The organism is Candidatus Thorarchaeota archaeon, from assembly GCA_013388835.1.
GTDB lineage: Archaea > Asgardarchaeota > Thorarchaeia > Thorarchaeales > Thorarchaeaceae > JACAEL01.
Genome location: JACAEL010000038.1, coordinates 1 through 115,343, shown reverse-complemented (window position 1 = coordinate 115,343; position 115,343 = coordinate 1). Strand labels below are relative to the sequence as shown.

Below are 115,343 nucleotides of genomic sequence, written 5' to 3'. Positions count from 1 at the left end.
CTGACGAGTCTTGTGGGGACAGCAAGAGCGTGTTGGAGGTCTCGGAGCGCGATGGCAGACTAGATGTTCAGAGCACAGAGAGTGAACCGGATTGCCATCTGGTCTCTGCAGGAATCTCAGCTCTTGTCTACGGCACGATGGCCATAGATGAGATTGAACACATGGGATGGGCTCGGATTGGGACTGATGCTGCTCGAAAGCTCCTGCGCATCTGGTTTCCCAGAAGGAGCATCCACAATGCTCTTGAATTCTAGCCGTCATGGCGTGTGCTGACTTCTCTCAAATGTTCGCCTTGAGTCGCCCACATGTGTACACTGGGCTCTTGGTTTCCATGCTAGTGGCAAGAAGCGCGCCGTGACATTGCATGTGTGCCTCTACTGGAGCCATGTATTGAGTCCACTACATGGAGGCAAGGTTGATTTAGGGGAGTGCTCAAGCCAAGAGTGCATCCATCGGAAGAACCAATGGAGAGTCAAGACTAGGTGTTAGAGGCGGGTTGATTGCACGGAAGCATTGATTCCACAGACAATGCATCGAACGAGAGAATCCTCTTCCTGTTCAACGCTCGACACGGACTTGCTCCGTACTCTCATGCCTTCATAGACACCATGATGGATGTTCAGGTGCTGTCTGGCTTCGTCTCGGCAATCCTCTCCTTCATGCAAGAGGCTCTCGGGTCAAGCCAGAAGTCCTGGAAGACCGAGTATGGGTCAGACTCCACTCTACTCGTTGAGGCCGGCGACTGGATAGTCGGAGTCCTTGCAGTTTCGCGGGTGACCAGCGAGCTGAGAAGCAGGGTCAGGAGCATAGTGAAACGCTTCGAGAAGGACTTTGCGTTCATGAAGGACTGCGACGGGATTGAGGGCGGGATATACACCGAGTTTGACAGCATTGTGCGGCACGAGTTTGTTGACAGCCGTGTCTCAGAGCGGTCAATATTCCTTAAGAGACCTGACTGGGTCGAGAGGGGGCGGTGTCTGCCGCCTGAGGAGATCTCTCAGAGAGTCGTAGACTTCATGACCCGTGCTGACGACGGCAAGACCTTGGGGGATGTGTCTGCCGAGCTGGGCATGAACATTGACGATGTCACAGACTGTGCATCGCAAGCGGTATGGCATCGGCTTGCCTCAATGGTCTACGTCCCCTCTGATGAAGACCTCCTGTCACTCTCAGAAGGCTCCTCAAGCGTACTTCTTGGCAGAGGCAATCCCGCCAATCTGAGTCCTGACACGCTCCTCCTGCTCTCCATGACCGATGGAAGGTCTGAACTCGCCCGACTGATCGAGATCATAGAACCTGCAGACAAGGATGCTACTCTCAGAGAGCTTGGCATTCTCCTGAACAAGGGGTATGTGCAGAGGGAGTCCTTCGAACGCATACTTGTCTTTGTCACCGAGTGTATCGTGTCGTCACTCTTGATCTCATGCGGAAAGTATCTCGGCGTGGCAGCAACGGAGGCACTCATTCGACGTGCCATGAAGGCTGGTAGCCGTGCACACCCATGGATTGGAAGAATCTCTGTTGATGGAGACCTCCATGCTCGATGCCGGCTCGATGACACGATGAGTCCGACGGACTTGGATGACACCCGTCTCGCACTGATCTACCTTCAGGACCGGGTGTTCGACGAGCTGACAGAGGCTCTTGGTCAGGAGAAGGCGGAGGACTTGGTGCTGCGGGCGCAAGCTGCGTGTTACAAACAGTGGGCTCATCTGATGGACCCATCGTTGGCTGCGTCACTGTAGTCCGACTTGCCGATTCGTGACGCGCTGCTGCCATCTCGCGGCTGCATCATCATCACATATCAACCTCAGGAGGGCATAGCTCATGTCCTCTGTGTGGCACTTGGAGCGTCATCTGTCACACCATGTTGTCCAGCACTTGTGAGAGGTCCATGACACTCGTGCTTCCGCTGGCGGCGTCTCTCAGATTTCGAACACAGAAAGGGCAGGCACTCACAACAGCACTGGCCCCCGTAGATGCTGCCTGACTGATTCGTCTTCGGGCGGTATCGAGGCTCCACTCGCCAAAGGCTGCCCTGACGCCACCACCTGCACCACAACAGAAGGCATTCTCTCTGATGAGTGGCATCTCAGTGAGTTCCAGAGGTAATGCTGACAGGACGGCTCTGGGTTCATCGTATACCTTCATGTGTCTGCCAAGATGGCAGGGGTCATGATAGGTCACGTCGAGCATGGTGGCGCCCTTCTTCGGCACTAGGCGACCCTCCTCAAGCAGCTCGTTGAACAGCTGAGACGCGTGCAAGACTCTCTGACTCGGTCTCACGCCCATTGACCTGTAGTCCCGCATCATTGTCCTGTAGCACCCAGAGCAGGAGGTGACAACCCTGCTTGCCCCAGCGGCCTCAAACTGCTCGATGTTGTGAGAGGCCAGGTCGGCAACAAGGTCTCTCTGGCCGGTGCGCAGAAGTGGTGAGCCACAGCAGAACTCGTCAACGACGGTGAACGAGACCTTCGCCTTCTTCAGGACCGAGATTGTTGCATCCCGAATGACGGTCTCACGGTAGTTTGACGTGCAGCCAACAAAGTACACAAGCTCCGCCTCGTCTGGCAACGCGTGCAGGGCCTGAAGAGACCGGGCATGGTGCGTCTCATTGTAGGGATTGTGCATATTGGCGATGCTGTCTCTGAGTCGCGCATGAGACGGAAGCGCCCCGAGCCTCTCCACTGCGCTTGCCCTCATCTCCTCTATGATCTCGACGATATGCTCTCTATGAGGGGCAAGACACTGGACTTCACAGTTCCCGCATGTAGTGCATGCGAAGATGGGTCTCATGAGCGACTCGTCCCACTTCAGCAGCCCCCGCTTGGTGGCCTGTGCGAGTCTCAGCCGACCTGATGCGAAATAGGTCTCGAAGCGGAACCTCTCTCCTGATGGACACGAGGGTGAATAGTCCCTGAAGACATACTTGCAGTTACCACACCGAATGCATCTGTGAAGCCACTCGTCAATCACGGACGGACTCGTCGTCATAGCCCCCACCTCCCAGGGTTCATGATACCATTCGGATCAAGCGCCTCCTTGACCTTGCGTAGCAACATGACGAAACCCGGGTCCGCTACCTGTTGCAACTTCTTGGCAGACCAGACGGGTGTCTTGTAGGGGATGGCTTTCAGACTGAGCGCATGGTCGAGCAGCTCTGCATTGCACCGTCTGACACGCTGAACAGTGTCTTCGTCCTTCGGAAATCGTATTATGAACTTGAACTCGCCAAAGTGCATCCCATCCATCGGCTTCAGAAAGGCCATCAATTCGAACCCATACTTCTCGACGATTCTGCGACCGCCCTCTAGTGCCTCTCCCCACCGCGCCGGATGGATGTATGTGCCCACCCATGTGAGACCGTCGAACTCGGTCAGTATCTTGAAGGCGTCAGAAGGGAAGTCTATCCACGAGTGGGCGTCAGAACCCATGATGGCTGCCACTGCGGGCCATGCAAGCAGAGTCTGCCGGGGCTCTTCCGCTCTCGCCTCCTGTACAACTGACTCTAGGACTGAGCACTTCGCCGCGAGTTCTGTACGAGTATTGGCTGACAGTGTCAGAAGAGTGGCGTAGTCGGGCTCGCCTTCGAAGACCCCCACCGGATACTCGACCCCAAGGAGCATCTTCAGCAGAGTCAGTGACATACAGTCACCGTCATCAATGATCTGCCTCTGGCATATCCTGGTAAGCAGGTCTGTGGTAGCCTTCTCGCCGAACGTAAGTAGCGCGAAGTGCTCGGTCTCAGGAAGACGGGGCCAGAGCTTGAGTCCTATCTTGGTGACGATTCCTGTCATGCCCTGCCAGCCGCTGAACAGACCGACAAGGTCGGGAAGCGGATACCGTCCAAACCAGTTGCCATCGCCCATTATGGCCGAGCCGACTCTGACCAGTTCGCCAGTGGGCAATACCGCCTCAAGACCCGTGATGAAGTCGGCCATTGCTCCGTGTGCAGTGGACAGGTCACATAGGCCCTGTAGCAGCGCATTCGACATCACGGACGCATAGGGTGGTGCGAGCGGATACGTGTATCGCAGATTGGGTGCATGTTCATTGAGGTACCTTCTGACATGCCCGAATGTGATCCCGGGCTCCACGACGATGTACATGGCGTTCTGGTCCAGTTCCACAATGCGGTCCATGCGCTTGAGGTCCACAATGACAGCTCCTCTAGTCTGCGGGATTGTGAGTCCTCCAACGTTCTGGCCTGTCACGAAAGGCACGAGAGGGGTCTTCGTCCTGTTTGCCAGACGGACTATGCTCTGAACCTCTTCCACGCTCTGAGGCATCACCACAAGAGCTGGTTCCTGTGGTGGGTTCTCTGTCATATCGTACGAGTAGACGTATCGCTCGCCCAGTCCGTCAGAGACATACTCGTCGCCCACTACCTGACACAGCTCGGTCTTGAGGTCTGACATGTCAATCACCAACCAGCCTGCTCATCAGGCGATAGAATCTGAGTGCGGAGACAGGGTGTCGTGCCAGTCCTCGGACCCGTATCTTTCTCCTCAAGACCGACTGAAGAACAGACGCTCTCTTCTGAAACACATCCGACATTGTGGACATTGTCATTCTGACACGGAGTTGTGCATCGGGTCGCGCACCATACTCGACACGTATGCCTCGGTCGAACACAATGCTCACAGGATAGAAGTCCGTGTCGATCACGACGGTCATGCGCCACCTAGACACTCCGGAGGCAAGTGCAGTGTTGCTTACCTTCTCTTCGAGAATCTTCGTGAGCACAGCTCCCAGCAGGTCCTTTGGTTTCTGGAGCATCTGGTATCACCTGTGGACCGACGAATGGACAGGTCTGCGGTCTCTGAGACCACTATTTAACATGCCTACTACAGTACGCTCTGCGGGTGCAGAAACAACCTATACAGACTGCCAACACCAGCAGCCTTGCTAGTCGCGGGCTCTTCACTGATGCCCCTGTGGATTGATGCAATCTCACGCGCATGGTACTGCCAGACCAATCGTGGTCCTTATGAGCGAGTGGCGCCGAGGCACCAGCGAAGGATATGAGTCTGGTCTACTGGAAGGAGAAGACACTCTACGTCAATCCCACCAACCAATGCACATGCGCCTGCAGGTTCTGCGTCCGGAACTTCTCAGATGGCGTCTATGGCTTCACACTCAAGCTCGACCATGAGCCCACCCCGGAGGAGCTCTCTCAGGCTGTGATCAGGTCATGGACTCCTGATTTCCAGGAAGTCGCGGTTGTGGGTTTTGGAGAGCCGACAATGAATCTCGAAGGCGTGGTTGCGGTTGGTGAGGCAGTCAAGGGTCTCGGACCCACCCGACTGCGAATCGACACCAATGGCCATGGTCTGCTCATACATCCAAAGCGTGACGTGCCGCAAGAACTGGCTGATGCCGGCTTTGAGGTCGTGAGAGTCTCACTGAACGCGCAGGATGCCAAGACCTATGTCAGACTGTGTCGTCCACAGCACGGTGAGGCGGCGTACCACTCGATGTTGGAGTTCGCGGCGAGATGCTCCAGACTGATGACATTGGAGATGTCGGTGGTCGACCTGCCAGTGATTGACATTGAAGCGTGCCGACGCATAGCTGACAGCATGAGTGCTGAGTTTGTGGTTCGACCGTTCCGAGGTCCGGATGCGGTCCTTGTGGGCATAAGGGCGATGAGCTGACGCAAGGACCAGGCACTGTATCCTGACAGATTCAGCCGTGGTGGTGTGACGGATTGAGGAGCTACGTGATATTACCATTCATAAGAGAGAGGACATTGCCACGCTCTTTCTGGATGGAAGACAACAGGTTTCCCGAGTCCCTCGTGCGACTCTTTCTTGCGCAGTTCACCGAGCCCGGTGACATTGTGCTTGACCCGTTTGCTGGTTTCGGCACCACACTCACAGTGGCCGAGGAGATGGGTCGCATTCCATTTGGGGTGGAGCGAGACCCGGTGAGGTTCGAGTATGTCCGCTCACTTCTGCGCTCAAAGGGCAACATGATACACGGTGACTCGCGTCAGCTATTGTCGTATTCGCTGCCGAGAGTGGACTTCTCGATGAGTTCCCCTCCCTTCATGCCTTCTGACTACGGACTGAACCCTCTGACGGGCGAACGGGAACCCGCGACCTACAACATGTACCTCGACGCTCTTCAAGATGTGTACAGACAGGTTGCACAGCTGCTGAGACCTGATGGGACTGTCGTCATCGAGGTCTCCAATCTGAGGGACGAGGTATTCACTCCCTTCGCGTGGGACGTCGCAAGGGCGGTCTCACGCGTCATGGACTTCCTCGGTGAGACCGTCGTGTGCTGGGAGGGTGAAGACTCGGAAAGCGGGACATACGGTTTTGGTTACGATCACAGCTACTGCATGGTCTTCAGGCGGCACAGTCAGGCTGGTTCACTCGAACTCTCCAGTCATGAGCCGTCTGTTCGTGACAGCGATGGTCCGAAGGCCAACTCGTAGTGCTGGCCACAGACCGACCGGCCACTGGTCTGCCTTTCTGCGATTCTCTGTGAGACCTGCGTGTTGTCACCTGACTTGTACGGACCTCGACACCACTCCCGGATTCGGTATGCCATGTGCGGCACGGCACACAACGAGACTCAAGAGTCAGCTGTCCATCGCAGGCCTGATGTTCGTTGTGTTCACCCACCGGGGACCAGACCGACGCGAAGCTGCTGTCGACAAGAGTCCCGCTTGATGCGGAATGGAGGTCACCGTGATTGGACTCGCGGTTGCGTCGATGCGGCATGGTCGGTCTAACGGCGGCAGAACAGCAGAACGACCTTGTGCGCCGGGAACAGGCGACTGCTACTCTGCCGCTACATGGTTCACACTTCTATGAGCTGCACTGACTCGAAGTCACTGACAAGGTACACTTTCCTTACCTGCACGAGGATGATGGCCGTGTCATCTTCTGCAATGAAGTTGGCGAGATGTGGGTGACGAGTCGCGAGAATGGACGCGAGTCGGTCTCGCTCTGTTCCCTCAGTGTCAATTGCATCTCCAATGACCGTAGCGAACTTCGCCATCGTGATGTCGTCAGGTGTGTTTCGTCTGTTGTCAATCAGTAATGCGACTGACCGGCTTCGCATAATGTCCCTGAACTTCCTCCGTTGCCTCTTTGTTGAGAACACGATTCCCTTGAGGTCCTCGGTGAATGCAAAGCTGACGAGACATGAATAGAGCTCATCCTCGGAACGAGTAGCGAGGACTGCTGTGAGCTGCTCGTTGAGGAGCCGTGTCAGTGAGTCCCGGAAGTGAGGACTCAACTCGGCGATTCTCACTGTCAGTCACCCTCCCACTGTCCCCTTGTCTCTCGACGCCTTCACTCTTGGATGGTCGTGTCCGTAGACTCCGCCACGAGTCATTCTCTCCGGGCTGAGGAGTCGGTCCAGCAGCTCAGGGTCAATGAGTTTCTCCTCGAGGACTATGTCACGAACGGGCCGCTTGGTCTCCAGTGCTTTCTTTGCAATGCGTGATGTTGCCTTGTACCCCAGAACCGGATTCAGTGCAGTCACGATTCCCACACTGCGGTAGACGACATCAAGTCCCTCTTTGTTCGGCTGGATGCCCGAGACACAGCGTTCCCTGAATATCGGAATCGCGTTCCTCAACACCTTGAGTGCTTGGAAGAAGTTGTACGCAATCAGAGGTTCAAAGGCATTGAGTTCGAGCTGTCCGGCCTGTGCGGCCATTGAAATGACCGTGTCATGGCCCACCACCTGAAACGCAACTTGCATGACCATCTCTGCAATGACCGGATTGACCTTGCCGGGCATTATTGAGGAACCCGGCTGAACAGCGGGCAACGAAATCTCATGGAAGCCACCCACTGGGCCCGATGAGAGAAGGATGATGTCGCCACTGATCTTTGCTAGGTTGGTCGCCAGCACTCTGAGCAGAGAGGAGGCATGCACGAACTCGTCTGCGTTTTGTGTGTCGTCCACGAGGTTCTCTGCAGTTGTGAGTCGAGGGAGTCCAGTGACTTCTCTGAGATGCGCCTCTGCAAGGTCAATGTACTCAGGGTCTGCATTGAGTGATGTGCCGATTGCAGTGGCACCTATGTTGTGAGTCTGCAGCACCTCCATCGCGTTGCTGATTCGGACGAGATCGCGCTTCAGAGCGGCAGACCAAGCCGAGAACTCCTGTCCGAGCGTTATCGGCACTGCATCTTGCATCTCTGTCCGTCCAAGTTTGAGGATGTCCTTGAACTCGGTTGCCTTTTGGTCTAGCGTAGTTGTCAGTCCACTCAGGGCTTCAGACAGGTCTCTAAAGCCATAGATTGTCGCAATCTTGATGGCCGTGGGATAGACGTCATTCGTGGACTGACTCATGTTCACATGGTCGAGCGCACTGACCGGGCTCTGGGAGTTCCTAGAGTGGCCTAGTATCTCGTTTGCACGAGAGGCGATGACCTCGTTGGCATTCATGTTTGTTGAAGTGCCTGCTCCTCCTTGCATCATGTCAACCACGAACTGGTCGACCAGTGCTCCGCCAATTATCTCATCGCAGGCCTTGACAATTGCTCCCGCGTAGTCCTCGGGAAGATGATCCAAGTCGAAGTTGGCGAGCGCACAGGCCTTCTTGACCATGGCCAGTGTCCGGACCAGCGTCGGGTAGTTCCTAAGAGGCACAAGGGAGACGCTGAAGTTCTGAAGCGCCCTCAACGTCTGAACACCCCAGTAGGCATCACGGGGGACTTGCAATGTGCCAAGAAGGTCTGTCTCCTCCCTGTATGCGCCTGCAGTTTCCGTTTGTTCAGTCAATCTGTCCACGTCCTGAGCAAGAACCAGTCGTACATGGACAGTTCAACTTGTCGTGGATTTCTGTCTATTGGCGTCGAGTCCCATGACCTACGACTGACACGACTCTCCAGGCTGACGGCCACGGTCAGTGTCCACGTCTGTGCATACTGATGCTGTGCGATGCTTCAGCTGACCTCGAGGAGTATGCACGCGAGCTATACGTCAGTGACAGACCATGGGTGCTGCCCCCTGTCCAGCCGACAATGAACCGTTCTACTTGTCCGTCAGTGGATAGCCTTGACTCTTCCATGCCTTGAGGCCGGCAGCCAACACTCCGACATCACGGAAGCCCTGACGAACCAGCAGGCTTGCTGCCGTTGTGCTACGGACTCCTGAAGGACATACCGTCACGAACGAGCTCCCCTTGTCAAGCGACATGACTCCTGTCTCGAATTCGGACAGTGGAAGCGAGACAGTCCCTTGGATGTGTTCCTTGTCGTACTCGTGTCCCTGCCTGACGTCGATGATCTTGATTGTCCCGGCCTCATGTCGGGACCTTGTCTCGGGGACCGCATACTCATGCAGAGACCTCGTGGGGCGTCCCCCGGACTTCCACTCATCGATACCAGAGGCAAGGTATCCGGCGAAGCTGTCGAGACCAACACGGAGAAGATATGCCCACACCTGTGTGACGTCCTCTGATCTGGCAAGTACACCGAGATGCCTGTCTTCAGAACTGAGAACCCAACCTGCCGACATACCCATGCCCTGTAGAGGGATACTGATGGATCCAGGTATGTGCATACGCATGAATGACTGTGGCGGTCGTGTGTCGATGACTACACATCCCGTCTGGTTCATCATGCTATCGAAGGTTGCGACGTCCATAGGTGATGGCGTTTCAAGAGTGGAGATCAGTGGTGGACCGACTGTGTTGAGTCGCTCACATCGCTTGAAATAGGCCGACAAGGTCAGCTTCTGCTCAGACTTGGCCCTGACAAACTCAGACTCGTCCATTCTGAGCCACTTGTTGTGACGGCGCTCGAAACCTATCGTGCTGACTTCGCGGTTGCCTATGTCCCCGCCACATACAGAGCCTGCACCATGCGCAGGGTACACTATGACGCCGTCGTCAAGGCGCAGCAAGACCTCTGTAAGACTCTTGTACAGCTTCTCAGCCATCCGGTCGGTTAGCTTGGGGTCTACTAGGTCCGTCCGGCCCACTTCGTTCACAAACAGCGTATCTCCGGTGAAGACCGCTACGGGGTCCTTCCCAACGGACGAGTCTGCAGCGAGATAGCACATGCTGTCATCCGTATGGCCTGGTGTTGAGAGGGCAGTGACTATCGTCTTGCCTATACGAAAGGAGTCCCCATCGGAGAGCGCATCATCACCATACTTGAATGCGGTGAGATTGCTGTGCCCAATCCGTGCTGAGGGATACAGATTCTGTATCTCAAGAGAACCTGTGACATAGTCCTCGTTTCTATGGGTTTCGAACACATGCGTTATCTTGCACTGCGACTCTCTGCACAGTTGCTCGTATATGCCTGCGTCTCGACGCGGGTCAATGACAAAGGCCTCACCTTCTGAGCTGACAAAGTACGAGAGATGAGCAAGGCCATCCGAACGCACAGTCGTGACTCTCATGCTATTCGATGCACCTACACGACGACTGTCCCTGTATGATAAAAGCTGCCGCATGCGACAGTCATTCAGTCAGTGTCACGGGCAACAAGGACAATCCTTAAGCAGAGCACGTCACATTCCTGTGGAGGCGAACACCATGTTTGCGAATACGGAAGAAGGGATTGTGGTCCAGACAGACCTCGCGACTCTCAGAAAGGCGGCCGACAGGGTTCTGGTGCACTACTTGGAATTCGTGGAGCAACATGATGGCACAAGACGCCCTACGGAGGGCAATGTGTCGTTTGGAGAGGCAGTGGTGTTCAAGGAGGACATTGATCTCATTCCCGCCGAGATAGTGGCAGTCAAGCTTGACGGGACCACATGGTATGTGATGAGCACGTCCGAAACACCAGCCAGCGGGTTTCCGACAGCTAAGGATGCGGCGAAAGCGGCTGAGTCGGAGATGAAGCGGCTCCGGATTCTAAGGCAGTTCTTGGAGAAACAGAATGGTGCTGTTGTGAAACCAGTCGAGAACTGGAAGCCAGACAACGTCGCAGATGCCAAACGAATCCTGAGCGTGATCTCTGATGCCCGTGCCAAATACCTGCACTGATTGTCAGCTCCACTTGTTGAGTAGACACGACGCTCGATTCAGTCTTGTGAAATGCGCGTAGCACAGCTTCAGCCCAGAGCTCCAGCTGCGGTCCATCCGCTCAGGAATCTGACCGTTGCTTGCGGCCTTTAGGAGTTCCCTCGCAGTAGCGGAGTCAGCGACCGACAGGCTACTCATGTGATGTGCTGCTGACTCGAGACCAAGTATTGCCCCCTCCAGCGCCCACACTAAGGCCAAACCCTTGAGAATCAGAGTTTCGTTCCCGTTTGCTGAAGGCGATTGGAACAGCTCTGCAAAGGCACACTTGGTCCTCTGCAGGTCGGGTTTCCTCTCCTCATCCAGACTCTCGCCCGTCGCGAGGGCCTCAATCTGCCATTGGATGTGGTCCTGCAGCATCTCGACTATCCTGACTCCGGCAACCGCATCATCGCCGAATGTGGACAACAGAGCGGACTTGGTGATAGGGCGCTTTGCCACCGTGGAATCCAGTGAGAATGTTGTCCCAGCATTGAAGATTGTATGCATGTGCCTATCAGTGCCAGACTCGCAGGCTGAGAGCACAGACAGCATATCGCGGCCACAACAGTTGCAGACTGTCGCGGCAATGATGGTTCGCTCGAGAATAGCGAAGAGACTCTCTACATGTTCTTTGCTATTCACTCGACGCATGTTTATTCTTCCGTCCTGAAGCATCGTTATGTTCAGGTCCCCGTCATCCGCTCTCCCGTATCCGAGTTCTCGACTGCACTTCACATCCTGAAATCTCTCCTTCAGGCACTCCATCATGTCGCACAGTATTGAAGGGTCAAAGACTGGGAACCTGACCTCTGAACCCGGTTCAATGCCACTGAAGACACGCAGCTCGGCCATGTATCTGGAGTTTGCGTCCTTGCAAGGCTGCGTGAAGACGATTCCGCCCTTGGGCTTGTCGGGCGCCTTGGTGTCCTTGGGTGGACGAATCCGTTCTGCAGAGGCCGTCAACTCCGTCTGAAGGCTCGAGAACTCCGGCAGCGAAAGAACTGGGCATGTCTCAATCTTCGTGTCACCGACAAGCACTGCTCTGGCGTAACTGGCACATGTTGAGAGCCCACAGAGTCCACAGTCTATCCTTGGTGTAGACCGCCACGCTCGAACCCAGATGCTGCTCATGAGTCTGTTCTCGCTCCATCGACCAAGAGCCCCTCCATTTAAGCATTGTAGTCTGAAGATGACATGTCGAGAGAGTTCTCACCTCAGGACTGCAGCGTCGCAGCAAGCCAAGCAGTATGCAGTCCCTGTGGCTGCAGAGCCCTCTAGCAAGAAGCGTGATTCGCAAGACAGTGCGTCAGCGTTATATTGGATGACCTCTTCCGGATGGATGGTGATTCTTTCTTGGAACGTGTTCGCCGGTTCCTTCGGTGGGACCAGAGGTCTGAACTGGTGAAGACTCTCATCATGATGGTGATAATCATCGGTGGGGTTTTCGGTGGGTATGGCATCTTCATGCTCGCCATGGGAACCACCTCTCCTCTTGTCGTCGTCACTAGCGAGTCGATGGTGCCCACTCTGAATAGAGGTGACATGCTGGTTCTTCAACGGCAGTCCCCCGAGGAGATAGAATTGGGAGAGATTATCGTCTACACTGCAAGCTGGTACACCGAGGCCCCCATCGTCCACCGCGTTGTCAGGATCGAGACTGTAAACGGGGAGTACAGGTACTATACCAAGGGTGACGCGAATGCACATGAAGACATTGGATACCGCGTATATGCCGATGTTGTAGGAGTGGTCGTACTCCAGATACCCGCAATTGGACACGTCTCTCTCTTCCTGCAGCAGCCCGAGGGACGAGTCCTCATAGTCGTAGTATTCATCGTGATTCTTGTGGTACCCGAGGTGGCATGCAAGGACGAGAAGAAGGATGAGCCTGGGGACGGGAGCGCCCCGTCGCAGACGGACACTGCTCCGGTCAGCTGAACACGCGTTCAACTACCTCCCGGAACATCTCTCGTTCGCTGTCATCTAGCTGAGCCTTGTTGGTCGATGCAACAAGCCGAGTGGCACTTGTCTCATTGAATCGGATGACAATCAGCCTGCTCCCGAGTTCCGCGGTCATGGACTCAAACTTGGCGCCCTTGGTCCCTTCCGGCACCGCCACGATGCCAAGTTCCGCAGTGCCGTCATCCATAGTGTTCTTGATTCGCTGTGCCGAGTAGAAAGCGGCTACACCTCCGCTTCTGTCCCAGTTCTTGACACTTGGGACATCAACAGACACCTGTCTTGTGATGCCGCGTCGGGTCATGCTCACCACCGCGGACGCCTGCTTTGCACCGCCTCCGGAGGCAGTCTTGAGTCGGACGTCAACCCCTGCTCTTATGCCAGCAATCAGTACTGCTTTCACAACGCCGCCAATGACGACCGATGATGTCAGCTTGATGACATGGTCATCTTGCGGAGCAACAGCAGTCTCCACCCTGCCTAAGAGAATGGTGTCCAGCAGGTTGATGATCTGGCGGATTGCCTCTCTGGGGACACCTCTTGACTTCACAAACGCCTCGTGAATGTGACGCGCCGTCAGAGGGAAGAGAGGGTCTGGCGGAGGCTCCATGTTCTGTTCTTCCCAGTACTTGGCCATCGACTGAGCGACGAAGTTGGCAACGTCCTGCTCGCTGAAGGCTCTGAGATTGACCGGTGCCTCCATGCGTGACCTCATTGGGGCATCGGCCATCTCGAAGATGCGAGGCCATATCTCAGAAAGGCATGAGGCGACTATGACAAGGTTCTTGCACTCGTTGTAGAGACGCTTTATGACCTCTAGGAACTGCCTCTCTCCTTCTTCGCCATGCGTATTGAATGGTCCTTCCATCTCATCTACGAACAGGACTATGGGGCTGTCTGAGTTGTCTGCAAGCAGCTTGAACGCGGCCAGAGTGACATCGTCCTCTTCCAGAATTGTCCTCACGCTCAGCTGCTCCAGCTCTGCAGAGGTCAGAGCGTCACCAAGCAACCATCGTCGTGCAAGCGCTCTCTTTCCATTGTCCAAAGCATAGTGAAGAAGGACATTGACAGCATCAGAGGATATACCGGGGTAGTCCATGAGTGCACGTTCCATGACCGCATTGACTCTGTCCGTGTCCATGTCGGCGCTTGCACCGTACTTGCCCAGCAGAGCTGAGGATGCAAGTTCAAAGAAACGGTCTCCTGCCTCGTCCACAAGACACGAGTAGAAGTGGAGTGGCACTCTTACAGGTGAGGGTGGCGAAGGCACGTAGACAGTAGAGTACTGTCCATTCTTGGGGTCGGCCGCTAGGTCACGAAGCACCCAGAACAGATGGGTCTTCCCCATTCCTGCGCTTCCGAGGACCGGCTGGAATCGCGGTGTCTTGTCCTGTCTGGTGAACCTGATTGCTCTAAGGGCCGCTCTGTCTGCTTCTTCGTGAGGCCCCGCAATATCAACCACATCTCGCGTGTCACCTCTTGACACGTACCTCTTCATTGGCAGGTTCTCCCTGAGAACCTCGATGTGCATCGTAGGATCGAAGACTTCAGTTCCAGTCAAGCGAATACCCCCGTGAGGACACTATGGCGTGCGCAGTGGAGCATTATGAACCTTAGCCTCACAGTGAAAGATGTCCCGTGATAGTACTGGCAGCGAATAGTGGCCGCGAAGATAGCCCTTATCTTTGTGATGTTCGAGCGTCCAGCGGGCCGGTTTGCAGGATGGCCCCCTAAATGAATGGTACGAGTTCTATCAGACTAATCACCTCCTCCAAGATGTGGAGGCTGTCATTGCTGACCACCCTGATCAGGTTCGTCATGACGATGAGACTGCTTGTGATGCCGCTGTTTGTCCTAGCGATCAACAGTGACGAGGCATTCTATGGCCTTCTCATGGCAACGGCTGGCTACGTCCAGGCACTCTTTCTCCTTCCTGGTGGCACTCTGAGCGACAAGAAAGGAAGAGGACCTGCAATGGCAATCGGAGGTGCCATCAGTGGCGCGGCGTTCTTCATGCTGCCGCATGTTGAGACACCTATCACTGTCTTGACAGTGTTTGCACTCACGGGTGTCGGTGATGGACTTATGATGAATGCTGTTGACGCACTGATTGCAGACCACACGCAGAAGGGGGCGGAGAGAACCAAGTCATATGGTGTTGCAATCGGAGTGGCAACATTTGCTGCAACCATTGGGCCCTTTGTCGGTGGAGCGATACTCGACGAGAACACCCTGCCCTTCCTCGGCAGCCCTCTTGCACGCTTCGCCTTGCTCTTCTATATCATGGGGACATTCAGGCTGCTGAGCGGCATTGGTGGACTGTACACAGAGAGGTGGCTTCGTGCGAAATCCTTTGGTCGCCATGGACTGGCCAACCGTCCCGATTCGCCACACGATGACTCACCCAACACAACTCGGAGTGATGATGCAAGGACTGCATTCCTGTTTGGAGTCGGTCAGCTGCTAATGGGGATAAGCTCAGGTATGGTGATCCCCTATCTGATTCCGTGGATATACGCCGCGTTCCGTCCAGAAGAGTTGGTTCTTGGAGGTCTCTCGTCAGCTGCGAACATCACGCTAGCATCCGGTACGTTGATTGTTGGAATGGTGAGTGAGAGGGCAGGGAAGCTCAAGACCGTGTTCATACTCTATCTGCTGGTGCCCCTCCTTACCGTCGGGATTGTTACTTCTGAAGTGTTTCTTGTGATGGCCGTGTTCTATGTGGTCCGTGAGGCTCTGGCGAACATGACGCGTCCAGCGACAAACTCCCTCTTCATGGAACAGGTCAATGTTGCACGCAGGGGCACGTCATGGGCAGTCACACGCATTATGTGGCACTTTCCCCGTCAGACTGGCACTCTCATCACATCAGTCCTGCTTGGAACTGGCGTGTTCGGTGGCATCGTGGACTTCGGGACCATCGTCTTTCCAATCGCCATGGTGCTGTATCCCTTGTCAGTGATCCCAATGTATGTGGCCGTTAGACTCAACAGCAGAACATTGCAGACCGCGGCAGCCTGTGTTGGTCCGCAACAGGAGCAAGGTTCATTATTGTAGACGACCTACGGCAGACAGGTTATGCGAGGCTAGCGAGACATGACGAGAAATCTGACCATTGCGGTGTTTCTGGCTGCCACGAGTGCGGTAGCTTCATACCTGCCTTCTATGTCAATCTCTGACCTTCCACTCCTGATCGCCACTGCATTGATGCTCGGAGTCATCTGTGAGTCTGGCAAGAAGGGCGCGGGAGAGGTCGTGTCCTCGAAGAAGACTGACACGTCGCTCGAGATGCAAGTGCCGGAAGCCCAAATTCCCGAGGCTGAGCTCGTAGAGCTTCCTATCGAGACCATCGAAGGAGTGGGTGTGACCTACGGGAAGAAGCTGAAGGATGCCGGAATAGTGACTGTGCAAGACCTTCTCGCTTCCAGTCCGGAGGATGTAGCAAAGGTCGCGGGTGTACCTGAAGAGGTGGCGAGTCGCTGGATTGCCACAGGGCGTTTTGCTTGGCTCAAGTCAGTGTCTGAAGAAGACGCCGAGGCCATAGTCTACGGTGGCGGAATGATGGACTTGGAAGAGCTGGCTCAAGCTGACGCGGAGTCGCTTCTCAAGCAGATTCAGGACTGCGTGTCTCTTGGACATGTGAAGATGCCCCAAGGCTACAATATCACGCTCGACAGGGTGAAGAAGTGGATAGCTGAGGCAAAGGACCTACTGTCCTGAGAAGACTCCGACGACTCTCATTGGTGATGACCAGGGGTGCTGAGCTTCAAGGTGTCTGCCCCTGGTTCCTTATGGGACCTCGTGAGCCCTGAAGTCCATCATTCGAGGCGCCAGATATCCACTAGACAGGTTCGAGGTACAGAGCCGGGGCACCTCTTGCCAGCTGATTGTCATCGAAGGCCATAAATAGACCACCAGTCCCGCCCAATCTGTCTACAACCTGTACCTAGGTGGCTATGATGAGAGATCCGATTTCTTGGATGCGTACGGAGTACGAAACCCTGGTAGCACAGAAACTTGACTGGAAGATTCGGGAGCTGCAGGGACCCAGCGTTCCAAGGTCCAAGGTCGATGGGGTCGAAGTCCTCATGCTTTGCAGCAACAACTACCTCAATCTCAGTACCCACCCGAAGCTGAAGGCAGCTGCCATGAAGGCGATTGAGACTCATGGAGTGGGCTCCGGTTCGGTGCGGGCAATTGCAGGGACCATGGACCTGCACCTTGAGCTGGAACGGAGACTTGCCAAGTTCAAGGGTGCCGAGGCATCCATCACATATTCTGCCGGGTTCACAGCCAATGAGGGACTCATCCCGCAGCTGGTTGACCAAGGCGATGCTATTGTGTCTGATGAGCTGAACCATGGCAGCATAATTGACGGAGTCAGGCTCACCAAGGCCACAAGGTACGTCTACAAGCACTGCGATACAGCAGACTTGGAACGAGTATTGAATGAGGTCGAAAAAGAAAAGCCGCGACGCATACTGATCATAACCGATGGTGTCTTCTCAATGGATGGGGATATCGCGCCTTTGGACAAGATAGTGAAAGCCGGTAAGGAGCACGGCGCGATGATCTATGTGGATGACGCTCATGGTGAAGCGGTGTTGGGGAAGGGTGGTCGCGGGATTGTATCCCACTTCAACCTGACCCATAAGGACGTTCACTTTGAGATGGGCACATTCAGCAAGGCCTTCGGGGTCATGGGTGGTCATGTGTCGGGCTCACGAGACATGGTCAACTACGCGCTCAACAAGAGTCGTTCATGGCTGCTAAGCGCATCCCATCCTCCTGCCACAGCAGCGGCATGCATTGCAGCCATCGATGTACTCGAGACCGAGGAGCAGCATGTGAAGACGCTATGGGCCAACAGAGAGTACTTTGTGAAGGGACTGACTCAGATGGGGTATGATATCGGGAGGAGTCAGACTCCCATTGTGCCGGCAATAGTTGGTGACAGTGCGAAGGCTGTGGCACTCAGCGACGGGCTCTACAAGGAAGGAATACTTGCACTTCCCATAGTGTTTCCCATGGTCGCCCGTGACAAGGCTAGAATCAGGAACATAATGAACAGCGGCCTCACAACCAACGACCTTGACATGGCACTCCACGCGTACGAAACCGTCGGTAAGCGTTTGCACATCATCTAGACGCGTTCATGAGATGCTCGGCCTGCTGGTCGGGCATCCCTCTCTCTTCGGCCTCATTGGCTTGCCAAAGCTTATCTTGTCAGACTAGTATAGATTGTACGATGCCCGACGGCGAAAGAGACCACAATCTGAGGACTGTGCTACTCGACGCAGCAAAGAGGAATAAGACTGTCCGGTTCTTCGGTCCGACCGGGGTTGTCCTTGCAGAGGGAATGGTCGCACATGTCGGGGAGAACGTCGTTGCCGTGAAGCAGACAGACGATGCAGAGCCAGACCAGTTCCTGCTCATCTCAGCGATTGTCAAGATTCAGTTCATTCCGGCTCCTCGCACCTTCTAGATGTTGCACCAGTCCCGATGCAGTGACGTCTACCGACTTCGTTGTCAGACTCGTTCTCGAAGCGGACTGCTCCGGTTGGCAGAGTGTCAGAAGACTGTGGTTGTGTTGGTGACTGCTGATAGCAGGAATCTGAAGCACCTGACGAGAGAACAGTGCGAGCGGTCTCTCAGTGCAGTACCATGAGGGTCTCCTTCATTGTGGGAGCGCTGTGGTCCGAAAGAGGAGTCTAGTCCATCTGAGCCTGTGACAGTGGACTCTCTCCTTGATGTCCATCGATTTGGTCATGCGTCTCAGTCTCACCAGCCTCTGTCAGCAGACACTGATACCACACACGACTTGACTTGGCATGGCTGGCCTCTGAGCAGCCATCGTGACCATGACTGGTTCAACAGAGATGTGTGTTCAATGGGCTGCCATGGGGGAGGGTCTCTGCAGCGAGGCTGACGCCACTCAAAGGGCCTGTCTTCAGCTCGACTCTGCAAGAACCACCCTGATGACCGAACTGGCTGTGCGTCCCACTGCTGCGACAACAAGCTGCACAAGTAGAGCAAGTACGAATCCGCCTAGCGAGATGGAGAAGCCGAACCAGCTTAGCGACGTTGCTGCGACGGGGGCGAGCACGTTTTTCCAGAGGAGATAGTAGCTCCACATTCCAATGACCAGGATGAGACCCACTGCAAAACAGTAGATTAGCACCACTGTCTTCACTCGTGGTTTCCTAAGGTCCAGACTACGTACTCCCTCCCATATCACCGCACGGCTTATCCTGCGATTGACTCTCACGAAGAAGCCGATTGTGGCCAGGAAGAAGAACATGGTGACTATAGCTCCGACGAGCAGCAATATGACTGCAAGGTCCATGTCGATTATCTGCACGACACCCGACCGGCTTACCATGTAAGCAACCAACGAGCCTAGCATCATGATGGCTGTTATCACCTCGACGACGAACGTGACTGTGGCAGTCCCTCGAAACAGCGAACCCACATCCATCATCTCTGTGTCATCGCCTGTGACATGAGCATCGCCAGCATCTGTGTCGCTCAACGAGTGTCCTCCTGTTTGAACTGACCGAGAATGACTGTTCCCACGCTGAAAAAGCTTGTTGAGCGATACCACTCACAGCTAGGGCTCGACGTCGTGGTGTTGTAGTGCTCTTCCCCATGTGGCTTCGGTGGCTTGGTATGCTCACTGTCGAGTCATACCTCCACTATCAGACATCTGTTGACCGCTCATTGTTGGTTGGGCAGTAGATATACCGAAACGTCCTAAAAGGACCGGAAACGGTCGGGATGGAAGCGAGGGAAACCCTCATGCCTGATAGGATCAGTTGCAAGGCGATAATCTTTGACTTCGACGGCACTCTAGCGGACAGTATGCCCTTCCTGGAGCGAATCGGAGTGGCGGTCATGATGAAGTACCACGGGGTCACGCATGAGGAGGCCACATGGCGATACAGGACGACTACGGGTCTGCCCTATGAGCAGCAGGTGAAGATCAACTTCCCGGGGCACGAGAAGAATGACATGGCAATCAAGGAGTTCGAGGCACTCAAGATTCAGCGAATCTACGAGCAGTCACTCTTTCCCGACACAGTGAGTGCGCTGATGGAACTCAAAGGTATGGGACTGGACCTCTTCGTGTCGTCGTCCACATTCCAAAGCACTATTACAGAGTACTTCAAGAGACGGTCACTGGGATTCCTCTTTCGAGACATAATGGGCTACAGGCCCGGCTTTGAGAAAGGAGCTCATCACTTCAACTATGTCAAGAACACGTACGGCCTGCAACTGGACCATGTCGTCTTTGTGGGTGACTCGATAAAGGACTATGAGCGCTCACGAGGTTTCTGTCCCTTTGTTGGCATGGTCGGAATGGTCCGAGAAGATGACTTCCGGGCGGCCGGTCATACAGGGCCAGTTGTGCGTCAGCTCTCGGATGTGCCCGGACTTGTGACTGTCCGGGTCTAGCTAGGTCTTGACTGTTCTTCGTGCCTGTCTCATTGCCGGAGTCTGGCCCATTTGTTCAAGCATTGCTCTCACTTTGGGGGCGATGCTTTCGGACACTCTCACAATGTTCTCTGGCGGAAGCTCCTCAAGCACTCTGAGTATCCGTTCAAGAGAGTTCTTCTTCATCTGACGGCAGAGAGCTCCACTGTATGCAGGCAGGATAGTCTTGTCCGGGTGCATGGCTTGCAGCTGTTCGATGAGTCCTATCTCTGTAGCGAGCACAAAGGTCTTTGCAGTGCTCTCAGCCACGGTCTTCACCATCATGCCCGTGGACCCGATCAAGTCCGCCTCCAGTTGCACCTCCGGGGGACACTCGGGATGTGCGATTACCACTGCATCAGGATACTGCTCTCTAGCCAGAAGTATGTGCGCAAGATCGAACTGCTGATGAACGTAGCAGTGACCCCTTGGCTCAATGTCTATCACCTTCACATCTGTGTGCTGCCGTATGTACTCTGCAAGATTCTTGTCTGGACCGAAGAGAATCGTGTCGACTCCAAGGTTCCGAACTGCTTCGACTGCACTGCCAGATGTCACTATGACATCGGCCTCGGCCTTCACATCAGCCGTTGTGTTCACATACACAACAACGGGGACACCTGGGTACTCCTTTCGCTTCTCCCGAATCTTCTCGGGAGTCAACCATGCTGCCATCGGACATAGCGTGTCGACTGAAGGCAAGTACACAGGGATGTCAGGGGACAACACGGCGGCCATCTCTGCCATGAACCGAACTGCCGAGAACACAATCATCTCATAGCCCTGAACATCCTTGCACTTTCGTGCGAGCTGCAAGGAGTCCCCAACAAAGTCGGCAATCCTCTGAATCTCTAGAGGCTGATAGTTGTGCGCCAGGATGAGCGCCTTCCGCTGCTCCTTCAGCCTCAGGATTCGCTTCTGCAGGGAACTGAGCTCGCTGTCCAACATATACATCATCAAGGTGCTTTCACAATTGTTATTTAACCAGTCCGCAAATGGCAACTGTTGACAGTCGGCAGACCATGAGGCAATTCTTGCCATCTGCCCGGCATCTATCTGCCGCAGGTGTGTCAACTGGTTTAAATGCGGTCTCGAGTCATGTTCCTCAAACCCAATGAGGTCCTCAGCTTGAGAGTTGGCATTGCTTCAGGTCAGGCCTCGGCCATGGTTGAGGACGCAACTCAAGTGGCACAGCTGTTGACCGACGCGGGTGTGGAAGTAGAGCTTGAGGAAGGACTTGCTGCTGCAGTAGGCAGTACTGGCACACCTCTCAGAAAGATGTCCGTTGACGTCCTGGCAGTTGTCGGTTCAGACCACACGCTGCTGAACACGCTTCTTCGGCTCGGCAAGAGAAGCTCTCCAGTTCTACCTGTCGCATCTCGGGGCCAACCCGGTTTTCTCTTTGATGTCAGTGCTGCAAGCTTCGAGGAAGCAGTAGAGGACCTTGTAGCAAGGAGATGGAGTATCGAGAGACGAGCAAGGCTCCACATCACCATGGACGGTGCAGAGTCCCCACTCATACTCAACGAGATTGCTATCTTTCCCCGTACTAGTGCAATTCTCATCGGGTATTCTTTGCATCTGGAAGGTGAGCCGTTCTGGAAAGACATGAGCGATGGGCTGATCATCTCCACCCCCACCGGCAGCACAGCCTATGCAATGAGCGTGGGCGGACCTGTTGTCGTATCCCCGGCTCCTGTAATGACAGTGATTGCTGTGAACAGTGCTAATCCAGCAAGAAGGCCTCTCATCGTGCCCGACTCGATGACGCTGGAGGTGAAGGACATCTCCAGCAGGGTGACAGTGGATGTCATCTTCGATGGACAAGTCCGGCGGCCTCTGCGGGGCAAGTCGATTCAGGTGACTCGCTCCACCAACGATGCACTGTTCGTCAAGTTCCCGGAGGAGAGGGTTGCAGCTCTCCACGGAAAGCTGCTCAAGAAGATCGAGGTCTTCGAGAGTGTGGCACAGGATCTGCCACCAAGCGCCAAGCTAGTTCTGAAGGTCCTCGAGTATGGTGAACAGCTCAGTCAGAGGGAGATAATCGAAGAGACCAAGCTGCCAGCCAGAACAGTACGCCACGCTCTCTCGATTCTCATCAGTGAAGGGCTCGTGATGAAGAAGCTGTCACTCAGAGACAGTCGACAGGGCCTGTTCAGACTCACGAACCCACGCAAGAAGGACGAACCGGCACCAGACACAAGGAAGTGACTCCAACAGTTGACACCGCGGTATCCAGTGACTGGCATCAAGACGATGGACGGCTTCTTCGAGTCCATAGAGGCTGACACTGAGAAGCTCAGACAAGGAAAGAGAATCGCCTCTCACTCGGGTCTGTTCGGCGAGTCGCATGAGATAGCGCTCTTCGAGTTGGCCCGGACGAGGACGACAAGCTCACTCCCGTTGCCCATCGCAGCAAAGGTGTCCGCTACGCTTGACTCTTACATGCTCGACTCAGCCGACACATTTGACGAAGGCCTCTACAAAGATGCGCTTGCAATGTGTCTCTATGGACACCTGCTGGGCAACTACACGGATGAGGATTTTAGGTATCTCTACCGGTATTCACTGTGGAAGTCGCAGGTCAGTGAGTCGACAGATGATTGGATGCGAAAAGCGCTCGTGATTCTCTCAGCCGTATGCGGTCCGTCACCCCGAGAGATAATGTCGGAGGTGAGAAGGTGGATTGACTATCTCGGGACCCCACTGTGGCAGCCGGCTCGCTTCGTTGACGTCTGTGCCGCTCTTGGCATCGACATAGGTCCACTGCTTGTAGAAGAAGACTACAGGCTGACTGACACCCTACAGAGGCGGTCAGCCTACCTGTACGAGGCTGCACAGGGCAAGAAGTACTATGATGTGCGATCTGCGACTCGCGAGTGGCTCCCTGAGGTGCTGTCGTCTAGGCTGTTCTCAGAATTCCAAAGGGCTGTGTATGCACAGGCACAGCAACTGGTCTCCGACGCAGATGATGTGAGAGCCGCCTTCCGCAAAGTGAGTGACTACTTCGCTGAATGCGACTTCAGGACGCATCCGGATGACATTCTTCCCGTCAGACTACAGCAGCTGGCGAGGCCTCCTTCTCCGGACATCGTGGACCATGTGGTCTTCGAGATGGTGCCGCAGAAGATGCGGGTGCAGCTGATGCCGTCAATTGTCTATTCCACGCGGACCAAGAAAGTCGAGATCATCCTGCTTGGAGGACAGGAGATAGGGCGCAGTGCAGTCCTGGTGAAGACCAGCTCGGGAGGGATTCTGATGGACTTCGGACTGTCTGTCGCAAATCAGTCGACACCGTTGTGGGAACCAGAAGTGAATCTCATCGACACTGTTCTCGTGACTCATTCACACCTTGACCATGTTGGTGGACTTCCGGTACTCTATGAGGAGTTCACGGGCAAGTGGTGCTCGGTCGCACCCACAGGCGCCGTGGCGATGACGCTTCTTGAGGACGCCCTGAACGTTGGAACACCGCTTCCTCCTCGAAAGAATGACCCGACTGATATGGTGTCGCGCTTCACAAAGGAGAACATTCAGAGAGTTGCGAAGAACCATGTCAACTTGGAAGTGGGAAAGAGCAGCGAAGTCGCCGCAGGCGTTGTGGTCACCCCTATCCAGGCAAGTCACATACCAGGCAGTGTAGCCTATCTGGTGGACATTGAGGGCCTGAAGATTCTCTACACTGGGGACTTCAATCTTGATGACTCTCTCCTATTCCCAGGAGCACAGATGCCAACGGAGAGCGATGTGACAATCTTTGATGGCACTTATTGGGGTCGAGAGGACTTTGACCGGCAGAGGGCCGCAGCACTGTTCGATGATGTGACCCGCAATAATGGCCCTGTCATCATCCCTAGTTTTGCAGTTGGTAGGACCCAGGAGGTGCTGACCATGCTCGAGAAGACCGGCATCACGTCCAGGCGCAACGTCATGGTAGCAGGTATGGCGGAGACGATAACTAAGATGACTGGGTACCAGGGGAGTTGGTCCGGAATGAAGAAGAACAAGACGTGGCTAGACAGGGACGACGTATTGGTCACTGGAGGTGGAATGATGGCGGGAGGGCTTGCAAGACAGTTCTTCAACGAACACAGGGACAACAAGGAGGCTGCAGTTGTCCTGTGCGGGTATCTTGCTCCTCGGACACCCGGCTGGAACCTACTTCATGGCTATGAAAAGCACCAGTGTCGTGTCGAGTATGCCCGGTTGTCAGCTCACTCCTCTTCCACCAGACTGCAAGAGTGGGTCCGTTCATGCACAGGGATCAAGGTCATGGTACACACGCCCGAAAGAACCCCTCCTGATGGTGTGACTGTGCCATCCCAGGGACAGAGAATCACGCTCTCGGTCTGAACTAGGCGACAATCTCAAGGACTCCCTGCAACACAAGCTTCGTGGCCACGAAGCGCATCGCTGGCAGACTGAGACTGACTTTCTTCACCACATCCTCAAGCGTGGTCCTGCCGTCACAGAGGTCGACAAACTTGACAATCACATCGCCGTAGGTCTTTCTTAGATCGTCATCCACCTCTCCAACCTTCTTGGGGATACTCTTCGGATTCAGTTCGACCTTGAAGTCAACCCATCCGAACCGGGCAAGTATCTGGAGGCTGCCAATCACGGTCGACCGGGGTAGGTCTAGCTTGCTGACAAGCGTTCCGACCGTGGTGTTCTGTTCGATGGCCTTCAAGACAGTGACCAACGCTCGTCCCACCTCTCTGCTGTTGAAGGGCAGAGGCTGTCCCACCTCGCGAGCACGAACCGTGTAGTCGTCACTGATGGCTCGGAGTGGAAATCGTTCGACAATTGCGAACACTGCGCCCTCAAATGCGTCAGTGCTGCCATCCCAAGAGTCCCATGAGTCGGCATAGGCGCGTTCTATGTCAAGCAGTGCTGAGGCCATGGTCCGCCTACGTGCGTCCTCGTCAGTGTCATTGGTGACTGTCAGTGCCATGACGAAGTGCTTCGACTTCTCCACCATCACAAGGTTGCCCTCGTGTTCGATGGTCTCAAGAGCGTCTGTCTTGTCTGCTGTTTCTGATTCCGCATCTATACCACCGAATGAGTCGAGTGCAGACACCAGTCCGGCGATTGGACTGCCGCTGGACAACTCCTCGGCGTACGGAAGCTCAAGCACGGTTTCGAATGCCTCCTCTCTTCTCACCATCAGGGTCAGCTGTAACAGCTTCGACGGACCGCGTGTGTCCGACACCTTCTTGGCTTCATCACTCGGACCAGACTCTGCCTCTGCAACCGTGGGCGCCGACCCGGTTGTCTCTGTTGGCGGCCCAACAGCGTGCGATTCCGGTGGGAGGTCTTCGGTGGGGGCTTCATATGGCACATGCTCAAGTCCAGTCTGGGCGGACTTGGGCCTTGGTCCGCTTGTGTCGATAGCGTCCGGCATGTCGCGAGCATCAGTCTTCCTGTGGACCGTGATCATCTCGCTCAATGGCATATCTGGCAGCTGTACTCCGACTGTCTTTGCAGCAACCTCAAGCATGAGCCGTATGAACTCCTCGCGTCGTGCCTTGTCTGTCGCGACCATTGGAAAGGTTGGGGCCCCCAACAGGCGCTGTATCTTGTCAGCCTTCATTGACTCGGGCAGGTCCTGCTTATTTGCAATTATGAACAGGGGTACCGCAGGCGCCTCCTTCCGTATGTTGCGGAGGAGTGTCTTTGTCGCCATGACATTCCTAAAGCTCGAGTCAGTGATCAGGAATATGACGTCAGTGCCCTGGAAATAGAACGCCCAGAGGTCCTGGAAGACCGCCTGTCCCGCGAAGTCCCACATTGTCACCATGAATGTGCCAAACTGGATTGTCTCGGAGGAGTCGACTGCAACGTTTATGGTGGGGACATAGCCACCAGGCGCGGGCTCTCGACCGAACAGAAGCCTCAAGAGTGTGCTCTTTCCGACACCACCACTTCCCACAAAGCTCACTTTGAACCTTGTGAAGATGAGTTCTCCGAGGAGCTCGTCCAGGTTGTCGCGGATGTAGCTTATGGTGTTGCCTCGGAGTGCAACGGAGATTCTTGATGCGCCCTCTCTGACCTTGTGCCTGATTACTCTGTCCTCGTCTCTGCCGTCCGTGACAAAGAGAAGAAGCATCTCATCGTCGACTGGTCCATGGAAGACCTTGTGCTTGCCGACGAAGATGGGAGTGTCGCTTGCCAGTCCTTGTGTGCTCATCAGGTCACGATAGCCTGCTAGGAACTCGGCTATGTGCTGTTCTGTGAAGTCAATCTTCCAGAATCGGACCCGAGTGATGACGCTTCCATCCACCTTGTCAATGAGAAGGACGTTGTGTATCATTCGATGATGGCCCCCGTCACACTTGTGAGGGCGTCGTGGTCTTGTTCGCGACTGAGTAGTGATTCTCGTTCGAATATCAACTTAGTCCGTCAGTACTGCTCGTGGATTCAAGACTCACTGAGCCTCTCTTGTAGAGCTCCGAGAAGACATGCAGAAGCACGTCGGTTGACACTCCTGTCATTGCGCCAATCTCCTCTATTGTGAGCATCCCGTCAGCGAGGCTCACAATCTCGTTGAGCTCAGAGTAGGTTTTGAGTAGATCCTCACTTGGAGGACTAATCATCCGTGGCACATCTGTTGCTTCTAGGTCCAGTCTGAATCCGATAGCAGACAGCGATTTCAGGAATTGGAGCGCACCCAATGTCATCTGAGGCCCCGCCTGCTCTTGCACGTACCTAGACAACTTGGACTGGTTATCAATGCTGTCCCAAACTGCCTCGAGGAAGTCTGCTACCATCGCCGACTCAAACCTCTCCCAGTCTGGCGCCTTTATCTTGTAGGGCACATGCCTGTCACAGAGCTGCTCACCGGGCAGAGTCGCGAGTAGCTTGAGCGTGAAGGCTGGTGAGGAATATGGGTCGTCAGGGCGCGATACAACTTCAGGGCGCTCGTCCAAGTACAGTTCGGGAAGAAATGAGAATCTCTCGCGCAGTTGCTCGACATTGTACTGACTGCCCGTGACCAGCGTGAAGATCAGGTTCTCTCGTTCGATGAGCACATAGTCCAAGTCGCCTGCTCTGAACACCGAGGTCTTGTGGTCCCCGTCGCTCTCGACAGTAAACATCGATATGGCGGCAACGACATTGGGTGCCCTCTCCAGGACGACCGACTTGTGCTCGTAGTAGTAAGAGAAGACCGGTTCGCCATTTGTCCTGTCCACGACGAAGAATGCCTGATGACCCAAGGGCTTTGAAGGGACCTGATCACGAGTCACGTACTGATTGATTGCTTCGTCGAACACCCATTGGTCTTTTGCCTCGTCCAGCTCCATATCCATCTGTCCAGAGGCGGCAAGCGTGGAGAAGAACAGGTCCGAAGCCACCGTCGGTACCGCATCGACGAAACCGATAGCGTTGGATTCAGCAATCTCCTCTGTGAAGTCGAGGTCTTCTTCTGAAGCTGGCAGCGCAACAATGTGGGCTTGGGAGTTGTCATGAATGACACTTGCCACACTCGCATAGTACTCTGCTGAAAGACCAGAGTCCACCACAATGGCAAGGATGTTGACGTCATTCAGGTGCACGGGCCAGAGCCCTGTGGCCAAGTCCTCGGTGTTGCATCGGGCCGCCTCGACCAGGAGGGGACCAATGGAGATTGGTTTCGTGAAAGGACTCATCTCATCCGAGCAGTTCGCGAAGACCTGTTCGACTGCTGCTATGGTGGTGTTGTGATGCAACGGATCCGACTGCGCGACAAAGCACACCTTCAGGCTCTTCTGCAGATGACGTCGAGCCGCCAGTACAAAGTCGGAACGAATCTCACCCCGTTGGCGAATGGGCAGGGTCCTCTGTAGCTCATTGCACAGCGATGTCAGCCTCTCAAGATCGAGAGGACTCACATGGTTTGAGTCACACACTGCGACCAACACACTAGTGTCGGTAGTGCGACAGATATAGCAGGTCTTCTGATGGAGGCTGACTGGGACCACGGAGTTGACTGCGTCTACGCCTGCCAGCTCATAATACCTGCCCAGAATCTCTTCGAGCAGGTCCTCACTCACCGTAGTGGTCGTGAACTTGAGCGAGGCCAAGGTCTTTGGTCCCCGCACGTCCAAGAGCATGACGGTCCCTATCAGATTAGACTCACCTCATCGGGAGCATGGTAAAAGGGCAGAATTGGCTAATAAAATGTCAGGTGTTAACACGTGACAGACGGTCCAAGAAGCTGCCAGAGTCAAGCGTTCCTCTGCTATACCGTTGATAGTCGGTCCGTGTCCACTCGGGTCTATATGTCATCACTTGGTCTCCGCCACCAGATGGTATCGCGGGTAGGTCTCCTATCGCTGCCTCCACCGTGATGGGCGCACTTTCAGCGTGACTGGCTGACCGACTCCCCGATCTGCGAGTCCGCGCATACTCCGGCAGAATGGTCCGTGGAGCTTCTGGTCTCTCACCGTCACGGCTGGCAACCAAGAAGACTCGCCTTCTACGTTGCGGCACACCATACTGTTCCGCCTTGAGCACCATCGTCTCAGTCTCATATCCCAGCTCATTCAGTCGACCTGTCAAGTCAGCAATTGTGTCGCCTCCTCTGAAGGACCGCAGACCAAGGACGTTCTCGATGAGCACGGCCTCAGGCTGCAGCTCTCTCACAAGGTCGGTCATTGAGAACACAAGGGAGTTGCGCGGGTCAGTCTTGTCCATCCTTCCAGCTGTGGAGAAGCCTTGGCATGGAGGGCCACCGGCCAGCAGGCCAAGTGTACGGCCTCGGAGAACGGACTCGATGTCCTCCACGATGCTTGGCAGACACAGACTACTGACAGCGACCTCTCTGACAAGTGCGTCGGGGTGATTGAGTCTGAAGGTCGAACACATGTGCCGTTCTCTGTCAAAGGCGGCTACAACTGAATGGCCCGCCATCTTCAAGCCTTGAGACAGGCCTCCCGCGCCGCAGAACATGTCCACAACGCGGCTCTTGTGGACGCAACGGCCGAGAGCATAGGCGAGAAGCGGCGGCACGGCATTGCCAATCTGTCTGTAGACGGATGAGCGAGGGCCGACGAATCTGAATGAGTCGGGGAATGACTGGAGACGTGCTGCCTCCCGAAGGGAGATCATCCGGTCTTGCACAGGATGCACGAACGAACCATTGCCGGGCCTGTGAAAGAACGTGTTTACCGTCGGACTGGGAGCATCTCTCCTGAGTCTACCATAGTAAGTGGTCCTGCCTCCGGATGCACGAATACGCATTATCCGAACCGACTTGCTCGCCACCTCCAGCGGGATGTCTTGCCAATTGCCTCCTTCAGGAATGCTCCGGATTATCTCCATGTCCAGTCTGCTGAGAGTCGGTGCAATGTGGTCATAGAGTGTCGACTTGCCAAACGACTCCTGAGCAGCAGCATCGAGAAGTGTGGTCAAATCGCTCTAACCTGTGACCTACGCAGGCTCTGACTCGCAGAAAACTTTTGGTGTCAGGACCTGGTATTAACGATGACCTGCTCTGTCTCGTATTCATCAGCCCCTACAGAATGCAGAATGTACCTCGCGTCTGTTGCGTCGAGGCCGTGGAGTCGGAACACAGCAGCATCGAGTTCGGCAAGTGAGTCGAACCGACCTGAGGAGGCTCGTTCTGCGGCTCTTATCACCAACCGAATCCACCCATCGGTGTCCCGTCCCGCTGTCATGGCGTCAAACACTCGCATGGTTTTCAACTCATGATTCGATACATGGTTGTTTGTGCTTGTAAGCGAGAACCGCCAATTGAGGAGTGTGGAGTTCAGGAGACCCAGCATGAAGTACTCAAGGCCCGGGAGTGCAGCATCAACATAGACATAGTTGCACGAGTTTGCCAGTACATGTCGCGGAGGCACTGGTGCGAACTTGAGTCGCCATCTCTGAGCTCTGTTTGACACCTGTTGACATGCCAGTCTGGTGGACAAGACATGGTGAGTTCGTGATGACTTGCGTCTGACGGTGGCAAGTCGTTCGAGACTGACGAACTCCGACATGTAATCCACATCCAGTGTGAAGCGGCGGATTCTTGCCCCACGGACAAGAGGACAGAGGGTCCGGTCGGTTGTTATGAGTGTGCGGTCGAGTGTAAGGTCAAGTTCACCACGTCTGACTGTTAGCCAAGGCAGAGCGTCCAGTGCAGGAAACGACTGCATCACTCTAAGGACTCGTAGGTCTTGATGCGACAATGGACATATGGGTAGGTCATGACCCAACACACTTCGGACCTCTGCAATTGAGACTGGAATTCGTTGAATGTCTGTGACCGCGGGCAAGGCCATCAGTGGTGGTGAGACGGACGCGGTCTCTGTGCTTCCCCCCTTTGTCACTGTCAGAATGGCCACAGACTGAGTGACTCTTGGGAATAGGCGCGCACCTTCCGGAAAGATATCAACGGTCTCCAACCGGTTGGATTCGATGAGGTGGGAGCGCAGCAGCCGCGCTGACCGGTCTCCAAGAATGGTTGACGGGACGACGGCACCGAGTCTACCACCATCTCTAAGGAAGGACAGCGCCCGTTCAACAAAGAGTCTGTGGCTGTCGATGGTGCTGGTAGCGGAGAACTCATAGTCGGTGCATTGCCTGAAGTATGCTGCGCGCTCTCGCATCCGCTGTCTTGCCGCCTCGAACGCGTCCAGTCTTATGCTCCGCTCACCGTAGGAGAGCCTCTCACGCATGTACTCCAGCAGGTTCGGTCGAATCCTGTCAAATGGCGGATTCATCACAACGAAGTCGAACCCTCTGTCTGAACCTGCAAGTACCTCTGGAAACGCCGCCAACCAATCAAAGGGCCTCGGTTTCTCAGGGTCGCTGATGGAGATGTGGTCGCCAGTCCGACAACTGCCTGACATGGATACGAGTGCATCGCCGGTCTTCAGGCTTCTTCTGATGCTTCTCGATGGTCTCTCAGCCACGGTACCGGCAAGGAGACTCAGTCCAAAGTCGGCAATCTCCAGAGCCGAAGTGTCGATGTCGACACCATAGAGGTTCTCTGCCACTGATGGGATGAGCGAGTCTTGAAGCCCAGCCTCCAGTCTATGGGCAATAGCACATAGTGACGCGAAGAGAAAGACACCGGGACCGCATGCTGGGTCCAACACACTGACCGACTTCACAAGTCTTCTGAATTCCTCTGTGTCCCCAGCGTACTGTCTCTTCAGTGCGTCCAGGGGAGGTCCTAGCGTCAGCTCGGCGATGTATCTAGCTACAGGCCATGGCGTGTAGTACATCCCGAGAAGGTGTCTTGACGAGGCCTTTCTATCAAGGGGAAGGAAGAAGTGACTTCCGATGGAGTGAACCTGGCTCATGGAGTCCAAGAAGTCTAATCCAGAGAAGGAGTGCGGAACACATGGTGGAATACCGAGCTCAAGTATGTGCCTTGCTCGTCCTAGCACTGCGTCTCGAGAAACCCCTACTCTCTCGGCGTGATATGAGAGATGGGAGAAAGGACGCGTCTTGTCGAAGAGATCGACTGGGTCACTCCCGACAGCTTGGCCCGCCAGCCACGTTAGTGCGGCTATTCTCGCAGCGTCCATCCCCGTCCTGAGAGCGAGCACATCTGAAAGGTTGTCTATCATAGCTGCTGACTGGGTATGTCGGATAGCAAACAGTGCGAGCTGGGCAGGTGACAGTCGGGTCTCGGTGTTCAATAATGCAACTCCTCTCTTGAGCACGAATGTGTGAGTCAGGTCCGGCATTTCACCTCGAGTGTTACTCACCCATTTCGAGAGAGCAATCCACTTAGGTCAAGCATCTGTCCCCATGGAATATCAACTGAACGGTTTCACTCGAGTTTCATCTGAAGACGCGTCCTGACACGATTGTCTTCTCAGCAAGAGGACTACTCGCACAGAAACAGGTGACAATAGGATGTGGAGCCCGCCAGGGGAATTGCACCCCTGTAGAACAGATCTGCAGTCTGTCGCGTAAGCTACTCCGCCAGACGGGCCTGTGTTTCTCCCGGCTGCTTGCCGTTACACTCACACTAGAACCACACATTAAAAGCATGTCGGCAAGAGTTGCTCCGAATCCACATTGCATCTGCCAGCCAGTCCCACCGCCTCTGAACAACAGTGGTGAGATAGCTCAATCTCGCCTCTTCCCGCACAGTATGTGCAGCAGGCAGTCATAGGTCACTGGCCCATTTCGAAGGTCATCTATGTCTCATGAGGCAGGCAAGAGCTCACGACGATGCGCTGGGTTTTTCAATGCAACATTGTCAGGGACTCAGGAGGCGGCTTCAGATTGAGAGTGAAAGCGGTTCTACGGGACACGGACGTGCTGGCAAAGCAGCCAGGTTCTGCAGAGAGGATACTAGCGTCAGCAGAGAAGAACCTCGACAGAGTTGTCAACCTGAACAGCCTGCTGAAAGTGATGGGTCTCCCTGAAGAGGGACGAATCGCAATGCTTCAGGCACTTGCAAAGTCAGGTCTGCACATCTGGCTCGGCGCGGAGGGTGGTCAAGACCTCGTCTTCATTACCCGGGATGCACTGCCTGATGAGATACGTGTCTCCGGTTACCAGTGGCAATAGGCTCATGGTCACTTGCTTAGGACCAGTCCTGTCACACGGGCTACCTCGGTCTTGAACCCACGTGGCAGTCGGACCTTGTTCCATTTGCTCCATCGCTCAAGGTCTTCAGCCTCCCCCAGAAGGCGTCTGGCCTCCTCCTCCAGTTCCTGTCTGACCGCAGGGTCTGGTGGGGCATGTTCGACAGCAGACTTGACTTCTCCTAATACACGAAGCTGCTCCAGGAGGTTTGAGGCTGCCATTTCAAGCGCGGTCTCTTTGTCATCCTCGTCATCGAGAGCCTCCTGGCAGTCTTCGGAACACTCCATGAGGACATGCCTGAGTGCGTCGTATGCATGATAATCGGTCGAGTAGATCATGGCGTGCCTGCGGGCAGACTCGAGCGCCTCATCCTTCCTGTCCTCGGAGACAAGAAGCTGACACAGCTCGTCCATGACTTCGTGACTGTCGGGGTGTTTCTCCATGAAACTCCTGTACAGAGTCTCAGCCTCCTTGGTCCTGAGACTGTTGTCAAGTAGACGCCCAAGTGCAATCAGGGTCGCCGTGTCGTCGGGGTGTTGTGAGAGCAGTTGTCGCAGCGTGCGCTCCGCGTCTCTGTCCCGACCCAGCTTGACCAAGATGAGGGCGTATCTGAGACCCAGCTCATGGTCAGAAGCGAGTGATGCCACGTTGTTTCGCAGCAGTGCCTCCGCCTTGTGGTACTGCTCCTCCCGTTCGAGCACATCAACTTGGGCAAGGATACTCCGTTTGTCTTGACTCAACCGAATTGACCCCCAAGGAGCCTCTCGAATGACCTGTGTTTCGGTTCATCAATCTAGGTGGTATTTCTAGGTTCTCATGCGGTGCTGAAAGAGGCCCGGACCCCGCAGGGGGGCAGCAGGCTGAGACGGTCAGAGTCCGCCCACCCACACGCCGTTGCACACATTGTGACCGTGAGCACGGTTGAACTGCTGGTCTACAGTGATGCGGCCACTGGCGAAGTGCGTGTGAGTCACGGATGGTGTAGAGGGGCCAGCCGTTCCCGGTGAGGCACACTCGCACGGCAGTACAGCACATTGTGACAGCTTCATGGTTCGCAGACATAGACGCCGTGACTGACAGTCTTCTTCCGAATGCAGACGGTGTGATTTTCGAGCCGGACTTTCGGGCAAGTATTGCAAACGCCTTTTTATGTTGATTCGACCGCCATCCTGCCGGGTCCACCTAGCATGATCAGAGTCTACAACACATTGAGTCGGACAAAGGAGGATTTCGAACCACTTGACGGGAATAGGGTACGCATCTATGTCTGTGGTCCTACTGTGTACGACTATCCGCACATAGGGAACGCACGTTCGTTCGTGGCATTCGACACCGTACGCAGGTACCTAGAGTTTCGCGGCTACAGAGTGGACTACCTTGTGAACCTCACAGATGTCGACGACAAGATGATCAGGCGGGCAAACGAGGAGGGCGTTTCACTTGGAGAGCTTGCTGCGAGATTCATAGCCGAGTACTTTGCAGTCGCAGCTCAGCTCAACCTCAAGCCGGCCACCCTCAACCCGCGTGCGACCGAGCACATCGAGGAGATGATTGCCATGATTCAGAGAATCATAGATGCGGGAAAGGCCTATGTGGTCGATGGAAACGTCTACTTTGATGTGAGTGAGTCGCCCACGTACGGCACGCTCTCAAAGACATCTCTTGAAGACCTGGAGGCAGGCGCCCGAGTCGAAGTTGAGGAGAAGAAGTCTGACCCGAAGGACTTTGCTCTGTGGAAGGCGGAAAAGCCTGGAGAGCCCTCGTGGGACAGCCCATGGGGAAGGGGCCGACCGGGCTGGCATATCGAGTGCTCAGTGATGGGTGCAAAGTACCTCGGAGTACCGTTTGACATCCATGGTGGCGGTCAAGACCTCATCTTCCCGCACCATGAGAATGAGCTGGCCCAGACCTCAGCTGCCTATGGGGTGGGGACCCCGGTCAAGTACTGGTTGCACAATGCGTTCCTCACCATCAACTCAGAGAAGATGTCCAAGTCTCTTGGGAACTTCATGACAGCCAGAGAGGTGCTGGACAACTTCGACCACCAGGCAGTCCGGTACTTCCTCGTGTCTGCACATTACAGACAACCTCTCGACTACAACACCGGGGCTCTGAAGCAGGCCGTGCAGACACTTGAGCGGATTCGAAATGCTGCGGAGACAATCAAGAGCCGGTTGACCATTGTTGAAAGGGGTGACGTCAAGCCCTCGTCATCAGACAAGGCTCTTGCTGAGTCCATCAGGAGACTGAGAGAGGGATTTGTACGTGAGATGGACGACGACTTCAACACACCAGGTGCTCTGGCAGAGGTGTTCACATTCATCAAGTCTGTCAACACGCACGCGCCGAAGGCGGGGAGGGCAGCCATATTGCGAGAGGCCCTTGCCGTCTTCACCGAGCTTCTTGGTGTGCTCGGTATCAGGCTGGATGCACAAGAGACCAGCGTCATCACGTCCAAATCATCTGAGGTGCTCAAGGGTGCTGTGGAGCTGTTGCTTGAACTGAGAGAGGTCAGCAGGAAGAACAAAGACTACGCAACTGCTGACCGAATCCGGACCAGGCTGGGTGAGCTGGGTGTCTCGGTGGTCGACACCAAGGACGGACCCACCTGGAAGATTGAGTAGACCATTGGACACAAAGAGGACTGAGAGGAGGACTTGCCTCCTCTCCTCTTACTTCCTGGGCTTGTGGACCTGAATCAACAGTCCAGAGTCAGGTAGCACATAGATGACCGGGTCGGTGTTGTCAGGATGCTCCCGCTTCCACCTCTCGATAAGGTCTCTGAGTGCCTGTCTGACGTCCGCAGGGCTCGCAGGGTTTATCGCTTCCATCCGATAGACGTCACGCATCACATCCGGCTTCAGCATGGTCACGACCTTTATGTCGCCTTCTCTCACATCCAATAGAATCCTGAAGAGGTCTGGCGGCTTCTGGTTCCCAATCTTGAATGTCTTCTCGGAGCAGTACGTCTGAATGACGTACTTGAGCGCCTCCTTGACAGACTTGCCCTTTACCGCAAGCATCGCCTCTTCGTAGGCGGCACTGCCTATCCCCTCTTCACATGGGGCGAGTAAGACTATCCATCCCTTCTGGTCGTGCCTGACCGCGTTCCATGCCGCGTGTACGCCCTTTCCGGCCTGATAGAGGTTGATGCCCAGCTCCCCTACTGATACGAAGACGATATCGGCAGGTGTGTCAACATCAGCCACGCGCAGTTTTCGAAGCGGTGCAGAGGCAGCCTTGTGGCACTCGATGATGTCTCCTGCCTGTACATAGACTATCTCACCGTGGTCGATGATTGTGTCGATGCAGAAGATCGTCAGGTGCTTCTGCATTATCTGCACTATCTCAATCATGTCCTGTATGACGGGGTTGTCAGCAGTGTTGCCAAGTCTGCAACCATCAACAAAGCCCTTCTCGAGGTCAAACATACGTGGATGGTTGATTCGGATGGTCTCTCTGCCAGCCACACCGGGACAGAACAGCTTCACAGTCCCTGCCTGCCCGGCAAAGTAGTGATACTCGCTGTCGCTGAGTGCAATGACCAGACAGGAGTCAAGGACCTGCTCGTCAATCAGTATAGGCGTGCCGCGAGATGTCTTTCCCATCGCTCTGTTGCCCGAATCGCTGTCATGCGTAAGCACTTGGTCCTTCCATTCGCCATACAGCTCTCGCAGGACCTTCTTCTCGATGGCCTCCGGCTTCACTCGACCGTGAGACCCGCTCGCTATCATTATGCGGATGTCGTCCTTGCTCACACCCAGAGACATCATCCGTTTCGTCAAAAGAGGCAGAATGGCCCTGGTGTGTATGTTGGGTCTCGTGTTGTCATCAACAAGGATGACTATCTTCTTGCCTTTCGTGTACTTCTCTCTGAGAATCTGATCGAATGGCTTGGAGCCAACTGGTCTGGCAAGCACCTCATCCAGTTTCTTTGCAAAGTCCTTGAAGTCCGGCTTGTACTCCTTGACCTTTAGCACTTTGACTCGCTTCATTGACTTTGGAATGAACTCGTCTACGACCGTACTGCCATAGTTCAGTGGCGTTCTGTGATAGGACATTTGATTCCCCACTAGTGCTCTTGCAGCAGGATATGTAACGATTGCGGTCAGTCTAGTAGATGCCAATCAGTGGTAGCAGTCGGAGTAGAACACCACCGAGAACTACTGCTGTGATGACCTCGACCACGGTTATCTGAGCCGCCCGCCGATACCCGAATTCCTTCACAAGCGTGGCTATTGTAGCGAGGCACGGTACGTAGAGCATGACGACGAATGCGAATACAATCATCTGCCCAGGAGTGAGTACCAATGCGAAGTTGGTCGTGCCGAGAAGGGCAGCCAGCATGATCAGTGTCAACTCCTTCCTCAGGACACCGAAGAGCAGAACAATCCCTGCTACCGTTGGGAGCCCCAACCAGAAGACTATCACCGGGCTCATATACAACCCCACAACATCCAGAAGACCCACTGCTGATGACAGCTGAAGGAGAAGGTTACCCGCAATGATGATTGGAAATGCAACGTAGACGAACTCACGTATGTTCGTCCATGCCTTCTTCCCCACTGTAGACGGCGAAGGCCTACGATAGCAGGGCATGTCCATGATCAGTCCTTTGGGTTCTCCCGGAAGCAGCCTGAACGCACCACGGGTCAGGACGAACAGGATAATGAAGTCAAGCACATAGAGTATCACGGCCCAGTGGAAACCAACGTACGCAGCCACAAGGCCCAGTATGACGATGCTTCTCGCGGTACAGGGTACCAGGCTGGCGGCAAAGCCACAGATGAGGCGTTCGCGCTGGGTCTCTAGCACTCTGCATCCCATGCAGGCTGGGACATTGCATCCAAATCCAACGATGAGCGGAATGAATCCCTTTCCATGAAATCCAATCTTATGCATCACCGAGTCCATCAAGAATGCTATTCTGGCCAGATACCCCGTGTCTTCAAGAAGTGAGAGCGCGATGTACATGGGCAGTATGTAAGGAAGGGCAACAGTGACTCCGGCAACAACGCCCTCAATGAGCGCGCTCCAGATGAATGCCGACAGCTCTCCGGGAAAAGCCGCATCGTATGAGGACCTCAATGCAGAGAACCCATCATCAATCAAGCCGCTGAGGATGTGCCCCAGTTGGAACACTCCGTAGAACATGCCACCCAGCAGTACCAGCATGAGCAGGTAACCCAGTATCGGATTGAGCGCAACTCTGTCAAAGTGCTGAAGGAGTGACCGTTTGGGAGTACACGGCTCTGTGGCCATCGAAGCCACCCTGGCGGCTATTGCGTACCTCTCCGAGGCCAGCACGGTCGTCGCATCCTGAGTGTATCTCTCCTCAATCTCCTTTCTAAGTCGGTCAACAGTCGTTCTGAGTGTGGGTCGCATGGCGTAGAGCTTTGCACTGGTCTTCTGGTCCTCCTCCAGCAGACGTATGGCTACGTACCTCAGAGGATGGTCAAGTTCGAGTCCTGAGAGGGCTGACTCCAGCTCACAAATCCTAGTCTCTATCCCCGTGCTGTACTTGATGACTGTGGGTGCATTCGCGTCCGTGCCTGACCGTCGGATTACTTCATCCATTAGGGTGGTCAGGCCAATCTCACTTGTCGCAACAGTGGCCACCACAGGAACACCGATTGCGGTGGACAGTCTGCCGGGGCTTGCCCTTATCCCGCGGCTCTCGGCCATGTCAACTTGGTTGAGCGCAACGACCATCTTTGGGCGCATCTCCAGCAACTGCAGAGTGAGGTACAGGTTTCTTTCCATAGCACCCGCATCTATTACGTTGACTAGCACGTCAGCCTCCTTGGACTCTATGTACTCCCGAGTGACAGACTCCTCTCCGGAATACTGCGTCAGACTGTAGGTGCCGGGGAGGTCTATGATGTCGATTGTTCGTCCACGATAGTGGAGCGTTCCCTCCGCTCTCTCAATTGTCTTGCCGGGCCAGTTGCTGACATGCTGGTGAAGGCCTGTCAGAGCATTGAATACGACACTCTTGCCAACGTTGGCATTACCTACCAATGCGACACGGATGGTTGCCTCGGTCATGCTGCCTTCCCTCGGTGACGGCGTTCCTTGTGCCTGCCAGACTTGGTTACCTGATGGACGACCTCCTCGTCTAGGACCTCCACGACCACAGCGGAGGCAAGTCCCCGCCCAACCGCGACACTCGAGTTTCGCACCTTGACCTGAATCGGGCCGTTGAGCGGAGCCGCTGCAAGAATCTCGATACCTGTCCCGGGTGTAAGCCCCATTTCCAATAATCGTCTGGTGGCGGTGGAACCCTTCTGAATGAACAACACGATGGCCTTGTGTCCGGTTCTCAGACTTGATAGGCGGGTCACAAGCTTCGAGCCACTCCCCGGTCTGCCATGTGCCTCTGCGCAGCCACTGCAGTCCTCCACATCTAGCACGCACGGAGGTATGGGCTTGTCATCGTCGGGGCACAGCTCCGGCTGATCCATGCTCTTGCACATGGCGTCTGCTACTTCATCGGAGAGACTGTGTTCAAGTTCGCAGGCCTCTTCATGCACTCTCTCCCTCTTGAGACCAAGTACATCATGCAGAAAGCGTTCAAGCAGCCTATGTTTCCGTACTATCTTCTCCGCATACACCAATCCCTTGGCCGTCAGAGTGACTCCCTTGTAGGGTTGGTAGTCGACCAGCCCCTCCTCTGCCATTCTCTTGATCATCTCGGTCACGCTGGGTGGGGTGACTCTCAACTTCTCCGCGAGGTCCGTCGTCTTTGCTGCGACTCCCATCTCGTGGAAGCTGTGAATCACTCGCAGATAGTCCTCGATGCTGCGACTCATCATGGTCTGTCAGGCCCCGGCTGTCAGTCTCGCTTATAGAGGTTTAGGTCTGCCTAAATCTATGTGGCCGTGGTTGGCCTGATTCGCATACGCTTTGTATAGCCGACACGTCTTCGGAATGCTTATATCCCAGCGGTGTGTTACAGACTTGGGGGAGATAAGCACTAGGGGGGATAATAGACGGTAGTGATGCTACCCCAAAGTTTAAATACGTAGATGCGGATGATGTATATATAAGGCTTGCTGAACCTGTCCGGGGTCTGAACCATCTGGTTTCGTTTTCGCGCCACTGGTTAGGCAATACAGAGGGTTCCAGATGAGAGAGGGTTCGCGCCGAGCAAAACCAAAGGTGAAGAAGATGGCAGCAAGGTCTGACAGAGCAAGAAGGCAGTTAGACAGAGCCGACGACATGTCAGGCGAGACCGGGTTTGTGTGTCCCGAGTGTGGCGGTACTGACATAGTCCAGAACTTGGAGAAGGGGGAGAAAACCTGTGCAACGTGTGGTCTCGTGGTCAGTGACCACAGGATTGACACCGGTCCTGAATGGAGAGCCTTCACCTCTGACGAGAAGGATGCAAGATCCCGTGCTGGAGCTCCAACAAACTACTCCATGCATGACAAGGGTCTCTCAACGGCCATCGACTGGCGCGACTACGACTCCAGCGGAAGGCGGTTCTCTGCCAAGAAGAGGTCCGAGATCTATCGGCTACGGAAGTGGCAGATTAGGACCCGTGTGCACAGTTCAGTGGACCGGAACCTGGCGCAGGCCATGTCAGAGCTCGACAGACTGGCTTCACAGCTGGGTCTCACAAAGGGAATCAAGGAGCTGGCAGCGCTTCTCTACAGGAAACTCATCGTACGCAGACTTGCACGCAGCAGGTCCATAGATGCAATGGTTGGCGCTTCCATCTACGCGGCCTGCAGGCTCAGAGAGGCACCGAGGTCTCTTGAGGAGATTGCCCGCCACTCACGAGTGTCTAAGAAGAAGATTGGTCAGCACTACCGTCTTCTTGTGGAGAAGCTGAAGCTGAGGATGCCCATTTCTGACCCGGCAAACTACGTTCCGAGATTCATCACACAGCTGAAACTGCCTGGCAAAGTCCAACAGAAGGTGCTTGAGATCTTGGAGGAGGCCAAACGCAAGAGGACCCTTGTCACAGGTAGAGACCCAAGGGGACTGGCTGCGGCGGCCATCTACATCGCGTCAATACTCACCGACTGTCGTGTCACCCAGAGAGACATCGCTCTCGCGGCAGGTGTCACCGAGGTCACAGTCCGGAACCGCTACAAGGAGCTCGTCCAGAAACTCGGCATCACCATAGACTTGTAGTGCATTCGAATAGTGACGGAGAGCGGCGCGAACTCCGCTCTCATCTCTGTTTATTCTTCTGGCACCTATCTTACGTGATATCAGTCTGAACACAATCGGTCTGTCGCATCCAACTGGACACATTGTTCAACTGATCCACAGAGGCCGTCAACAGGTCGACGCCTCGTCCTGTCGTCTCAGGAGGGCTTGCACCCGCATTCGAGTGCAATCCCATGGACCTTCAGGATTTGCACACAACCAGGACACGGCACTGGGAAGGGTCACTCCTCGAGAAGAGGTCTCATGAGGTGTCGAACCAACCTCGAGCTCTCCGTTCCTGCACGGAGGCATACATGCACCACGCAGCGATGTCTAACCAAGACCGTCCAACTTCTGGGCAGCTGCTGCCGACCCCAGAACACAGACTTGTCAGTCGCTCCCTGTCATAGTCAGACCAGGCGCAGCACAGAGAAACGGACACTCCGAACTGGAGTCATAGTTTCGAGTTGAGACGGAAGAACATGGTTGGAGGGGATTCCCCCTCCTTGGTTTGAATCACTACTTTCTCTTAGCGCATACTACTCCAAGAATGACTATCACGACCACAGCCGCGCCGACTAGAAGCATGTTGTCCTTCAGGAATCCGACAATGTCGAAGGTTGTAGTCATGCCTGTCCTGGTCGCGTGAATGTGGTGGACAAGAGTGCTGGTCACAGTGTTCCATGTTTCATACTTGTAGACCGAGAAGAAGCCGTCAGTCTTCGAGTATGCAAGTGTGATCCGATACTCCGCTGTGGCGTTGATGTTGATCTTGTACTCAACCTGCCAGAGGCTGCTGGTAGAAGAGAATGTTTCACCTGTCAACGCCGTTGCCAGCAAGATCTGGAGCAGGGTCCAGTTTCCGATAGGCGCCACGAACTGGCCGCCGACTGCATATATCGGTATGAACAGCAAGGCCGTCAGTCCCATATTGGTGCCGTTTGCCCACCAGAAGTCTATGGAGGGGTCAGGTATGGATAGCCATGTCGTCACCGGGTCCGGCATTGCAGCCCCGGGCATGGCTGTGACGTTCATGTAGATATTCTCGTTCATTACCAGTCCCGGCCAGTTGCTGCTCAGTGTGTAGTCTGCTCTAGAACCCAGCCTGACGCCCCACTCAAGTCCCTGAGACGTCGGTATCGCTGACACCACTGGCAGGAACAGCAGAATCACTAGTGTTTGGTACAACAACACGATGAGTGCTCTTCATGTCTTCAGTTTCCATGTTGCCATTCAAGTGGCTGCAGTGTGTTTTGCACATATGCAGAAAAAGGATGCGCTTCCGTGGTCCCGTCAATGATCGCAACGTTGGTCCGAATCACTGGCATTCTAAGGCCTCCTCTGTGTGTGGCCATGTGGCCCTTGACATACAGACGGCGAAACTGAGGTAATCCGATGCTTCAACTGGAGACGGAAATGAGGATTCAAGTCCCTTTCCTTGGAAGGTCACAGCTCCTGCATAGGACTCCGGCGTACTGACCGTGAGCTGTCCGTTGACGGTTACCACAGTTCGTCATTTCGAGCTGATTCAACGTGTCCTCCATCCACAATGCGGCATCAAGACTGACCACCGAATGTGAGTATGGATCATGAGTACGCAATTCCGACTTGAAGTGACCCCATCAACTGAACAACGATTCAAGTGACATTAAGCCATTGCGCACAAGAGGCGGCAATTCCGGTACTGTTCAGTCCTTGTTCGGCTCCTCATTCAAAAGCCTCTTGTGTCTGTCAAGCGACTTGAAGAACTCACGGGTGAGGAAGGCACGATACCGGAATCCTCCCCAACCTGTTGCTTCCATCAGAGGATTGACTTCGTTCAGCAGCTGGTCATGTGTCATCACCGCGATGTCGTAGACCTCATGTGTATCAAGTGGGGTCATCTCGCCCGAGACCTTTCTGGCAAGGAAGACAAGTGAACGCCAGTGTATCGCACCGTCTTGACAACGGATGTCCAGCGTGACGTCTAGGACAAACCGCACCAGCTCTATATCAAGACCTGTCTCCTCGTGCATCTCACGCTTGGCCGCAGTCTCCAAGTCCTCTCCGACGTTGGCACCTCCTGAAGGTGCACGATAGATCCCCGTGTTGGCATATGCGTGCTTCTGTATGACGACATAGCCATCAGCTGCCTCAATGAAGCAGGTGATGTCGTGATTGCGACCCTTGCAAGTGCTCTGTCTGACTAGGTTGCACTCGAACTCCAAGAAGTCTGCCCTGAAACTGCGGCGTACCGGTACTCCATACCTCCGTTTGAGAGCCGCAATCTCTGATTCTGCGAGGTCGTTCAAAGCAGCCCGCGCTTGAAAGAGCGCCGACCAAAAACGTTTCGATTGCATCGCTGTATATCATCGATTCGGATGCCGGCGGACGAACCACATGTGTCAAGTGAGCAGTCTGCGGGCAACTCGTCGATAACCACGAGAAGAAAGAGAGAAGGCGAGTCCTTGCGGACCCGCCAGGTGAAGCTATTTGGACTTGGTCTTCTTGGGCGGCGGTGCGCTCCCACCACGTTTCCGGCACACAACAGCACCCACGATTAGGAGTCCGGCCGCTGCCGCAATGATCAGCAGGGTCATATTATCAATACCCGGAATCCAGCTAGGTACGGCTGTCACTGTGACCACTACAGTGTCTGTCGCCGTATGACCCGCCCAGTCGACAACAGTGATGAGGTAGACATAGTGGCCTACTGCCAGTCCGTCGATGCTGATTACCACATCAGTCCCAGTCCATGCTCCTGATGCAGCGCTGGTCGCATTCCTCGTTATCGAATAGGAGTCAGGCGCGTAGCTCCTCGGATGCCAGACAATGGAGTTACCGGTCGCGCCGACCTGGTACTGGACGTCGGAGGGTGAATCGATGGTTGGCCGCATCATGTATGCTACGAGGTTCAACCACAACTCGAAGTTGTCAGCGAAGGCGGAATTGTCCTTGTCAGTCGTGGAAGAGTCAATCAGCCAGCTGATGTACAGTGTCTGATGGTCAGCTCGCTCGGCGACGAGAGACTGGTTCGTACTGGGCAGAGAACTGTGACCTGCAAAAGGGTTGCGTTGTCAAACAGGTGTAGCATGCAGCCCTCTACCGCATATATGTTACTACTGTCAAACTGGGTTGCGCCGTAGTCCACGGGATGGTTGAACACGGGATGATTGGGGTCCCACATGTAGAACGGATCGTGAGTACTGAAGGGGGTAAGTGGCAGGAAACCAAGCAGAGGCCATAGTTGGTGGTCCGCCACGTCATAAGCACGGTAGTAGGACATTAGAAGCCGACCACCCCCCTTGACGTAGGTGGCCAGACTGGTCAAGACAGTGTGATGTATTGTGCCAGAGGGCGAGTCCACAATCACTAACTCGTACGTGTCCTGAACCAGCGTAAGGTTCATCGTGCTCGCCACTGTCACCAGTTGGTAATTCAGCTTTAGTTCGTTGAGAGCCAAGGCCACAGGCGTCCTGTATTTGTTCACACTATACGTTTCATCTGTGAAGAGGAGAATCTGTGACTCCGCGGCACTCAGCCAGCCCGCGACATTGCGGGCGAAGTCCTCGTTATCGCTCGATGCTATCGTAGCGTCTTGTGCCCAGTTGATGTCAGCAAAGGCGAAGAGTCTTCCCTTCCCGACCTGATTGACAGCTGCAATCACATCGGGTCCTTGATACCACAGTGCCTGAGCTGTTCCGGTCAGGTTGAGGAATCCCTTGGCTGTCGAGAACAAGTCTCCGATATTCTCGTTGATGATATGGGACTTGGCTGTGTAGGTGACATCGGTGGAGGATCCGCCATCGAGCCATATCTGGACACCCATTCCCTGCATCATGTGGTTCAGCTGGTCGTCCAGCATCTTGAAGTTGGAGAGTCCCGGATTCTCACCGAACACCCACAGGGAGCCACCGGCGTTCACCCATGCTGACACAGCGGACGTCTCAGCAGGGGTGTAGTTGTAGTCCGGCGTCACCAGAATCAGAATGTTGTAGGGAGCAAGGTTGTTCTGAGTGAGATTCCCTGAGGATGACGGATACAGCTTGTCAACTGTGAATCTCATGGACACAAGCATATTGCGCAGATCCGTGTAGGAGTTCGGAAAGGCCGAGAGTTCGTCCCACAAGTCAATGCTCCTCCGTGGTTGATGGCTCATGTCGAAGACCACACGCGCCTTGGGTACAGGTGCCAGCCAGGTCACGGAGTCCGCAATCAAGTCTGCAAGGTCCGGAGCAATGGAATCCCCATAGCCGGGCAGCTGCACGACCTTTCCTCCTCTCTCACTCGGATCATAGGCAACACCCGTGGCCCAGTCAGTGTGACCGGTAGCGTACAGTATCTTCGTCATGAATGCTGCGTCTGCCACTCCACTCAGAGTGGTCCAGTAAAATGTGGCCCAGTCGAGCTGTGTCGAGTTGAGGTTATCCCCAATGTCGTAGCTCTTGGTGGTCGGATGCAGGGCTGCGACCTGCTGCACTTCGCTTATCACATATCCCCAATAGACACCATACCCGTCATCGCCTTCCGACTCGGCCGGTAGCATTCCCGCATAACCCAGATATGCGATACTGCTATCCACGCTAAGTACGCCACCGCCACCAATCCAGAACTCCTTGACCTGATTGGTTATGTTCTCCCTCGGAAGGTTGTCAGGCAGAACCAGTACATCGAAGCGTGCGGTGCTAAGGACATGTGACGTGATGTCCGAGGCATCAACAAGAGTGACATCGAAGCCACGGCTGGACAGGAAGGCCGCCATGACTGTTCCGTTGACGGATACAAGTGCCGCCGACACATAGGACGGCAGTGTATAGTTCCTCTCGTCATAGACTGCAACTCTGACGGTCTTGGGCATGACTTCAGAAAGAGTTGCTTGCTGTCCGAGAACGTCGGAGATTACTGTCACACTGTTCGGTGCTGCTGCACACTGCAGGCAGGCGAACAACGGCGAAATCAGAATGAACAGCAGTAGTGCTGTTGGTAGTGTGCGCTCGTTCGTGTTCGGAATCCAAAGTATGAAGCGTACAGACAGATAAAAGCCCTCGCAAGTTTGAGGCTGTGTCGTACGAGTCGTACCTCATGCGCTAGGAGCCGTTGTGGTCTCATCTCACTTGCAGGAACATGGATGCCGGGAGTGCTTATCTGTCGGCCCTAGTCCGGCCTTGATACCTTCGGACCATTCGCGGGAGCGTCCGGCGAAGAGGACAGACTTTTTTTGTGTGTTTGTACATATCACACTGTGAGGGATGACTTGTGCCGAGCAAGAGAGTAGGCATTGTGACAACGCACGGCGACATCACGGACTTGGACGTTGATGCAATAGTCAATGCTGCGAACTCTGACCTGTGGATGGGCTCAGGCGTTGCTGGAGCGATCAAGCGAAGAGGCGGAGTCGAGATAGAGAACGAGGCCATGGCAAAGGGGCCAATACGGCCGGGAGAAGCAGTCATAACTGGCGCTGGTCGTCTGAAGGCGAAGTACGTGATACACTGCGCGGGGATGGCCCCGGGAAGACCTGCGGAATACAAGCACGTCAGAGACTCTGCACGACATGCCCTGACAATCGCGTCCGGCAGGAATCTGAGGAGAATTGCGTTTCCCGCGATTGGGGCGGGAGTGGGTGGCCTGACCCCCACTGAGTCGGCTAGAGCGATATTGGAGGCTGTGGAGGACTTCGAGGGGACGGGTGGCTCTGTTGAGCAGGTGATTCTTGTCGGCTACAACGAAGAACTTGAGAAGGTCCTCTCCTCAGTCGTAGAAGAGATACGAGGAAAGAGGAAGTGACCGAGTGGACAGTCGGCAAGGTCAGAGTGTGTCTTCACCTTGGCCCTTACAATGGGTCAGGCATGGGCCTCGTGCTCAAGTCGAAGGAGAGACACCCCAAAGGGACGCCACGCAGGTCCAATCACGGCGGTGATGGTGCTCTACGGCTTTGCGTCGGCAATGATGTGGAGACGAGTGTAACAGAGCGCGTCGAGTACTGGCCTCCGGTCTCAGTCGAGAGCCCGGACCGGAGGAAGACCATATACCGTGCAATCCGAAACACACTCACGCTGGCCAAGAGGGCGCAGATAGAGGAAGTGGGCCTCTACACCTTGGGTCTCGAGGTCGCACGAGTGCCCAGCTGGGAAGTGGCTGATGAGATTGTCAGAGCGTTGCGACACCACTCGTCCGGGGAGACCAGCGTACGGCGAGTCGTCATAGTCACGTCATCGCCGACACAGCTCAGTTCTGTTGAGCACGCATTGAAGTCCATTTCCGGATAGTCTGGCATGATTGATTCAAGGTCCTACGCAGACCACACTGTCGTGACGAGAATGGACACTCTTCCATGCCCCGAACCGAAGACTGACGGCCAGATCACCATGCGATGCTTGTAATAGCACGATGGTCCACCGACACTTCAGGTCTTCAGTCGTTTGCGCGCCGCGTCTGCTGACGTCACCAGTGGGTCCCATGTGTCACACACCGCTGGAGCATAGCAGTTCTCAAAGTCAAATAGGCCAGCAGCATCGACGCCCCTCTGTATGCCCATGGTCAGCACGTTCAGCCTCATGGCTGCGTCCTCAACCCCGACTAGCTGCCCGCCGACTAGACGACCGGAGTCTCTGTCGAAGTAGGTCTTCACTTTCAGTTCCTTGCCACCTGTGTAGTAGGGCGGCTTGGTCAGCCCTCTCACTGACCCCTTCACGACCGACAGTTCGTAACGCTTGGCGAGTTCCTCCGTGATGCCGGTGCTGGCTATCTCCAGCCCAAACAGCTTCGTCACCTTCGCACCCACAATGCCCGGGAACCGTACATCCCCTCCTGCTGCGTTTATTCCTGCGACACGCCCTTGTCTCACTGCAACAGTACCAAGTCCTGCAGCCGCTGGCTTCTTGGTCACGAAGTCCACATGCTCTGCACAGTCCCCACAGGCGTACACGTTGGGCAGATTGGTCTCCATTCGGTCGTTGACGATGATTCCCCGGGTGGGTCCCACCTTCACGCCAATTTGCTCGGCAAGCGCGGTGTTGGCACGTACACCTGTCGCGACAACAACCACATCGGCTGGTATCGACGATGTGGCTTCTGTGGCTCTGTCCTTCACTATGACTGATTCAGGACGCTCGTTGCCGACAACTTCCAGCGCGGCGGTGTTGACAAGAATCTGCAACCCGTGTGACCTGCAGTGCTCTTGAATGATCTCACCCATGTCGGCATCGACCATTGCGGGTAGGACATAGGGAAGGAACTCGACAACTGTAACACGCAGTCCTCGTTCATGCAGTGCTTCGGCGGTCTCCATTCCAATCAGCCCACCGCCTATCACCACTACATCCTTGGCCTTCTCCGCTTCCTTAGAGAGCGCCTTGGCATCGTCGAGCGTTCGTAGACCGTAGATGTGCTTCTTGTCAAGGCCCTTCACCGGCGGAGTCACGTTGTATGAGCCGGTTGCGAATATCAGTGCGTCGTAGTTGACTGTGACAGACCCGCCCACCCCCTCTGCCGTGAGTGAGTGAGCACTATGGTCTATTTCCGTCACCTTGACCCCGAGGTGAGCGGTTATCTTCAGCCCCTCCCAGCTCTCAGGAGGGGTCAGCACAACGTCCTCGAACTTGGCAACCTTCCCGGATATCGTATAGGGAAGGCCGCATCTGGAGTACTGCGAGTGGCGTTCTACATCGAATATCCAGATGGAGACCGACCTGTTCTGTTTACGAGCCTGCATCGCTGCTGTGGCTCCTGCAGCCCCGCAACCAATGACTGCTATACTATCGACCATAGTCTGTCACGTTGTGGGCGCCGACCACGAGTAAACCTAATCATCTTTGCGGTACGCTGCAGGTGAACGTCTAGGCATAACACAGGGAGTCTGACTAGACATCTCCCGATTCATCTTCTGAAGTACCGGCCGACTCAGCTTCAGAAGACTCGCCTGATGTTGGAACCGAGGTCTCTTCAGGACCAGTGGAGTCAGTCCGTCCGTGAGAGTCCGTTGAAGGAGCTGTTCCTGCTGCCTGCTCCTCTCTCTCTCGCATCGTTGGCATGAGCTTCCGCCCCGCCTCGAGGTCGGCCTTCAGTCTCTTGATCTGCGTCCTCCTTGCAAAGTAGAGCGCGATTATGACTGCGACGGACATACCACCACCGACGACGGTGAGTGTGGTCTGGAACTGGCTTGCAGCACCGCCGAGTAGCTGTTGCCATGTCAGAATAAGGAATGCTAGTCCACCTATGTTCGTCACGAAACTCCTCAGGGGAGTGTCAATCTTCGTCACCTCTGTGAAGCCAGTGTCGACCATTGCTGCACCGATGACACCCGCACTGTACTGGCTCATCTTGGCCTTCTTTGAGAGCTTCTTTATGCTGAGCGACTTCTTCTTGCCGAGCACCTTGATTGCCCGTGGGACTCTGCTGCTCAGGTACTCTCCATACTCGCGCTTTGCGTCTTCATGGTCAAGACCACACTTCCCACACATGTCCTTCTTCCTGTCCCAGTTCTTCCTGCACTTCGGACACTTGTCGCCCTGCCATGCCTCAGGGGCAATCTCCCTCACACGCTGCCTCAGGACATATTCGCTCACACCATCCTTGGACTCGGGCTCTGCAACTGTGGCCGTGCCCTTCTTCTTCTTCTTGCCCATCAGTGCCATAGCTGATAGTACAGAGAACAGAGCAGGCAGAGCACCTATGACCGTCAGGTTTGGCAGGGACCGAATCTCACCGGCCTTCTTCTGAATGCTCCGGACCTTGTGGGCGGTTGCAAGGCCGTCAAGCAGTGCCTTGATGCTGCCGGCAGTGCCAACGACCGCACCTGCTGTGGCTGCGGTCACCGCAATGCCCGCAACAGAAGTGACGACATCAATGAAGCTCTTTGGGGGCAGTGTCACATAGAAACCGGTTCCGACAGTCTGAGGGTGAACGAGGTCGCCTTCAAGGAAGTACTGGAAGTCCACAGACGCCTGATAGATGCCTGTGGCAAGGTCAATGGAGTAGCCGCTGAAGTTGCTGCTGAAGATGGCACCAAAGTCAATGTCAGTTGCTACGGGGGGCAATGACAGCGGAGCTGGAATGTACTGTACTACGGCCTGCTGAACGCTGATGGCGAAGACCTTGATACCCTGATAGTAGAAGCCTATCGAACCGGTCAGGTTGTAGATTGCCTGACTGCCCGTCGTGTTGACCTTGAGTAGCAGTGCGGTCGGTGTTTCGAGGTCTACCACTAATGGGTCAGTCGCAGTTGCAGTGGTGATGCTGCGGCCGTCGAGACCGATGTAAATCTGTATGTGACTATCGCCAAACCACTCTTCTGTCGGTTGGGCAGCTGCAGTGGAGAAACCTAGGCACCAAAGGCTGAGCATGAAGAGCATTGTACAGACCATAAGACCTCGACGCGTGACATGGAGCATACGGACAGTCATCTCCCAACTTCTGAACAGTTATCATCGAGTCGTCACATCTGTTAAGGGTTTTTGTTGCATATTCACAGCTCAAGAGGGGCCAAGTCCAGTAGCTGAGCGAGCGTGTCCGCAATAGCCGCGAAGCCCGCACTCTTCTTCAAGACCATTACTGCACCGGCACGCTTGGCCTCTTCGATGATCTGGGGCTTCGAGTATGCGGTGAAAGCACAGAGGTTTGCCAGTCCCATCGCCTGCAGTTGACGTATGCAATCTGTGCCAGTTGTGTCTGGGAGCTTTATGTCGACCAGACATGCATGGGGCGGCAAGCCGCTGAGAATGGCTTCCTTCACCTTCCGAATCGCTCTCTTGCAGCTGCGAGCATAGCTAATCTCAACATCCGACCCTGTCTTCTTCAGGTATGCCCGTAGTAGCTTTGCCACATCAATGTCATCGTCCACAATGAGTAATCTGGCGGTCACTCACCATCATCCTCTCGTGCCGAGTGTGCTAGGGTCTTCACTCGTTGCTTATCAATGCTGGCCCGTCATTCAGGTGTCGCAAGGTGGCAGTTCATAAGCCTCTCGGCGGCACATACTCACAGGATGTCCAGACCCCAACTAGATGCAGTCGGAGCAGAGTCCATGTCAATAGCGGATGCCACGCCCAAACGCAGAGGGGTCTGTCTTCTGTTCAGAGTGGTGAGAGTGGACAGAGAGTACAGGGGTGTGGCAAGAAGCACCGGCAGAAGACTGGTTGTCAGAGACCTCCTTGTGGGTGACGCATCAGGCACCATCGTTTTTGTCGCATGGAACGAGGATGCCCTTGAGATGAAGGTGGGTGGAGTCTATTCTGTTTCTGATGTCAGTGTGGATGTATACGACCATTGCATGAGGCTCAGGAAGGGTCATCAAGCCACTGTGAGAGAATTACACGTTGACATCGATGTCAACATGGACAATGATATGAGTCGTCCTTTCGCATGGAAGCCTCATCATGCGTCGTCTCGACGCCGTTCCAGCACGGGACGGACGTTCTGGGGTGCTCCGGGCAGAGAGGACAGTGGCTACTGTGGCTCCAGAGGCTTCTGACAAGAGATTCCCTTTTGAACAGGACCGCTCATCCTCACACCATGTTCGTCCTTCTTGACGGCCAGTCCGTCCCGTATCCTCCTGCAGTACTGACCGGTCATCTCCGTATGTGCGGCCTCACTCTTCGTCAACAGACCGAAGTCATGGAGGCTGTGGCGCAGAGACTCACCAGAGGCTCTACTCCCCTTGAGCTGAGTGCTCTGAACAGGTTCCTTGAAGATGAGCTGTCAGCGCTGGGAGAAGCAGTTGTGCGGCGGTGGACAATGCTTGCTGAGTTTGAAAGACGCAGAAGAGAGACAGGAGGGCCGTCCCCCATTGTTGTTGCTTTGGAAGGAGCGTCGGCGACAGGTAAGTCAATGCTGGCACTGGAGGTGGCTGCCGATCTCAGCGCTACCAGAGTGATTGGCACGGACTCGCTGCGTCAGGTCTTGCGGACTATCCACTCAGAGGACGAGCATCCCGAGTTGTTCTGCCACACATATGAGGCACACAGGTACAAGCAGACGGGACCAAGCACCTTGTCCCCCTCGGTGAGAGGTTATCTGGCCCAGTGTGACATGATCGTCCCGCACCTGAGAAATGCCGTCGAGCGGATTCTGAGCGAGGGTCTGGAGTGCGTCATCGACGGAGTGCATGTGATTCCGGGTTCAATACAAGACGCAGGAGCAAGCGTCATCGAGCTGGTGATCAACCCTTCGGAGGCAATCCACCGCTCGATGTTCATGAGCAAGAGTGGCGCTGGCGGCCTGAGGACCGTGACTCACAGCCCAGAGGAGAGAGCCCTTCACTTCGAGAGGGCTCGGGAGATACAGGACTACCTGGTACACCTTGCGGAGAGTGCGGGTGTGAAGGCGGTCTCCTTCAAGGACTACGAGCAGGCGCTCAGAGAGATAAGGTCCGCAATACTGACCCGCATACGGGAGCTGCTGTAGCCATCCGCAGGGACTCGGATGATTCTGAACCGCCAACATGTGACGCTGTTGCAATGCCCTTTGACACACACGTCTCACGGATTGTGATGAGTCTGAACTGCGCGGCATCTGCGACGTCCGGAAGCCAGTCTGGTGATTATGCGATTACACTCGGTCGCTGCGATAGAATGCATTATACGTATGGCCGCACCAGCCAAGACGCTCAATGGTAGCAAGCATTCCATTTGTCAGGAGTGACTCCAACATGGTTGACTTTACGGTTCGTCGTGTGGTCGAGTCAGACAGAGATGACGTGCTCGAGATTGCAAGAAGGACCTGGGGCGGTCACGACTATATGCCCTCTCAGCTCGACGAGTGGCTCAAGAGTCCCAGCTGTCGTCTGGTTGGACTCGAGGTTGCAGGAAGAATCATCGGACTTGCGAACCTTCACATGATTGACTCTGGACGCACAGGGTGGATGGAAGGGCTGAGAGTGCATCCCAGGTATCGGCGGAAGGGTCTGGCGAAGGTCCTCACAGACGAGCTTGTAAAGGAAGGCAGGAATGCGGGAGTAGAGCGACTCAGGTACACCACAGACTCGACCAACTCTGCTTCAATAAGCCTCGCGAAAAGTATCGGAATGAGTGTGAGAGCTGAAATGGGGGTCTTCTGGAAAGGCGGGCTGAAACGCGTGAAGAAGGGCGGTGTCAAGGAGTCCCCTCAGTATGCTGAGCGCGATGCTGCAGAGAGAATACTCAAGGGGGCAGCACATCTCTTCTCGGACGGAGTGATAATCCACGACTGGAAAGCCTATGACTTCTGCTCGGAAGGCATCTCCCAGGTACTACAGAGTGCACGAGCTTACATCCTGACCGACAACGAGCGCATTGGGTCCGTCACTTTCGGTTCTGTCAGGACAGAGGGACAGGACAGCGGCTGGTCAACTGCAATCTACGCGGAGACGCCGAGCGACTTCACAAGAGCACTCTACTCTCAGGTATTCTTGGCAAGAGCAGAGGGACGTCCGTTCCTCATGGGCATCTACCCGTTGAGATTCAGGCACATCCTACTCGCAGAACGTTGGGTCCCGAAGTGGGTGGAGAGATTCTCGATACTCCTCTTTGAAAAGCGGCTTGGTTGACAGAGGGACGAGGGAGGTCTCCATGAGATGTCAATCATGTGCAGCGGACACAAGGCATTCCTCGCTAGGGAAAGAGCGCACTTCCGGCAGACCAAGCGTAGTCCATGGCCAGACCCCAGTCTATCATCATTATCACCAACAGAACCGCGCATACTGCTGAAACGAACAGCGGTGCTCTTGCAACGGACAAGGGTGTGCTGTCTGACGGCTCCTCCTGGTACATCTTGGAGAGAAGTGGAACGTAGTAGCCGAGGGACATGACCATGTTCAGTATGCCTAGCACGGCCAACCACCACAGACCGGCATCGACAGCGCTCCAAAGAAGGAATATCTTGGACCAGAATCCAGCTGCAAACGGGACCCCTATCAGCGAGAGCACAAGGACGGCCAGTATGCCTGCAGCCAGTGGCGACCGCTTGCCCAGTCCGGCCAGATCGTCGTAGGTCACATCCTTTGCCATCTTGAGAGATATCGCCCAGATCAGGATGAAGGCGCCCCCTTTCATGAGTGCGTGCACAAGTGCGTGGAACGATGCTGCGGCCACGCCGAACTCGGTGCTGGCGGCAATGCCCATGAAGAGATAACCCATCATGGCTATGCTGCTGAAGGCGAGCATTCTCACCACGCTCTTCTGTCCAAGCGCCAGGTAGTTGCCTATGGTCATGGTGAGCACCGAGACGAGAGCGAGGACCCATATCCATTCGTATCTTGCGACAGCGAGTGCCACAAAGAGCAGTCGAATGATGGCCGCTACGCCGGTCTTCTTGGTTGCGCCTGCAAGATACCCCGCGATGTTGCCATCTGCAGCCGAGTAGGTGTCAGGCACCCACATCCAGCCCGGAAACACACCTATCTTGAAACCGAATGCGACGACCAGCAGTACGATTGCCAGTAGTATCGTGTATGCTGCCTGACCGACAGGAACGGTGTTCCACACATCTGAGACTGCCCTCCCTACTGCAGCCATCTGTGTGGTCCCAGTGACTCCATACAGCAGTGCAATCCCAAGAAGGATGAGCATGGTGGACATCAGGCCCATGACAAAGTACTTGGTCGCGCCATCAATGCCAGAGCGATTGGGACTCATGGCTACCAGCACGTAGGTTGGAGTGGACATCAGCTCCCATGCAACAAAGAGGGCAATGAGGTCCGCCGCCATGACAACCCATATGGCCCCAGCGAACGACATCATCAACAGGAAGTTGTATGCGCCTGTGTCGCCGTCAAAGGACGAAGATGACACAAGCATCAGGAACGCCACAATCAAGACTATGTAGATGAAGAAGTCGGACAGACCGTCCCTGACGAAGAGCGACCCGAACGAGGGACCTGTGGCATCAAACAGGACCATCTCAAATGAAGCGACCACCACACCGAGCAGGCTCAGGGAAAGGGGATTGTACCTCAGTCCCACGAGTAGCGCCAACAGACCGAACGCCACCAGCGTGAGAGCGGGAAGTGAACCCACGAGGTCTGTTGGGATTACTGACTCGATCTCGTCCGTAAGTGGTGCAAAGAGAGCTCTGAGAGCGTCAACTAGCCATGTGAGTTGCTGCATCCTATGGGACACCTCCTCCGGCCATACTACTGACTATGAAGCGAATGACCTGCTGTATCTGGACTATCACGAGGTCGGGCCAGAGGCCCAAGACAAACACAGGGACCATCATGAGCACAGGGGCAACCAGGTCACGCAGTGGTGCGTCTGAGACCTCCTTGGTAGGGTCGGACTCGCTGAAGACAGTCCGGTTCAGGGTCCACAGGAAGTAACCCACCGTGATGAATATCGCAAAGGTGATCAAGGAAGCCCATATCCACACCATGAAGTTCGAGATGGTGAGCAGGGTGGCCCAGCCAAAGAGTACAAGGGCCTCAGCTATGAAGCCGCTGAGACCTGGGAGACCAAAAGCTGCGAGCGAGGCGAGTACGAACAGGGCAGAGAGGCGCGGTGCCCTCTTGGACAGTCCCTGAATTGCAGGTATCTCGCGACTGCCCGCAGAGTACTTCATCTGGCCTGCCACAATGAAGAGCACCGAGATGATGGCGCCATGACTGAACATCATGAACACTGCTCCCTGTAGCGCGAGTTCAGTACCGATTGCCACACCGAGCAAGACCCAGGCCATATGGTTGATAGAAGTGTACGCCACCATCGATTTCAAGTCCGTCTGAGCCATGGCGGTGAAAGCTGCGTAGATACAGGTGAAGACCGCGACGACAGCGAACGGGATTGCGAGGCGTGAGAATGCCACGGGATTCAGCCAGACGCCCAGTCGGATGAAAGCGTAGCCACCCATCTTGAGTAGGATTCCAGCAAGAATGACCGAACCTGGGGTTGGAGCCTTGACATGTGCCCACGGAAGCCAGTTGTGTAGAGGCCACACGGGCAGCTTGACTCCCGCGCCGAGAAAGACCGCTAAGGCGAAGCCAATCTGCACCTCGGGCGCCAGTGGGGTGTTCCTCAGAGCCACCATGTCGAAGGTGTACCCACCTGCAAAGAAGAGAGCGAAGAAGCCGAGGAGCATTGCCAGCGAACCGAGATGGGTGTAGATGAAGAACTTGATTGCAGCGTGACGACAGCCCTCCTCCCCAAACTTGCCTATGACGAAGAACATTGGGATGAGTACGAGTTCCCAGAAGACGAAGAAGCCCATCAGGTCAAGTGATACGAACACACCGGTGAGGCCTGTCTGCAGGAGCAACATCAGCATGTAGAATGTCCCCTCAGACTCATGGATGTGAGTTGCACTCAGTACCGCGACAAACACAACCAGACTTGAGAGTACGACCATCACCACTGAGATGCCATCGACGCCGACTATCAGCTGGATGATTGCACTGTGGTAGGGGAGCGCTCCCATCGTATAGGTTGAGACGTAGTCCAGGTACGGAGCGGCAAGAGTCGATGTGTCATAAGCCAGAGCGAGGGCGACCGCAATCACGAGCTCAACGAGCGTGGTAAGAATGGCGACTGGTCGCGCCAGTTTCTTGCCCGCAAGGTATGCGACAAACGACATGAAGAGAGGAAGGACTAGCATGAACCACAGTGGTCCAAGCGGCAGAAGCGACAGAAGGGTACGGGCTAGTTCGGACTGCATCTATATCACCCCCATCACTATCAGGACCAGGATGAGTATCAGGCCCGTCCCGAATATCATCACACCCACGTAGTCGTTGACTCGACCTGTCTGCAAGGTCTGGCTGGACTCGGACGCACTGATGCCGGTCTTTGCAATGCCCTCTGCGAAACCATCAATGACATTGTCATCAAACCAGCGCACCTTCTTGGAGAGGACCCGCGCAGCTCTTGCGGAGCCAAAGTCAATCCCGTCTATGACTCGGTTGTCAATCCTCACTCTCCAGGACTCGGTGAAGCGAAGGAACTTCCCAACAAGCCAGTAGTACGACTCGTTGATGTACCAGCGGTGACGGAGGAAACTGTACACCCGTCGGGCAAGCCCGGTCTCGGGAATGACCCGGTTGTGTCTGCCAGCGCCCCTGACATAGATCCTCCAGGCAGGTATGGCACCCGCCGCCAGGGCCAACAGTGTGATGCCGAACGGCACTATTCCCTCCGGAGAGACCTTGACCCACATCATCTCAAGGAGGAGGCCCGCATACAGTTCGGGGGTCATGGGCCCCTCATGCATTACCAGCGACTGGATGAAGGGAAAGACGGCAAATGCAAACACAGTGAAGGCCGCCAGCACATACAGAGGAATCATCATTGCAGGACCGGGGTCATGGGGCTCGGAAGCGTGGTGAGCGCCGCTGTCGTGGCCCTCGTCCTTGTGCTCCTCGTCCGGCCTGTGTGAGTCGTCGTGGGCTGTTGCAGCTGTTGTGGTCTCTGCAGGTGATTCATGCGGACTTCCTAAGAAGGTCATGCCGACAAGACGGATGGAGTAGAAGATGGTACATGCTGCAGCTCCAACGGCCAGCACGAAGAGTAACAGACCGACGCTCTCATGGAGGGCCAGCTCATACGCGTACTCGATTATGGAGTCCTTTGACCAGAAGCCTGAGAATGGAGGGATACCGGACAGTGCAAGGACGCCTATGACCATGACCGCGAATGTCTTTGGCATCTTGCTTCTGAGTCCGCCCATCTTGGTCATGTACTTGGTGTGCGTTGCGTGGATCACTCCACCCGCAGCAAGGAAGAGAAGGGCCTTGAACGCGCCGTGGCTCACCACATGGAGCACACTGCTGAGGTAGGCCGGCTCGTAGTGAGTGCCCAGCATGCCTGCTGTGCCCAGAGCCAGCATCATGTATCCGAGCTGGCTCAGCGTGGAGAACGCCAACACCTGCTTCAGCTCCATGGACACCATGCCCATTGTAGCGGTCATGAAGGCGGTGAGACCACCGATCACACCCACAATCAGGAAGAATGTGAATGCGGACTCCATGCCAACCTGCTGAAGCGGGGTCCACAGGCCATGTCCGCCTTCGCTGATTCCCGACGCACCGGCAATGGTGACGACGAAGCGTGCAGTGATGTACACACCCGCCTTGACCATTGTTGCCGCATGAATGAGCGCGGACACGGATGTTGGCCCAGCCATGGCCTCCGGCAGCCAGACCTGAAGGGGCACCTGTCCTGACTTCCCGATCGCACCCATGAATATCAACAGAAGTGTGGGAATGAGCAGGCCGATGGCAGCGAGACCACCCCACCAGTCATTGGCATTGCTTGACAGAGACTCGGTGCCGGTGAATGAGAAGGTCCCCGCGAACGCAAACAGGAGCAGGATGCCTCCGAGCATGAATGCGTCGCCCACCCGCGTCACGATGAATGCCTTTGTGCCACAGTGGGTGTTGTACTGTCCCTCTGTCTTGAAGCTGAGCAAGGAGTTGCCATACTTCACATCGGTCGGGTCGGTCTCAGGGGGATTTCGCCTGTCGGTCCAGAAGCCTATGAGACCGTAGGAGCAGAAGCCCATGATCTCCCAGCCGATGAAGGCGATGAGCAGGTTGTTGCTCAGGACAAGTGTGAGCATCCCGCCGCCAAAGGCAAGCATGAGAAAGAAGAATCTGTCACGGTCGCCCTCGTGTGCCATGTACTCTGTGGAGTAGACATAGATGAGGAAACAGAGTGTGCTTGAGAGTATTGCCATGATGACCGAGAGGGGATCTATGAGAAGCTCGAAGTGGAGATTCAGCGACGCAATCCACACCCAACTCGTCGGCCCCTGAGGAGCGTCCATGTCTCCCAGCAGCGACCAGCACAAGACCATGCTGATACCCATGAGAATCGCTGGAGTCCAGTCGCGGAGCCTCTCGTTGAAGCGACCGACCAGTGGGACGAACAGAGAGCCTGCCAGAGGAATCACGACAATCAGATAGTAGGGCAGTCCTAGCAGCACTTGACCTCACCTCAGGGTAGTATGTTTGGAATGCCGTTCGTCCCCGCCGTTATGACGTCGAGGACTAGGCCGGGTAGTATTCCGAGCAGCACAATGAGGACGGACAGGGCAATCATCGGGACAGTCATCGACCTCGGACCCTCTCTCACATCTTCCAGTGTCTCAGGATGTGGACCCAGGAATACCTTCCAGAGGAAGCGAAGCATATAGCCTGCACTCAGAATCGTGCTTGAGAGCGCCAGTATCGTGATGGCCAGAAATGGCACTGACCCGACCCCGGTGTCCGTGATGAGCGCAGCCTGAAAGCCGCCGAGGAACATCATCCACTCGCTCGCAAAGCCGGAGAGCGGAGGACTCCCGGCAATACTCATTGCGCCTATCGCTGCAGCGAAGGCGGTCACTGGCATCTTGTTGTGGAGACCACCCATGAGATCAATGTCGCGTAGATGTGTCTGGTGTATCACGGCGCCCGCGGTCATGAAGAGCAGGCCCTTGGAGAATGCGTGGTTGATGAGATGGAAGAGTCCTCCGGCCATACCAAAGGATGAGAAGGTGCCAAGAGCGAACAGGACGTAGCCCATCTGTGAGACCGACGAGTATGCGAGGAGGCGCTTGATGTCCTTCTGTGCGAGTGCCATGAACCCACCATAGAACATGGTGACCACGCCAACCGCGGCGACTACAAATGACAGTTCCCTTGCCGTCCCCGGCATAGTTATCGTCCCGAATCTGACCAGCGCATATGCGCCTGTCTCGATCATGGCGCCGGAGAGGAGTACTGAGATTGGTGTGGGGGCCTCAGCATGCACGGGCGGCAACCACCAGTGAAGCGGAACGACGGCCATCTTCACAAGGAAACCCGCCGCCAACAGGACGAAGATCAACTTGAGGAGTTGGGACTGACCAGCGAAGAGCGGATACGCCGCCTGAATGACTGCGATATCGAAACTGCTCGCTCCCGAAACATAGTATAGCAGCGCCAGACCGATGAATATGGTGACTGCGCCGCTCTGTGTGTACAGCCAGAACTTCATGGCTGTTCGCTGTCTGGTCTCAGGCAGTCCCCAGAAGAGAATGAGGAAGTAGCTGGGAACCAGCATGAGCTCCCACGCGATGAAGAACTCCAGGATGTTGGTTGCAAGAGTGACCCATTGCATGCCCATCAGAAAGAACAGCTGATTGGCGAAGAAGGTCGGTCTGTTCTCAGTATGCTCAGTGTATCCCACTGCGTACAACACTGAGAAGAAACCGAGCACTACAATGGCGAACGTGATGGGGAAGGCTATCTGGTCGAGGTTGAGGCCGAACTCACCAAGCACTGCAGACCACCTGAAGCCCTCGTATGCCGTGCCTCTCTCCACGAGCACTCTGTAGAAAGGTGGTATCATGAGCGCGACTGACAGCGATGAGAAGCCGACTGCAACCTTGCCAGCCGACCCCTGTAGTTTACCCCTGAGCAGGTAGATGATGAGCCCTCCAATGAAGAGGACAACCAGCGACGAGGCCATGAGCGGCAGTTCGAGAGTCTGCACTACCTGAACCTCCTTCCACGCCACTTCAGAGGCTCTCTGTCAAGAGTGGACATCCTCTCAGGACCATATGTCAGACTCTCCCGGTCTCCCTCAGAGAGGTCCGTCACAGGAGTGTGAAACAGCGCGTTGAACCTGCATGCCTGGACGCATAGCCCACAGAAGATGCATCTGGTGTAGTCGAAGTAGAGTGCCGCGTCCTTCTCGAACTTCCTATCGGCCTTGTCAATCCGAATCGCAACGTTCGGGCAGGCCCTGACACACTGTCCACAGGCCGTGCAGTTCTCTCTGACATGGATGTGACGTCCCCTTGTACGCTCTGGATAGTAGCGGTCCTCGTAGGGATACAGCTCTGTGATTGGTCGCTCGAAGATCTGTCTGAATATGTGTCTGAGGACTCTGAATATGTCACCCAAGACTGCGAAGAATCTCATTGTCTCAACCTCCTATGCCCTGCAGCGCGCTGGCCAGCGGTGGGAAATAGGCAAGGACAAGCATGGCCACGACGAGATTCAGGAGTGACAGCGGCAGCAGGTATCGCCACGAGTGGTAGACTATCTCATCCTGACGAATACGGAAGAAGGAACTCGTCACGACCACAAAGAAGAACATGACTATCAGCGTCTTGATGAGAAAGTTGACAACCCCCGGCAGGAATGGCAGACCGTAAGAGCCCCCGAGAAACAACGCCACCGTCATTGCACTGTAGAGGAACTGCTTTGCGAACTCAGCAAAGTAGGTCATGGTGAAGTAGATGCCACTGAACTCCGTTCTCCATCCGAATATGATCTCAGAGTCTGCAATCGGTGCATCGAAAGGCACCAGGCCAGTAGTGGCAGCGGCACTCACGATGAAAGTGGCGCAGCTCACCGGAAGCAGAAAGACGTACCAGATGGCTGTCTGGGACTGAGATATCGTCATGATACTGAGCGAGCCTGCAAGAAGCGCCGGGCCCACTGACGATATGAGGAGAGGTATCTCCGCCGCAAACTGGTTGTTCGCTGCTCTGAAGCCGCCTATCAGAGAGTACTTCGACCCGCTGATCCACCCTGCGAGGAGTGCAATCACTGGGACCGCGGTCACGAATGCGAACATGAGGACCAGGCTGACAGACAGGTCTGAGATGTACCACCATTCGTCCCAGGGTACGAAGGCGAACGGCAATATCACAATCACAAGAAGCAGACTGGGAAGCAGCCGGTACATCCACCTCTTGGCGCCGTCTGGAATGATTGTCTCCTTTGAGACCAGCTTTATCGCATCCGCGAACAGCTGCAGACCCCCATACTTCCCGATGTGGAAGGGACCACGTCGGCCCTGTATGCGACCCCACAGTTTTCTTGAGAACCACACGGAGTAGATGATTGCGAGGACTATGAATATCAGACCGGGAAACACGACCGCTTTGAACAGGAACCAGAAGTTGACAACAACGAGTCCCCAGACCCATTCGAAGAGTCCCCAGACCCAGAAGAACCACCACTGCACGACACCCCAGAGCCAGCTGAGTATGCCCCAGAGCCATGACGGTATCCCGGAAAGCCATTCGAAGAAGTCGAACTGCACTCTATGTCACCTCCTCACCTGTCCCACCAACCCGGATACGGGTCAAGGCTACCAAACACCACTATGAAGTCCGCAAATCTGTGTCCGGGTACGAGGTGCTTTAGCGAGTAGTATGAGTTGAAACACGGTCCTCGCACCTTCGCCCGATAGGGTGTCTGTGCCTTGTCGGTGGTCTTCAGCCAGACTGTTGTGATGCCTCGTGTGCCCTCGACCCTTCCGTACGCCTCCCCCTCAGGAAGTCGGTTGGTCTTCGCTCGTGCCTTCGGGTCGATGACAGGGCCCGGCTTGAGATGAGGCAGGAGCTGTCTGATTATGCTCACTGAGGTCTCGACCTCGTGGAATCGCTGCACCATCCTGTCGTATGCGTCACTCATCCCCGGGTGTTCCTTGCTCTCCACCGTCGGCACCTCGAAGTCCACGAGGTCGTAGGCCAGGTTCGGGTCAGGCATGTCCTTGCGCAGGTCCATCGGGATTCCGCATGCCTTCACATTTGGGCCGCTCAGTCCAAGCCTGATTGCCTCTCTGCCGCTCAGTAGCCCCACGCCTCGGGTTCGAAGCCGAAAGGTCGGGCTTCCCATGAGCATGTCACGAAACTTGGGCATCCTCTCTTCCAGGCGTGTGAGCGCCCGGTCCAGCTTCTGAGCGACCTTCTCTGTCATGTCATACCTCACTCCGCCGGGAGTGCTGAATGACACCGTGTGTCTGGACCCGGTAAGCTCCTCGAACGTGTCGAGGAAGTACTCTCTGTCAATCCACGGCCAGAGCAACATTGCGAACAGCCCGAGCTCGGCTGAGAACTGCCCCCACCAGAACTGAAGGCTGTGGATCCGACTGGCCTCCATCATGATGGTCCTCAGGACTCTGGCCCTCTCTGGCACTTCGAGACCGGCTATCTTCTCCACTGCACTCACGTAGGGATACTCTGCGAGAAACGCCTCTAGCATGCAGAGTCGCTCCATGACCAGAGGTCCTTGGTTGAAGTTACGATACTCCAGCACCTTCTCCGCAGACCTGTGGAAGTAGCCCGCGTGCGGGTCACACTCGACCACGTAGTCACCAACGATGGTGAGCTTTGTGGCCCAGCCGTGAGCGGAGACATGCTGAGGACCAAACCATATCTCAGAGGCCTCTTCGAGTATGTCCGGCTTCTGTCTCGTTGTCACTCGCTCGCACCTCCTCGCAACGGAAGCCCCGACTCCTCAAGACGACTCCTATCGGTCTGGAAGCTCTTCCGGAGAGGGTACTTGCCTCTAAGTTCCTCCGGAAGCAAGAGGGGCCTCAGGTCCGGATGCCCCACGAACTGGATCCCGAACATCTCATGGGTCTCCCGCTCGTGCCACTCCAGTCCCGGAAACATGTCGGCCACGGAGTGCACGGAGGGGGTGGGTCCTGTCAGTCTCACTCGCACTTGGCAGAGGAGTCGCGCGTTGTGGGACCAGAAGTAGTATATCAGCTCGTACTGGTCTCCGGTCAGATCGACACCGAAGACCGACTCTGGGAACGCGTCTGAAAGGCCTGAGTCGATGAGCGAAACGACATCACGAATCCTTTCGGGGGGTGTGCTCAGCTTGACATTGTGTTCGTCAATCACATCTGCCTGCACGTCCGGATACCGGTTCGTGACACTTCGAGCAAAGGCCAGAGCTGAGGGACTCTCCGTCAATCACCGCACCTCCACAACCTGACGACGACCAAGGTCCACAGTCTTGTATCGCCTGTAGTAGAGAAGCATCAACACCATCGCAAGCGCAGTGTGAGCCGCCGAGATGGATATCACAAGGACGATGAGTGCCTGGCCAGTGATGTTGAAGACCGGGTAGTACAGCGAGGTCGCAACAAACGCGATGTTGACACCGTTGGCCATGATCTCAGAGCCTATGAGAATACGAATCAGATTCCTCTTGACAACCATACCGTATGCCCCGAGACCAATGAGAATGAAAGCCAGAATGAGATACCACGACAGGGGGATCACTGTCTCTCAGCCTCCTCTCTCGTGTCGGTGGCTTCAGCCGACTTGGTGTACGTGGCAATCTCTTGGAGATGTTCGGTCTTCTCCATCCTCAGCAGTGTCATGGTCCCAACAATGGAAGTCAGCATCGTCAGGGCAACCATCTGAACAATGACACCGTGCGTGCCCCACATCCAGACGGCAAGCTCCTGCAGGCTCTGGGCCAGGTCAGGTTGGCCAGCTGGAAACGCCTCGTACCATGGGAAGAGAAGTGCCAGCGCTCCGGAGAGCGTCATGACTCCCGCAGCAGTGGCCAGCCCCAGTCGCCTCCTTCTGGGAGACTCGAAGACCTCTAGCGAGGAGTCCTGCGCCCTGGGCAAGAGCAGTACAGCAAAGATGATGAGCGCACTGATTCCGCCCGTGTATACGGCAATCTGCATACCGGCGATGAAAGGGGCCTCGAGCAAGAGGAAGACGCCCGCGACCACCGAGGCCATGATTCCGAAGAAGAAGGCCGCATAGACAATCTCCTTGTGTTCAAGAGCAAGGAGCGCCAAGACTATCACCGCAACGGCGATGGCCACGAACTCTACCTGTTCGAGTAACACTTCAATCTCTTGCATCAGTCTGACCTCACAGATTCGCGTTCTCCCTCGATGTATGCAGCCTTGGCCGCACGATACAGGGCCAGAGTCTCACTCCCGGCTGTGGACGTATGTGGCAGAACCTTCATCGCGTAGCCGACACCGCTGGCCAACAGCACTACGAACAGAAGCACCTCCCAGACCACCGGTACTGACAGACGAAGTGTGGATGCCGCCACGATGTAGAGGAAGGCTCCGAGGACGTCGATCACAACAAAAAGCACGGTGTAGACCATGTAGTTGTATGGATACGAGATCCTCGCAGGGCCCACAGGCTCCTCACCACACTCGTAGGTCGAGGTCTTCTCCGAGTTCTGAAGGACGTGGGGGCGCAACACCCAAGAGGCCAACAGCATTATGACAACGAGTACCATGGCGAATATGGCCCACAGGAGGACCGGGATGAAGTCGATGAACAGGCGCATTTCAGTTGAACTCCACTGCAGACCAGTCAGGCTCATGTCGTCAGATTCTCCTTGGGCGACGCAATAGCAGACTGACCCTCAAGACATTCATTGTCCCGATGTCTCTCCGCGCTGTGTCGAGTCCCTTGGATGCCGGCGTTAGGCGTCCGCTACCGACATGCTTCATAAAAACGCTTCGGACTGTCCTGCGAGTGCCGGACGGTCATTGTCTGCCTTCTCGAACAGCCTGCCCGAGCCGTCAGCAATTGAGAGAGACGGCAGCAGCTGACAAGACGCGGTCTGTACAACCTTTCCTAGGGGACAGTAGACCTTCCTCACCCCTTCGGCCTTCCCCCAACTTGACATCCACCGATACTGCGTGGGGATGTTTATAAGCGACCTTGCAGAATGATGATGCACACAACTCACCCCAGAATGCAGGCCTATCCGTACTCCAACACCATAGATTGCCTGTTCGGGGGCCGACATGTCGCAGAAACAGATCCCATATCGCGGGGAGTGAAACATGGAAACAGGAACGCCCCGTGCCAAGAGATACTTGGTCGCAGAAACAGATCCCATATCGCGGGGATTGAAACCGTTCTGCTCAGTGGAATGGCATTCGTGGGCTCCTATTTCTGGTATGCGCTCGCATCAACAGTGGAACTGACATTCTTTCACATGGTTTTCTTTGGCACGGGCGGCATCCTGTTTCTGTCGACCTTTCTGTTGGCTCACTTGAAGACTAGGTCCTCCCGGACACTGATGACGATGTTCTCGGGGACTGTGACAGGGGTGCACGGCTACTTGGACCTGACGCTGTTCGACTGGGGACCGGGTATAGTCCTCTTCGCGTGGATTGCATTTGGCCTGCTGCTGAGTTTCTCCGCCTATGCGTGGCTCAAGGAGCTGTGAGTCTACTCTGCAGAGTCGGTTGGCGGCTCGGGCGGATACTTCAGCTTTGACACGTCAAGCATGCCACGAGAGGTGCTCTCGGTCAGTGACGGCCGAATCGCAAGGGCACCTGCGACAAGCAGTGAGCTTCCCGCGCCCCAGAACGCGGTGTACATGCCGCCAGCCTGGCCGGTTGGCTCTCCTGCAATCATTATGGCGTAGAACACCATGACGATGACCGCGAGGGCCAGCATGTTCATCTTGATGCGGCCTCTTGCCGGCTTCAGATAACCAACGAACAGAAAGACAAGCATCAGGGGAGCCCCCAGCAGGACGGGCAACAATGAGCCGATGGCGGAGAGATAGGTCGAGCTCGTGGCTGACAGATAGAACACGTTGAAGTAGTACGAGCCCAGTGTGACCATGCCAAGCCAGAGCAGGCAATAGAACTCTGTGTCTTCTCTGAGCGACATTGACCTCACCTACTGAATGACTCCCATTGCGTCCTGATTCTCGTATCGCCTCTGCCAGTGAGTGGTGCCTGCCCGTATCTTGTTCTGCAGAATGAGGTGTGCCCTCACAAAGTCCTCCGGCTTCGGTGGGCAACCGGGCAAGTAGACATCGACAGGCACGATCTTCTCCGGGTCTGTTTCGAGCGAGTATCCATCCCAGAAGAGGCCACCACTCGCAGCGCACTGCCCAAAACAGATGACATACTTGGGTTCGGGCATCTGTTCGTAGATACGCTTGAGCCTTGGGGCCATCTTCTTTGTGAGTGACCCCGATATCCACAGGACATCACACTGCCTGGGTCCGAAGAGCGGCAGCATGCCGAACCTCTCAAGGTCCCATCTCGAAGCCACCGCCGCTGCTCCATCGGCCATGCAACATCCCAGTCCATATTGCACAGGCCACGGGCTGTGCGCGCGTCCCCAGCGCAACACCCACTTGAGTGGCGGCAGATTCTGTAGCCACTTCAAGAGTATGGGGGCCATGCGGCCAAACCCGTTTCGGAAGAGGTCAAAGGCAATCCACATGAAGTACTTGCCAATACGGAGTATGAGCGGCAGCCAGTATGCGAACACCTTCCCGGGGTTGGACACCTCGTTGGGGTCATACTTGAGTTTCGCCGCTCTGATACGCCCGAGCCTCCGTCTTCCAAAGTAGACTGGCGCATAGTTTGCGAGCCATATCCCTGTGGAGTGGGGATGACCACCGTGTCGCTGTGCAATCTTGAAGATCACAAAGCTCTGCACCCACGAGAGCATGAAAAAGGTCCTTCGCTCGTCCTCCAGGAAATAGCCCATCATTGTGACGCCGGTCTTGGAGTTCACGTATCCGTCAATGCCAGCTCTTGCCGAGGCCTGTTCGAACTGGAAGTCGTCAAGGATGGCCTCGAGTCTCTCCAGGGGTGCAAAGGCCTGACCGACCACGAGTGTGGGGCCAAGCTTCTTGATTCTCATCGGGTAGTATCGCTCGGCCCACTCATGTTCCGACACCTGCCTGTCATAGACGCGGCCCTTGTACTCGGTAGTGACCTCGCGGACCACTTCGAGACCTCGTTCAATCTCCTCGTCTGGACCATCAAATGCGACCAGAAGGGTGCAGTGGTCGACCGGGAACGGGAATGGTCCGTGTCCTTCCCATGCCTGCTTCTTGAGGTCCGTGTACTTGGACTCCTCGAACTTCATCGTCATTGGGAGCGGGGCTCTCTCAAGTATCTTCTCGATTGCGAATGTCATGAGGTAGTTCTCAGAAAAGCTGACCACAATGGGGACTATGCGAGTGAGCGGCTTAATCTTGAGCGTCACCCTTGTGATAATCCCAAGAATACCTTCAGTGTCACAGAACAGGTCGGTGTCACGGCTGGTCACCACCTGACCATTCGGCAGGACAACCTCGACCTCAACTACATTCTGATTGATGTTCCCGTACTTGAGGGAACCAATACCATCGCCGCCCTGGGCGACCCAGCCGCCAACAGTAGCCGAGATGCCCGATGACGGGTAGCAGCGCAAGTCCAGTCCCATTCGGTTCAGGTGATGCTGAAGGTTCGCCCAAGAGATTCCCGGCTGTACAGTGACAGTGAGAGCCTGCGAATCCACTGACAGCACCTTGTCAAAGAGCCGCATGTCTACGACCACGCCGCCGTTACGCGGGATAGCACCACCATAACCGGAAGTGCCAGCACCTCTGGGTGTGAGCGGGATGTGGTGCTTGTTGGCAAACGCATAGAGCGCGCGGACCTCCTCCACGCTCTGGGGTCGTACTACGGCATCCGGATTCGTGTTCATCAGCCAGCCGACCTGCTTGGGCAGAGCGCCAACGTCTTGGGCATGGATGATGAGCTCGTGCTTGGCAGTGACGACCCTCTCACCAAATACCTCCGTGAGTTCATCTACGAGATGTTTCTTCAAAGTCATTGGAGGCGGCTCCCTGTTCGATCTGGGTCCGGTTTCACGCAGGGGCCGTCACGACTTAAAAAGCTGGCGAGGTGGGTGTCCTTTTCATCTCCTGCACAAGCGACCCGCCGTGGGAGATGTGCTTGGTCCTGCAATCAATCAGACTTGCCTGTCAGCCTCGGGTCCGGATGGTCTGGCTGGACGGGACTGGTCATGTGAAAAGGTATTTCTAGTCCAACTACGACAGCTCGCCTGTTGTCTGGCTTGATGCGCCCGGCTTGGTGAGTGTCCATGCGATTCTCAACACTACAAGAGTATGGTCTCCAGGAGATGGCATTCAGATGTGCTCAGTGTTCCTTCTGCCAGGTGGGCAATGGTGCCTGCCCCACATACAAGGTGAAGCGCGTGGACAGTTACTCAGGAAAGGGAAAGATGCTTCTGACCCGAGCCCTTCTCCAGAAGAGAATCAAGCCGTCTGAAGGACTGACCGGTCTCAGGGACGCGGTCTTTGGCTGCACACTGTGTGGAGGCTGTGAGGAGGTCTGTCAGGTCAACATCCCCTTCGTGAAGCTGTATCAGACGATGCGAGCAGACTTCTTCAAGGCGGGGATGTGGCCCGAGCAGCTCAAGACGGCCCGAGAGACACTTCTGAAGTCTTACAATGTCCAAGGCCAGAGCCAGATGGACCGGGTGGAGGGCTGGTCGTACTGGCACCCCGACGAGGACGCCCTCCTGTCGCGTGTGGGTCGCAGAGCCAAGACGGCGTTCTTCTTCGGCTGCGCATCCTCTTACAGGGCGGTGCCGATTCAGGCCACCATCGCCACGACGCTCATAATGGACCGGGTGGAGGAAGACTACACAGTCCTGGGCGATCAGGAGTGGTGCTGCGGAGCCCCCATGATAATGGCAGGCGACTTCGAGACCGCAAGACTGTTCGCCGAACACAACATTGCCAAGTACAGGGAACTCGGGGTGGAGCGGCTGGTCACGAATTGTCCTGGCTGCTACAGGATGTGGAAGGAAGAGTACCACGAGTTCCTGGACATCGATGTGCCCTTCGAGGTCATCTACGGTGCTCAGTACTATGCTGACCTCATCGACCGCGGCAGAATCAGCGGCCTCACCAGTCCGCTGGACGTGTCAGTGACATTCCATGACGGGTGCGATGCGGGAAGGAACAGCGGCATCTATGAAGAACCCCGCAAGGTGCTCGAGAACCTGCCTGGGGTCACCTTTGAGGAGCTGCCTCACACCAAGAACAAGAGCTTCTGTTGCGGAAGTGGTGGAGTCCTCCGCGCGTTCGACCCGGACTTCTCTGTCAAGATAAACCGCCTGAAGGTCGAGGATATCGAGGCCACCAGCGCACAGGTCGTGGCCACCGCCTGTCCCTCATGCGTTGACTTCATGCATGAACAGCTGCCGCAGACTGGCAGTAGCAAGCAGGTGAAGGACCTCGCAGTGCTGGTTGCACAGGCACTCGGCCTGAAGTGGGACGGGCTGGATGAGATATACTGAGTCACTGATGCAAGCTCACCGGAAGTCTAATCTCACCGTATGCCTCTCGTCTGCACGACGAGGTCTATAGTGATGCACATCAAGGGTCTTGACCGGCTTCGAGAAAAGCTGCCCGACTATCCGGGGAGACGGATACTGCTATTCCCCTTGGGCGTCTTGTTGACCACATGCATGGGATACCTCCTTCTGCTCTCTGTGGATGTCCTTCCCCGGCTCTTCCCTGGTGTGGATGTGCTTGTTGCTGTCGAGCCGTACCTGCCAATCATCGGAAGCCTGACCATGTCGGTGATCTCTCTAAGACTGATAGCCCGGATGTGGACCCGACGAGCATCAATGAAGGCACTGTACGGACCACTTGCATATCAGAAGGTGGTTCGAAATGGCCTTGCGGGCGTCGCGCTGATTCCATCACTGCTTCTTCATGCTGCGACGTCAATCCGATCCGTTCCTCTCGGTAGCCCGGTGAACTACGTCACCATTCAGTGGTCGCGGTCACTGCTGCCCATTCTCGGGGTGCCGGCAGAGGTAGACGTGATACTGAGAGTACTCTGCTTCTCCACTATCTTCGCCATCGGTCTTCTCACCACACTCAGTGCCTTCTTCACGTTTGGGGTTGACTACATGGTCGTGCTCTACCTGTACTTCCCTGAGGAGTCAGAGGTCCAGAACCACGAGATATACTCCCTGTTGCGCCATCCCGCGTACTTCTCAGCCATCCTCTATGCTCTGTCTGTCATTGCGTTGAGGTTCTCAATCTACTCCCTCATAATCGCTCTGGCAGTCTGTCTGCTCGTGCGAGTTCACATCAGACGTGAGGAGGCCGAGCTCATTGAACGATTCGGTCAGTCCTATGTTGACTACATGGGAAGCGTGCCTGCCCTCCATGTCCGGCCAAGAGACCTGCGAGCCTTCTTCAGGTGTCTTGTGCGCGGTATCAGACAGAGGACGGCGGAGCAGGCGGAGCCCTCATCTTCCGAGCATTGACACAGGAGACCACCAGGACACAGATGCCCAGAGCCACAGCGAACTCGTATGTCAGACCGAGCCCGACCAGAACATATGCACCCGCCATGGCGGCACCGGTGAGAAGGTGGTTCATGATGGTCGAGGCGTAGGAGGGGATAAGCCCGAGTGGATGTTCATACTCCCTGAGTGCCACCGCACTTCCCTTTGCGGCGAGTGGAATGGTCCCGAGGGCCGCCAGGGCAAACGGGTGAACGAATCCCATGATGATGCCCAGTATGAGTGAGGCGTACTCGAACAGCATTAGGAAGAGGTAGCCCTTCGCCGATGCTCTGAGACCGAGCCGCACGACAAGAGTCCTCTTCCCTGCCGCCTCATCTGCTCGCGAGTCAGGGAACTGGTTGATGTAGAGGATGGCCGTCACAAGCGTGGCAATTGGGAGAGATGCAATCAGTGGGTCGAGAGACAGCTCTGGCACCTGCACGTAGTATGCCCCGAATACCATCAGGACTCCGAAGTTGAGACCGATGAAGGGCTCTCCCATACCTCGCGCTTGGAACTTGAATGGTGGAGCCGAGTAGAAGAAGCCGGAGAACGCACCGATGCCACCGAGGATGAGAATGACAAGGCCCCTCACGGTGAAGAGGTACAGGCCTATCACACCTCCGAACGCAAGGATGACGAGCGCACCAGCAAGGACCTCCTTGGGTCTCAGCAGTCCTTCCTGAATGAGTCTAGCGCCGCCACTAAAGGGACGTACGAAGTCAACGTTCATGTCGTCTGTCCGATTCACATGGTCAAAGTAGTCGTTGGCGACGTTGGCACCGATGTGAAGACAGGCACCTGCGAGGTTCGTCAGGAGAAACAGGTCGAGCATGAAGACTCCATGGACCGCCCACGCCATTGCCGTACCAAATCCGATTGGCACTATCGTCGCAGTGAGAAACGGAAGTCGCATCTCTCTCAACCAGATGCGTGCCTTGCTAGGAGGAGTCTGCTCTTGGCTCATCTGATATCGGCTCACATGAAAGGAGTATTACCGATGCAGCTACGCGAAACGTTTAAGCATTCCGTACTGAACCGTCAGTGAGAACGCCTCTTGCTGGTCTTGGAGAACCGAGGCCGTTGCAGAACGATGCTTCTTGAAGACAAGGATTCGGAGGCCGTCGTGAAATAGCCGACGCTCGAAATGAACAGCCGAATGGAATCAGGACAGACGCCTCTCCGCTCAGTTTTCTTGAACGCGGCGATGTGACAGAGCTGCTCAGTCTGGTCGACGAGGAGATTGAGCGACTGCTCGGAGTTAGGACCGGAAGAGAGCCAGCTGTGCTCTACGAGGCCGCACACCATCTGCTCAAGGCGAGTGGAAAGAAAGTCCGGTCTCTCTTGATGCTCCTCGCGTGCATAAGCGTTGGAGGCACCGCCGAAGACGCACTGCCCTTTGCAGCAGCGACAGAACTGATCCAGACCGCCAGTCTGATCCACGACGACATCATCGATGATGACAGTGTTCGTCGTGGTGTCACGTCTACCCACCTGAAGTACGGCACCAAGATTGCAGTCATTGCAGGAGACCTCTTGATTGCCCTTGCCGTGCGAATCATAGGGCAGAGAGCTGTACCAGAAGTCCTTCAGAGGCTTAGCGAATGCGGGATTGTGATGTGTGAGGGAGAAGCGTCCGACTTTCTCATCGACCTCTCCAATCCTGGACACATGACCACCTCATATTACATGAGTGTGGTGAGAAGCAAGACTGCCTCCTTCATGATGGGGATATCTCAAGTGGGCGCCCTGCTCGGGGGCGGGACTGACAGACAGGTGGAGGTCCTTGGGGAGTTCGGCAAGATGATTGGCATAGCGTTTCAACTACGGGATGATGTACTTGACGTCCGTTCGCTTCAGCGCGATGCGGACACATCAGCACTCTCAGACCTCAGACACAGGCGTATCAGCTATCCGCTTGTATATGGCCTCGAGTCCTCATCCGACGAAGTGCGAGCCCGTGCAATCCGGGGGCTCAGTATGTCGGACATCGAACCAGCGCTCAGGATGATTGACGAGACGCGAGCCGTTGAGGAGACCGTGCGACTGGCAAAGCACTACGCTGAAGAGGCAAGACAGCAGCTGCGCGATGAGGAACTGACGAGAAAGGACACTCTGCTGGCACTCGCTGACTTCGTGGTGGAACGCCTCTACTAGTCATGGGCTCAGTCCGTCCACTCCAGTGCCCGGACCAGTGTCTTCGATGCGAGCGCGACGGGCAGGGGAAGCCTGCACCGGATCAGATGCTGAAGAAACCGCGGCCCGGCCAGCCGCATGCACTGGTCTGTGACTGTGTCGGAGCGCATCACCCTGTCAGCGACTCTCAGCACTCTGAGTGCCTCCTCCAGCACGGCGCCCATCTCCTTCCTACATGCAGCATCATACGATGACAGTGGTGCTCCGCCCTTCAGGTGACTTGAGACTGCCATGCCTGCGAGCTCGCCCGCGACCAGTGCTGTGGGAATCCCTCCACCGTTCGAGGCCATCACGTGACCGGCGGCATCACCGGCCAGTACGACACCGGGCCCATGGACTCTCTTGGTCGGTCCTCCCACAGGGATGTAGGCGCTTATCCTGCTCACCACCTTTGCACGCGCCAGCATCCCCGACACATTGGGATTGCGTTTCACAAATCGGTTCAGGTAGTCGCGCAGAAGCGTACCCTCACGAGAGAAAGCTCTCCTCAGACCGAGACCCACATTTGCCACTTCGTCACCCTTCGGTATGATCCATGCATAGCCTCCCGGAGCAACACTGCTACCGAAGTGCATCTCGGTGACGTCCTCATCGCACTCAACACCGCGCATCACATACTGCATCGAGAGCGACATGTCGCGGTCCTCATTGGGATACACGCTTCGAATCGAGGTTGCTATCAGGGACTTTGGTCCATCGGCTCCGACGACGACTCGGCCACTGACCACGAGACTCTCCCGCCCTCGTATACGAAGGCCGATGTGGTTGTCTGCAGACCGGTTGACTGCGGCAGTCTCAAGGCACAGCTCAGCGCCTGCGTCCACGGCTCGGTCTGCGAGGAACTGGTCGAACAGAGAACGGTCAAGTACGCTGTGGAGGAATCTGAACTCGGCAATACTACCAAGCGGAGAGACAAGACGGAGGAGTCTGCACCTGTTCGTGACCGTGTGAGCAGGGGGTGTACAGAGTCTAGAAGCGCGAGGGGACTCCGGCAGCAGACGCTCTATCTCGGTCCTTGCCGGAAGAAGCTCGCCACACTGGACAGGCCAGCCTATCCTTCGTCTTCGCTCTAGAAGAAGGACCGAATGACCATGCTCTGCAACAGTCCTGGCCGCCGTGCTCCCAGCAGGACCAGCACCAACGACCACAACCTCGTACTTCTCCTTTGGCGTCAAGACAGGCCTCCGTCCTGATGCATTCGGCCGATTATCTAAAGCTTTCTACGTGGATGTCGCAAGCATTGTCAGGATCACTGCAGAGTGTGGTGCCAAGATGATACCGTCCAAGCAATGGGTCCCGGTGCACACTGCTCATGGTAATGCGATGCTGTTATTAGTCACGCCTCGGACAGGGCCGACGAGGAGTCATGGTTCAGAAGCAGACCCCCATGCAGCGTCAGTACCTTCAGCTGAAGAGGGCGCATCCAAACAGCATTCTGATGTTCCGACTTGGTGACTTCTATGAGATGTTCAACGAGGACGCGATCACAGCAAGTCGGGTGCTGGACATAGTACTGACCTCTCGCGGCGAGGGCGTCGACAGGTGGCCCATGTGTGGAGTCCCCTATACCGCAGTCGAGTCATATGCTGCAAAGCTTCTGCAGGCGGGCTACACCGTCGCGATGGCAGACCAGGTGGAGGACCCCTCCGAGGCAAAGGGGATAGTGAGACGGGACATTGTGCGTCTGATAACCCCCGGTACGGTCCTTGAGAGTACGATTCTGGAGGACGCAAAGAACAACTTCCTCGTGGCACTCGTCCCCCATGGCGATCATGTGGGGCTCTCCGCCATAGATGTGTCGACCGGTCAGTTCATGGCTGCCGAGTTCCCAGGCACCATCACATGCGAGCGTGTCCTCAACGAGATAGGCCGGCTGTGCCCTTCGGAGATCCTTCTTCCCGACTCGGTCGCAAGAGAGCAGAACGTCCGCGACACGTTTCAGGGCTTCGGGGCCAGAGTCACCATCAGAAATGACACCGAGTTCTCTGAGCGGTCGGCCGAGCAGCGTCTGAAGGAGCACTTTCGCGTGGTCACACTCGACGGCTTCGGACTTGCGGACAAGCGCCTGGCTGTTGCAGCAGCGGGGGCAGCTCTGTCATATGTGCAGGAGGTCCACCGCACATCCTCAGTCACGGTCTCCACTCTGAGGTCCTACTCACTTGACGAGTACATGGTGCTTGACTCCACCACACAGCGGAATCTGGAACTCACCAGGAATGCCAGAGACGGTTCGACGCGAGGGACGCTCTTGGAAGTCCTCTCGGAGACTGTGACGCCGATGGGCAAGCGGCTGCTACGACAGTGGATGCTACAGCCTCTGAAGACGGTGGCCGCGATTGACCGCAGGCTCGACGCAATCGATGAGCTATCACGTGCGGCCATACTGAGAAAGGACCTCATCTCCGGATTGAAGGCGTTCGGTGACCTTGAGAGGACGACTAGCAGGGTCGTCTTTGGTACCGGATGCGCAAGAGACCTGCTTGCACTGGGCAACTCGCTCGAGAAGATACCCCACCTCAAGGCCATCGCCAGCGGACTCAGGTCTGAGGTATTGGTGGAGGCAGCATCAAGACTTCAGCCCCTGAGCCAGCTTCAGTCCACACTGAAGGCAGCTCTGCTCGATGACCTGCCTCTGAGTGTCCGGGAGGGAGGGATGATTCGCGACGGCTTCGACGAGGAGCTCGACCGGCTCAAGGCCTCCATAGCCAGTGACAAGAAGTGGATTGCGTCTCTTCAGCAGCGGGAGCGGATGAGGACTGGAATCAAGTCGCTACGAGTCGGGTTCAACAAGGTCTTCGGCTACTACATCGAGGTGACCAACAGCAACCTGAGCCAGGTCCCTGACGACTACGAGCGGAAACAGACACTGGCGAATGCGGAGAGGTTCGTCACACCGGAGCTAAAGGAGAAGGAAGAGGCGGTGCTCGCAGGTGAGGACAGAATCAACCGACTGGAGTATGAGATCTACGAGCGACTGCGAGGGCTCGTGCGTGATGTGTCCGATGCCTTACGGAACAACAGTCAAGCAATCGCAGTCATCGACGTGCTCGCTGCTCTCGCTGAGGTTGCTGTCACTCGCAAGTACACGCGGCCCAGGGTGACCGAGGGGACGGCCATCCGGATAGTGGACGGGCGACACCCGTCCCTTGAACTCATCCTTGGTCCGAACGAGTTCGTCCCCAACAGCCTAGAGCTGGGAGATGGCGGGTCCACCCTAGTCATTGTCACAGGGCCGAACATGGCGGGCAAGTCCACATACATGCGTCAGGCGGCGCTGATTGTGCTGATGGCACAGATGGGCTCCTTTGTGCCGGCCAAGGAGGCAGAGATTGGATGCGTGGACAGGATCTTCACCAGAGTCGGCGCATTTGACGACCTCACAGCACGCCAGAGCACTTTCATGGTGGAGATGATTGAGACCGCAAACATACTCAACAACGCCACAGACCGGAGCCTGGTGGTCCTCGATGAGATAGGCCGGGGCACCTCAACCTTCGATGGGATGGCGCTTGCATGGGCAGTTGCGGAGAGAGTGGCGCAGATGAAGACCCGCACTCTGTTCGCCACACACTTTCACCAACTGACGGACATGGCACGCAGCTACCACGGGGTGAAGAACATGCACACGCTCGCTAAGGAGTCCGGCGACACAATAGTATTCCTTCACAGGGTGGTCGAGGGCGGCACAGACAAGAGCTATGGCATTCAGGTTGCTGCTCTGGCAGGCATTCCGGAGCCGGTCATCAAGCGGGCACGACAGCTGCTGCAGAGGATCGAGAAGGAGAACATGGTAGTCCTGGATGCTTCCCACACCGACGCTGTACAGACGAGCCTCGAGCCGCTCGTAGTAGAAGACCCGATCGTGGAACGAATCCGGCACATGGACTTGGACCGGACCACACCGATGGACGCCCTTCTCAAACTGCGTGAGATGCAGGACGAGATCAAGCGGCGTGGGTAAGTGCTGGTGTCTGGTCCCGTTGCGGCGCCACACCATTGTGTCCTGAAACCACAGTCAGCCGGTCACTCAGCCATTCAGTCTGCATCGGAGTCCGCAGATGTCACTGTGGTCACAACAGGCTCGCACAGATGTGGTCAGCATCTGTCGAGAGAGGGACACCTGCGAGCAACCCTGATATAGAACCTCAAGCTACTCTCCATCGCGGTGAGTGAATGTCTAAGGAAGCAGAGAAGCGTGGCGGTTCAACTGTCTACCGCGTGTTGAGCCAAGACCTGTATGCCACTGGGTTTCACGGAGACGAGGTTGGCATCAGGCAGGATGAACAATGGCGTGCCAAGAGCCGGCAGTTCACTAGTGACTCTGACATAATCGGAAAGATAATGGAGGCCAGACTGAAGCCCGGCGAGAAGAACCTGCCGCCGAGAGTGAAGACAGGCTTCATAGTCCTGAGAAACTCGACATGGGGTCAGGAGCCGGACGAGATGAAGCGTCGGCTCGTCGTGAAGATGTTCTCCAGCTCCGGACAGTGGATTGCGTCTGCCGAGGAGATGGTTGCCGATGAGTACGCTAACAGCGTCGCTTCAGAGATGCCACTGGTGTCTTTTGCTGTGCTCACGAAGGACACGGAGATTGTGACCCATGTTCGGCAACTGAGACGAGGAGTGGCATCAACGGAGAGCTACTCGTTCCACATGCCCGGTCCGGATGGGACTTTCGAGGTCTTCAACATTGAGGGCAAGAGGGCAACTGCAGGAGATGACTTCCGGGTCATGTTGCTGTCTGGGAGTGTAGAGGTTGCACAGATCGACAGCAAGTTCGGCGACATCGGTGGTGAGTTTGTCGTCTCAGTCAATGACCGCATACTTGCCGAGAACGACCAGTTCTGCAGGATCTTGCAGTGTTTCTCGCTCATCATCCGGTATCGAAAGGACATTCGTGAACGCATTCAGCGCAGCCTCGACATGTTGACCCACGGAAAGGCCAAGCCGAAACAGCACCGGTACGAGCTGAGCCTGTTCATCAATCCCCGGCGTCTGGCACTGAAGAAGGACGAGTTCGAGGAGGTCTAGTGCGGCCGCACGAACCTTGAGACCTCCCTGATGGCCTCTCTCACTGCATCGCTCCGCGGCATCCTGTGGAGGACAGCAAGTGCCTGCCGGCAATGCTCTGATGCCCTGTCACATACGCTTGAGGTCGAGCGTCTGCTGAGCAGCGTGATGAGATTGGTCAGGTGTATGCTGCGTGCTCTCTCCTCAAGGGACTCGATGTCCAAAGACCAGTCTCTGAAGGCCTGCAGGTACTCCAGATTCGACTGTGCAAGCCTTCTGTCATACTGAGGGCTGTCATGACCCGAGATTATGCAGGCGGAGTTGAGAACCAGACATGACTCAATGGAGGAGATGTATTGATCTAGGTTGTCCTCGTTCACATATGGTATCGGGGTCTCAATGTTGTCTCCTACCACAATCACTCTGTCAAGGGCGTCATAGCATGATGATGAGTCGTGAGTGTGCCCTGGCGTGAAGAAGAACTCGATGTCCTCCTCAGGGAGGGCCAGCCTGTCAGTGAACGTGAGATTGGGTGGCACGAGAGACACTCTGCCTCTCCTGTGAGCGGCGTATGTGTCCAGAGCTGTTCGTGCCTCCTCAGATTCTATTCTCTCCCGACAGGACTTGTGACCGATGATTGTCGAGGACTTGAAGGCACAGTTGCCCCACACATGGTCGTAGTCCGCATGCGTGTTGAATACCCACACCTCTCTGTCAAGACCCTCTGCTCTGAGGCCATCCATCACTTGACTCATCGCATCCGGCCCACAGAACGTGTCACAGAGGATGACCTTGGCGTCCAGTCCTATGGCGTAGCAGTTGGTCACGTAGGGGTCGTCGAACGTGAAGAGCATTCCTCGCTTACCGATGTGCTGTGTTCTCATGTCCGGTCGTCCTCCTGTCTCCTGACTGATATCACCTTCGGACCATGGACGCAGGCCCGTCATTGTGAACGCAGAGTGGACCAGCGTCGAGTCTGGCGTCTCATGCCATCATCGCATGAGCTGCTTCATTCCCTGTACGACTCTTGCACGCTGCGCAACGAGCGGCGGAAGAATCACAAGGAGTATTGTGAGATTGAGAATCGTGTTTGTGAGACTCCTGACAAGAACGGTCGCGGTGGTGTCGACAATGAACCATCCAATGGCACTCACTGCAAGGGCTGCCCATGCCCAGTCCTGGTCCACTCTTTGAAGTCTGAGCGAGAGCATTGTCAGTAGAAGCCCCCAGCCAAACATTGTACCACCGATGACTCCAGAGAGCAGGTTGAAGAATCGAAGCTCATCCGCCGACAGCGAGGCAAAGCCTTCACCTGTGAGCTCGAAGAAATAGACTTCCAACACTTGGGGAAGAAAGTAGGGAAAGACAAAGGCGAAGCATGCACCCGCGACCGTGACGCCCAGTGAGGCAAACAGCAGCCATCTGGTCCACAGTTCGCTCATCGTCTGCATCTCCACCATTACATGTGACACGGATGGTTTAAGGTCTCCGGGCTCACAGGAATACCTCTCTGGCTCGCCACTTGAAGTCGCTGAAGGCGCTTGTGACAGAAGGCGAGCTTGTCAGTTCCTCTCTGTAGTTGGCTTCGAACTCAAGCTGGAGGTTGCGAAGCGACTGCCTGAATCTGGCGGTCTCCTCCGTGACGATAAGAAGGAAGGTCGTCATCGGGCCGCTCTCGACCAGTATCTTTGCGTCGCCATGGTCGATTCGATGAACTTGCTTCTGGCTTGAGAGCATCTCTCGAATGAGCGACAGTATTCCGGACATCGCTGAGCCCATCAGCTCAGGGTCCACACTGGCCGACGACTCAACGAACCGGTAACTGAACAACAGAACTCCATCCTTGTCAAGCACAATGAGGTCCATCGGGCGTGCCTTGCTGATGAAGAGCAGTCTTGGGTTCCTCGAGACCGCTATCGAGATCATGAACAGGCCTGCCGAGTAGGGAATCGGCCATGAGAACGCAGCCCAGTCGAACTCCGGTCCGATGTTTCCCAGGATGACTCCCAGTGGCGCGGCCAGTATCCAGACCATGAACCCGAGGAAGTAGAGCCTAACGACCAGTCTGCGGTCGGCATCTGTGACAGTGGGCAGAACTCGTCTTGCGTATCTGAGTATCTCAACTATTATGATGCTGAAAGCAGCCGCCTCTATGAGCAGGGGGATGTTGCTCGACCAGTCCTCCTTCATTATCTCGCTGACGAGGGCTGCGCCAACCAAGAAGACGACAAGCATCGAGCTTCTCGGAGGTGTCTCATATTGAGAGTACATTATCGCAAAGTACCAGCAGAGAAAACCTGTGACAACAAAGATGGCCAGTAGGACGTTCGACCACCAGAGTCGTTTCACACCGATGTAGAGTTCCCAGTCGCGGAACGGTATCCAGAACTGGTCGAGCAGAAGGTCGAGCGCCATTCCGGAGAAGCATGCGATGGCTATACTGTAGAGGAGGGTGGGCAGAAGACGAGTCTTCCACCATGACCTCGCTATCACTACCATGGTGACCAGACTCCAGAAGGACGAGACCGCCAGGAGTGGTATCAGCTCCGGTGACTGCATGGAATCTCACTCACAGTGAAGTTGTATTGCCGTCTTTTTACTGTAGTGTGAGTCTATCCCCCTCCTCCACACCACCACCCCCTGTGACGTCAGACTCTTAGACTATGATCTCGATGAGGCTCTTGTCACGACCAATGAACAGCTGAACACCACTGTGTGTACGAACGAGTCCAATTCCGCCCAGATATGGCTCTCGGTCTGCTTCAACCAACGGCCTGCGAAGGAGAAGCCTCTTGAGGCTCATCAGTGAGAGGTCGTGAGTCACATGGATGTGCATGACTGGGTCCTGCTGTGACAAGAGTCGTTCTACCGTGTCTGACCAGAGCCGTGCACCAAAGACTCTGAACTCCTCAATGCCCTCCCCGAGAGTGCCATCTGACCACCTGTTGACGAAGTCGATGACATTGTCCCCATCCGGTTGTAGGTTCTCCCAGACTCTCTCCTCGGTATGCTCGGGCTTGACCAGAGTGGGTAGTGGTTCAATGTCAACCACTGTGCCACCCGCATCAGCAAGTCCTCTCGCCATGTGCTCTGTCGTCTCAGCACATCTGGGGACGAAGCTGGTGAACATGTGCACCGGTCTCCTCGTGTCAAGCCGTCTTCCCATCTCATATGAGGTAGCCTTGCCGGTCTCGGTAAGACCCCCTCTCAGTACCTGCTCATAGTCGGCGATGATGGTCCTGTGGGAGTGTCTGACAACGAGCGCAATGGATGTATCGGCTCTCACAGACCGGCTCCAACTGACAAGGGCCCGTGCACTGGACAACCAGGCCTCTAATGACCAGTCAACAAGCATGCTCAAGTCAATTCTCAGAGTTTTCCGTCTGGACTCCTTATAGCGTAGTCGGTATCCCTCGAGTGATAGCTGGCACATGTGCGACAGGAAGGACTGCCCCTCGAAGTCGAGTACAACACAGCCGCAGAAGATGTGCTGAGCAGTTGGGACTCATGTCAAGACCCACCTCACAATCAGTTGGCTCTTGTTCCGTCCATGTGCGCCAGTTGTCAGCATCCAGCAGGAGGTCTGGAATGATTTCTGGATGCTCTGCACTTGGTTGTCCCGTAGCACAGGAGTTCTTGGAAACCCTTATGGGTGGTGTCCCAAGCGATTCGAAGTGTCCCAGTAATCGAGAGCTACCTAGCGCTCTGGACTCTCTCAGCAAGGGTCTATCACTTCTATCTCTGGCACACGCTTGAACGCTTGGTCGTGGGTCATGATGGTCCTGATTCTCTTCATGTCCATTGTCGCCAGAATCGATGCATCGCGACCTCCTATTCCAAGATGCCCGAACTGGCAGAGTTTGGCTGCCGTCAAGACCAGTGTTGACCTATCCAGACTGTACAGAGGTAATCCGTAGTTCATGAAGATGCCTGCTTTCTCTCTCCCTATCTCTGAACCCAAGCGTTTGACTAGGTAGTGCAGTGTTTCAACAACTATCGTCGCGTTAACCGCGGCCTCGTCCTGCCTCAATGCTCTCTCAAGTGGTGATTTGACCCGCGGGTGTTCAGCTAGAGTGGAGTCGAAGTAGTATGCCCAGATGTTGGAATCCACTAGAATCAAGGCGCCGTTCTCCAGGTGTCTTTGAGACGCAGAGGGTCCAAGTCCCCTTCAACAGTTATGCATCCACACAGTTCATCAATGAAGGTCTCGAGATTCACAGCCCTCACAGTCATCGCACCGTCCCTCCCTGCCACTGCCCATATGCGATTCCCCATCTTGAAACCTGCCTTCTCGCTTATGTCCTTCAACTCCCTCACTCTCCCTATCATTTCAATCTCGTTCAATTCACTCATGGGTTCTCCTATTCCCACATCCGCGCCCAATCTTTCCATTATTCTTTCACCTGATGCCCTTGCGTGGGTTCTCTCATTCATACATCCGTACCCAACGGCCTTAACTGTTTCGTCAGGATCAGGACTGTATGACCTCTGGGCAGCTGCTGTAGACCCGCAGGAGTACAAGGTATGCACAGAGAGTCTGTTCTATCTCTAGTATGCTTCGTGCTTACGTACGAAACACCAGATGGGAATGCGTCCGGAGCCGGAGTGCTGGCGGTTGAAGCCATGATGGCTCCCATTGTCAGATGGTCGGGAGCGCGGTTCCGGTCGCATCCCCTCTATGTTCTTGAGCATCATCCGCCGAGTCCGTGACCATGGCTCGGGATCTTGAGTTGTCCCAGATGACACTGTTCCCGCGACCACACTCCGAGGTCCTCAAGGATGTGGAACAGGTCTCGTCCCGAGTCGGTCAGGGAGTACTCCACATGGGGTGGTATCTCGTCGAAGCTCTTACGGCTGAGGATTCCCAAGTCGACCAGCTCTGAGAGGGTCCTTGACAATGTTGAGTCGCTGATACTGGCTTCTGCTTCCTTGGCAAGCCCCTCCCTTATCTGCGAGTATCTCAGGCTGCCGTCTGTCCTTCCCGACAGCAGGACCAGTGAGACCGTATACTGATGGCTCAGGAGTCGAATCACGCTCTCCAGAGGTCTCAGACACGACCCAATGGACTCACATCGTTCTAACATGCTTCACACATCGGAAGTCACTGCTGATTATGCTAGCGATAAGTTATATGGTACAAGCACTTCAGCTCTCTGTGACAGGTGGTTTCCATGACCAAATGCAGACACGGATGTGACTATGGTGAACACCACAAGAAGCTCAGTCGGGACGAGAGACTATCACATCTTGAGGAATGCATGGCGGACTTGATCCATCAGCTGCAGTGCATCAAGGATGAGCTTGCGGAGATCAGACGACAGCCCTGATTGCTCGGACTGATGGCGTCAGTGGATGAGGTCGTAGTCGTTCAGGACCTCGTCAGACTCTATGGTGATGTACGCGCCGTCGACGGAATCAGCTTCACCGTGAGGCATGGCGAGGTCTTCGGTCTTCCCGGACCGAATTGTGGGGGCGAAACCACAGCGGTGAGAATGCTGACAGGAGTCATAGCGCCAACATCCCGGACTTTGTCGATACTTGGGATGGACATGCCACGCCAAGCGACAGCGACAAGGCGTCACATTGGCGTTCTTCCCGCGACCGCTAATGTCTACGCAGACTGATTCTCGTAGGAGTCGTCACAGCAAGTGATCTTCTGGTGAGTTGCGACTGCAGGCTTCGACCAGTGAGTCGACCCGTGGAGTCTTGTCTCGGACACGCTGCAGCCACTCGTTTCACAACCGTTGGGAACGGAGAGAGCGATTCATAGCGAGTCCGATCTCTTTAGGGACCACGTGCTGAGGTCCATCTAGGAGTTCCCTACTGTCACAATCTTCATTCCAGGTGGATTGCCGCTTGGCACATCTCTAGTCATTGATTAGGTTTCATGAGCCAAATTGACAATTGGTCCATTCTCTGAGATCGTGCACTGCAAATCCACTGACAAGGCATAAGAGAATTGATTAACAAGTGCGCCCTAGATATATGCCGGTGGCGACGCCGCCATGGAGAAGGAAGGTCTTAGTAGTCAGTTCAAGAAAGGACCAAGCAAGCAGACTCTGCTGATAGTGATGGTGGTAGTCACCATAGTTGTCGGAGCCGGGGCTGCAGTCATCCTGACTTCGTCAGGGTCTGGCAGCAATGGGGATGTGACGGTGTACGTCACTGAGACAGGCAGCAAGTATCATCGACTCGGTTGTCAGTATCTGGCGCACGGCTCCATCCCCATGACCCTAAGAGATGCAGTCAGTCGGGGATACACACCTTGCAGTGTGTGTCATCCACCTGTTTACCAACCGTGAGGCGTGGAGGACCCTCACATCAATACATGGACTGCCCGGAAACATATCGGAATACAGCGAGATGCTTCATCTCATCTGTCACGACTATGCCGGGAAGGATGGTTCTGCGAATCCAGAGGCGCTTGAGAAGTACGAAACTGCCGCGAGGATGCTGCAGGAGCTCCTATCAGCGCGGCAGCAGAGCGCTCAGGATTCTCAGTCGACCTTACCGTACTGGGCGCTTGGATTGCAATGATTGCTGCGGCTTCTGCATCTGTTCACAGACACACAATTGAACGTAGGCTGTGATAAGCCGCGTATTCAGTCAATGGGACTGCTCATCGTGAGGCGCACAGAGTTGGACGCATGGGCGTGCAACCGCTGCCGAGAACCAGTACACTCTAGAAGCTGACTGCGTCGTGCTTGTATGCCTCCATGCAGAATCTGAGGTCGGCTAGACACTTCATGAACCCTCGAGGAGTGACTCTCCCGCCCCTCATCTCTTGGCAGCGACAAGGCTTCTGTGTACCGCGAGCTGCAGAACACTCCAGGCACCCGTCCAACTTGGAATGAGCTGTACAGAGGGCAGAGAGGTGCGGAGAAAGAGGAGAATCCAGAAGGCGAGAGTGCGAAGAGCGCTGTGTACCTGTCGCTGTGACATTAGTGCCGCTCAGCTCCAGTACAGGCCCGATGCCGCTCCAAATAGAGGCTGAGTCAACAACTGCTGTCCGCCCAGTAGTTTCGCAGTTTCCTCTGCATGGGCCGCTGCCAGTTCCTTTGGTTCCAGCTTGTGCAGCACACCTCCATAGACCCTCCCCTCGCTCCTCAGAGCATCCTGAGATATCCCTCATAAGCACTCCCAGACCTGTTTGACCAGCGATGGGTCCTGCATGAACGCCTGCCTGAATGACTCGTTCGGATACAGCATCAGGCATGCGTTGTTGGTGACTGCCCTGGAGTGGTTCAGAATGGATCTGAAAGAGCGTCCTGAGTCCTCTGACCTGCGTCCCATGTAGGTACAGAGCAATGGTGTCGGTGATCTCCTTTCCCATGCGTACCAAGGGTTTCTGTTTCTACGGAGATACCGTTCATCATCGGTTGGACAGAGTTGGACACAGGAGTCTTCCTTCTCATAGGAGACGGCACCACATTGACTCCTTGAGGTCCGCTAGAGTGTCGGATGACCTCGGCTTCATGTTTCTGCGTCGGGCCATATAAAGACGATATGGGACAAGTCCCAAGTGTGCATCTCTCGAACAGCTGCTGCAACCTCACCGACCACCGTCACTCTCACTTGGCGTGTCACAGAGTAGTCCACAAGCGTGCACCAGCCTGACGCAGGACTCGGTATCCTTGACTTGACCCAGTCCTCCAGTAGGACATGAGGACAAGTCCGTCCGTATGCCAGCCGAATGAGACCTGTCTTGGTCAGCGACAGCCCTATGGTCAGACACGCGTGCTAGCATTATAAAGGCGGTCGCACATTCACGTATGAGGACTGACACCGTACATGCTTGTACGGAAGTCCAATGGGTGATGAGCTGATGGACCAATATGATGTGTTGATGCGACTCTTGGACGCAGAGGCATTCTCACCGGAGACCGCCATTCCGGTGCCGGAACTGGACACTGACGAGAGGCTACGGTGGGCCTTGCTCAACCTGTTTGCAATGCCGGGTGTCAGCCAGACCGCTGATGGCAGGTACTTCCTGGGCCCGGTGAGCGCTGAGCTAGTGAAGGACTTCAGGGCCATGGAACAGAGAGCCGAAAAAAGACGACACGAGCAGTGACGCAAGCGAGCGACCATTTCGAGTGGCCTTCGCTTGACAACCCGGTTCTGTTCGTCTTGACCTGTCGGCATGTCGGGTAATGCAAGAGTCGTGTGTGCCGCCCGACTGTCCGGTCTCCGTTCATTCCAATCCGCGCTGTAGAATACTATGCCGAGATGGTTTGAATGGTGTGCGCACTTGACCCTGATGGTATTCTCAGTGTTTCCTCCTACTGGCACACATCTGTCATCGACTGTTTTCCCCGGATTCAAACGGATTACGTCAAGGCAAGACGATGCAAGAACGACCGAGAGCTACTCGGAAGCCCATGATGTGCCCGGGCCGAAGCACCGGGCTGGCGGACTGTGGTTGGTGACGGGCCCGATGGTTGGTATGCGCTACGCTGAGCCGGGGCGCATGGATTTCGGAAGTCGATCCTCCCACAGTCCCATGATGGGGTCGTCCATGGCGACGCGCCCCCTCACGATCACCTCGAACCTTGGGGGACGGTACAGGTTCCAACGGAGGTCCCGCAGCCAGGGCTCGTTGAACCGGATCTCGTATTCACAGTTGGTGAGTCGCATTGGTCTGCTGGTGACGCGCCGCTCGAGGTCATCGAGCACCTCATTGAGCTTCGCCTCGTCGAAGCGCGCAAAGTCATTGCCAACCAACTCAAGAATCATACCGACTTTGCGAATCAGCATCTGGTTCCCTGAGCGAATGACCTCCTCTCTCAGCTGGTCGAGGTCTACGCCTCTCAGCCTCCCGAGGGTGTTGTAGACGCCACCCCAGCCGCCGACCAGGTCGGGCCGCTTGACACAGTCGATGAAGGTGCGCAGTCTGTTCGTCAACCTCACCTCTTTCTTCAGTCCGCGTCCCTTCTTGGAGGCCACAACGGAACTGAAGTCCCTCACTATCACCGGTATATACTCGTACGGTCCGTAGATGAACGGTTTGAAGCGGTCCTTTCTTGACACACAGACCTTGACACGGGACGTGGTCATGAAGTAGACTGCGCCCCACAACTCGGCGGCGTCCTGGTAACCGAGAAAGGCGGACTTCCGAAGACTGCACGCTACGAGGTCCGTGTTCGCATAGGGACGTCTGTTGTCAGGCGCATAGTACAGTCCCCTCCGGATCCGTCTCAGCTTTCCGCTCCGGATGAGCGGGGTGGCGTACCTGCGGAAGGCGTAGTCGCGGGAGACATCACGCCCCAGCACTGACCGGACAACCGCTACGATCTCGTCGGAACTGACAACCTCTCTCTCGAACAGCATCTGGTAGATCTGGTCGGCGTCAGTACTCATACGAATCCTCACACCTATTGACAACAGACAGTATATAATCCACGCGCTGGTGAATGAACGGACTGGACAACTGGCCGTGCTGCATCGTCAGAGTGCGTGCCGTACCGGGTGGTCCCAGTCGAAGGAACACATCGGTCCCACATAGAGGGGGCGGGCCGTCACTCAGGGGGTAGGTAGCTGCTGCCGCGCGGTCGGGCAGTCTTGGACATGCGCAGTTCGATGCATATGTGTCATTGTGCGGTCACACGACTCCCGAGGTCTGCCCGACAGCTGACGAGTCCTCGAGGTGTGCGCCTTCCGAGAGCCGCTCCGGGACGGATCCTGTTGGCATACCAATGTCCACTTCGTCCAACTAGAGATGAACGTTGTACCATCGGTGACTGGGAAGCCCAAAAAGTGGGACCATACTCCCATCACAATCGGTGTGCACAGAATCAGTCATGCCGGTAGTTTTCTTCTCAAGCGACTTGCTTTGTCTAGGACTATTCATTTCTTGTCGGATTGGCAGTTGTTGATGTGCTTCAGATTATTTGAACAAGTAGCATCACGGCAAGTATCCACATGATGAGCCCAAGTCCAGCCTTGATTCCCTGCACCTTCATCTTCATGCTCGCTCTGGCACCAAGATTGCCTCCAACCAACACAGCCATCCCAGTCGCAGCAATCAACAGGAGGTCTAGGCTGTGAAATGCCGCATGACCAACGATGCCAAAGAAAGCGGAGAACGATATGATGAGGTGTGAGGAACCAGCAGCGAACTTTGTTGGATACTTGCACACGTAGACCATGAATGGGACTATGAACACGCCACCACCCACTCCCAAGAGGCCTGATATGAACCCAACAGCGAAACTGAACAGGATGACTAGGACCTTCATCTTGGTTGGCAGGACCTCGGGATAGGCGCCCTCCGTCGTCCCCCTCTCCCAGTAGGTATAGATCATTCTGGCGCCTATCACACCGAGGAAGACGACAAACAGCCACATGACGTAGACCCCCTCAACGAATGCAGAAAGAGCTCCTCCGACGAATGCTCCAAAGCCGATTCCCGGCACGAACAGTAACGACGCCTTGATGTCAATCAGCTTGTTGCGGTAGAATATGTAGCCTGCAGACAGAGACGTTATCAGGTTCAGGAATAGTGAGGTGGAAGTGGACACCAGTACGGCGTATCCTAGGAGAATGAGGAGCGGAGAGTATACAGATCCACCCCCTTGGCCGAACATCGAAAACACAAAGGCTATGACGAAGGCGAAGATCACCGCGTATAGCAATACAACATCCACAGGATACCCCTCCAGACTCGTGGTCTCTAGGACTCCGGCTTGGCTCTGGCGTATCCCGAGCACGGGATGCAGACCGGTGCGCCGTCCTTCATGCGGAGGTATCTCTCGAACACGTACTCACCGCAGATGCTGCACTTGCTCTTGTTGAACGACCCTTTCGGTGGAGTGAACTTGAAGTCGGGCTTGAATTCAACCTTGAACATGAACTTGTCAGGCTGCTCATAGGTCCACTTTGTTACCTCTTCAGTCACTTCATGTGGAATCTCGGATGGCTCCACTCCCTTCTTGCGATAGGCAAAGAACTCGAACTTGCTCATCGCATCGATGAAGTCAGGCGTCAGGGATAGGCGAACGGCCCCGTTCTTTGGGTGGAAGAAGGTGGCTGCCAGTTTGCCATAGAACGTTTTCTCCATGAGCACCTTTCCGTAGGTGGCTCCGGTAGCAGCCTGTATTCCATCGACCATGCAGGTCTGAGGATGGCCCTCACCAGTCTCCGGGAATACAAAGAACCCGTGATCCTTCTCTCGGTCTAACTTGAGGTATTCCATTGCGAGTCTGCCCATTCGATAACCAATAGGCAGGAACGGACAGAGATGTCCATGGAACTCGAACGCCCAGTCTGGAGGTACGAACCTAGTTGTCATAATGGGTCACGACCAGTTTGACCATTTTCGAACACATTTAACTATTGCGATACTGAACGAGGTTCCACTGAACGACAACGATAGCAATAATACCGATTTTATGGTGTGTGTTACAGGCAAGGTGTTGATGAAGTGCATAGACTTCAGGCGTGTCTGGACGCAATGGGCATAGACACAGACTTCGAGGCTTTTGTTTCAGACCATAGGCGGCTGCTGTCAGATCTCGACAAGGACAAGAATGCCCAGCGAGAGATATTGTATCATGCCGCATTAGGCCATGAACTGAGATACAAGCTGTATCACATCTTGGGCAAGGGCGAGTACTGTCTGACGGTCCTGGCACACATAGTGAAGAAGTCAAAGAGCACGATGTCGCATCACTTGTCAATACTTGAACGGGCAGGACTCATCATAGGAAGGAGGAGGGGGCTCTATACTGTCTACTCATCAGTGGGCTACTTCTACGAGAAACGAGTAGAGCCTGTGTTGCGTACGGGCCGACCAGAACAGTAGTTCAATGCAGATAGTCCCATCAGTCCGCTCTAGATCCCATGCGGAAACCAGGCATCCGGATCCTCTTGTGCGGGATTCTCAGAAGCATCTTTACAGCGACACCCTTTCTCCAGTCACCGGGGACTATGTTCTCGATTGTCACAAGTCCCCTGCTGGCAGTCACAATCGCATGGACAATTGAGAGATCGAGTCCCACAACTGGAGTCCTGACGCCAAGATACCTTCTCAGGAGCCCCTCCTTGACGTCATCTGGTATGCATACGACCTTGGAACTGATGACAAGAGTCGCCCAGTCACGGTCCAATGAGACTGCAACGCTGATAGGCACCTTCGCAATGCTGCTATTCGCGAGGTTGACCATGAATCTCATCACTCGCGTAATGGCTTCCTTGAGTGCACTGACTGCGATGACGTTCGTGTCGGATATGTCCTGTGACTCGAACTCAAACGTGGCACCGCCCTCTAACGCGACTTCAGCTAGCGCTGAGACTAGAATGGTCTTCAAGGGAGTCTCAACAAGCGGATGCTTTCCGGCGGTCATCGACTCTACCATCGAAAAGTCCGACGTGAGCCGCTCTGCTCTTTGAACAGCAGACAAGGCAGTCTGTATTGCGCTCTCCTTCGTCGACTCGTCAGTTGTTTCATCTGCTACGAGTTCCAGGCTGGTGTACATGCACTGCCCGATGTTTCTGAGGTCATGTCTGAACAGGTCGCCCAAGAGTGCGAGCTTGGATGTGGCATGGTTCACTCTGCGGCTAAGTGACCTGTTCCATGTTGCCATAGTCGCGATTCCAAACACCGCAAGCAACGCGACAAAGCTCGTCACCATGGCTGCCCTGAGCATCAATTGATTCTCTTCGGCGAATGGGTATGCACCGAACCACTTCTCCAAGACTCTGTCGTACTCGCCTGTCGCCACCATCTCATTCAGGCCCGCATTGATGCTGCCAAGCAGGACTAGGTTGCCCTTGGCCACTGCAATGCATCTGATCCCCCCGTCGATGGGTTGCGCGACCATCTTGATGTCCGAATACGAGTGTTCGATTATCGCATAGGCTCCAGCATACCTGTTGCAGAAGGCAGCAGTGACCTCTCCCTCTGCAACGAGCCTGATAGCCTCCGCCTGGGAATCCACCCGCACTACTACGGCATCGGGGCACAGCTCGTTGAGCTTTGATTCACAGATGTCGTCCGCTTCGACGGCCACAGTACGATTGGCCAGTTCGCTGATGTCAATGATGCCGCTGACGTCTCCCCGCACAAACACCCTGAGCGTCAGGTTCATGATTGGCTGGCTGAAGTCAAAGATGAGTTCACGCTGTGGTGTTCGAGCCATGCAGAGACTCTCCACCGTGCCATTCTGCAGTGCCTGGTATGCCTTAGCCCAAGGGAGGGGAACCCACACGACATCTCTGCTCATGGACTCCGCGACGTAGCGTATGACGTCAGTGTTGAAGCCCTTTGCAGACTCATTCTCCCAGTACTCGTGAGGTGCATAGGCTTCGTCCAGTGCAACTGTCCACGCCTCTGCGGCGCGGACCGGCACGGGAGTGACGGTTGACGTGAGCATGGTGGCGCGGAACAGCAGGACTACTCCGAAAACGGTAAGTCGTGTGCCGTTCACTATCACATTCACTGTATCATCTCTCCGTCGAGTATCACCTGAGTGGATATGTGTCTTCTTATTGTGGATGCAGCCATGGTCACTTCTGACTCAGGTGGAATTGGGCCGTCTGTGCACAGTGTGGGGCCCTCATGACAGGTCAATGGGGCGGACATGGCAACCATGCCAGTAGGTACCATTGTCTTGTTAGTCCCGCCCAGTTGAGATGCATCTGCTGCACACTGCACAAGGAGAAGCATGCGAATCACCACTGAAGTCACAGTCGATGCGGCACAGCTGCTATCACATTTACTGATGGGATACTATCATCTTCTGGAGTGTTGTTGGTGTCCCATCTTGTGTCTGGCGCACACGGACTTCGATGGTTGATTTGGGTTTTTCAGACGGGTATCTGACACTGCAGATCTGCAACACTTGGTGACTACCATTGGAGTGTATTGGGTGACACTGTCTCAGGGATATGGTTCGATTGGTCAGCTTACTGTAACAAAACCCGCCCAGATTCCTGCGCATGGCCCCTTCTGCCCAGTCATCCGTGCAGTCAGAATGAGGTGTGGCCGGTACCAAGAGGGCTAATCGTGGTAGGAGGGGGGGAGTTGTGTAATGAGGGCATGTTACGAAAACTAGGCCCTGCTCGGTACCTGACCACGAGTGTGGTAGTTGCACGCTCCGATATAAGCCTATCCAAAGCTAGGCTAGTTATACAGGCATTTGGTGTTACTCGGGGACGTGTTGCAACTTTCGGATGGAGCACAACATACTCGACACTATCCCGATGTCATGAGCGAGTCCACTCTGGTGGTTGTCACAAATGCTTATGAGACCGGAGGTATGCCAGACTGAATACAGAGGTCTGTTGTGACATGAGCAAGCGCATGACGCCCCACTATGGCAACTATGGGCAAAACTGGATGATAGGCACGGTTGCGTGTTTGATAGTGGCAGGAACGGTTGTCACACTACTCCTAGGCACATGGATCGGGTTCGCACTCCTTGGGGTCTTTTTGACCGTTTCGGGAGTCTGTCTGTTGCTCACCTACCTTGTCTCATTGAGTCGGCTTGACCAGAGGCGAGCATTCGATGTTTCAAAGCTGCTACCCTTCCGCGGCACGGAGTCTGCGCTGGACCTTGGCTGCGGACTGGGAAAGCTCACAGTGGGTCTGGCGCGAGTCTTGCCACACGGTCTTGTGACAGGTATAGACATCTGGGAGACCGCCGAGCTCCCCGGCAACTCCCCTGAGAGAGCGATGCGAAATGCGGTTGCGGAGGGGGTCGGAGACCGTGTGCGCTTTGAGAGTGGGGATATCACATCCCTTCAGTATGATGATGAGAGCTTCGACATATTCGCTGGGGCGAATGTCTTCAACAACCTCCGAGGTGACGAGATGAAGCTCAAGGCCCTGAGAGAGGCAATACGTGTGTTGCGAGCCGGGGGTCATCTGATGCTCATCGAAGTCCTCAGAGAACCCACCGGCCTCCTTTATGCCACCCCTCTCTACTACTGGATGCTCAAGACGCGGAGCCAGTGGGAGGAACTGATAACGAGGGCGGGCTTCAGTCACATCGTGTTCAACCGACTTGGCGACATGGGCTGCTTCGTGGCGACGAAAGGTGCCTCTTTACAGGATGTTGCCGAGTCCACCTAGAGCTATCCTCATTCGATTTTCACTCGTCGGTGACAGCTACTAATCTTGAACCGTGTATGACACACACTCTCTCAACGCATTACGAGCAGACGGCTCCGGTGTCCTAGGACCAGTGTCGCTCTGCGACTGGAACCCCGACCAACGATAGACAAAGAACATCATACCCGTAGCGACTCCTCTGTTGAGGAGTGTAGTCATGTGCTCAGGGGCTTGGAGTGCGAGCCGCTACTTGTTCTTGGATGATGTCTGATGCAGGCGCCTCTTTTCTCTCAACCACTGGTATTGCGATGGCTTCCTCAGGGTCGAATCCCTCGTATCGGTCACTCCTCGCGGTGAGACTACTGCAGCTGAGCCTTTCACCCAACTCATGCAAACCTTAAATCCATCCAAGCCCTCGTTCGTCCGCATCAGGGAGGACTACTGATATGGGAATTCCCTTTCTGTCCAATATGTTTGGTGGCCTAGGCGTGTTCTTCAAGACCCGCCGGTACTTGGCCTATCTGATAATCTTCGTGACAACGACATTTCTCGCTCTCTTTGTGTCATACTTGATGACGTACAACGTGGGCGGGCTAGAGCCCATCTTGGTGAACTTCTTTGTCTATGTGGGCGCGACCGGTTCCATCTACTTCGGTATCGGTGTGCTCCTGACCGCATTGAAGCTCGACAACCTCTGGATCACAAGACGGGGTCGAGGTCGTGTCACTGAACTGAAAGGTGTGGCGTGGCTGGCAGTGTCATTCGCCATAGCGGTGTTCATGTCCATACTGCTCAACCAGCAAGCCATTCTGTTCTTTGCGATGTCTGGCTGGATCGGGTGGATTGCTTTTCAGGCCTATCTCTCTTCAAGAACGAGTCTGAGAATCGCCACAGTGGCTGAGCCAAAGAAGGGTGGCGTTGTGATTGGCATTGGAAGCTTCATCATCCTCATCATTGGCCTGGCAATCATGGCGGGTGAAGCATTGGCCGTATATGTGCTAATACCCGTAAATGCGTTTGGAATTGCAGATACACTGCAGGGCATCTTTCCGGGATATGCATCAAATCTGGCAACTCACGCACCCTTCTTGTTGGTGGCATTCGGTCTGCTCGGTCTGTTCGGTCTCATTGCACTTCTGACCTTCTTCAGGTATGCAAGGAGAGGTGCCGCATTGAACGTGGCGCTGCTCACGGTCTTCATCGCAGTCTATTCCGGTTACTTCCTTGTGAATGTGATGCGGAGGACGGGTGCGCCTCAGATAGAAGCGGCGGACGTGGCAATGTCCCTGTTCTTCCTGTTGTATGCCATGAGTGGCATCGGTCGCACAGTGACGGAGGCCGTGGAAGAGTCTCGTTCGCGCCTCAGAGACCTCGGTCCACTGATCACCTTCTTCCTTGCCAGCGGCTTCTTCTACGTTGACAGCATCATCGCAGTGAGTGCCACCTCGGGGACCGTCCTGTCAACATGGTCACAGTTCGACTGGGGTGCATCTACCTCATTTGCCACCTTCCTCTTTCGAGACATTGCCAAGCTGATAGCTTTCCCAATCGCTGCGATCATTACCATGCTCTATTACGTGACAGTGCAGCGGACTGAACGAGTCCTTGACCGGGCCCGGCAAGAAGGCAGGACATTCGAACCCGGGGAGGTCGACAGCGATGTAGCGGCCAAGGCGCCCAAGCCGGGTGAAGCATGGCCGACAGAGACGACCGAGGGAGTCAAGAAGGGGAAGCAGGGACACGACCTCTCAACACCAGACTCTCGGAGACTCGTGGTGGACGAGAGTCGCAGGCTTGGAAAGCCCAAGCGACTGGGTGAAGAAGAGGACAAGGACAAGGAGAAGTAGTATTCATGAAGTGGGGTCTGCAAGGCCCCCTTCTTGTCTCTTTTTCTTCGTTCTCAGAAGTCCTATCCATACATGTACCCCGTCTGCAGTAGACCCCCTCGATGGTTGCAGAGCTTTAGCAGCACGTTGCGTACATCCGTTACGCTTGTGTCTCAGTCGTTGCCGGTTTCTTCTACCGGCATGCGGCTCCTGGCCTGACGCTCCCTGTTGGACTCCTCGGTCCCTGTCACATCGGTCCGTCCCACAGCTCTGAGACGAACAAGCGCGTGTGGGTAGGGATCCAGATACTCCTCTTCCACGCCTCTGCGAACGGATGGGTCTATCTCGCCTAGGCGTCTGTATATCTCATTCTTCTCCTCCTCGGATGTGAACCTTGGGTCCACCACGACCGCAACATGGAATGACACGCCTGCATCCCACAGTCGTTTTGCAGCGAGGAACGGCAAGTCGACGTACTCCCCCTTGCATCCAGTCTTCTCCTCGAACGGTTTGGGCCACCCGCCACGGATGGACAGCCGCACATGTCCGACGGTTTCATCGCTCCTCTTTCTTGAGGCGTATCGGGCAAGGGTTTCAGCGACGGTGTCTTCTGTTGCAATCACCACTCCGTTGGTTTCTATTACGAAGAGGTCGAAGTCATCTCGGTCTCGATGCACCATCTCAAGTACTGCGAATAAGTGGTCTGGACAGAGTGTGGGTTCCGCGCCGCTTATTCTCGCTCTTCTGACTCCTCCCTCCCTCATCACCTCTCTGAGTCTGGCATAGACTTGCGTCGGCGAACAGAAGACACCGAAGTCCTCGGGCCAGTCTCTGGACCAGTCGACCCAGCAGAAGACACACCTGAAGTTGCATCCGACAGAGTAGGCCGTCGCTATCCCACCGTACACACCTGCCTTATAGAAGCTGGTGTACTTTCTGAGAGTGACGTTCCCCTCGGTCCTACACACGACTCTCCGTGTCTGTTGCGTAAGACTCACAGGGTCAAACGGGAATGGTGGCAGTAGCCTTCCCTGCCTGTCCCGTCGTGCAAAGCGCAACGCCGGTCTGTCCTGAGTCAGGTGGCGGACTCTCCTGCTGACATCACTATCACTCTATGATGAACTGGCTGGCTGCTTTTTCTTCAGCTGGTGCCAGAGCCTCAGCCCGAGGTATGTCCATAGCGGATATAGGAGCACTTGTATGGCCGCAAGTGCATCGATGAGCCCCGCGGTATTCACAGACTCGAAATGGAATATGCCCGAGTTGATCATGAGGTCTCTTCCCGATGTCACCGCCGGCGAGAAAGGCATCCAGAACCAGTTCATGTATGATAGGTTGAGATAGAGTGAGGTGCTTGTGAAGACTATCACACACAGAGAGAAGATGGCCAGTGCTGTACCAATCGGGGCTCTTGTCCTTGTCGGAAACCTCTCTCCTATCCAGCACGACAACATGCTGAAACCCACTAAGAGTGGCGGGTCAATCAGGAATGTCAGTCAAGCCCCTCCTGAGACGCGACACTACAGAACAAGTGCGGCAATCGAGAAGACAAGAATCACAAAGAGGAACACTGCGCAATTGACACAGGCCCCTTCGGCGACTTCCTTCTTGTCGTGTGAACTCATCTTCTGTGACTCCACTTCTTCTACTTCCTTCTTGTCGTGTGAACTCATCTTCTGTGACTCCACTTCTTCTACTTCATCTTTCTTGTCCTTATTTCAACCCTACTTCTAGTCTGATTGGAACCGGTGCTTCTCTACTTCTTCTCTCCAGATAAGGCTTATGTGGTCGCTGCAGGGAGAGGTGTTCAAAGGCCTCCGGTGATGCAAGTCATTCATAAAGGTCTTGGGAAGTCAGACGATGAGGTTTCGCAGTGACAGGTCAAGGCCGATGAGCTGTTTCTTAGCGGATGCCTCGGACTTCATCACGTAGATGACAATGGAGTCGTAGTTGGTATCGATGAGTGCCTTGACCTCCTGAGTCATAGCTTTGAAGGATGAGTCGGATGTCTATTTCGCCCTTGAAGACCGAGTTCGACAGAGTCATTTCAAAGCATTGTTAACAGGTACCTCTGAGGGCAGAGCAGAGGCACTAGGGAAATACGTCATAGCGCTGGCAGGTTTTCGAATGCAAGATCATGTCAAACGGGCAGACACTGACCCCCACCCTGAAGGAAGAGTGTTACCACGTCCTGACGCTGTTTTTGGACATGTTTCAATCACTCTGTCCTACGAGACCGCAGTCAATGTACTGGAAAATGCAAGCAGCTTCTCGCCTCGTAACTGTGAAAGCCGTATGACCTACAAGAAGTGTGATGAGTCTCTCCGCATATGCACTGGACTAGACGAATTCTCCGATGAGCTTGAACGAGGAGTAGCAGAAACTGTATCTCTTGAAGAAGCAAGAAACGTCTTGCATTTGGCAAACAATCATGGCATTGTACATCAGGTTCTTTGCACAGATTGGCTAGGGGGCCCTGTTGGAAAAGTCAGGTCGTGAGTTGGCCTGCCTGCAGAGGGGCCATCCCGTAGCCTGACCTATTTGAGCATGGACACACATCGAAAGCCCGTCCGTGTGTCAGTCTTTGTCCTGCGATGAGAGGTCTGCACGACTTGTCATACAGGGCCGGTCACAACAGATAGGTTTTATTCAAGTCGCGTTATGTGTCAGTGAACCACTTCATTACTAGGAGAACCATCGATGTACAACTATGCAGAGGTCACGGTTCGTCGTGCCACAATGTCTGAGGTTGACATCATCAAGGACATCATCAATGAGGCCTACGCCCCGCTGAAGAAACAACTCGGCTCAACCCCAATTGCCCTCAAGGAAGGCCTCGACAAGATATCGCGACACATTCAGATGGGGAATGTCTATGTGGCTCTACTAGGTGACCAGGTGGTGGGCACCATGCGGGCCAGTCTGCGTGGGAAGACCGGTGTCATCGCTAGGGTTGCAGTGCGTTCCAAGTTTCGAGGACGTAGGATTGGGACTGTGCTTGTCGACTACGCCGAGAACATGCTCCAGCATATGGGCGCGACTTGCATAGAGATTGACGTCTATGGCATAATCGAGAACCAGCTGAACTTCTACATCAAGCATGGTTATGTGAAGGTTGGTACTGGAGAGAGCGAGGGGGAGCCCATCGTTATCATGCGAAAAGAACTCTGTGCGGCTGAAGAGCCTGAAGATGAGTTCAGCTAGGGAATGATCTCACAACCATTATTGTGCTCAGGATAGTTGAATTCCTCAATGCTGATGGTCCCCGCCTCGATGAAGCCGTGCACCACCGGGACCTCCTTCTCAAGGCAGCCCACTAGGTGCTTCACGCTGGTGCATATCCTATCGAAGCCCTCTTGTCCCCAGAGTCTCTCCTTGTTTGCAAAGAGACACCTGCCGCCGCAGACCCAGAAGTGATCGCAGGACGGACATGGCTCATCCACGGTCATTACGTTGGCGAGAGATGCTGGGTCTGTTGACCATATGTCGCCTACCAATGAGAACTCCCAGTCCGGAGAGATGGGACAGACGCCTATCGTGCCGTCAGTGTGAACAACAAATGTGTCGATGCCTGAGCCGCATCTGAGTCTTGAACTCCGTCCGGTCAACAGTGAGTACATCAAGGGCAGGAAGGGGACTATGCCCTCCACAACCCCCTCTTGCATCTTGGTCACCCACGCGTGCACGAGCTGCTCGAGTCGAGGCTTGTATGAGTCTTGAAGCCATCTGGGGAAATCGGTCCAGTTTCCCTCTGCGGACCAGACCACATTGAGTTGCCAGTGGACATGGTCGAACGTGGGGTCGCGAAGGTCCAATAGATGTCTGACCGCTTCGTATATGTCCGTCTCCTGAGAGACTGCCATGCGGGCCACCTTGTCACCCGGATAGCCTATGCTCTCCAGCCATCTCACGTTCTCCAAGACCCTTCGATAGACCCCACGGGAACGATAGTGGTCTGTGAGTGTCTCAGGTCCGTCTATCGATACGAGGATTGAGTGGAACCTCCGAACGTACTCTTCGGGTATCCTGTGAAGCAGAAGACCGTTTGTCTGAAGCATGAAGCGACTGCGAGGGAACCGGTCCATCAGAGACGTCAAGAGCGGAATACGCAAGGTCGGCTCTCCACCATACAACATGAGCTGTGGGTCGGGGTCTCTCTCCAAGAAGTTCGCGAGGTCGTCCATAGAGTACTGGACATCTGGCGTCGCGCCTATGTTCTCTCCTCCGCGGCAGTACGAGCAGTTTAGGTTGCATTCGCGTGTGAGCACCAGATGGTAGTTCACGTTACTCTCGAATAGTGCATGGTCGGAACGGGAATAAACATGACTGAGTGTCGCCTGCACTGTCTGCGTCAAAGCATCACCGGTGCATATGTTTATGTTCTATTGTCAAACTCGAGGCGAATGAACGCCAATGAGTCGTCGGCTGGTACTTGCGGTATTGGTCTTCGCGGTGCTCACAGGCCTGCTCATGCAGGGTCTTGGCGACGCGAGTGGGAAGGACCCTGTGATAGCGCGTGATGGTTTTGTTCCCGCATCAGAGGGTCCTCTTGTTGGTGTACCTTATGTGTGGCAGGAGATCAATGGCTTCTGCAACTGGGCTGCCACAAGTGTCCTGCTTCAGTACGAGGGCATACCGCTGAGCATGCACGACCTGTTTGCGGCCGCAGGCGTCGGATTCTCCACTGCCTACATACGCTACAATGACACGATGTTACTCTACCCGGGAGCACTGTACTCGCAGATCTATCCCGTGGACTTTGTCTGTCGTGTGTACGGTCTCAACTACTCGGTGTATTTCTCCGCGGAGGTGGAGGGAATAGAAGAGCAGATTGAAGTCCTCAGGCACCGGGGCATCTATGCCGGACTGCTGAACGGGCAGACGGACGCCTTTTCCCTCATGAGAAGTGCAATTGACTCGGGCCATGGGCTCCTCATCAGCGTTGACCCGTTATGGCTCCCAGCCAGTGACTACGACTACCTGCGGAATCTGGGCATATCAGGTGGCGGGCACGCGGTTGTGATAGTTGGCTACAACGACACAGCGGGCAAAGCAACAATCATTGACCCCGGAGTTGGGTCTTTTGGAATGAACTTCGGATACCCGTATGATGGACGCGGCAACTACACCGAGATAGCCTATACCAGCCTAAACACCGCTTGGTTCAACAGGTATTACATCAGCATTCTAATCAAGAAACAGACCGTTCCGTCTGCGCAACCCGGTGAACTGCTTGGCCCCTACATGCGCGACATGCTGCTTGGCGTGGGCACAGTCTATGCACCTGACAGTCCTTCCGCATATCTGTGGAAGTTCGGATACAGCGCATACCGTGAACTTGCAAACGACCTGACAAGTGCTGGGCTCAAGGAGTATCTCCAGGTATTCGACGGGATGCCGGATGAAGTGAAGTTCAAGGCCTCTCTCCTCTTCTTCATCGGGATAGGTGTCGAAAGCCAAGTGTCGCTTCAGTACCTCGCCTATAGGTCATGTCTGAACAGTGTGCCTACTCTGCTCACAGGGCGGAATACAACGGCCTTCATTGCAGCAGCCAATAAGGCGCTGCCGCACTTCGCGGCAGTCTCAAGCAACTCCAGCCTGATTCACCCCGGCAACCTAAGCGTAGTCGATGGTCCAATCATCAGCCTGTTCCGAACGCTGGCATCCGTCTACAACACCACCGGGGACCTCGATGGCGCATTGATTCAGTATTCCAATCAACTGAGCGAGTTGAACTCGCACTTATCATGCATTGCCGAATCCTGGCGCGAGGCCGGATTGTGTCTTGCGGAGATCTGGCCCAGTGACCCGCTGGTGGTGTATGGTCCTCTCCTTGTGGTTGCAGGAGCTGCTGTGGGAGTCGTTGTCGTGGTAGTCATCATCTACATCATCAGGAAGCCATCGCAGTAGTACTCCAGATGATGCTCTCAGAGAGCCACGCACTGGCGAAGCTCCTCATTCAGCGAAGTCACGACTTCCGCAGTCCGAATGCATGTGCACAGGATGCCGGTCACGCAAGTTCCCTCTGCGGTGACCCCACGGCGTGCTGCGAGTGCACGGTTCGTGGGACCACTCCATATGAGCACGCACACTGCCAGTATGCCTGATGTCTAGCCTCTCTGCCTCGCGTGTCGAGCGACGAGGCCAGTTGCAGCCAGTCCGATTGCACCCATGACGAGTACGGCAATCGTCAGGTCAGGTGCCCCGATACCGCCATTCGAAGCCTGTGGGTACAACCCTGTAGCTAGAACTGCCGAGTTGCCCCAGATGTCAGTCGCCCGAATACTGTAGTTTACAGAAGAGGACGTGATGCTGGCGGGAATGATGCCTACGTAACCCTGAGAGGTCTCCTGCATTGTCGTTTCTGTTGTGAAATTCAGAGTTCCCACATGACTAGTCCAGCTCAGAGAGACATTTGCTATCCTGCTTCGGTCATCCAGATATGCTCGTACAGTGACAGTCTCAGCAGGGATGGGGTTCTGGGGCGACAGGTAGATCTGTGTGAGTCTTGGAGGTTCCATGTCCAGCTGAGGATAGTATCCCGTGTTTCGGGTCAGTGTAAGCTCCTCACCAAGAACAAGCTCAGCGAACTTGTATGGTCCTGAGCCAATCGCTTCAGCCGGAGTGGGATTCCATGCGCTGACCTGGGTACTATTCATGCCACCCATGATGTGCAGTGGCAGGACAGGAAGTGAACCTAGGACTCTGTAGTGGTACATCAGAGTGCTGTTGAGATTGACACCAGCTGTGTGACTCCCGGTGACCTTGACCGACTCGATGATCTCTGCATCCTCGATGGCTGACAGGTTTCGATAGAGCTCCATTGAGAACCTCACATCCTGTGCGGTCAGCCGGGTCCCATCGGTCCAGTTTGCTGCCGGGTCGCAGTAGAAGACCGCCCTGGAGGTCAGCGGACGGATGTCTGGCTTCTGGTCACTGAACTGAACCTCCCAGTATGTACTCAACCTAGGTACTGCAGTACCGTCTAGGTGTGTCGCAGTCAGCGAGTCATAGACTAGGAGGTATGGATTGAAGTGCCGCCTGTAGTACCAGTTGGAATCAATTGGCGTCCACGATACGTTGTTACACTGATATAACGGATTCAAGGAGCGAAAGAAGTCCGAGAAGAAACTTGGGAGCACTGCAACGGTCATCTGACTTGGCTTTCCCGTCTTCGGTGCGAGGGTCACAGGGTTCCAGACAGAATATGCTCCGCCGCTCGTGTGATTGTTCCATCCATCCAAGTTGGCTGTGGAGTAGACCGACAGCCAGTTGTAGAAGAACAGTGGTATGATAGGGCATAGGTCTCTAATGAGTTGGAGCCCCTCGTAGACGAGTGTGTGCATTGCAGAGAGTTTCGAGTTTGCCAACAGACGTCCGACCATCGAGTTGATCTGAGGGTCACTCACCCGCGCGATGTTCTCTCCCGCGACCGACACCATTGACGAGTGGAATGTTCTGATGGCCCAGTCAGCATCATAGAGGGGAAACTCCATGTGGCACAGAGCAAGCTCGAAGTCCAGACTGTGATTGGCCAGACCTGTCTGGAGCGAAACCGAATCAAGCGGGACGAGTGTGTTGTTGATTCCTACTGACAGAAGGTCATTTGATATCAGCTGCGCGGTCTCGTTCATGCCGTAGACATCATATGGGTATGTCAGTCTCAGGGTAAGACTGCTCCCGTTCGGTGCTTCGACATACCCATTCTCGTCAACATCCAAGATGCCAGCCATACCAAGTTCGGCGTTTGCGTGCGCGATGTCCCTGTCGTAGAATAGCCCTCCGTACTTGGACTCGGGAGAGTACTCGCTTGACAAGGGGACTGCGAAGTCCGCCAGATCCACCGTTCCCATGACGTCCCTGATCATGGTCTTGTTGACTGCAAAAGCTATTGCTCTTCTCAGGTGCGAGTCATGCAAGGGGTATGCTTGGGCGTTCAGGACTATCGCGCACGCCCTTGTGTCGTGTGACCACTGTCTCTCAAGATTGGGGTATGAGTCTATTAGCGTGTAGTGCTCCCTCTCGACCATCAGTCCAAACACGTCCGCCTCACCATCATTGACCGCAGAGAGGGCGTCTTCCAGACTGGCGTACGCAATGACTCTTACAGTGTCAATTGTCCCCCCGCGGTAGATTATCGGTTCAGTACCGTTGCTGAGGACTGTTGCATCCCGTGGTATTTGGGACGGCGGAGCCCCAGTGAACGAGATTACCGCCGACATGCAGAGAAACAGCACGAGTGCCAGACGAGCTGGGAGTCTTTCGGACATTTCATGACCACCGGTCGCTGCCGTCGAGCCTCGATTCACACAGATAAGAATAGTGTTGGGCGCCATGAATACGGAGCAGACTTCTTCACAAGTGGTGAACACCCAACTGGTGTAACATCTGAGTGACGTCGTCAGTTGGCAGTTGGCAGGTGCGGTCTATGCATACGTATGCCGTGGTACGACCATTGATGGGCCCATAGAATCTGACGTATGGGGCCAATCGCGTTATGCTGTCACGTTGCTGTTCGGTTCCAACCAGTATCAGCATCACCGAAGGCAGGTACCTCCGACGTATCTCTGCTATCATCCTGACCGTCACCACGTCATCAGGAGCCCCGGCAACTATCACCTCGTGGGAGGGACCGCGAAGGTAGTCTATGGCAACCAGCATCATGCTGTGGCTCATCGGCATATTGGCTATCTCGTCAGCGAAGGCATTCAGCGTATTGCGTGCTGTCTGCTCCATGCTCTCATCACCCAGCAGTCGTCCGAGTCTGATACTGTTCAGAACCATCATTGAATTGCCCGATGGTATCGCTCCGTCATATGCGTCCTTGGGACGAGTGAGCATGCTTTCCGATGACGCTGGCGAGAAGAAGAAACCCCCTCCTTCAGAGTCCCAGAACAGACTGACTGTGAGCTTACTGAGTCTTGTCGCCTGTTCGAGGTACTTGACCTCAAAGGTCGATTGATAGAGCTCTATCAGGCCAAGTATGAGAAACGCGTAGTCGTCGAGGAACGCTTCCACTGCACACTCACCGTCACGATAGCGGTGCAGCAGACGGTCACCATTGGACATCCTCGTGATGATGAAGTCTGCGGCACGTTCTGCAGACTGGACGTACTCTCTCTCATTGAGGATTGCCCCTGCTCGCGCCATTGCTGCTATCATCAGTCCATTCCAGTCGGTCAGGACCTTGTCATCGACATGAGGAGCGGTCCTTCGACTGCGCATCTCGAACAGCTTCTTCTTCGCAGAAGTGAGGAGTTGTGTGAACTGGTCGACTGGCAGTCCGACAAGCTTCGCATTCACCTCGTCGGAGTATGTCTGATACAGGATGTTGAGCCCGGTAGGACTTCCGGAGGCCTCGTCCTCAAAGTTACCAGACTCCCTGACATTGAATGCAGTTACAATGACTCTGTATTCGTCGTCAGAGAGCGATGCCCTAATCTCGTCAGCAGACCAGACATAGAACTTCCCCTCTTGTCCCTCGCTGTCCGCGTCGATAGCCGACAGGAAGCCCCCCTCACGGTCTTGGAGCTCTCTCAGCACGAAGTCGAGCGTCTCGCGTACCACAGATGCGAATAGTGGAGTTCCCGTTGCCTGGTATGCCTCAAGACAAGCCAGTGCCATCATGGCCTGATCGTACAGCATCTTCTCAAAGTGAGGCACCCTCCACAACGCATCAGTGGCGTATCTGTGAAAGCCACCTCCCAAGTGATCGTAGACTCCTCCCCTTCGCATCTCTCTGAGCGTCTTGTCGACCATGTACAGCGCGAAGTCGTTTCCAGTCCTCTTCCAGTGCCTTAGCAGAAGCATCAGGTTGTGAGGCGATGGAAACTTGGGAGCAGTACCGAATCCGCCATGTTTGTCGTCGAATCGAGCAACATAGCCGTCAAAGGCGGCATTGAGCACCTCGATGTCCGGTTCGCTGGGCAGAGCATCATGCCTCTGTTGTGCAGCGAGAGCGTCTTTGACACGGGTGACCACTTCCTGTATGTTGTCCCTGTCGGACTGCCAGAGTTCACGCACACGCTCTGTGAGTTCGATAAGCCCTAGCATTCCACCTTGTGAGTGCTTGGGCAGGTAAGTGCCGGCAAAGAAGGGCTCCTTGTCTGGGGTCAGCACCAGTGTCAGAGGCCAGCCACCCCTTCCGGTCATCATCTGAGCGACCTGCATGTACACCTTGTCTATGTCCGGGCGTTCCTCTCTGTCTACCTTGACGCTGATGAAGACTTGGTTCAGTCTCTCTGCGACTTCGCTGTCTTCAAATGACTCGTGGGCCATCACATGGCACCAGTGGCAGGTGCTGTATCCTATCGACAGGAAGACTGGCTTGTTCTGTCTATGAGCCTCCTCGAATGCCTCCTCGCCCCATGGATACCAGTCAACAGGGTTATTGGAGTGTTGCTGGAGATATGGACTCTTCTCGGCAGCCAGGCGATTGCTCCTTCTCACGTCGCGTGTCATCAATCAATCACACCTGTCTTCTCTCAGGTCTGTTGTTGTAACGCACGGACAGCATATGGAGTATTGCGTGTGGCTACAAGGTCAGCCACTGCTGCGAGTCGCTATGTGGCTTTGAGGACTCCCCTGTCTTCTCTCAGTAGTCCTTTGGTGATCAGGGACTTGACATGATGCTCAATCATCCACCGTTCGAACTGAAGAAACACAACGTTGGACAGGGATGGGTATACTATGGGGTCCGAGACGATATCGTCCAGCGACTTTGCTCCGCTCACGACTGCGTTTAGAACGAGGTCCTCTCGAATGTCGAATTGGCGGTCGTAGGCCTCCAATGCCTGACGATGGTCCCTAATCTCGACCTGTGTCGCATGACCACTCAGGAACTTGGAGATGTCCATTGCGTGAAGTCTTCTTATGGAATCCCTAAACGATGGTATGGATGAAGTCGGGTGGCCATAGTACGGACCGAACTCTGTGCAGTCAATGTCCGCGGCAATCATGGTCTTGGTTTCGACCACTTCGATGCACATGTGGTCTGCTGTGTGGCCCGGAGTGCTGAGCATTCTGAGTGTGACATCGCCAAGGGCTATCCTGTCACCATCAGAAACGACCTCTCCAACTCTTCCTTCTTCCAGTGCACCGTACATCCTGTCATTGACGAGCCTCTCCCAGTGCTCCCGTACAGGATGGCCGGGGTGGAATCCCAGGAAGACCTTCATCTTCTCCTTGTCGTTGAACAATGGCGCTGTGATCTCGTTTGCGACTATCCTACATCTGGAAAGGCGTTCAAGTCGTACTGCATGTGTTATGTGGTCGGGGTGGATATGCGAGAGCATGACATTCTTCACGTCGCGAAGCTCGCGCCCTCGACTCCTCAGGAATGCTCTGAGGTCTTCTATGGCACAACCGGGGTCGATGACACTCAGTTCGCCGGAGTCGATCACTTGGGTGTTGCAGAGGGGGAATGCGCCGCCCACGACTGTGAAGAGGCCGTCTCCGTGGTCTACATATCTCACTGCTATCGACACCTCAGTGCTGGCTTCGGAAGTGCTGCAGCGAATGCTCAGTGGTCCGACAGATGTGAAACTGCTGTAGGTGTCTTACAAACTCCGGTGAGGGACCATTGAGCCTAGGTCAACTGAATGCCTCAGAGAGCGTTAAGGACTGACAGCAGTGCGGTCTCGTGAGAACCAGACTACTCCTGTGGCAAGCACGGTCTGTCCGTCGCAGACCCGTGCATCACCCGCGGAATGATCGCCGTCAACCGTGCAGCCTATTGGGCTGCTTTGATCCTGACTTCCGCGGCACTTCTGACTGCTTGACGCCACATCCTGAAGTGGGACCACATGACAGGGAGCATCACAGCAGCGAACAGGAAGATGAGCAGCAGTGTGTTGACTACTGGTGTGGTGTTGGAAGGCACTTCATTTGCCATCACCACATCGTACCAAAACCCTGCCAACACCCCAAGCATCGCTGGAACCATCAACAACAGGAGCATGAGAAAGACCAAGAACCTCCTCTTTGGGGATGCCTGAATGAATCGTGCAAAGACACCCAGGAACCGATGCTTCTGCCACTTGGAACCCTCCGACGTGATGTAGAAAGCAAGGAAGGTGAATAGTATGAGAGCAATCGGTATCAACATGACATAGAACATGTAGGCCATGATTCGGAGCTCCGTCAGTTCTGCCATGTTCCGCTCTCAGTCCCGGTTTTAAAGCCTGCGGTCAGAGAACTCGCACCTGCATATGGGTTAATCTTTAAGACGGATGCACGGCGTCGTGTTGACAGGGAAGAATATGGTGGATCTTAGCAAGTACCTTCGCGTGATTCCGATCTTCGGTCTGTTCTTCTATTACATGGGTAACCTCGTTCTTGCCATGAGCGTCTCCAGTCCTGAGGTGTATCTCCTGCTGATGGCAGCGCTCTCCGTGCCTTTGTTGGTCGGGCTGTTCATGCGCAACAGAGTCTTGGTGATTGTTGGGTGCATACTGGCCCTGTTGCAGGGAGCTGGCCCGATAGCTTCTCTTGTCTTCAATGCAGCGGCCGGGGGGCTGCTGGTCCTGACGGGCGACGTGTTGTTCGTCGTCACCATTGTCATATGGGCAAAGAACGCGAAGTGAGTTCTCTGTGCCTAAAGACTCTCCGCATGTCGTGCTGCCTGTGTCTCCGACCGTATTGAAGCAGGTCCAACCATAGTCGGCGTCATCGCCAAGGGTCACAAGCATCGGCGTTCGCGACCATGCTCGAGCAGGGCCGTGGGCTTGATGCAGACAGCCCCCGGTCAGTCTGCTATGCAATGTGCATTGGGGGGCCTACTATGAGTCCCTTAGCTGTCGCGTCCGTCAAGCGAGTCCTAGCGACTGACGCATACTCATCAGCTCCGCAATCTGCCACATCTTCAGGTATGCCAGGTACTTGCAGACCCGGCTGAGAAGCTCTGAGTTTGCCCTTGAGGCCATCTGCATATAGAGCGAGCACGAGCTGATACTCCTCTGTAGTACCCTGTCACAGATGTCTGCCCGTGAGTCAGCTTCCTCCCGTCCACGATTGGAGAAATTAAGATCAGGTGTGAAGAGTTCGTCCTTCCACGACTCAAGCTCTTCTATCTCGTCGAGGACTCCCGTGATCATCATGTGCTGTATCTTCGCGACTATTGCGGCTTCAGACTCGGCCAGTCTCTGATACAGGCTCCTCAGCTCCCCGTTCTCTATCTTGCTCATCGCGTCGATGTATGACTCGTACTGAGTCTTGGCCGTCTGCAGGGCCAGTCTGAGAAGCGGAGTCAGGGGGTTCTGTACGGGCAATCCACTCTACTCATGGTCGGCGGAAAAATAGGCATTGCTCCGATGTATCTATTCTGCTTCAGGCCGCTTCAGCAACAGGCTGCGCTCTGACAGGTCTGCGCCCTGCGACTCCAGCGGGTATGGGCGAGAGGTCGGAGGGCATTGAGTCAGTGAGGGCAGGCGCTGTTCGTTACATCTATATTGCTCCGCAGGCGATGTCGCTAACGAGTGTGACTGATGGCGAAGGGTTGGCTGGTCAGGAAGGCCTTCTTCTACTTTGGCGGTGCTGCAGTCATAATAATAGGTGGCATCATCGTCCTCATGGCACCCTATCATTATGTTGGTTATGTGGTCACCGAGGGCGACGTGTCTGACTTCGAGATGTACAACTCTCCCGGTTATTACCCTCAGCTTGAGATTGGAGTTACCGTGAAGGCTGAGAATGCCTCGGTCATACTTGTCGACTTTACGGTGGTCAACAATCAGACCCTGGAGGTCAGAACACTGAACATGACACTGACTGTTGACGACAAGATACCGAACACCAATCCGCCAGTCTATCAACAGCGGCAAGTCATGCCTCTGGAACCTGGCCTCTACACTGTGACGCTGGACCGAATGTCCGGGGCTGACTGGTGTGACGTGAGTTACAAGCAGGAGAGCGACTCACGCACATACATTGTTCTTGGCGGATCCATGAATATCGCTGGTCTTCTGATGGGCCTCATTGGTTACCTCCTGCCGGGCGCATTCTTGCCGACCGGCGACCGAGTTGTCATGGACTGGGGATATGAAGAGCCCAAGTCTGACCAGTGAGACATTCCCCGTTGATGGTTCGCCGAGGACATGGGACGTTGGTGTCTGCAGAGTCTCGTGTGATAACATGTGTCTTGCTCACTCTGCACACTGCTTCCTGCTCGTGTAACGTCATCTGGACACGGACCAACCGAAATTGGCTCCAGACTTCAACTGACCTCTGGAACTGGAGTGGGACCAGTTGAGTCCTCTGAGACCGACAGACTCCTATGTTCAGCAGAAGCCTGACAACATCAATACATCATGTCCTGTCAATCGCCAACGACCGGTCCATGCGTAGTCTTGACTCTGCCACGAGTGCTTGGTGCGACGCGCTCACGAGTCTCTGAGCAGCAGTCTTATCAGCTCATTTCATTTGTGTTGGCTGGGTTGTTGAGATGAGTTACAACCTGGCAGGAAAGGCTGCTATAGTGACTGGAGCATCCGCCGGTCTGGGTGAGCAGTTCTCCATCGCCCTGGCAGAGTCTGGAGCGAACATTGTCTTGGCTGCAAGAAGAAGGACACTGCTCGAGAACCTAGCAGGCAGGCTCGAGAGCCGCTATGGTGTCAAGGCAATCCCACTTGTGACAGATGTCACACGTGAGTCTGATATCCGTGAGATGGTCAACTGCTGCGTTAACAAGCTCGGGACGGTCGACATTCTGGTCAACAACGCAGGCATGTTCATTGTCAAGCCGTTGGTCGAACAGACACTGGAGGACTGGAGGACTGTCATAGATGTGAATCTCACCTCTGCCTTCCTTGCCTCCCGTGAGGCTGCCCGGATAATGATACCGAAACGGTCAGGATCGATTATCAACATCGCCTCCGTATTTGGTTACGGGGGAACCAGGTTCACAGAAGTGGGCTACTACGCCGCCAAGGGTGGGCTCATCACGATGACAAAGGCTCTTGCAATCGAGCTTGGGCAGTATGGTATACGCGTGAACGGTATTGCTCCCGGCTTCTTTCCGACGCCAATGTCCAGGGAGGCATTCGCAAGTGACGAGATTCGAGAGCAGGTCATACGTCCAAGGACCGCTCTCCCAACGCTCGCTGAGACCGAGTGGATTCGTGGTGCTGTCTGTTTCCTTGCAAGCGACGATGCCCGTTACATAACCGGGCACATCCTAGCCGTCGATGGCGGTTGGCTGGCCTTCTGACGGTCGTGTGACAGACACTCTGTCATTACCATTCATTGTAGCTAGCTTTAACTGGCTCTGAAGCCCGGCTAGAACCGTGATCGGTAATTGGGGCCACGTAAGGGAAATCGACTGCGTCCCCTCTACATGTACACAGTAATACTGCGATAATAATGTGTACACAGTAATGTATATATGCTCTGATACGCTTGAGATATGCGATATACCATGTCGATTCCAGTCGTACCGCCAGAGCCGCGCATGGCGTTTCCGGATGCAATGAGGGAAGTCCTCAAGGTGCTGAAGGATCTGGGTGAGGACGCATCGCTGTCGATAGCTGCGATAGCACGAAAGACTGGGATCGACCGCCGCACTGTCGACAAGGTGGTCGCCACGATACTCGAGATACAGGACACACTTCGTGCCCAGACAGTGCTCAAGCACAAGGTTGGACGAAGCTACGTTGTGAAGCTCATCGAGCGTTCAGAACGAGTACGTGACGCCATCTCTTCGGCAGGTAGAAGACTGAAGAAGAGGGAGTAGACTGATTGTCACGAACGATTGGTTTCCTAGCTGTCACGCTATTCGTCGTGCTTTCTGCATTCACGGCACATACTCTGTGGTACTTGCGAGGGGTGTTCATTGTACCACAGACGGTGATGATTCTAGCAATCGGACTTGCGGGTGAGCATTATGTCTCCGGAAAGGGCTACTACCACTACACGCCGACCAACGGCCTCTTCATAGGTCGTGTGCCCGTATACATTCCGTTCATGTGGGTCTTTGTATGCCAATCCTGTCACCTTGCAGGTCTGTGGTTGGGACTGGGCGATGCAGCAGCGCTGGTCTTCGCCGGGACGCTCGGATTCCTTGTTGACTTCGTTGCAATTGAGCCAGTCTTTAGCAGGCAGATTGGGCTCTGGCTGTGGAAGCCCGTCGACAACGGGTTCTTCAGTTTCGTTCCTCCGCAGTTCAACAGGTTCACCGCACCGGTGGGAAACTATCTCGTGTGGATGGGCTTTCCATTTGTGATGGGATTTGTCCTCGACTGTATGTACAAGGTGATCCCACTGATTCTGTGATAGTCGCACCTTGAGTCTGTGATACCATCAACATACTCAGTCTCTTGTATCAGGAGCCCACCCGATGCTCAGGTCAAACATATGGACTCTGATAGAATCAAGTGGCTGTTGAAGGACAAGATCGTCTGCGACTTCAGGGGCTTCCCGATAGGGCGTGTGAAGAAGCTCTGGTATGATACTGCTGAAGGACCCCTCGTCATAGTGGAGAGGAATCATGACGCGTCCAAGATTGCCAGCTGGGAGGCCATCCCACTTAGAGCAGTGGACACTGTGCGCGATGAGGTGAGGCTGAAGCCTCCAGTGTTTGCAGAGTAGACTGCGTGGGAGTCGATGCTGGGCTGCTTTCGCACAGAAGAGAAGAGATGAGAGGTGGCTCGCGAGATTGCCTTCATCCGAGAGCAAAGCAAGGAGCTGACTCAGGTGCGCTCGGCGGGAGGTGACGTGGTACACGTCGTGACTGACACCCGTAATGCACCTTTGGACAGCTATCGTTTCAGAGTCATCATCTACATGAGCGAAAGCTGCCCAATCTGTCATCAGACTCTCCAGACGCTGAAGAGTGCAGCTCAACGCATGGAGGCCTACAGCTGCGGTGTTGACATCGTCGAGAAGTATGTTGAGGACTACTCTTCAGAGTTGGGCACCGATGACATCGAGCGCCTGCCTACTGTGAGGGCTGGGCCTCTCTCTCTCATTGGACTGGTGGAAGTCGATGAGATGGAACGATTCCTTAGCGCATCCTATCTGAACCAGTCTTGCGCGATGATTCACAAGAGTGACACACGGAAGTGAAAGGTTCAATCTCCATAGACGGTGATGCAGATTGGAGCCGTCCCGGTGCATTCCGGTCCTTCACGGTCTAGTCAAAGCAATGACGTCGCGTGGTCCTCTGAGTACAGGTGGCTCGGACTGGTTGTGTGTGAGTTCGATGACACCGGTACATGATCTACTCAGCGCGTCTTCAGGATTGTCTGTGCGTTGCTGTCCAGTATGCACCTGCTCATCTCCACGTTGATGTCCAGCATGTTCAGCGAAGCAAGTATGTCTTCATAGTCCGACCGGTTCTCAGACCCGAACACAAGTCTGCGGACCCCGAGGTCCTGAGCTAACGCATCAAGGTATACTCTCAGAGGAGACTCCACAAGCCGCGGAAGTGTCACGGATATCTCCATCCATACATTGTCGCGCGCACACAGAGGAAGCACCTTGGAGAACCCAAACAACCCACCCATGTGACTGACCATGAACCTCCCATCCTGATGCACGAGCGACAATCGGTCAATGAATGCATATGTCTCAGTGGTTGCATTGTAAGTGTGAATGAAGACTGGAAGCCCTCTATCAACTGCGTTCTTGACTAGTAGCTGGGCTGCTGGGTCTTGTGGATAGTAGTCTTGGTCATCAAGCGACAGCGCCACGCATCCAGCATCTGCGTATTTCTTGATCTGCTCCTCTGCCACATCGACTGGTCTTGGCATCACTCTACACGCTGTCGCCAGTCGGTCGGGGGACATCCTGACCGCCTCAAGGCATAAGTCTGTGGTCACCTGTCCGAAGGGGCTCAGGACAGCCCTCTGAATGCCATTCGTGTCCATGTCCTGAATCAGCTTGTCGACTTCTTGGTCAAGTTGAGCCGCCTTGATACTGCTCATGGACATCCTATCAGGTCCTAGGTGTGTATGGATGTCTATCGTCATCAGTGAGCACATGCATGCAGTAGGCCCTGTCGCTTTTCACTTCTTCTGTGGCGATGACTGCATGGGGGCGTATCTTGACGTGAAGGTTGAGCGACGCAGACTGCCCACAACCGTGCGCGAACGACGAGATGCGTGGAGGACGACGGTCAGTGTGCTGTTGCTCCGCGTAGCATGACTCGACATCACGCACTTGTGCTCACAATGTGGGACTATCTGCACAGGCTCTGCCTTCTCCTCACTCATCATCACCTCTATATGGGATTGCGCCGAGCTAGTACCAGATGTCAGTTGAAACGACCCGAGGTTCCCAAGACACTGGAGCAGAAGCTCAGCGTCATTGGACGTGAGATCAGCGAGGACAGATACATGATCATGGAGTATCTGGCTCCAGTCGTTGACGGATGCAGAGCTGCTCTACGAGCAAGTGTGGACAAGCTTTACGCGCTCAAGGAGATGTCCGAAGAAGAGATTGAGGAGATACTTGATGCGCCGAGCATCTCGTACGCGAACTTGACTGTCTGTTTTCGTGCGACCGACACAGGCGAGGTGGTATCGATCGCATTTGAAGACTCCAAGCCCAAGGTGTATGACGATTGCGTGGATCCAGATGTCGTCATGAGCGCTGACATGGATACCTTCTCGCAGTTGCTGGATGCCGACTCGAAGCTCTCCCCAGTTGATGCGCTTGGCACCAGACTCCAAGTTGCTGGCAATGACTCAGAGTCAATATTCGAGGCACTAGGTCTCATGTGCTTTCCTCCCCTCTGGCGGATGGCGAGGTCTGGCATCGACCCTTCTTCTCTCCTTGCGGAGGATGCTGACTCACTGATAGTCGCTGCGGCGTCCGACCTTGTGACCCGGATTGTCAAGCGGTGGATTGACTTGGTCACGTCCGGGTGTGCTGAGGCTGAACGACACTAGGCCAGTCCGTGATACGGAAACACAAGCTCTTTCACTCTTCTCAGTGTGCGTTCGAGATCCAGCTCCACTTCTGCCCTGTCCAAGTACATCTGAACGACCCTGTCGTGGTCCCGCATGGTGGTCGGACACCGCTGATGCATCTTGCTGCACGCTTCCACCATGTCCATCGGCAACTGCTCGTCTACCTTCCTGTCAAGCATTATGGCCAGAAAGAGCGTCCATAGACGGGCTACGTTCAGGATGTGATAGCCACCTCCTCCAAGTGCCAGCCAGCCCAGTCTGCAGATACTGTTTGACAGGTCGCGGAGTCTTGTGAGGACATGCTCGTATCCATGTGTGGTGAATGCTAGGTTGGCAAGCGGGTCCATGTAGTGGCCGTCCACGCCAAGCTGAGTGACAAGCAGGTCGGGTCTGTAGCTCTCAAAGAGTGGCACCACAACTTCCTCGAACGACTTTATCAGCTCTGGTGACCCTGAGCCCGGTAGCAGTGGAATGTTGACCGAGTAACCCGTGCCCTCTCCTCCACCGGTCTCGTAGACGAAGCCAGTGCCTGGAAACAGGGTCTTCCCTGTCTGGTGGGTCGAGATAGTCAGCACGTCCTTGGACCTGTAGAACGCGTTCTGAACACCATCACCGTGATGCGCATCGAAGTCGTAATAGAGGACGCGGCAGGGTGTCTTCTTCTGAATCAGCATTATCGCAAGAACCACATCGTTGAATATGCAGAAGCCGGATGCCTCGCTACGCTGAGCATGGTGGAGTCCTCCCGAGATCACGAACGCGTTTGATGCTCCCTTGACAATCTCTCTCGCACCATCAAGCGTCGCGCCCACGTACTTGGTCGCCGCCTCGTAGATGCCCGGGAAGACGGGGTTGTCAGCTGTTCCGAGCCCGTGATACGCATCTATCCGGGATGAATTGGAACTGTCCATGACTGCATCTACGAAGTCGGGTGAATGGAACATCTCGAGTTCGTCTCGTGTGGCTGGTACTGGTTGGACAAGTCTGACCTCGTCAAGCAGGCCCATCCTCTCAGACAACTCGTAGGTCAACCTCAGTCTGTCCGGCTTGAGAGGATGTGTCGGACTGAACTCGTAGGCGAGTAGCTCTTCGGAAAACGGATATACAAGACGGCCGCGCATCTTGTGGAAACCCCTACAGCGTCCCGCTTATACTTGCTGTTGATGTCTAGTACCACTCGATCGTGCCGGGCGGCTTGCTCGTGAGGTCATAGGTCACTCGATTGATACCCTTGACCTCGTTGACTATTCTGGAGGCCACTCTGAGAAGTGTGTCCCAGCTCGGTCTGCTCACGGAAGCGGTCATGGCGTCTGTGCTCTCCACGACTCGCAGCACGACTGCCTGCTCGTAGGTCCTCTCATCACCCATCACGCCCACACTTCGGACTGGCAGCAAGACACAGAAGGACTGCCAGACCGAGGCGTAGATGGGGTCCTTGCTCAGTTCCTCCTGAAGTATAGAGT

Annotated in this window: 112 protein-coding genes (1 of these 112 running past the window's edge); 46 read left to right on the top strand and 66 right to left on the bottom strand. The window is 55.1% G+C overall.

Features of this window, described 5'->3' with window-relative positions; genetic code table 11:
• Together HXY34_07240 and HXY34_07235 are read left to right on the top strand one after the other, a co-directional pair.
• On the top strand, positions 1-254 hold the end of the coding sequence (locus HXY34_07240; protein NWF95923.1) for a GNAT family N-acetyltransferase. The gene continues 931 nt to the left of window position 1, outside the view; only the last 254 of its 1,185 coding nucleotides appear in the window; the start codon falls outside the window, past its left edge; it ends in the stop codon at positions 252-254.
• A 246-nt stretch (positions 255-500) separates the two neighbouring features.
• Positions 501-1,745: a hypothetical protein gene (locus HXY34_07235; GenBank protein NWF95922.1), complete on the top strand. Its 1,245-nt coding sequence runs from the start codon at positions 501-503 to the stop codon at positions 1,743-1,745.
• A gap of 115 nt (positions 1,746-1,860) precedes the next feature.
• Here HXY34_07235 and HXY34_07230 read toward each other — a convergent pair whose 3' ends face one another.
• Genes HXY34_07230 through HXY34_07220 form a run of 3 tightly spaced genes read right to left on the bottom strand, consistent with a single transcriptional unit; the run spans position 1,861 to position 4,779 of the window.
• On the bottom strand, positions 1,861-2,994 hold the full coding sequence (locus HXY34_07230) for a (Fe-S)-binding protein (GenBank protein NWF95921.1): 1,134 nt from the start codon (positions 2,992-2,994) through the stop codon (positions 1,861-1,863).
• Positions 2,991-4,418, bottom strand: a complete 1,428-nt coding sequence (locus tag HXY34_07225; GenBank protein NWF95920.1) for an FAD-binding oxidoreductase — start codon at positions 4,416-4,418, stop codon at positions 2,991-2,993. Before HXY34_07225 ends, HXY34_07230 begins: the two co-directional genes overlap by 4 nt.
• Before the next feature lies 1 nt (position 4,419).
• Positions 4,420-4,779 (bottom strand): hypothetical protein, encoded by a 360-nt coding sequence (locus HXY34_07220; protein NWF95919.1) that lies wholly within the window; start codon positions 4,777-4,779, stop codon positions 4,420-4,422.
• A gap of 245 nt (positions 4,780-5,024) precedes the next feature.
• On the opposite strand from HXY34_07220, the gene HXY34_07215 reads away from it, so the two are divergent.
• Together HXY34_07215 and HXY34_07210 are read left to right on the top strand one after the other, a co-directional pair.
• Positions 5,025-5,657, top strand: a complete 633-nt coding sequence (locus HXY34_07215) for a radical SAM protein (protein ID NWF95918.1) — start codon at positions 5,025-5,027, stop codon at positions 5,655-5,657.
• Positions 5,658-5,752: 95 nt separating this feature from the next.
• Complete coding sequence (locus HXY34_07210) at positions 5,753-6,445, top strand: hypothetical protein (protein ID NWF95917.1); 693 nt, start codon at positions 5,753-5,755, stop codon at positions 6,443-6,445.
• A 368-nt stretch (positions 6,446-6,813) separates the two neighbouring features.
• Here the strand turns inward: HXY34_07210 and HXY34_07205 are convergent, their stop codons facing one another.
• From HXY34_07205 to HXY34_07195, 3 genes are all read right to left on the bottom strand, one after another.
• A complete protein-coding gene (locus HXY34_07205; protein ID NWF95916.1) occupies positions 6,814-7,269 on the bottom strand; it encodes a pyridoxamine 5'-phosphate oxidase family protein in 456 nt (151 codons plus the stop codon).
• Between the two features lie 6 nt (positions 7,270-7,275).
• Positions 7,276-8,751, bottom strand: coding sequence for an aspartate ammonia-lyase (locus HXY34_07200; protein NWF95915.1), 1,476 nt, complete (start codon positions 8,749-8,751; stop codon positions 7,276-7,278).
• 252 nt (positions 8,752-9,003) lie between these two features.
• A complete protein-coding gene (locus tag HXY34_07195) occupies positions 9,004-10,380 on the bottom strand; it encodes an MBL fold metallo-hydrolase (protein ID NWF95914.1) in 1,377 nt (458 codons plus the stop codon).
• 136 nt (positions 10,381-10,516) lie between these two features.
• Between HXY34_07195 and HXY34_07190 the strand changes: the two genes are divergently transcribed.
• Positions 10,517-10,972 carry a hypothetical protein gene (locus tag HXY34_07190; GenBank protein NWF95913.1) on the top strand — a complete coding sequence of 152 codons (456 nt, stop codon included), beginning with the start codon at positions 10,517-10,519 and terminating at the stop codon, positions 10,970-10,972.
• Between the two features lie 3 nt (positions 10,973-10,975).
• On the opposite strand, the gene HXY34_07185 is transcribed toward HXY34_07190, so the two are convergent.
• Positions 10,976-12,121: a hypothetical protein gene (locus tag HXY34_07185; GenBank protein NWF95912.1), complete on the bottom strand. Its 1,146-nt coding sequence runs from the start codon at positions 12,119-12,121 to the stop codon at positions 10,976-10,978.
• A 222-nt stretch (positions 12,122-12,343) separates the two neighbouring features.
• Between HXY34_07185 and HXY34_07180 the strand changes: the two genes are divergently transcribed.
• Positions 12,344-12,928 (top strand): signal peptidase I, encoded by a 585-nt coding sequence (locus tag HXY34_07180; GenBank protein ID NWF95911.1) that lies wholly within the window; start codon positions 12,344-12,346, stop codon positions 12,926-12,928.
• On the opposite strand, the gene HXY34_07175 is transcribed toward HXY34_07180, so the two are convergent.
• A complete protein-coding gene (locus HXY34_07175) occupies positions 12,921-14,510 on the bottom strand; it encodes a hypothetical protein (protein NWF95910.1) in 1,590 nt (529 codons plus the stop codon). The two genes, HXY34_07180 and HXY34_07175, sit on opposite strands and share 8 nt — an antisense overlap.
• A 257-nt stretch (positions 14,511-14,767) precedes the next feature.
• Here HXY34_07175 and HXY34_07170 point away from each other — a divergent pair, with 257 nt between their 5' ends.
• From HXY34_07170 to HXY34_07155, 4 genes are all read left to right on the top strand, one after another.
• Entirely contained in the window at positions 14,768-16,006 is a 1,239-nt protein-coding gene (locus HXY34_07170) for an MFS transporter (protein ID NWF95909.1), read from the top strand.
• A 39-nt stretch (positions 16,007-16,045) separates the two neighbouring features.
• A complete protein-coding gene (locus tag HXY34_07165) occupies positions 16,046-16,669 on the top strand; it encodes a DUF4332 domain-containing protein (GenBank protein NWF95908.1) in 624 nt (207 codons plus the stop codon).
• A 236-nt stretch (positions 16,670-16,905) separates the two neighbouring features.
• The gene (locus HXY34_07160; protein ID NWF95907.1) at positions 16,906-18,096 is read left to right on the top strand and encodes an aminotransferase class I/II-fold pyridoxal phosphate-dependent enzyme; all 1,191 of its coding nucleotides are present in this window, start codon (positions 16,906-16,908) and stop codon (positions 18,094-18,096) included.
• Positions 18,097-18,197: 101 nt separating this feature from the next.
• The gene (locus HXY34_07155) at positions 18,198-18,434 is read left to right on the top strand and encodes a hypothetical protein (protein NWF95906.1); all 237 of its coding nucleotides are present in this window, start codon (positions 18,198-18,200) and stop codon (positions 18,432-18,434) included.
• A gap of 465 nt (positions 18,435-18,899) precedes the next feature.
• Here the strand turns inward: HXY34_07155 and HXY34_07150 are convergent, their stop codons facing one another.
• Positions 18,900-19,481 carry a hypothetical protein gene (locus HXY34_07150; protein NWF95905.1) on the bottom strand — a complete coding sequence of 194 codons (582 nt, stop codon included), beginning with the start codon at positions 19,479-19,481 and terminating at the stop codon, positions 18,900-18,902.
• A gap of 266 nt (positions 19,482-19,747) precedes the next feature.
• On the opposite strand from HXY34_07150, the gene HXY34_07145 reads away from it, so the two are divergent.
• On the top strand, positions 19,748-20,404 hold the full coding sequence (locus tag HXY34_07145; GenBank protein ID NWF95904.1) for an HAD family hydrolase: 657 nt from the start codon (positions 19,748-19,750) through the stop codon (positions 20,402-20,404).
• Here the strand turns inward: HXY34_07145 and nadA are convergent, their stop codons facing one another.
• On the bottom strand, positions 20,405-21,370 hold the full coding sequence (nadA, locus tag HXY34_07140; protein NWF95903.1) for a quinolinate synthase NadA: 966 nt from the start codon (positions 21,368-21,370) through the stop codon (positions 20,405-20,407).
• A gap of 180 nt (positions 21,371-21,550) precedes the next feature.
• Between nadA and HXY34_07135 the strand changes: the two genes are divergently transcribed.
• Both HXY34_07135 and HXY34_07130 read left to right on the top strand, forming a co-directional pair.
• Positions 21,551-22,633 (top strand): NAD(+)/NADH kinase, encoded by a 1,083-nt coding sequence (locus tag HXY34_07135; protein ID NWF95902.1) that lies wholly within the window; start codon positions 21,551-21,553, stop codon positions 22,631-22,633.
• 9 nt (positions 22,634-22,642) lie between these two features.
• Complete coding sequence (locus tag HXY34_07130) at positions 22,643-24,775, top strand: MBL fold metallo-hydrolase (GenBank protein ID NWF95901.1); 2,133 nt, start codon at positions 22,643-22,645, stop codon at positions 24,773-24,775.
• Between the two features lies 1 nt (position 24,776).
• Here HXY34_07130 and HXY34_07125 read toward each other — a convergent pair whose 3' ends face one another.
• The 4 genes from HXY34_07125 to HXY34_07110 all read right to left on the bottom strand — a co-directional run bounded on the left by HXY34_07125 (position 24,777) and on the right by HXY34_07110 (position 32,106).
• Positions 24,777-26,735 (bottom strand): GTP-binding protein, encoded by a 1,959-nt coding sequence (locus HXY34_07125; GenBank protein ID NWF95900.1) that lies wholly within the window; start codon positions 26,733-26,735, stop codon positions 24,777-24,779.
• Between the two features lie 76 nt (positions 26,736-26,811).
• Positions 26,812-28,515, bottom strand: a complete 1,704-nt coding sequence (locus tag HXY34_07120; protein NWF95899.1) for a hypothetical protein — start codon at positions 28,513-28,515, stop codon at positions 26,812-26,814.
• A 70-nt stretch (positions 28,516-28,585) separates the two neighbouring features.
• Positions 28,586-29,815: a DNA cytosine methyltransferase gene (locus HXY34_07115; GenBank protein ID NWF95898.1), complete on the bottom strand. Its 1,230-nt coding sequence runs from the start codon at positions 29,813-29,815 to the stop codon at positions 28,586-28,588.
• A 53-nt stretch (positions 29,816-29,868) separates the two neighbouring features.
• Complete coding sequence (locus tag HXY34_07110) at positions 29,869-32,106, bottom strand: N-6 DNA methylase (protein ID NWF95897.1); 2,238 nt, start codon at positions 32,104-32,106, stop codon at positions 29,869-29,871.
• Between the two features lie 547 nt (positions 32,107-32,653).
• Between HXY34_07110 and HXY34_07105 the strand changes: the two genes are divergently transcribed.
• Positions 32,654-32,941, top strand: a complete 288-nt coding sequence (locus HXY34_07105) for a hypothetical protein (protein ID NWF95896.1) — start codon at positions 32,654-32,656, stop codon at positions 32,939-32,941.
• 8 nt (positions 32,942-32,949) lie between these two features.
• Here HXY34_07105 and HXY34_07100 read toward each other — a convergent pair whose 3' ends face one another.
• The gene (locus HXY34_07100) at positions 32,950-33,699 is read right to left on the bottom strand and encodes a tetratricopeptide repeat protein (GenBank protein ID NWF95895.1); all 750 of its coding nucleotides are present in this window, start codon (positions 33,697-33,699) and stop codon (positions 32,950-32,952) included.
• A gap of 450 nt (positions 33,700-34,149) precedes the next feature.
• On the opposite strand from HXY34_07100, the gene HXY34_07095 reads away from it, so the two are divergent.
• On the top strand, positions 34,150-35,583 hold the full coding sequence (locus tag HXY34_07095) for a cysteine--tRNA ligase (GenBank protein NWF95894.1): 1,434 nt from the start codon (positions 34,150-34,152) through the stop codon (positions 35,581-35,583).
• Between the two features lie 48 nt (positions 35,584-35,631).
• Here the strand turns inward: HXY34_07095 and HXY34_07090 are convergent, their stop codons facing one another.
• The 3 genes from HXY34_07090 to HXY34_07080 are packed head-to-tail and all read right to left on the bottom strand — an operon-like array spanning position 35,632 to position 39,771.
• Complete coding sequence (locus HXY34_07090; protein ID NWF95893.1) at positions 35,632-37,020, bottom strand: DUF2088 domain-containing protein; 1,389 nt, start codon at positions 37,018-37,020, stop codon at positions 35,632-35,634.
• A 52-nt stretch (positions 37,021-37,072) separates the two neighbouring features.
• The gene (gene feoB / locus HXY34_07085; protein NWF95892.1) at positions 37,073-39,007 is read right to left on the bottom strand and encodes a ferrous iron transport protein B; all 1,935 of its coding nucleotides are present in this window, start codon (positions 39,005-39,007) and stop codon (positions 37,073-37,075) included.
• Positions 39,004-39,771, bottom strand: a complete 768-nt coding sequence (locus HXY34_07080) for a metal-dependent transcriptional regulator (GenBank protein NWF95891.1) — start codon at positions 39,769-39,771, stop codon at positions 39,004-39,006. The genes feoB and HXY34_07080 overlap by 4 nt, the downstream gene beginning before the upstream one ends.
• Before the next feature lie 316 nt (positions 39,772-40,087).
• Here HXY34_07080 and HXY34_07075 point away from each other — a divergent pair, with 316 nt between their 5' ends.
• Complete coding sequence (locus HXY34_07075) at positions 40,088-41,101, top strand: transcription initiation factor IIB (protein ID NWF95890.1); 1,014 nt, start codon at positions 40,088-40,090, stop codon at positions 41,099-41,101.
• A 537-nt stretch (positions 41,102-41,638) separates the two neighbouring features.
• Here the strand turns inward: HXY34_07075 and HXY34_07070 are convergent.
• From HXY34_07070 to HXY34_07055, 4 genes are all read right to left on the bottom strand, one after another.
• Entirely contained in the window at positions 41,639-42,310 is a 672-nt protein-coding gene (locus tag HXY34_07070; GenBank protein ID NWF95889.1) for a hypothetical protein, read from the bottom strand.
• A 497-nt stretch (positions 42,311-42,807) separates the two neighbouring features.
• Positions 42,808-43,458: an NUDIX hydrolase gene (locus HXY34_07065; protein ID NWF95888.1), complete on the bottom strand. Its 651-nt coding sequence runs from the start codon at positions 43,456-43,458 to the stop codon at positions 42,808-42,810.
• A gap of 129 nt (positions 43,459-43,587) precedes the next feature.
• Positions 43,588-44,016 carry a hypothetical protein gene (locus HXY34_07060; protein ID NWF95887.1) on the bottom strand — a complete coding sequence of 143 codons (429 nt, stop codon included), beginning with the start codon at positions 44,014-44,016 and terminating at the stop codon, positions 43,588-43,590.
• 59 nt (positions 44,017-44,075) lie between these two features.
• A complete protein-coding gene (locus HXY34_07055; GenBank protein NWF95886.1) occupies positions 44,076-45,956 on the bottom strand; it encodes a hypothetical protein in 1,881 nt (626 codons plus the stop codon).
• A gap of 398 nt (positions 45,957-46,354) precedes the next feature.
• Here HXY34_07055 and HXY34_07050 point away from each other — a divergent pair, with 398 nt between their 5' ends.
• Together HXY34_07050 and HXY34_07045 are read left to right on the top strand one after the other, a co-directional pair.
• Positions 46,355-46,885: a macro domain-containing protein gene (locus tag HXY34_07050; protein NWF95885.1), complete on the top strand. Its 531-nt coding sequence runs from the start codon at positions 46,355-46,357 to the stop codon at positions 46,883-46,885.
• A complete protein-coding gene (locus HXY34_07045) occupies positions 46,882-47,367 on the top strand; it encodes a hypothetical protein (GenBank protein NWF95884.1) in 486 nt (161 codons plus the stop codon). Before HXY34_07050 ends, HXY34_07045 begins: the two co-directional genes overlap by 4 nt.
• A 137-nt stretch (positions 47,368-47,504) precedes the next feature.
• Here the strand turns inward: HXY34_07045 and HXY34_07040 are convergent, their stop codons facing one another.
• The 3 genes from HXY34_07040 to HXY34_07030 form a co-directional block, all read right to left on the bottom strand.
• Positions 47,505-48,866, bottom strand: coding sequence for an FAD-dependent oxidoreductase (locus HXY34_07040; protein NWF95883.1), 1,362 nt, complete (start codon positions 48,864-48,866; stop codon positions 47,505-47,507).
• A gap of 94 nt (positions 48,867-48,960) precedes the next feature.
• Positions 48,961-50,502, bottom strand: a complete 1,542-nt coding sequence (locus HXY34_07035) for a hypothetical protein (protein NWF95882.1) — start codon at positions 50,500-50,502, stop codon at positions 48,961-48,963.
• A 62-nt stretch (positions 50,503-50,564) separates the two neighbouring features.
• Positions 50,565-50,960 carry a response regulator gene (locus HXY34_07030; protein NWF95881.1) on the bottom strand — a complete coding sequence of 132 codons (396 nt, stop codon included), beginning with the start codon at positions 50,958-50,960 and terminating at the stop codon, positions 50,565-50,567.
• Positions 50,961-51,122: 162 nt separating this feature from the next.
• Here HXY34_07030 and HXY34_07025 point away from each other — a divergent pair, with 162 nt between their 5' ends.
• The 3 genes from HXY34_07025 (at position 51,123) to HXY34_07015 (ending at position 53,621) form a co-directional block, all read left to right on the top strand.
• The gene (locus HXY34_07025; GenBank protein NWF95880.1) at positions 51,123-51,569 is read left to right on the top strand and encodes a hypothetical protein; all 447 of its coding nucleotides are present in this window, start codon (positions 51,123-51,125) and stop codon (positions 51,567-51,569) included.
• 14 nt (positions 51,570-51,583) lie between these two features.
• The gene (locus HXY34_07020; GenBank protein NWF95879.1) at positions 51,584-52,501 is read left to right on the top strand and encodes a hypothetical protein; all 918 of its coding nucleotides are present in this window, start codon (positions 51,584-51,586) and stop codon (positions 52,499-52,501) included.
• Between the two features lie 244 nt (positions 52,502-52,745).
• Positions 52,746-53,621 carry a GNAT family N-acetyltransferase gene (locus HXY34_07015; GenBank protein NWF95878.1) on the top strand — a complete coding sequence of 292 codons (876 nt, stop codon included), beginning with the start codon at positions 52,746-52,748 and terminating at the stop codon, positions 53,619-53,621.
• A gap of 64 nt (positions 53,622-53,685) precedes the next feature.
• On the opposite strand, the gene HXY34_07010 is transcribed toward HXY34_07015, so the two are convergent.
• Genes HXY34_07010 through HXY34_06960 form a run of 11 tightly spaced genes read right to left on the bottom strand, consistent with a single transcriptional unit; the run spans position 53,686 to position 65,135 of the window.
• Positions 53,686-55,179 (bottom strand): NADH-quinone oxidoreductase subunit N, encoded by a 1,494-nt coding sequence (locus HXY34_07010; GenBank protein ID NWF95877.1) that lies wholly within the window; start codon positions 55,177-55,179, stop codon positions 53,686-53,688.
• A gap of 1 nt (position 55,180) precedes the next feature.
• The gene (locus HXY34_07005) at positions 55,181-56,719 is read right to left on the bottom strand and encodes an NADH-quinone oxidoreductase subunit M (protein NWF95876.1); all 1,539 of its coding nucleotides are present in this window, start codon (positions 56,717-56,719) and stop codon (positions 55,181-55,183) included.
• Positions 56,720-58,984 carry a hypothetical protein gene (locus HXY34_07000; GenBank protein NWF95875.1) on the bottom strand — a complete coding sequence of 755 codons (2,265 nt, stop codon included), beginning with the start codon at positions 58,982-58,984 and terminating at the stop codon, positions 56,720-56,722.
• An 11-nt stretch (positions 58,985-58,995) separates the two neighbouring features.
• Entirely contained in the window at positions 58,996-60,516 is a 1,521-nt protein-coding gene (locus HXY34_06995; protein NWF95874.1) for an NADH-quinone oxidoreductase subunit M, read from the bottom strand.
• Positions 60,516-60,947, bottom strand: a complete 432-nt coding sequence (locus HXY34_06990) for a 4Fe-4S binding protein (GenBank protein NWF95873.1) — start codon at positions 60,945-60,947, stop codon at positions 60,516-60,518. Before HXY34_06990 ends, HXY34_06995 begins: the two co-directional genes overlap by 1 nt.
• 4 nt (positions 60,948-60,951) lie before the next feature.
• The gene (locus HXY34_06985) at positions 60,952-62,079 is read right to left on the bottom strand and encodes an NADH-quinone oxidoreductase subunit H (protein ID NWF95872.1); all 1,128 of its coding nucleotides are present in this window, start codon (positions 62,077-62,079) and stop codon (positions 60,952-60,954) included.
• A 14-nt stretch (positions 62,080-62,093) separates the two neighbouring features.
• On the bottom strand, positions 62,094-63,242 hold the full coding sequence (locus tag HXY34_06980) for a hypothetical protein (protein NWF95871.1): 1,149 nt from the start codon (positions 63,240-63,242) through the stop codon (positions 62,094-62,096).
• Positions 63,239-63,742 carry an NADH-quinone oxidoreductase subunit C gene (locus HXY34_06975; protein ID NWF95870.1) on the bottom strand — a complete coding sequence of 168 codons (504 nt, stop codon included), beginning with the start codon at positions 63,740-63,742 and terminating at the stop codon, positions 63,239-63,241. Before HXY34_06975 ends, HXY34_06980 begins: the two co-directional genes overlap by 4 nt.
• Positions 63,743-64,054 (bottom strand): NADH-quinone oxidoreductase subunit NuoK, encoded by a 312-nt coding sequence (gene nuoK / locus HXY34_06970; protein ID NWF95869.1) that lies wholly within the window; start codon positions 64,052-64,054, stop codon positions 63,743-63,745.
• A complete protein-coding gene (locus HXY34_06965) occupies positions 64,051-64,653 on the bottom strand; it encodes an NADH-quinone oxidoreductase subunit J (protein ID NWF95868.1) in 603 nt (200 codons plus the stop codon). The genes nuoK and HXY34_06965 overlap by 4 nt, the downstream gene beginning before the upstream one ends.
• On the bottom strand, positions 64,653-65,135 hold the full coding sequence (locus HXY34_06960) for an NADH-quinone oxidoreductase subunit A (protein NWF95867.1): 483 nt from the start codon (positions 65,133-65,135) through the stop codon (positions 64,653-64,655). Before HXY34_06960 ends, HXY34_06965 begins: the two co-directional genes overlap by 1 nt.
• A 351-nt stretch (positions 65,136-65,486) precedes the next feature.
• On the opposite strand from HXY34_06960, the gene HXY34_06955 reads away from it, so the two are divergent.
• On the top strand, positions 65,487-65,993 hold the full coding sequence (locus HXY34_06955; GenBank protein ID NWF95866.1) for a hypothetical protein: 507 nt from the start codon (positions 65,487-65,489) through the stop codon (positions 65,991-65,993).
• 2 nt (positions 65,994-65,995) lie between these two features.
• Here the strand turns inward: HXY34_06955 and HXY34_06950 are convergent, their stop codons facing one another.
• A complete protein-coding gene (locus HXY34_06950; protein ID NWF95865.1) occupies positions 65,996-66,445 on the bottom strand; it encodes a hypothetical protein in 450 nt (149 codons plus the stop codon).
• 9 nt (positions 66,446-66,454) lie between these two features.
• Positions 66,455-68,395 (bottom strand): NADH-quinone oxidoreductase subunit NuoB, encoded by a 1,941-nt coding sequence (nuoB, locus tag HXY34_06945; GenBank protein ID NWF95864.1) that lies wholly within the window; start codon positions 68,393-68,395, stop codon positions 66,455-66,457.
• Positions 68,396-68,665: 270 nt separating this feature from the next.
• Here nuoB and HXY34_06940 point away from each other — a divergent pair, with 270 nt between their 5' ends.
• Positions 68,666-69,889 (top strand): (Fe-S)-binding protein, encoded by a 1,224-nt coding sequence (locus HXY34_06940; protein ID NWF95863.1) that lies wholly within the window; start codon positions 68,666-68,668, stop codon positions 69,887-69,889.
• A 69-nt stretch (positions 69,890-69,958) separates the two neighbouring features.
• Entirely contained in the window at positions 69,959-70,873 is a 915-nt protein-coding gene (locus HXY34_06935; protein NWF95862.1) for a hypothetical protein, read from the top strand.
• Here the strand turns inward: HXY34_06935 and HXY34_06930 are convergent.
• A complete protein-coding gene (locus HXY34_06930) occupies positions 70,824-71,861 on the bottom strand; it encodes a prenyltransferase (protein ID NWF95861.1) in 1,038 nt (345 codons plus the stop codon). The genes HXY34_06935 and HXY34_06930 overlap by 50 nt on opposite strands.
• A 242-nt stretch (positions 71,862-72,103) precedes the next feature.
• Between HXY34_06930 and HXY34_06925 the strand changes: the two genes are divergently transcribed.
• The gene (locus HXY34_06925) at positions 72,104-73,051 is read left to right on the top strand and encodes a polyprenyl synthetase family protein (protein ID NWF95860.1); all 948 of its coding nucleotides are present in this window, start codon (positions 72,104-72,106) and stop codon (positions 73,049-73,051) included.
• A gap of 8 nt (positions 73,052-73,059) precedes the next feature.
• Here the strand turns inward: HXY34_06925 and HXY34_06920 are convergent, their stop codons facing one another.
• Positions 73,060-74,265 (bottom strand): geranylgeranyl reductase family protein, encoded by a 1,206-nt coding sequence (locus HXY34_06920; GenBank protein NWF95859.1) that lies wholly within the window; start codon positions 74,263-74,265, stop codon positions 73,060-73,062.
• 191 nt (positions 74,266-74,456) lie between these two features.
• Between HXY34_06920 and mutS the strand changes: the two genes are divergently transcribed.
• Together mutS and HXY34_06910 are read left to right on the top strand one after the other, a co-directional pair.
• A complete protein-coding gene (gene mutS, locus HXY34_06915; protein ID NWF95858.1) occupies positions 74,457-77,051 on the top strand; it encodes a DNA mismatch repair protein MutS in 2,595 nt (864 codons plus the stop codon).
• A 212-nt stretch (positions 77,052-77,263) separates the two neighbouring features.
• Positions 77,264-78,121, top strand: coding sequence for a hypothetical protein (locus tag HXY34_06910; GenBank protein ID NWF95857.1), 858 nt, complete (start codon positions 77,264-77,266; stop codon positions 78,119-78,121).
• Here HXY34_06910 and HXY34_06905 read toward each other — a convergent pair.
• The 7 genes from HXY34_06905 to HXY34_06875 all read right to left on the bottom strand — a co-directional run bounded on the left by HXY34_06905 (position 78,118) and on the right by HXY34_06875 (position 83,184).
• Positions 78,118-78,984, bottom strand: a complete 867-nt coding sequence (locus HXY34_06905) for an MBL fold metallo-hydrolase (GenBank protein ID NWF95856.1) — start codon at positions 78,982-78,984, stop codon at positions 78,118-78,120. The genes HXY34_06910 and HXY34_06905 overlap by 4 nt on opposite strands.
• A 108-nt stretch (positions 78,985-79,092) precedes the next feature.
• The gene (locus HXY34_06900; protein NWF95855.1) at positions 79,093-79,542 is read right to left on the bottom strand and encodes a hypothetical protein; all 450 of its coding nucleotides are present in this window, start codon (positions 79,540-79,542) and stop codon (positions 79,093-79,095) included.
• A gap of 52 nt (positions 79,543-79,594) precedes the next feature.
• On the bottom strand, positions 79,595-80,659 hold the full coding sequence (locus HXY34_06895; protein ID NWF95854.1) for a hypothetical protein: 1,065 nt from the start codon (positions 80,657-80,659) through the stop codon (positions 79,595-79,597).
• A gap of 97 nt (positions 80,660-80,756) precedes the next feature.
• Positions 80,757-81,386, bottom strand: coding sequence for a histidine phosphatase family protein (locus HXY34_06890; protein ID NWF95853.1), 630 nt, complete (start codon positions 81,384-81,386; stop codon positions 80,757-80,759).
• 429 nt (positions 81,387-81,815) lie between these two features.
• A complete protein-coding gene (locus HXY34_06885; protein ID NWF95852.1) occupies positions 81,816-82,220 on the bottom strand; it encodes a type II toxin-antitoxin system VapC family toxin in 405 nt (134 codons plus the stop codon).
• Positions 82,217-82,492: a hypothetical protein gene (locus HXY34_06880; GenBank protein NWF95851.1), complete on the bottom strand. Its 276-nt coding sequence runs from the start codon at positions 82,490-82,492 to the stop codon at positions 82,217-82,219. Before HXY34_06880 ends, HXY34_06885 begins: the two co-directional genes overlap by 4 nt.
• Before the next feature lie 299 nt (positions 82,493-82,791).
• Positions 82,792-83,184 (bottom strand): helix-turn-helix transcriptional regulator, encoded by a 393-nt coding sequence (locus tag HXY34_06875; protein NWF95850.1) that lies wholly within the window; start codon positions 83,182-83,184, stop codon positions 82,792-82,794.
• 87 nt (positions 83,185-83,271) lie between these two features.
• On the opposite strand from HXY34_06875, the gene HXY34_06870 reads away from it, so the two are divergent.
• The 4 genes from HXY34_06870 (at position 83,272) to HXY34_06855 (ending at position 86,171) form a co-directional block, all read left to right on the top strand.
• The gene (locus HXY34_06870; protein ID NWF95849.1) at positions 83,272-83,427 is read left to right on the top strand and encodes a hypothetical protein; all 156 of its coding nucleotides are present in this window, start codon (positions 83,272-83,274) and stop codon (positions 83,425-83,427) included.
• Entirely contained in the window at positions 83,428-83,724 is a 297-nt protein-coding gene (locus tag HXY34_06865; GenBank protein NWF95848.1) for an ATP-binding cassette domain-containing protein, read from the top strand.
• Between the two features lie 381 nt (positions 83,725-84,105).
• Positions 84,106-84,402, top strand: coding sequence for a hypothetical protein (locus HXY34_06860; protein ID NWF95847.1), 297 nt, complete (start codon positions 84,106-84,108; stop codon positions 84,400-84,402).
• A 1,523-nt stretch (positions 84,403-85,925) separates the two neighbouring features.
• On the top strand, positions 85,926-86,171 hold the full coding sequence (locus HXY34_06855) for a hypothetical protein (GenBank protein NWF95846.1): 246 nt from the start codon (positions 85,926-85,928) through the stop codon (positions 86,169-86,171).
• Positions 86,172-86,548: 377 nt separating this feature from the next.
• On the opposite strand, the gene HXY34_06850 is transcribed toward HXY34_06855, so the two are convergent.
• From HXY34_06850 to HXY34_06840, 3 genes are all read right to left on the bottom strand, one after another.
• Complete coding sequence (locus tag HXY34_06850) at positions 86,549-87,457, bottom strand: hypothetical protein (protein NWF95845.1); 909 nt, start codon at positions 87,455-87,457, stop codon at positions 86,549-86,551.
• Between the two features lie 521 nt (positions 87,458-87,978).
• Entirely contained in the window at positions 87,979-88,806 is an 828-nt protein-coding gene (locus tag HXY34_06845; GenBank protein ID NWF95844.1) for a sulfite exporter TauE/SafE family protein, read from the bottom strand.
• Complete coding sequence (locus tag HXY34_06840; protein NWF95843.1) at positions 88,770-89,387, bottom strand: TraR/DksA C4-type zinc finger protein; 618 nt, start codon at positions 89,385-89,387, stop codon at positions 88,770-88,772. Before HXY34_06840 ends, HXY34_06845 begins: the two co-directional genes overlap by 37 nt.
• Positions 89,388-89,519: 132 nt before the next feature.
• Between HXY34_06840 and HXY34_06835 the strand changes: the two genes are divergently transcribed.
• Positions 89,520-89,900 (top strand): winged helix-turn-helix transcriptional regulator, encoded by a 381-nt coding sequence (locus HXY34_06835; protein ID NWF95842.1) that lies wholly within the window; start codon positions 89,520-89,522, stop codon positions 89,898-89,900.
• 19 nt (positions 89,901-89,919) lie between these two features.
• Here HXY34_06835 and HXY34_06830 read toward each other — a convergent pair whose 3' ends face one another.
• Both HXY34_06830 and HXY34_06825 read right to left on the bottom strand, forming a co-directional pair.
• Positions 89,920-91,536, bottom strand: coding sequence for a transporter substrate-binding domain-containing protein (locus HXY34_06830; GenBank protein NWF95841.1), 1,617 nt, complete (start codon positions 91,534-91,536; stop codon positions 89,920-89,922).
• The gene (locus tag HXY34_06825; GenBank protein ID NWF95840.1) at positions 91,533-91,763 is read right to left on the bottom strand and encodes a hypothetical protein; all 231 of its coding nucleotides are present in this window, start codon (positions 91,761-91,763) and stop codon (positions 91,533-91,535) included. Before HXY34_06825 ends, HXY34_06830 begins: the two co-directional genes overlap by 4 nt.
• A gap of 624 nt (positions 91,764-92,387) precedes the next feature.
• Here HXY34_06825 and HXY34_06820 point away from each other — a divergent pair.
• A complete protein-coding gene (locus HXY34_06820; GenBank protein NWF95839.1) occupies positions 92,388-93,170 on the top strand; it encodes a methyltransferase domain-containing protein in 783 nt (260 codons plus the stop codon).
• Between the two features lie 202 nt (positions 93,171-93,372).
• Here HXY34_06820 and HXY34_06815 read toward each other — a convergent pair whose 3' ends face one another.
• Positions 93,373-93,534, bottom strand: a complete 162-nt coding sequence (locus tag HXY34_06815) for a hypothetical protein (protein NWF95838.1) — start codon at positions 93,532-93,534, stop codon at positions 93,373-93,375.
• A gap of 61 nt (positions 93,535-93,595) precedes the next feature.
• Between HXY34_06815 and HXY34_06810 the strand changes: the two genes are divergently transcribed.
• Entirely contained in the window at positions 93,596-94,996 is a 1,401-nt protein-coding gene (locus HXY34_06810) for a hypothetical protein (GenBank protein ID NWF95837.1), read from the top strand.
• A gap of 152 nt (positions 94,997-95,148) precedes the next feature.
• On the opposite strand, the gene HXY34_06805 is transcribed toward HXY34_06810, so the two are convergent.
• The 4 genes from HXY34_06805 to HXY34_06790 form a co-directional block, all read right to left on the bottom strand.
• The gene (locus HXY34_06805) at positions 95,149-96,033 is read right to left on the bottom strand and encodes a radical SAM protein (protein NWF95836.1); all 885 of its coding nucleotides are present in this window, start codon (positions 96,031-96,033) and stop codon (positions 95,149-95,151) included.
• A 54-nt stretch (positions 96,034-96,087) separates the two neighbouring features.
• Positions 96,088-96,429, bottom strand: a complete 342-nt coding sequence (locus tag HXY34_06800) for a hypothetical protein (GenBank protein ID NWF95835.1) — start codon at positions 96,427-96,429, stop codon at positions 96,088-96,090.
• Between the two features lie 66 nt (positions 96,430-96,495).
• The gene (locus tag HXY34_06795) at positions 96,496-96,648 is read right to left on the bottom strand and encodes a hypothetical protein (protein ID NWF95834.1); all 153 of its coding nucleotides are present in this window, start codon (positions 96,646-96,648) and stop codon (positions 96,496-96,498) included.
• A 180-nt stretch (positions 96,649-96,828) separates the two neighbouring features.
• Positions 96,829-96,960, bottom strand: coding sequence for a CRISPR-associated endonuclease Cas2 (locus HXY34_06790; GenBank protein ID NWF95833.1), 132 nt, complete (start codon positions 96,958-96,960; stop codon positions 96,829-96,831).
• 4 nt (positions 96,961-96,964) lie between these two features.
• Here HXY34_06790 and HXY34_06785 point away from each other — a divergent pair, with 4 nt between their 5' ends.
• Positions 96,965-97,474: a hypothetical protein gene (locus HXY34_06785; protein NWF95832.1), complete on the top strand. Its 510-nt coding sequence runs from the start codon at positions 96,965-96,967 to the stop codon at positions 97,472-97,474.
• Between the two features lie 201 nt (positions 97,475-97,675).
• Positions 97,676-98,179 carry a GNAT family N-acetyltransferase gene (locus HXY34_06780; GenBank protein ID NWF95831.1) on the top strand — a complete coding sequence of 168 codons (504 nt, stop codon included), beginning with the start codon at positions 97,676-97,678 and terminating at the stop codon, positions 98,177-98,179.
• Here the strand turns inward: HXY34_06780 and HXY34_06775 are convergent.
• Positions 98,176-99,330, bottom strand: a complete 1,155-nt coding sequence (locus tag HXY34_06775; GenBank protein NWF95830.1) for a TIGR04084 family radical SAM/SPASM domain-containing protein — start codon at positions 99,328-99,330, stop codon at positions 98,176-98,178. The genes HXY34_06780 and HXY34_06775 overlap by 4 nt on opposite strands.
• Before the next feature lie 58 nt (positions 99,331-99,388).
• On the opposite strand from HXY34_06775, the gene HXY34_06770 reads away from it, so the two are divergent.
• Positions 99,389-100,885 (top strand): hypothetical protein, encoded by a 1,497-nt coding sequence (locus HXY34_06770; protein ID NWF95829.1) that lies wholly within the window; start codon positions 99,389-99,391, stop codon positions 100,883-100,885.
• Between the two features lie 200 nt (positions 100,886-101,085).
• On the opposite strand, the gene HXY34_06765 is transcribed toward HXY34_06770, so the two are convergent.
• From HXY34_06765 to HXY34_06750, 4 genes are all read right to left on the bottom strand, one after another.
• Positions 101,086-103,245, bottom strand: a complete 2,160-nt coding sequence (locus HXY34_06765) for a hypothetical protein (GenBank protein NWF95828.1) — start codon at positions 103,243-103,245, stop codon at positions 101,086-101,088.
• A gap of 85 nt (positions 103,246-103,330) precedes the next feature.
• Entirely contained in the window at positions 103,331-105,436 is a 2,106-nt protein-coding gene (locus tag HXY34_06760) for a thioredoxin domain-containing protein (protein NWF95827.1), read from the bottom strand.
• 101 nt (positions 105,437-105,537) lie between these two features.
• Positions 105,538-106,449 (bottom strand): MBL fold metallo-hydrolase, encoded by a 912-nt coding sequence (locus tag HXY34_06755; GenBank protein ID NWF95826.1) that lies wholly within the window; start codon positions 106,447-106,449, stop codon positions 105,538-105,540.
• Between the two features lie 257 nt (positions 106,450-106,706).
• Positions 106,707-107,129: a hypothetical protein gene (locus HXY34_06750; GenBank protein NWF95825.1), complete on the bottom strand. Its 423-nt coding sequence runs from the start codon at positions 107,127-107,129 to the stop codon at positions 106,707-106,709.
• A 91-nt stretch (positions 107,130-107,220) separates the two neighbouring features.
• Between HXY34_06750 and HXY34_06745 the strand changes: the two genes are divergently transcribed.
• Positions 107,221-107,559 (top strand): hypothetical protein, encoded by a 339-nt coding sequence (locus HXY34_06745; protein NWF95824.1) that lies wholly within the window; start codon positions 107,221-107,223, stop codon positions 107,557-107,559.
• Between the two features lie 222 nt (positions 107,560-107,781).
• On the opposite strand, the gene HXY34_06740 is transcribed toward HXY34_06745, so the two are convergent.
• The gene (locus HXY34_06740; GenBank protein ID NWF95823.1) at positions 107,782-108,243 is read right to left on the bottom strand and encodes a hypothetical protein; all 462 of its coding nucleotides are present in this window, start codon (positions 108,241-108,243) and stop codon (positions 107,782-107,784) included.
• Positions 108,244-108,459: 216 nt separating this feature from the next.
• Between HXY34_06740 and HXY34_06735 the strand changes: the two genes are divergently transcribed.
• The 6 genes from HXY34_06735 to HXY34_06710 all read left to right on the top strand — a co-directional run bounded on the left by HXY34_06735 (position 108,460) and on the right by HXY34_06710 (position 112,033).
• Positions 108,460-109,038, top strand: a complete 579-nt coding sequence (locus HXY34_06735; protein NWF95822.1) for a hypothetical protein — start codon at positions 108,460-108,462, stop codon at positions 109,036-109,038.
• 377 nt (positions 109,039-109,415) lie between these two features.
• The gene (locus HXY34_06730; GenBank protein NWF95821.1) at positions 109,416-110,180 is read left to right on the top strand and encodes an SDR family oxidoreductase; all 765 of its coding nucleotides are present in this window, start codon (positions 109,416-109,418) and stop codon (positions 110,178-110,180) included.
• A 207-nt stretch (positions 110,181-110,387) separates the two neighbouring features.
• Positions 110,388-110,702 (top strand): hypothetical protein, encoded by a 315-nt coding sequence (locus HXY34_06725; GenBank protein ID NWF95820.1) that lies wholly within the window; start codon positions 110,388-110,390, stop codon positions 110,700-110,702.
• Positions 110,703-110,707: 5 nt separating this feature from the next.
• Complete coding sequence (locus tag HXY34_06720) at positions 110,708-111,241, top strand: carotenoid biosynthesis protein (GenBank protein NWF95819.1); 534 nt, start codon at positions 110,708-110,710, stop codon at positions 111,239-111,241.
• Positions 111,242-111,322: 81 nt separating this feature from the next.
• Positions 111,323-111,556: a hypothetical protein gene (locus HXY34_06715; protein NWF95818.1), complete on the top strand. Its 234-nt coding sequence runs from the start codon at positions 111,323-111,325 to the stop codon at positions 111,554-111,556.
• Positions 111,557-111,610: 54 nt separating this feature from the next.
• Positions 111,611-112,033: a hypothetical protein gene (locus tag HXY34_06710; protein NWF95817.1), complete on the top strand. Its 423-nt coding sequence runs from the start codon at positions 111,611-111,613 to the stop codon at positions 112,031-112,033.
• A 158-nt stretch (positions 112,034-112,191) separates the two neighbouring features.
• Here the strand turns inward: HXY34_06710 and HXY34_06705 are convergent, their stop codons facing one another.
• Positions 112,192-112,938: an amidohydrolase family protein gene (locus tag HXY34_06705; GenBank protein NWF95816.1), complete on the bottom strand. Its 747-nt coding sequence runs from the start codon at positions 112,936-112,938 to the stop codon at positions 112,192-112,194.
• Between HXY34_06705 and HXY34_06700 the strand changes: the two genes are divergently transcribed.
• On the top strand, positions 112,925-113,113 hold the full coding sequence (locus tag HXY34_06700; GenBank protein ID NWF95815.1) for a hypothetical protein: 189 nt from the start codon (positions 112,925-112,927) through the stop codon (positions 113,111-113,113). The two genes, HXY34_06705 and HXY34_06700, sit on opposite strands and share 14 nt — an antisense overlap.
• A gap of 113 nt (positions 113,114-113,226) precedes the next feature.
• Entirely contained in the window at positions 113,227-113,859 is a 633-nt protein-coding gene (locus HXY34_06695) for a hypothetical protein (GenBank protein ID NWF95814.1), read from the top strand.
• Here HXY34_06695 and HXY34_06690 read toward each other — a convergent pair.
• Complete coding sequence (locus tag HXY34_06690) at positions 113,856-115,001, bottom strand: acetoin utilization protein AcuC (protein ID NWF95813.1); 1,146 nt, start codon at positions 114,999-115,001, stop codon at positions 113,856-113,858. The genes HXY34_06695 and HXY34_06690 overlap by 4 nt on opposite strands.
• A 46-nt stretch (positions 115,002-115,047) precedes the next feature.
• The coding region (locus tag HXY34_06685) for a GMP synthase (glutamine-hydrolyzing) (protein ID NWF95812.1) at positions 115,048-115,343 on the bottom strand (296 nt) is incomplete at its 5' end.

Excerpts from the sequence above, each read along its gene's own strand:
- HXY34_06965 (NWF95868.1), bottom strand. The coding sequence starts at position 64,653 with ATGCAAGAGATTGAAGTGTTACTCGAACAGGTAGAGTTCGTGGCCATC.
- nuoB (NWF95864.1), bottom strand. The coding sequence starts at position 68,395 with ATGACTTTGAAGAAACATCTCGTAGATGAACTCACGGAGGTATTTGGT.
- HXY34_06875 (NWF95850.1), bottom strand. The coding sequence starts at position 83,184 with ATGTTAGAACGATGTGAGTCCATTGGGTCGTGTCTGAGACCTCTGGAG.
- HXY34_07190 (NWF95913.1), top strand. The coding sequence starts at position 10,517 with ATGTTTGCGAATACGGAAGAAGGGATTGTGGTCCAGACAGACCTCGCG.
- HXY34_07035 (NWF95882.1), bottom strand. The coding sequence starts at position 50,502 with ATGACTGTCCGTATGCTCCATGTCACGCGTCGAGGTCTTATGGTCTGT.
- HXY34_07160 (NWF95907.1), top strand. The coding sequence starts at position 16,906 with ATGATGAGAGATCCGATTTCTTGGATGCGTACGGAGTACGAAACCCTG.
- HXY34_06860 (NWF95847.1), top strand. The coding sequence starts at position 84,106 with ATGGAGAAGGAAGGTCTTAGTAGTCAGTTCAAGAAAGGACCAAGCAAG.
- HXY34_06870 (NWF95849.1), top strand. The coding sequence starts at position 83,272 with ATGACCAAATGCAGACACGGATGTGACTATGGTGAACACCACAAGAAG.
- HXY34_07215 (NWF95918.1), top strand. The coding sequence starts at position 5,025 with ATGAGTCTGGTCTACTGGAAGGAGAAGACACTCTACGTCAATCCCACC.
- HXY34_06715 (NWF95818.1), top strand. The coding sequence starts at position 111,323 with ATGGACTCTGATAGAATCAAGTGGCTGTTGAAGGACAAGATCGTCTGC.
- HXY34_07155 (NWF95906.1), top strand. The coding sequence starts at position 18,198 with ATGCCCGACGGCGAAAGAGACCACAATCTGAGGACTGTGCTACTCGAC.
- HXY34_07080 (NWF95891.1), bottom strand. The coding sequence starts at position 39,771 with ATGAGTCGCAGCATCGAGGACTATCTGCGAGTGATTCACAGCTTCCAC.
- HXY34_06760 (NWF95827.1), bottom strand. The coding sequence starts at position 105,436 with ATGACACGCGACGTGAGAAGGAGCAATCGCCTGGCTGCCGAGAAGAGT.
- HXY34_06950 (NWF95865.1), bottom strand. The coding sequence starts at position 66,445 with ATGTCGCTCAGAGAAGACACAGAGTTCTATTGCCTGCTCTGGCTTGGC.
- HXY34_07185 (NWF95912.1), bottom strand. The coding sequence starts at position 12,121 with ATGAGCAGCATCTGGGTTCGAGCGTGGCGGTCTACACCAAGGATAGAC.
- HXY34_06790 (NWF95833.1), bottom strand. The coding sequence starts at position 96,960 with ATGACTCAGGAGGTCAAGGCACTCATCGATACCAACTACGACTCCATT.
- HXY34_07230 (NWF95921.1), bottom strand. The coding sequence starts at position 2,994 with ATGACGACGAGTCCGTCCGTGATTGACGAGTGGCTTCACAGATGCATT.
- HXY34_07025 (NWF95880.1), top strand. The coding sequence starts at position 51,123 with ATGTCAATAGCGGATGCCACGCCCAAACGCAGAGGGGTCTGTCTTCTG.
- HXY34_06800 (NWF95835.1), bottom strand. The coding sequence starts at position 96,429 with ATGTTGTCGTGCTGGATAGGAGAGAGGTTTCCGACAAGGACAAGAGCC.
- HXY34_07120 (NWF95899.1), bottom strand. The coding sequence starts at position 28,515 with ATGCTCTTGGACGTGCGGGGACCAAAGACCTTGGCCTCGCTCAAGTTC.
- HXY34_06725 (NWF95820.1), top strand. The coding sequence starts at position 110,388 with ATGTCGATTCCAGTCGTACCGCCAGAGCCGCGCATGGCGTTTCCGGAT.
- HXY34_06825 (NWF95840.1), bottom strand. The coding sequence starts at position 91,763 with ATGCTTCTCCTTGTGCAGTGTGCAGCAGATGCATCTCAACTGGGCGGG.
- HXY34_07065 (NWF95888.1), bottom strand. The coding sequence starts at position 43,458 with ATGCAATCGAAACGTTTTTGGTCGGCGCTCTTTCAAGCGCGGGCTGCT.
- HXY34_07040 (NWF95883.1), bottom strand. The coding sequence starts at position 48,866 with ATGGTCGATAGTATAGCAGTCATTGGTTGCGGGGCTGCAGGAGCCACA.
- HXY34_06905 (NWF95856.1), bottom strand. The coding sequence starts at position 78,984 with ATGAGAACACAGCACATCGGTAAGCGAGGAATGCTCTTCACGTTCGAC.
- HXY34_06735 (NWF95822.1), top strand. The coding sequence starts at position 108,460 with ATGGCGAAGGGTTGGCTGGTCAGGAAGGCCTTCTTCTACTTTGGCGGT.
- HXY34_06765 (NWF95828.1), bottom strand. The coding sequence starts at position 103,245 with ATGTCCGAAAGACTCCCAGCTCGTCTGGCACTCGTGCTGTTTCTCTGC.
- feoB (NWF95892.1), bottom strand. The coding sequence starts at position 39,007 with ATGACCGAGGCAACCATCCGTGTCGCATTGGTAGGTAATGCCAACGTT.
- HXY34_06820 (NWF95839.1), top strand. The coding sequence starts at position 92,388 with ATGAGCAAGCGCATGACGCCCCACTATGGCAACTATGGGCAAAACTGG.
- HXY34_06910 (NWF95857.1), top strand. The coding sequence starts at position 77,264 with ATGTCTAAGGAAGCAGAGAAGCGTGGCGGTTCAACTGTCTACCGCGTG.
- HXY34_06940 (NWF95863.1), top strand. The coding sequence starts at position 68,666 with ATGCGATTCTCAACACTACAAGAGTATGGTCTCCAGGAGATGGCATTC.
- HXY34_06810 (NWF95837.1), top strand. The coding sequence starts at position 93,596 with ATGGGAATTCCCTTTCTGTCCAATATGTTTGGTGGCCTAGGCGTGTTC.
- HXY34_07055 (NWF95886.1), bottom strand. The coding sequence starts at position 45,956 with ATGCCCAAGACCGTCAGAGTTGCAGTCTATGACGAGAGGAACTATACA.
- HXY34_06855 (NWF95846.1), top strand. The coding sequence starts at position 85,926 with ATGGACCAATATGATGTGTTGATGCGACTCTTGGACGCAGAGGCATTC.
- HXY34_06770 (NWF95829.1), top strand. The coding sequence starts at position 99,389 with ATGAGTCGTCGGCTGGTACTTGCGGTATTGGTCTTCGCGGTGCTCACA.
- HXY34_06960 (NWF95867.1), bottom strand. The coding sequence starts at position 65,135 with ATGAGCCTGACTGGTCTGCAGTGGAGTTCAACTGAAATGCGCCTGTTC.
- HXY34_06900 (NWF95855.1), bottom strand. The coding sequence starts at position 79,542 with ATGAGCGAACTGTGGACCAGATGGCTGCTGTTTGCCTCACTGGGCGTC.
- HXY34_06705 (NWF95816.1), bottom strand. The coding sequence starts at position 112,938 with ATGACGATAGACATCCATACACACCTAGGACCTGATAGGATGTCCATG.
- HXY34_07225 (NWF95920.1), bottom strand. The coding sequence starts at position 4,418 with ATGTCAGACCTCAAGACCGAGCTGTGTCAGGTAGTGGGCGACGAGTAT.
- HXY34_06840 (NWF95843.1), bottom strand. The coding sequence starts at position 89,387 with ATGACAACTAGGTTCGTACCTCCAGACTGGGCGTTCGAGTTCCATGGA.
- HXY34_06895 (NWF95854.1), bottom strand. The coding sequence starts at position 80,659 with ATGCAGTCACCGGAGCTGATACCACTCCTGGCGGTCTCGTCCTTCTGG.
- HXY34_06850 (NWF95845.1), bottom strand. The coding sequence starts at position 87,457 with ATGAGTACTGACGCCGACCAGATCTACCAGATGCTGTTCGAGAGAGAG.
- HXY34_07005 (NWF95876.1), bottom strand. The coding sequence starts at position 56,719 with ATGCAGTCCGAACTAGCCCGTACCCTTCTGTCGCTTCTGCCGCTTGGA.
- HXY34_06880 (NWF95851.1), bottom strand. The coding sequence starts at position 82,492 with ATGGAAAGATTGGGCGCGGATGTGGGAATAGGAGAACCCATGAGTGAA.
- HXY34_06930 (NWF95861.1), bottom strand. The coding sequence starts at position 71,861 with ATGAGCCAAGAGCAGACTCCTCCTAGCAAGGCACGCATCTGGTTGAGA.
- HXY34_07170 (NWF95909.1), top strand. The coding sequence starts at position 14,768 with ATGACGATGAGACTGCTTGTGATGCCGCTGTTTGTCCTAGCGATCAAC.
- HXY34_06955 (NWF95866.1), top strand. The coding sequence starts at position 65,487 with ATGATGATGCACACAACTCACCCCAGAATGCAGGCCTATCCGTACTCC.
- HXY34_06690 (NWF95813.1), bottom strand. The coding sequence starts at position 115,001 with ATGCGCGGCCGTCTTGTATATCCGTTTTCCGAAGAGCTACTCGCCTAC.
- HXY34_06750 (NWF95825.1), bottom strand. The coding sequence starts at position 107,129 with ATGGCAGAACTGACGGAGCTCCGAATCATGGCCTACATGTTCTATGTC.
- mutS (NWF95858.1), top strand. The coding sequence starts at position 74,457 with ATGGTTCAGAAGCAGACCCCCATGCAGCGTCAGTACCTTCAGCTGAAG.
- HXY34_07220 (NWF95919.1), bottom strand. The coding sequence starts at position 4,779 with ATGCTCCAGAAACCAAAGGACCTGCTGGGAGCTGTGCTCACGAAGATT.
- HXY34_07125 (NWF95900.1), bottom strand. The coding sequence starts at position 26,735 with ATGATACACAACGTCCTTCTCATTGACAAGGTGGATGGAAGCGTCATC.
- HXY34_07010 (NWF95877.1), bottom strand. The coding sequence starts at position 55,179 with ATGCAGCAACTCACATGGCTAGTTGACGCTCTCAGAGCTCTCTTTGCA.
- HXY34_07165 (NWF95908.1), top strand. The coding sequence starts at position 16,046 with ATGACGAGAAATCTGACCATTGCGGTGTTTCTGGCTGCCACGAGTGCG.
- HXY34_07195 (NWF95914.1), bottom strand. The coding sequence starts at position 10,380 with ATGAGAGTCACGACTGTGCGTTCGGATGGCCTTGCTCATCTCTCGTAC.
- nadA (NWF95903.1), bottom strand. The coding sequence starts at position 21,370 with ATGTTGGACAGCGAGCTCAGTTCCCTGCAGAAGCGAATCCTGAGGCTG.
- HXY34_06730 (NWF95821.1), top strand. The coding sequence starts at position 109,416 with ATGAGTTACAACCTGGCAGGAAAGGCTGCTATAGTGACTGGAGCATCC.
- HXY34_07110 (NWF95897.1), bottom strand. The coding sequence starts at position 32,106 with ATGCCGGACCTGACTCACACATTCGTGCTCAAGAGAGGAGTTGCATTA.
- HXY34_06780 (NWF95831.1), top strand. The coding sequence starts at position 97,676 with ATGTACAACTATGCAGAGGTCACGGTTCGTCGTGCCACAATGTCTGAG.
- HXY34_07145 (NWF95904.1), top strand. The coding sequence starts at position 19,748 with ATGCCTGATAGGATCAGTTGCAAGGCGATAATCTTTGACTTCGACGGC.
- HXY34_07015 (NWF95878.1), top strand. The coding sequence starts at position 52,746 with ATGGTTGACTTTACGGTTCGTCGTGTGGTCGAGTCAGACAGAGATGAC.
- HXY34_06990 (NWF95873.1), bottom strand. The coding sequence starts at position 60,947 with ATGAGATTCTTCGCAGTCTTGGGTGACATATTCAGAGTCCTCAGACAC.
- HXY34_07075 (NWF95890.1), top strand. The coding sequence starts at position 40,088 with ATGAGAGAGGGTTCGCGCCGAGCAAAACCAAAGGTGAAGAAGATGGCA.
- HXY34_06795 (NWF95834.1), bottom strand. The coding sequence starts at position 96,648 with ATGAGTTCACACGACAAGAAGGAAGTAGAAGAAGTGGAGTCACAGAAG.
- HXY34_07090 (NWF95893.1), bottom strand. The coding sequence starts at position 37,020 with ATGTCCTATCACAGAACGCCACTGAACTATGGCAGTACGGTCGTAGAC.
- HXY34_06700 (NWF95815.1), top strand. The coding sequence starts at position 112,925 with ATGTCTATCGTCATCAGTGAGCACATGCATGCAGTAGGCCCTGTCGCT.